Genomic DNA, 115,343 nt, shown 5'->3' with positions numbered 1-115,343 from the left:
GTGATGCAAGAAATGTCGCACGCGTTTCGAATCGACGATGAAGATTCCTCACCGGAGACGAATTTAGTAGAAGCTATCGTCTCCGGAGTCTGTAAAAAGTGCTCCCTTTACCGTGCGTGCTGGGAAGATGAGTTTTATCGCTCCTACCGGGCTCTTTTAGATTTGACCTCATCTAGTCAGGAGGAATTGTTAACCTTACATGATTTAAATCCTGAATTGCAAAAACGCTGTATTCGGCCCGAGGCGATCATCCAATCAGCCAATATTCACGTAAACAAAGAGAAAGAGCGGGCACATTTTCGAATGCGCGTCAAAGAGTCGCGGGCATTGGCTGAACGCCAGTTAGGGGGATTGGCAGAATTAATTAAGGACATGGCCCATGACTTTGACGCATCCTATGCACGAGATGGGGTGAAAAAGTTAATCCCCGCACTGGATTATGCTGTGGGGCTGGCTAAACGACCCAGACGGGGAGGACTTATTAGTGGAGATAGCGACTTGGTGCGGGAACTTCCTAAACATCGGGTCATTTTTGGTTTATCAGATGGGATGGGGGTAGGACCCAGGGCTGCTTGGGAAAGTGGTACGGCAATGGCGTTATTGGAACAATTGTTGCAAGCCGGCTTTTCGCAAAAGTTAGCGGTGAGAGCGGTTAATACCACATTGTTGCTCAGGTCGGTAGAGGATCACTTTGCGACTCTAGACTTGTTCTTAATGGACCGGATGGGACGAGGGGGTGAATTAATCAAAGTGGCGGCGGCACCAACATTTTTTTGCCGACAGGGCCGCGTGGAAATTATTAGGTCTCACAGTCTCCCTGTAGGAATTTTACAAGAGGTGCCTGTAGAACCCATCTATCATACGCTAGAACCTGGAGACATCGTGGTTATGGTTACCGACGGGACCTTGGAAATTCAAGATGCAGCCGCCGAAGAAAAATTGCGTCGGCTGTTGGAAGAAATGCCTGGGGTTGCGCCGCAAGTTATGGCGGAAACGATTTTAAGTTATATGTTGGGCCATGATCAAGACGGACGGGATGATGCAGCGGTGATGGTGATTCAAGTCTTGGCTCATGGCCAAAAGCCTAAGACCACGTCGATTACCGAAGCCGACCAGCCCACTATGGAATGGCAAAGGCTAACTCCCAGGCCCCTTCGTCATATGCGTTAGCGCCCCGGGTGACAGCAAATACTTGCCGGCTCGCGCGCTACCTTCTTCCGGTCTTAAGGGATTAACCACTAGCGTGTTCGACTTAGGGTGCTTTGGGCCTCAACGTAATGTTTGATGGGATCCGGTGACGCCTCTTCGACACTGCCGACATCGTAGGCGTTCCCCGTTGAAGTCGATCAGAGTACGTCGTCACTCACTCAGAATTTCCTTAAATGCGACATGTAAGACCCTTTGAATCTACAACATGTGAGGCCGATATCATTTCTTTTTCGGGCATGATAACCTAGTGATATAATAAACCCTTGTGCAAGGCTCTGTCGTGATTGTCAATGGAGCGAAGATCTTTTGTTGCCCTTTCTCAATGTTGTACAGAAAAAGAATGCCAGAAAATCTTCTGCCAGCCGCTTGCGGTAAGTGGCTAGCGTCTTTACGGTTAAGGAACAGGGGATTATGGACAGATATGCGCTAGAACAGGGTTTTTTGCATCAGATTGAAAAATTATGTATGCCAAACGCGCCACTGGTGGTGGGTGTCAGTGGCGGAGCGGATTCGATGGCGTTAATGACGCTGCTTGTGAACGTACAAGACAAGTGGCCCATGGTTCTTTATCCTGTCCATATTGATCACGGTTTAAGACCTAATGCTGCCCAGGATGCGCTCTTTGTGCAAGAGACGTTGCGGGAGCGCTTTGGCTTAGAGGTAACCATCGAACGCATTCACATTGTTCCGGAAACGGGAGAATCAATTGAAATGGCTGCCCGCCGGCAGCGATATGCTGTTCTAGAACAACATCGGGCACGCTATGGAGTTTACAGCCGCATCGTGGTGGGGCATCATCAGCGTGACCAGGCAGAAACAGTTCTAATGCGATTGATTATGGGAACTGGTGTTCAAGGTTTGCAGGGAATGAAAGAACAAAATGGTATGATTATCCGCCCACTGCTATCATTTTCACCGGAAGTATTGCGAGAATACTTGCGGGCGAATCACCTGACATGGCGCGAAGATGAGAGTAATCAGGATACGTATTTTCTGCGTAATCGCATCCGCTGGGATTTACTTCCCTTATTACAACGTCGGTTTAACCCGCAAATTGAACAGGCTTTAGCAGCCCTAGCCGTCCGCGCTCAAGAAGCGTATGCCTTGATTCATGAGCAAGCCCGGGATTTTCTTAGCAACCACCATATTGACACAATAGATAATCCATTACGGTTACCCCACCTTTTTGGGCAACTCAATCCCGCCGTCCAAGCGGATATCTTCGAAATGATTGCGGCCGATTGGAAACTTCGTCTGAACCGGCATCATATTGAAGAAGCTATTCAAGGCCAAGCCAACTGGCCTCAGGGCGTGGTTGTCACACGCGATAACCAAGGATGGAGGATTAGTCGTCCAAGTTCAGGGGAACTCCTTCAAAGGGCCATGTGGGATGCGCAAGTGTTACCCCGGCAAGGGATTGTCGACCTTGATTCCCACAACCGCTTAATTATCCGCACGGCGCCATTTCAAGGCCCTCGTACCCATGTGGTGCAAATCAATAAAGAACGCTGGCCAGACATAGCCGTGAGGCCATGGATGCCTGGTGACCGGATTGAACCCTTAGGGATGAAGGGCCATCACAAAAAAATCGGAGATATTTTTACGGACTATAAAATTCCTCGTCATAAGCGTTCTGGATGGCCTATTATTGTCGCAGCTTCAGATTTTCACCAGATTCTTGGCATTGCCGGCATCATGAGTGCAGAAAATGCCAGATGCACCCCAGGGTGTTTGTGTACGGCGATTGAATACCAACAGGATGATGATCTTGCCTAAGACGAGCGGAATGTTCCGCCTATTTAGCAGCACTCAAGCTTTTCACGAGGGGTTATGAGGTCTTTTTGGACCATTGTTTCTTTCCCTTAAATCTTGTTGGTAGCCGGTGATGGTGATTACAGGAGTCATGGCATGACGACAAAAACGCTATCGAATCCTGTTCTTGACGGTTACGATTTTATTGCCGCTGCTCACCTATTTTGGTTGGCTTCTGCCTTTAACATCTTCTTCTTATGAGTTGGGTATTTTGATGAGTGGAATTGAACAGATTTTCTTTCGCGCCCATAAAGTCATAAACGGCATGGATTAATCCCTTGTGATGGATAGCAGTACAAAAGGGGGGACATTGTGTCCTCCCTTTGCACGATTGTGGACCATGACGCTAAGTGAGTATTTTTATACCTAGCGATGTAAACTTTGTCTACTCGATTTGACTAGTATCGAGGCTCTAATTCGAACATCGCAAGGCTTAATGCGGGGGTGAAATCATGGCAGATCGTATACCCAACGAATTGACGGAACAAGGTTCCCCCGATTGGAGCCGGCGTCAATTTTTATGGGGACTTGGAGGGCTTGCCGTAGCAGGGACGGTATCCTTGTTAGGGCGCCAAGGCATCGTCTCAGCGGCTCGGTCATTGTTTGGATCGCCTGTGACCTCAGGAGCTTTCAATCTATATGCTTTTGATTATTATTATGTGCCGAACTATATGGTATGGCGGGTAGGAGATTATTTGGAAGTCACATTCCAAAATCAAAGTCATACGCATTGGCACGAATGGACTATTGGTCGCCATGTAAATGAATCCTATTTTCAAGCGTTCGGTGAGTTACCGGCCGATGCCTGGAAGGTCGATTTTTGGGATGGCGTACCAGTAACACTCAGCAATCCTTATAAAATTGATAACTTTGTACCCAATAAGGCCATTGTGACTTATGAAGGACCAAAATCCCTATACAATATCGCCTCAGGCGGTGACTTTAGTCCCACTCTCAAACCGGGAGGCAGTTTAACGCTGTCGTTTCAAGTTCCCGATAAACCCGGTATTTGGGACTTTGGGTGCTTTGTCCAACAATATATTCATTACCGGACAGGCATGCGCGGCATTATCAATATTATTAAGGCGTGATTGTGAAGTCGGCGAGTAAAAGGAGTGACATGAGTGGAGAGTATCCTCTTCGGCATAGTGTGGATTATCTTATCGGCAATAGGCGAATGGGCTGGCCGAATCCTTATTAATCACAATCCGCTCTATTACACGGCATCCAATATTGGTGTGATGGTCGAGCAGGCGTTCGATTTCATTTTGGTGGTCTTAATTCCCATTTTTGCCTTTGTGGTCCTCACGTTCATTTGGACCATGGTTCGCTTTCATGTGAAAAAAGGCGAAAAGCCGGAATTGCCACAGCACTGGGCGCGGAGCAATCGGTGGTTTGTGAGCATATGGGTGCTAGGCAGCATTGTGGTCAATGTATTGTTTGTGCTTCACCCAACCACCAGTGCCACGGAACAATTCTTTGCCTTAGAAACCCCGTCAGCACCGCAAAATCGGCATGCGCTGGTTGTGGATGTGACGGCAAGACAGTGGGAATGGATTTTTAGCTATCCCCAATATGGGCTGGTGCAGACTGTCAACCAAAATGGGCAGGATCTTCTCGAAGTGCCTGTTGGACGGCCCGTTGAACTGGTACTGCGTTCGTATGATCCTTACCACACCTATGACCAATACGTCGATGTCATCCACAGTTTTTGGGTACCGTCATGGGGTGTTAAAGAGGACGTCATTCCCGGGGAAACACGTATTTTGTATATCACCCCGACCAAGATTACCTCATTTGCGCAAAATCCTATGAGCCGAGTGCAGTGTGCAGAAGTTTGTGGACCGGGACACCCGTGGATGGAAGCGCCATTAAATGTCGTGAGTGCTTCCCAGTTCCAAAGCTGGATTGCGCAACAAAAAGCTTTACAGAGTAATCAGGGTTAATTGCATTCCCTTCTCGGGTGGAATGACAGATCCGGATAAGGGCTTACAACTGCAAGAAGTGTAGGAATTGACGAAATTACCGGAATGAATGGAATTAAGGAGGGATAACTTTGGCACAAGCGTTGGTATCTCCCACTTCATCACCAAAACACCAGACTCGGGCTCCGATGCCACCGGTGTTACGCGGTTTTCTGTGGGCCGGCATTGGGTTTGTGATTATGAATGTCATCGTGGATATCGTCGATCCTTTTCGGGGACATTCGTTTGTTACCGGGCCTTCAGCGACTTTTGGTTGGGTTGGGGCTGTCATTGGTTGGCTTCTTGGCGTCGGTGTGTTAGAAGGCGTCGTCTTGCCGATGTTTGGGTTCCGTACAAATTGGCAAGAAAGGACCACTGGTTGGAAACGGTATTTTGAATATTCCACGGATCACAAGGTTATCGGCTTGCAATATCTGGGGTCCGCGATGGGCGGGTTTCTCATTGCAGGATTTATCGCGATGTTGATGCGCTGGGAATTAATGAGCGACCACTTAACGATTTTCCACTATCCCAGCAATTATCTCTCTGCGGTGGGAATTCACGGTACCATCATGATGTTTTCCGTGGCTAATGTGGCATTGCTTGGAGGATTTGGCAATTACATGGTTCCCATTATGATTGGGGCCCGGGGAACTGCTTTTCCGAAATTATCCGGAATTAGTGTCTGGTTGGTGCCTGCGGGGATTTTAACCGTGTTGTTTAGCCCCTTGTTAGGTGCTTGGACGACAGGATGGCGAGGATATGAACCCTTGGCCAGCCAAGATGCTAACGGGATTCTCTTCTATTACTTGGGTGTGGCTGCACTGACCACCTCGACCTTTATCGTGGCCCTTAATATGGTGACGACGATCATGTTTCGCCGGGCTCCCGGAATGACTTGGGGACGCTTGCCTCTCTTTGCATGGGGCCAAGTGACCGTCGGCCTTTTGGTGTTAATCTGGATACCAGAAATTCAGACGACGTTCGTTTTGGGCCTTTTGGAAAAATTGGTGCCTTTCAATTTCTTTACAGCAACCGGAAGCGTCTTAAGTTATTTGGAACTTTTCTGGTTGTTCGGCCATCCCGAAGTGTATATGATTGCGGTTCCTGCATTTGCGTTGTGGAATGAAATTATTCCAGTCATGTCACAAAAATCATTGTTTGCCCGAGAATGGGCGGTCATTGGGCTGGTTTTTGTCATGATGTTATCAGGTTTAGTCTGGGCTCACCACATGTTTACCAACATGCGTAATAGTGAGATTTTGCCTTTTGCCTTCTTTACGGAAATGATTTCGATTCCAACCGGATTTGCTTATATGGCAGGAATCGGCACAATGTGGCGAGGCAAGGTTCGATTAACCACGCCGATGTTGCTGGTTTTGATGAGTATGTTCAATTTCCTAATTGGGGGATTGACCGGAGTGTTTCTGGCCGACCCGATTGTCAATTTGCAGCTGCATGACACATTTTGGGTGGTTGGACACTTCCACTACACTGTTATTGGAAGTGTGGTCTTTACCGCATTGGCAGGGCTATATTATTGGCTTCCGAAAATGTCCGGACGGATGTACAGCGAGTTTTGGGGTAAATTCCTGTCGATTGCCTTGTTCTTGTTCTTCAATCTGACATTCAGTCAATTCTTCCTGCTCGGGTTGCATGGGATGAACCGCTGGGTTCCGGCCTATCCTGCCTATTTGCAACCGATGAATTTCGAAGTCTCGATTTTCGCCTTCCTGTTAGGGTTCTCGTTCGTAGCGCACTTTGTCCACGTGATCTGGGCATGGGTGAAAGGTCCCAAAGCAGCCGACAATCCTTGGCAGGCCCGGACGCCCGAATGGTTTACGTCTTCACCACCGCCGCGTGAGAACTTCCCGGTTCAACCGGAAATTGTCTCTAGTCTGTATATTTACGGTGCTCAACAACCCGTTGCGGTACAAATGTCGGCCCAGCAGGAATTAGCAGCAGCTAGCGACTTTAAGAACAAGGGAGGAGATTCGGAATAATGGCTAGTCACAACATGACTCGCGGTGCTTGGACCATTGAGGAAAATCCTGCCTTGCGCAGGCGCATGTACCGTTTTGGAATGAGCGTGTTTATTTTCAGTCAGTTGATTCCTCTCATTGTGTTAATTGATATGCGGTACCTTTCGGCGGGAACCTACGTCTCGCCGAAAGCCAGTCCGTGGATCGGGTTGATCGCGGCACTTTTTATGCTGATCTCTTTGGTCATAGCGTGGAAAGTCAAAACGGAGGCCGCGCACGGTCAGGACCGCACTCCGTTATTAAAATGGGTCACCTTGTTAGGAACAGGGGCTCTATTGGTCACGTTTTACCAATGGGCGTTGCGGTTTGATCCGACGACGAGCCGTTTTGGTGAAATTTACTATACCATGACGGGATTTGCCGTATTTTATGTGGTTGTTGGTCTTGTTGGCTTGTTGTCTGCTCTCTCCAGGGCGCGGTTTGTCGACCCTCAAGAAGATGATCACTGGCACATTGAAGCGGTGTCTTACTTGTGGTCGGGCATCGCGGTGATCTGGATTATTACGTATATCGTCTTATTTCTGGTTTAGTGACAGTGAAAGGGGGAGAGTCCGTGAATAACTTTTTTCCTACATTACCCTTAAAAATTCCTTTTAGTCCGGGAATATCCCACTGGTGGGATCCGATGTGGTGGATCTTTCAAATCCTGGTGATGTCTTTTTTGTTGCTGTCTCTTCGCAAGGTGGCTTTGGATATTGACCGGGACCGGGGGGAAAGGTCTAAGAACCAGCGTAAATCCCGGTAATGCCGGTAATATTGGTAATGTGGGTAACGAAGGAACCGATATGCCGTTTCATGACGAACGGGTTGGATGTAAGGAGAATCTATAGTGGATGAAAAACTTTGTGTCCCGAAACGGAAGTGGACCAAAGAAAATATTGTGAACGCTATTAGAGACCGTGCTATGCACAACCGCCCCATCACCTCTTTTGCGGTGCGCCAAGAGGATGAAGGGCTGTGGCAAGCGGCCAAACGTCATTTTGGCGGATGGAAAGAGGCTTTAAGCGAGGCAGGATTATCCGTGGATTCTCAAAAGTCACCGAGAACGCGGGCTCGAGCTGGGACCTGGTCTCGAGAGATTATCATCTCACGCATTCAGCAATACCGTGATCAAGGAAGCCAACTGGCCGCACATCAAATGCAAAAGATTGATAACCGGTTGGTTTCGGCAGCAGGATATTATTTTGGTTCATGGGCCAAGGCTCTAGAAGCCGCCGGCGTCAATGCTGACGCCGTGCGGTTCTCTGTCCCATGGACTGCTGAGCGGGTTAAAACGCTCATTATGGATGCCAAAAAGTCCGGCGCAGACTTATCGGATCGCTCGATTCGCTTTTGGAACCGGGCCCTTTATCGCGCAGCCTGTGAGCATTTTGGATCCTGGGAAGATGCGGTCCAAAGTGCGCTACACACTGGCCATACGGAAATGAAGTGGAATAGCGAACGGGTTAAGCGCTTGATTTATGATTATTTTATTCACGGTTTTTCCATTAACGCGGCATTTCGCTATCATCCAAGACTTTCTCATGCTGTCATCCATCATTATGGTAGCCTAGAGAATTTGGCAAAGGAATTAAATTTGCCGCAATCATTCATTCAACGGTCAGGGAGCCATCAAGCCCAAGCGAAACAACTTAAAGCATGGAGAATAGAGAGGGGATTATCCCAAGAGGATATTGCCAAAGAAGTTCACATCCCTTCCTTGATGGTTGAGGCCTACGAAAATGCTAAAATTGCGATTCCCTGGGACGTTTATTGGCAATGGGCTACGGTCACCGGGAAACGCCGTCAGGCGTTAAGGGAAGTATTGGCCAGCCATAAAAATGCAACAACGCATATCTATGCCCATGCATCTATCAAATGGGGCGGGAGGCGACGGTTTTCGAGCAACAGTTTGTGCTTTGTCGTGGATAAGGCGGGAAAGATCCGCCACTGGGATAAAAATCTTGCGAAGATCACCGGGATTCATCCTCAAGACAGTGAAGGGCACGCCTGTTCTGATATCGTTCATACCTATTTGAACCCAGCTCAACCTTATTGCGGCAAAACTTGTCCGATAAAAGCGGGACCATTAGAGGGTGAGCCACCTGTTGTGCGCTGGCAACATCCTTTGGGTCCGAAAGTGCGGATGCACATGATGACAGATACGCTAGGATGGACGACTCACTGGATTGAACCGGTGCCAGACGAATTCACGAGAATATGATAGATTATAAGGAATATAGTGATTTTAAAAGGCAGGGCTTCAGGTGATTAAGAGCAATATTCCGCATTTTATGGTCGACGAAAACTGGCAAATCACGGCGTGTGATAGCACTGTTGCCGAATGGATGGGGCACAGTGTGGAGGATGTTGTTGGCAAGTCGTGTTTTGATATGGTGGATGGTCATAATCTTGATGGATCATCTTTTTGCCGGCCGGTATGCCCGCTGACCACTGCGAGCCGCCATGCATTGACTATTAACCCGGTCATGATATTGAATAATCCTCATACTCCGCGTCAAATTGTTCGGGTTCATTATGTCATCCTAGATAACCCGAAAGGCATTTTGCATTTTGTGCGGCCTCTCCACGATGCGAGTAAATCTTCCCCGAAACTCACCAAGAATCAGTTGCAATTAGTTCAGGGATTGGCGATGGGTCTTACCCACCGGCAAATTGCGGAACAAAATCATATTGCGTTGAGTACGGTGACCACACAACTTAAGCGCATTCGGCGCACCTTATCCTGTGCATCGGATCGACATTTGGTCACATGGTATTGGAATCAAGAACAACATTAGAATATTCTGGAACATTAAGACGAAGAGGAAGGCAGAGAGTTCGCAAGGTTCCCCCCTTGCATTCGGATAAACCGTGTCAGAGCGTGACGTTCTGTTGGTGCATCCCAAATTTCACAGACTCGCCGGATATGCGTGTTGACAGTGCTTAACGATATGTTTAATTGTTGGGCAATATCCCGGCGGGTTAACCCTTGAGCTAATAACGCAAAGATTTGCTGTTGGCGAGGCGTTAAGGGGATAACCGGCTTAAAATCGCGATTAACCGGCTGAATCCAGTGAACAATCGTTAAGGGATCATCCCAGATGGCGAAGTGAATTTGTATTAATTGTTGTCCCATATAACGGGTCGGGATGATCACGAAGAGGGGTTGGTTAGTTGTGTTTCCAGCTTCCGTAACTAAAGGGCAGGATTTCTGGCAAAAATCCATGCCTGTGAACAACTGCGCGGCAAACACCTCTTGACAAGGACGGTGTAAGACTTCACTTTCCGTCATCCCCGTCAATTGACTCAGACTGTCATTCCAATGCTCAATAGCAAACTGACTGTTTACCACAAAGCAGGCTCCATTACTCCAAATCATTTTTTCGACCTCCTGCTTCGGTCTCTTTCGCCTTATCTTTATAGCGATTTTCGGAATGGCCAAAAGACATGCAGTTTTTGCCTTATGAGGGTGATCGTTCAATCCCGTTGAAGAATCCAGATAAATCGCCATTGAGCGTTCTCTCTTCTTCAAGGGACAACGATATCAAATCTATGGTACTATATTTGACCGGATTTTATAACTAGATTTATAACCTGAGTATTTTTGATTTCTTGGTTTTGTTAAGTGGAAATAGGATACGGAATTTGGTCCGTGTAGTGGTTATAATCGTTGTTTGCCGCCTGGAATTGTTATCGATTCTCATTGAGTAGATAATATTTGTGGCCATTTTCGAGACCGTCCTGCTGTCGCTAAAGCTGAAATTTATCTTTTCAGGGCAGCAGTTGTTTATAAAAATTTTCTAGACATTCTACAGACGTTTTAGGCATACTAAATGTATATTGTATTGTTAGATAATGTCCGCCATTTTCACCTCATGCTTCGCCTGTCCATTTGACTAATATAATCTAGACATAGAGCCGTTTCGACCCATTGGTTGAATTAGGAGGAGAGAAATGCCTCAATATTGCGTGACCTATGATATTCGTGGAAACGATCCCGAAGATTACCAAAGCCTGATAGACCATCTAAAAAGCTATCCATCATGGTGGCATCACCTGGAATCAACGTGGCTCATAAAAAGCGAGGATACTGCTAAAGAAGTCCTAAGAAAATGCCTTGCTTATGTACCGCAACATATGGAAATTCTCGTTGTCGAAGTGGGGCCGATGTGGGCCGGTGCCGGTTTTGACGACGAAGGGTGTTATAATTGGTTGTGGAAGAATTTGTCTAGACAGGATGAAAAACCATGACGGCATTACTAACGTGGTCGAGTATCATTATCAGTGTTATTGCCGTATTTCTTGGTATTATTGGGGCGATTTTTACGTGGCAAGGAATTAATATGAACAAAGAGGCCAATACAAAATTACTGGAAGTAACCACAGCTGTTAATAAAATCGAAGGCGTCTTAAATTCATTGCAGAACGGCGCATTGCAGCAGTTGCTTCGCCAGCATGATCGTATGGTAAATCGGGGATTAGGTGACTCGGAAAGTCTTCACAAGATAAAAAGCAGCCAGAATTTGTACGCGAAAAACCGGACTTTCGCAAACATTGTCGACTTTGATTCTAACGAGGATCACAGTCAACGAAATGAACAAGGAAATACCAAAAAATAAGTTATTTCAGAAGTCTTACGTTTTGCCCGTGTTTCATGCGTCTTGAACTATACGAAGACGGGAGTTAACGCAACGCTAAGCGAACAGATTTTCTTTTCCACCAGTTATCCGACACATCACCATGAATTGTCCTAGCCCAACGAACCCGATGATGGACTTGGAATTTTTTTGTTCCAATTCGATTGGCGGATTTGCTGAATTCTCGGGCCAAGAGATGAATCCCATGGCCATTATTGGGGTTGAATTAAAATGATCGTTAAATTGTTTATGATCAAGTTGATTATGATTACAGGTATGATCAAGACGGAATTAACCCACAGTGTTTGGCCCACATTAATGCTTCTTCTTTATTATGCACATCGGCTTTGCGATAGATGCTGGCAACATGTGCTCGCACCGTTCCCGGACTAACCTGAAGAAGATGCGCAATGGTACGGTAAGAATAATCTTGTGCCATCAAATTTAATACTTCCTGTTCGCGCGGGGTTAATATAGAAGGTGCGGTCAAGGGCGGTGCTAATTCCTGCTTAAGCGCAAGGGCGAGATCGCGGGAACGTTCTTTGACAAGACCTGCATCACCAGTGAGTAGATCCGGAGTCAAAGGATGGTCAATATGTGCTTCTAAGGTGTTCACAAACTCATTTATCACAATCAGGCTGTTATCGTACAGTTGTTGAAGTTTTCGATGACTCTCAGTGAGTTGACGAATGAGATAACCAAAAAGACTGGAGATGATGAGCAACAGTGTCATGATAATCGGCCAATTCGGGTGAGGAAAAGTATGCATTAAGTGATGTAAAGACCACATGCGAAATCCAATCAAGAGAAAACCTGCGCCGACGAGTTGGATATTAAATGTTGCAAACCAATAAGCCCCTTCGGCAATAGCGATGGGAGCCAGAATTAACCCGGGAACATTGGGGCTCATGAGATAGAGAATGTAGAAGGCCAACGCATAGAGGATATCCCGGACACAAGAATTGACTATTTCTGTACCGCGGTAAACCTGCCATACACACCAAAGAACATCCAATAATGCCAGTGAACCAATGCCGATTGCTGGCCAAATGTCCCGGGATATATTGATTAATTCGGCAAAACATAAGATGGGAACCGTTAACCGTAAACCAATAAGAACCTTAGGGGGATCAAGACTGTAAAACATAAATTGTCAGTCCTCTTTCTCCTTAACAAAAGTCTCCACCACGTCCAGTGCGTCATAGTCCTTTATTATTATCATCGGAAATTTGAAGAATTTCAATGTTTTGAACTGTCTTAGAAAAAAATAAGACAATGTTCAATAGCATCCAAGAATTCCCTCTTTATACAGTGGGATAGGAATAAACCCACTCAAAAAGAGGTGAGCAAATTGAACAAAACAAGCATGATGATTCTTGGAGTTGCAGGGGTTGTGAGCCTTGGCTTTATGGCATTGGGGACGGGCTCAAGTGTCTTGGCCGATAACCACAAAGCGGCAGACGGCTTAACAGCAGAAGCTACAGCGCAAATGGCCGTTCGACTCTTTCCCAGCGGGACAAAGACGGTCATTTTGTGTTCTCCGACTGATAGTGAGGGGATTGCCTTGGGACAAGCGCTCGCCACGAAATTATCAGGAGCCCTATTGCTGGTTGACAATGCGCATGTGCTAGGTCAAGCCACTGAACAGGCTTTAGCGGCATTGAGCGTTCCGCAAGTCGCTCCCGCGGGGACAGTGCAGCCATTTCAATTGACGTCTGGTAAGCCTATGATCTATGTTCTCGGCAATGCCCAACAAATCAGCCCGGCCATTATCGCCGGGCTTAAGGCCCAAGGTTACCAGGTAGAACGTTTAGCGGAACAGGGAGCCGGTTTGGTAAGAGAAATCGTAGATCAAGTGGCTCCGGCATTGCCGTTGCCACCGGATACCGCGGGATTTCCTCGAAATTGGCCGGTGTATGCTTACGGACCCTCTCATAATTCGGCCTTTAAGATTCCGAAGTCAGCTCCTGAATGGGAAAAAGTCGGGGTGCGGTGGAATTTTGCGGAGGATGCTGCGGTCCCCTTAAATGCACCCTTTCCGGATTTGGCTAACTTAGGGGAACGCGGTGCTCCTGTGAAAATGACTCAGAATCTTGGGAATGCCGTCGGTGTCAGCGCGGTCAACGGCATTATTTATGCGGAGTCTGATGATTATCATCTCTATGCATTGGACGCCAAAACCGGTGCCTTGCTATGGCAAACAGGGCAATTGGCCAATAATCTCATGGGCAATCCCATTGTCGCCAATAATATGGTGTATGTGACCGCAGGAGATACCGGATTTCCATTTTCGCAAGTATTGAAATACGAGTTATCGCAAGGGACCTCGACTTTGATCCGGGGCCTCATGTATTCGGCCATTTATGCATTTAATGCCCAAACCGGACGGATGGTATGGCGACAAGATTTTCATGGCAATGCCATGCCTTCGCCCGTATATTACAACGGTACAGTCTATGCGGCAACGGGCGGGGGCCATTTATGGGCCTTTAATGCCCAGACCGGTGCTGTCAAATGGCAAACCGCATTACAAGGTTTTGACAGTATGTCGAGTCCGAATGTCTACACAAATCCTGTTACCCATCAAACAGAAATTGTTGTAGGGACATCTGATCAAAATCATGTGGTGGCCGTCAATGCAACAAACGGGTCGATTTTGTGGACGCAGAAAACCGCACTAAACATTTTCAATACGGGGATGGGAGATAATTCGCCGACTGTCGATCAGGCAAGAAATCTCATTATTCAAGATTCGGTCGTCAATTTTGATAAGGCCAACCACACGACAAATCTTGCGATTTATGCGATGAACGCGGCAACTGGTCAAGTTCTTTGGGCCACCGACCTGGGCAGGGGGAATGCACCTCCGGCATATAAAGCGGGCGTCAGCATGATTCATAACGGTGTAGTATATGTGGGTTCGCCTGTTACCTCAACGATTTATGCCTTAAATGAAGACAACGGAAAAATTTTGTGGACCTTTCCCATTAAGAATGCAGGACCGGCCGGAGCCGGACGCGGAAATGCGGTCTACGCCGATGGGGTATTATGGGTGGCAGCAGGACCAAAAGTCTACGCGCTGAATCCACAAACGGGACAAGAACTTGGATCGTATACCCCAGGCGGACGATTCGGGATTGTGAATCCAGTGATCGTGGGCGGAACGATGTACTTGGACAACTCCTATGACTGGGTCCAGGCGATTCCGCTTAAAGCGATTGATCCGTCCGTTACGATTCATTACCAATAAGACTCTATATTCACACTGAGAAGAAAGAACATGGAAGCTTGCTCCCCATGTTCTTTCTTCATGCTTTATGCTTAAGGCACGATACGGCTATATAAAGGGGCTGATCCAAGGTTTTGACGCATAGACTCGTGATGAGGTGATTCGATGGAACCAGAATCCTTAACGTCTCCCATTCGCCACGTTGTAAATCGGTTGATTATATGGGGCGCGGACGGCGTTTATTTTCTCACCGTGTTATGTGTGTTGGCCCTATCGATCCGTGTTGTGGCCGGAATTACTAAAATCTTATGGTTTGCACCGTCTTATGCGGCGATGTTGTCCGCCTTAGATCCCCTGCTGTTGTTGTTAATGCTAGCAGAGCTTCTCCATACGGTCGCGTTGACTTTGCAAAATCATCACTTGCCATTGCGGCCGTTGTTGGCTCTCATTTTCATTGCGGTGTTGCGTCATGGCGTGGTATTGGCTTCTACGATGTCACTGGCGTCTTGGAATGCGGGAGCTACGCTTTTAGGAATCCTTGCACTCTCTTTTTTGTTGGCCCAAATTCCTCCGCAAAATGCGGATTAAGACATCTGTTAATCCCTACAGGTTTGGTTTTCGTCGCATGATCTATACCGTGAAAGCAAGGATTTTCGATACGTCGGATGGCATCTTTTTTCCAATCCTATGAGATCATGACAGGCTAGAACACACAATGGGAACCAGAAGTCGCGCAGAAAACACCAGGACAATCCCTAAGATCCTCCTAGTGATTAGGGATGAGTCGAGAATTGTGCTATGATGATTGCAATTTTCAGACGTCATAATTACATAGAGGATTTCTCCTTGCCAGAAGGAATATAATAATATGGTATAATAACGCAACTTGGCCTAAACGAAGTTTTAACGCCTGTGAGCGAGAGGAGGCCGTTTCGTGACAAATCGATGGCTACGAGGAGTTCTGACGCTCATTTTGTCAGTGCTCTTCATTGTGACGTTATGGGAACTAATGAGCGGGCAGACATCCACAATCACTCAGGAATCATACAGTCGCCTGTTATCTATGGCCAATAGTGGGCAAGTTCAAAGAGTTCGCATAGATCCCCAAACGCATACGGTTTATGCGACGACAACAACAGGTAAACATTTTCAAACTACCTATGCAACAGGTGGAACGGCATCGCTTGCCAATGATCTCACTAATGATCATGTCACCGTCAGTATTATGAAGCCAGCGACGACGTCGTTGTGGCTAAGCTTGATCGGCAACATTCTCCCCTTATTGGTGATCGTTTTTATGCTTTATTTTGTGTTCAACCAAACCCAAGGGGGAGGCAACCGGGTTATGCAATTTGGGAAGTCGCGTGCGAGACTGCACACGGACGATACCAATCGCGTAACTTTTGCTGATGTCGCCGGGGTAGATGAAGAAAAGCAGGAATTACAAGAAGTAGTCGATTTCCTTCGGTATCCCAAGAAGTATTTGGAGTTGGGTGCGCGGATTCCCAAAGGCATTTTACTATCTGGCGCTCCTGGTACAGGGAAAACGTTGCTGGCTAAAGCCGTAGCCGGCGAAGCCGGTGTGCCCTTTTTCTCAGATAGTGGTTCGGATTTTGTTGAAATGTTTGTCGGTGTGGGGGCGTCGCGCGTACGCGATTTATTTGACCAAGCGAAGAAGAATGCTCCCTGTATCCTTTTCATTGACGAAATTGACGCAGTCGGCCGGATGCGTGGGGCCGGCTACGGGGGTGGACATGATGAACGGGAGCAGACGCTCAATCAATTATTGGTTGAAATGGATGGCTTCGGCGTCAATGAAGGCATTATTGTCATTGCTGCCACGAACCGTCCTGACGTACTCGACCCGGCGTTGCTACGTCCGGGACGGTTTGACCGTCAAGTGATTGTACACAGACCCGATGTGCGGGGCCGTGAGGCCATTTTGAAAGTGCATACCCGAGGGAAGCCCCTAGCTGAAGATGTGGATCTCGCTGTAATCGCGAAGAGAACACCAGGCTACACGGGAGCGGATTTGGCTAACTTGGCGAATGAAGCGGCTTTGCTTGCAGCCAGGCGCCGTGAAAAGAGTATTCACATGTCTGATTTTGAAGAGGCGGCCGAACGGATTATGGCCGGTCCCCAGAAAAAGAGCCGGGTGATCTCGGAAAAAGAAAAGAAGGCCGTGGCTTTTCACGAATCCGGGCACACCTTAGTGGGGATGCTAGTACCTCATGGCGATCCCGTGCATAAAGTGACCATTATTCCTCGTGGCATGGCGATGGGGTATACCTTACCCTTGCCGGATGAAGATCGCTATTTAGTCACCAAATCGCAAATTCTTGATCAGGTGGCAATGGCTTTGGGAGGTCGTGCAGCGGAGGAGCTGGTCTTCGGGGAAATTTCCACGGGAGCACAAAACGACTTGGAGAAATCGACATCGATGGTTCGGCAAATGATTACCGAATATGGCATGTCCGAGGAATTAGGGCCCATGACTTACGGGCAAAAACAAGATCAGATTTTCTTAGGCCGCGATTTAGCGCGGGACCGCGACTATAGTGAAGATGTGGCATCGGCGATTGACCGTGAAGTCCGTCAAATTGTCATGGAACAATACCAACGCGCTAAACACATTTTGATGACACACCGAACGACTCTAAATCGCTTAGCGTTAACCTTAATGGAGAAAGAAACCTTGCTGGCGGATGAATTACAGGCGATTGTGCATGGACGTGAAGTGGCCATCTAATTTAGCAGCCCGAAAGCACGCGAGTATTTCCCGTGCTTTCGGGCTATTCTTATGTTATGAGTTAGGAAACTCTGTCTAAAATGAGGATGTTCATCGTACATAAAACAAAGTAGGTAGGGGAAAGGAGTGGACCGTTTGTCCGTTACCGCCAAAGATGAAGGATTTGTGGGGCAAATTCACCAAGGGAGTGGTTGGTATTGTTTTTCAACGCCCCGCTTTAAAACGATTACCCTTCATGCATTTATCATCAATGAATTGACTGCGGATGAGGCGGCTTTTGGAGCGTTATTACCGCACGTCCTACAACGGGGAACTCAAAAGTGGCCCACATATATGCAAATGGAACAGACCTTGGAAGATATGTATGGGGCTTCCTTTCGGGCTGACGTAGGAAAAATTGGAGACAAACAGCTCATTTCTTTCCATTTAGAAATTGTCAACGGGCGCTATTTACCCGGACATCCCGATACATTAAGTTTGGGATTGGAATTTCTGCAAGAGGTCTTAGATCATCCACTGGTTCATGACCACGCTTTTCGCGAAGACATCGTTCAGCAAGAGAAAGATTTGTTGAAACGGCGCATTCAAGGATTAATTAACGATAAGGGACAATATGCTGTGACCCGTTTGATTGAGGCGATGGCTGACGGGCGCCGGTTTGGCCTAAGAAAACTGGGCCGGGTGGAGGACTTGGAACGGGTTACGCCTCATACTCTATATGAGTATTATCGAAAGGTTCATCAGACCCATCCTATTATCTTGTTTGCGGTGGGCGATATTGATCCGGTACGGATCGAGCAGTTTATGCAGCATTACCGACATGAGCATCCCCGGCACGAATTGCAGCGTATTGAGCCTTATACTCCCCATTACCATGACCGTACTTTGATTGAACGACAAGATATTCGGCAGGGTAAAGTCAATATGGGATATTACACCGGTATTACGCTCGATAATGCGCGCTATCCGGCTTTGATGATGTATGCAGGGATTTTGGGGGGATTTCCCCATTCCAAACTGTTTTTGAATGTGCGTGAGCGTGCAAGTTTGGCCTATTATGCCTATGCGCGGCTTGATGCCGCGCTAGGATATATGTTAATCGGCGCCGGGATTGAATTTGAAGATTTTGATGCCGCGGTAAAGATTATTGCCCAACAACTGGAGGCCATGAAGCAAGGAGATATTAGCGATCAAGAGTGGGAATTTACCTTGAGGGCTTTTGATAATGACATCTTGTCAGAAGAAGACAATGCGAGTCAAATCATCTCACGCCAACTGGAACATCTTTTGGTTGGCGGTGGACTCATGGGTGAATCGCTCAAGGACGCGTTACATCAAGTCACCAGGGAGCAAGTACAAGAAGTGGCGCAGCATGTGCGTTTGGATACTGTGTTCTTTTTAACACGTGATAGTGATGATGAATCTGCTACAGGGACGGAGGCAACAACCCCATGACGCAAGAAGCCCAAGTCATTGAAAATGAAGCGATCGGCGAACAGTTAAGTCGCCTTGTCTTGCCCTCAGGGCTCACCGTGGTTGTTTTTCCGCGACCGGGGTTTAAAAAAACCTTTGCCACCTTTGCCACCCATTATGGGTCCATTGACAATGCGTTCCGGGATCCCAAGACCGGCCAGGCTGTGCAGGTGCCGGACGGGATTGCTCACTTTCTAGAACATAAAATGTTTGAGAAAAAAGGGGGTGGCGATGCGTTTGATGATTTTGCACGACTTGGTGCCTCTTCGAACGCGTATACGGATTATACTTCAACCACTTTTCTTTTTCAGACGACGAGTCATGTGCTCGATAATTTAGGAATCCTCCTGGATTTTGTTCAGGAACCATATTTTACTGACGCTAACGTCGAAAAAGAAAAGGGGATTATCGAACAGGAAATACGCATGTATTTAGATATGCCAGGGGACCGACTGCATTCCAATTTGATGAAAGCGTTATATGTGAACCATCCCGTGCGCATTGATATTGCTGGAACGGTGGAATCGATTCGAACCATCACCCCAGAAGACCTGTATACGTGTTACCGCACGTTTTACCATCCTAGTAACATGGTTTTGCTTGTGATAGGCGACATCGATCCGCAAATGGTGTTCGATTATACGTGGGAAAATCAGAAGACCAAGAATTATGGGAACCAGTCGCCAATCACCAGGATTTATCCGGACGAACCCCACAGGGTTCACGAAAAGCACCGGGAACAAGACATGGTCGTATCCATGCCCCTATTCGTCATGGGTTATAAAGATACCCAAACGGGTTTGGTAGGACGGGAATTACTGCACCATGAAATCACTTATGGATTGATGTGGCAAATGCTGTGCGGCAAAAGTTCCCCATTGTTTCAAAATCTTTATCGGCAGGGACTCATTAATGACCGTTTCTATGCCCGCTATGGCGCCTCCACGACCTTTGGCTTTAGCACGGTGGGCGGAGAAACACCCGACCCTCAAGCGTTGGAAGCACAACTTGTGGAGGGGATCCAGCAGGCTCCCTTGCGTGAAGAGGATTTGGCCCGGGCTAAAAAGCGCGAACTCGGAGAATTCATCGCCCTGTTTCAAAACCCCGAAGAATTGGCGTATGCCTTTAACCATCTGTTTTTCCGGCAGATCGATATTTTTGATTATGTTGATACCATTTTATCGATTGGTTTGGACGATATTGAACAGGCTCGTCATGTTCATCTCCAAGAATCTAAACGGGCCAGTTCTGTTATTAAGCCGATTTCATCATGAACAGAGAAAAGGAGATCAGGTGATGGAAACAGTCATCCTGACTGGTGACGATTTAGACATTGAACAAGCGTATCATGTAGCCCATGATCACTATCCCGTAGCACTGAGCGAGGAGGCCGCCAAAAAAATGGCGGCCTCCCGTGCTATGGTAACGCGTTACTTAGCTGAAGGAAAAAGTGTTTATGGCGTTACCACGGGGTTTGGACGTTTTAGTGATGTGCTCATCCCTGAAGACAAACGCCAAGAATTACAAATCAATTTGTTGCGCAGTCACAGCGCGGGAGTTGGGGAACCTTTTGGCGAAGACATTATTCGGGGCATGATGGTTCTTCGTGCCAATGCCTTGGCCAAAGGATATTCCGGTATTCGGACCACAGTTGTCCGGTTGCTCATCGAGATGCTAAATCGGGGCGTCATTCCGGTTATTCCATCTCAAGGTTCTGTTGGAGCCAGCGGGGATTTAGCCCCCCTGGCTCATCTGGCTCTCGTCCTCATTGGTGAAGGCTGGGCCCGGGTTCAAGGAGGACCGAAAATACCCGGAGACCAAGCACTCAGGAGCGTGGGGCTTGAACCCGTCATTCTGGAGGCGAAAGAAGGGCTGGCTCTCATTAACGGCACACAAGCCATGGGCTCTTTGGGCATTAGTGCAAGTACCCAAGCGAAATTTCTAGGACTGTGGGCGGATGTCGCAGCTTCATTAAGCATTGAGGCTTTACGCGGCATTCCCATGGCATTTCATCCCGGGGTGGCTTTAGTGCGGCCGCATCCAGGGCAGCGTCTTGTGCAGCAGCACTTGCGGACAATGTTAGAAGGAAGTCACCTGGTCACAGAACCGGGCGAATTGCGAATGCAAGATGCCTATTCCTTGCGTGCTACGCCCCAGGTGCACGGGGCTTGTCTTGACGCTCTGAATCACGTGCAAGAGGTCCTATCGCGCGAAATCAACAGTGCCACGGACAATCCCTTATTATTTCCTGAGGAAGAGTTGGTGATATCGGCAGGCAATTTCCATGGCGAACCCCTTGCACTGGTTTTAGACTATTTAGCTATTTTAGCGGCGGAATGGGCGAATATTAGTGAACGGCGGATTGAACGCATGGTGAACCCGGCCCTATCAGGATTACCGCCCTTTTTAACACGGCATGGCGGCGTATTTTCTGGTTTGATGCTGGCACAATATACCGCTGCTAGTTTAGTTTCCGAAAACAAAGTATGGGCACATCCTTCCAGTGTGGACTCCATTCCCACGTCAGCGAACCAGGAGGATCATGTTTCTATGGGAACCACCGCGGGGCGTAAGGCGCTAGTGGTCGTCAATAATTTGCGCTATGTTTTAAGTATTGAGCTATTATGCGGGGCCCAAGCGTGTGATTTACTTGGGCCCGAGCATATGGCCCCCAAAACGCATGCCGTTTATGAATGGATCCGGAAGATCGTTCCACCGCTGGAGGCCGACCGTCCGCTGGCTCCGGACATCGAGCGTATCGCCCAAACCATGCTGGCGTCAGACACCATCAACTGGTTAGAAAACCTTTTGATGGCTTAAAGGTCCTAATAAACCTTGTTGTTCGGCCCATAAAATCGCGGCGGTGACAGGGTCGTCACTGCCTTTGGGGGTGACATAATCGGCCACGCGGTGGCATTCTGGTAATCCCTGGCCCACCGCGATGCCGATACCGGCCCATTTCAGCATGGGGACGTCATTGAGCCCGTCGCCAATGGCCAAAATGTTTTGCCGCGCAATATGGTAGTGATAGGCTAGCTTTTCTAATCCTTCTGCTTTGGTGACACCGGGAGCACAGATATTGACTTCCCGGTAGTGGCCATGATCGAAAATTGTCAATTCATAATCGGGACCAATCAGGCCAAAGTCTTGAATAAATTGATCAACAATCTCTTGTCCCAGCAGCAAAATTTCTAAAGGTTGCCGGGGAATGACAGTGTCAGGGTTGACTAAAAGATCATTGGGCTTCTGCCACCGGTCATAATCATCGGGCAACTGGGTTAACAACACGGGTTGTTGATAACCTAAATAAAACCGCATATGGGCTTGATGGCGAAAGGACCACGCAAACATCTCTTGAGCACGGGGCCGGGGAACGCCATGGCGGTATAAATCGGCAGGACGTTTTGAGGGGTCAAAAACATAGGCACCGTTATGCGCGACAATGGCCCCGGTAATTCCGAGTTCTTGTTGTGCTTTCAGTGCCGTACGCCAGCTTCTTCCTGTGGCGACAATTACATGAATGCCATTCTGCCATAATTGACGCAGTAAATGCGCCGCCTTAGGCTGGACATGAATATCTTGGTTTAACAGCGTGCCATCCAAATCGCATGCAATCATCTGTATCACAGTAATCCGCCTCTTTTCTACCCATGGCTTCATGCAGGGATTTCAGTCTGGTAAAACGTATTGTATAAAAAACGGAACGTTGCGTGGGAGGAATACGAGATTGATTAAGGTTATTTTGGGCTCTCCTCGCCAATTACAGGAACGGTGGCTGTCCGACTATCGTCATGGGGTCTTGGCGGGACCAACAATCGTTCCCAATGAGACGTTAGCCCAGTTCTTGCATGGACTGCTCAAGACCTCAATCCCCCAGATGCCACGGATTGAAAGTTTGTGGGACTTTGCCCGTTCTCTGTTGCCACAGGGGGCAAAAATTGCGCCCATCGGCATGGAAAAGGCGTTGGCCTCACTCCTTGCTCGGGATTTACACCAGGAACTGCCTCATCAAGTCCCGGGTATTTATCTTAATATTATCCGGCATGTCTTAGAACTGCGCAGGCGACAAATTGTCCTCCCACCTTTTGATGGTATTCCCTGGCCCCTGATATTACGCTGGCTTGAAGATATTTGGCCCGAATCCCTCTACGATGAGTTTCGAGTTTATCAATATGCGAGTCAGGCCCCATTGGTGACAGAGGATATTTCACCACTGGCGATATATGGCTATGTGGAAGCGCATACATCGCAGTGGCAACTGCTTCATGCCTTGTCGCACCATTATTCTATCATCGTCTACACGCCTTGGCTGACGCATTATGATAATAGCTTGGCCGAAGATTGGATTAAAAAATGGCGAGAGCAAGGGGCAATCTTTGAAACGTTGCCAGAGAAAGCTAAGAAACCACGTCAATCGGCCATTTATGTGAGACCTGGCACGTTAATGTTACACAGTATCACCGACCAGGTTGCTAGCCGCCAGGGAGAAAATGTCCTGCTGGTATTGGGCGGCATGGATTCCACTTCGTTAATTCGTCTGGCGCAAAGACGGGGAGTGATCTTCAGCGAAAAGAATCCGGTTCTCTATCACGCCAAGAATGTGTGGACGGCTTTTTGGCGGTTGGCTCAAAAAAAAGCAGATGAGGCCACAAAACGTCTTTGGCTCGAAGTGATGCAAGAACACGGGCACAGTGCTTCTGACGCGGTGTTGTTCGTGCACTTTTGGGGAGAACAGTTGCGACAAATTCATTCGTGGCAAGAACTGGTTGAGCTTGTCGATGATGCAATCCGTTTCCATGATATCGATGATTTAAGCCGCACCCTCACGGCTTGTCGGGACTGGGTGATTTACGATCAGTGGCACATTGCTCCGCGGATGGATCTCATCGAGGAATTATGGCAACTGTTACCCTTTAAAAAATCCTATGGAGGCCGAAGAGGAATCCTTTGGGCCGAGGGGCTTAATGCACGCATGTTAACCGCACAGACCATTATTGTGGCCGCCATCCATGAAGGAACTTTTCCGAGGGGTGTCGTCTTCGATTCTTTATGGATTCCGGAACTTGCCCAGCTCTATGGGTTGCCGGGACCAGATCATGCGCACCAGCAAGATCTACATTTGCTGCATGTGCTCATCGAATCAGCCGATCAGGAAATTTGTTGGGTTGTGCCTCAACACGACGACGAAAAATTGTGGTGGCCGGAAGGATTGGCACCGGATGATGAATGGGATGGGCTAGAGCAAGTCCCCATCTCTTTTGCTACCAGAAATATGGAGAAAATCCGGGACTGGTATAGGAGTCATTATGAGAGTGAGGTCTTAGATGCCTATCAAGGGATGATTGGACAAGAACTGGCAGAAGCGTTGTGGCCCCATGAGGTGACACCGACGGCACTCGAGCAGTACGGAACATGTCCGTTAGCTTTTTTCTATGAACAGGTTTTAGAGCTAAAAGCACCCTCGGACGACGATTTATATACGATTTCTCCTTCCGTGAAAGGACAATGGATGCACAAAGTGCTCGAACTTGCGGTGAAGTCCGAACAACCCCTTACCGTAAAAGTTCTGCGTCAATTTGTCGAAGAGATTGCCTTACGGATTCCGCCCGGAAACCGGGTGCTGCAATCCGTTCTGAGCCATGTCAAAGATGATGTTGTGCGCGATTTGTTGCAGGTATGGCCACTCATTGCGCCATCGCCCGCGGATAGGGTCGATACCGAATACCCTCTCAAATGGACGCTACACACCGAGGGAGGAAGCTGGCAGGTCAAAGGTCGGCTCGACCGGGTTGATTATGCAAAAGATGGGACCGTCACGATTACCGACTATAAGACAGGAATTCTGAAGAATCCCGATAAGATTGCAGCCAACAATTTACAGTTGCCGTTATATTACGAGGGTATGCGGCAACATGTTCCTCAGGGCGCGATAGTGGCGCAAGTGCAGGGCGTATCAGCCAAAAATCAATTTGTTCGGCGTCTTCTGTCTTTGGATGAGGCACAAGATGATAGGGCTTTGCAACTGGTGAATGAAATCGCCTTGCGCGTCAAACACGGCGAATTTTTTCCCTTGCCGCGCCTTCAGGATGACCCATGCCGGATTTGTTCCTTTGTCCAACTATGCTCGGCGGATATTAAAGGGATTCGGCGGCGTAAAAAAGCTCCGCGCGATGAGTACTGGCAATTATGGGAGGATTAGAAGCGATGCCGGAGATTGTGGATCAACACGTTCGCGATCAAATCATTCAAGATTTTTATCATAACATTTTGGTCGAAGCCGGGGCGGGAACGGGGAAAACCACCTTACTTGTGGAGCGCACGATTTATGCCATCGTTGAACACGGCATGAGCCTAGAACGGATGGCGCTTATCACTTTTATGGAAAAAGCGGCAACAGAAATTAAACTGCGCGTTCGTAGGCGGCTTGAGGAGTTATTAGCCAGTGGCACTCTTGATACCGTTTATAGGAAACGGGTGCAACAGGCTTTACATCAGTTGCCTATTTCCCAAGTGACGACGATTCATGGATTTGCCTTGCGATTTTTGCAGTCTCAGGGTCACCATGCGCCTGTCCCCTTATCCTTTCGCGTGATGGATAGCTATCAAAGCGAGCAGTTGTTTCAAGAGGCATTCTATGACTGGAGCGAAAGTGACCCGTTTCGCGCTCGGCGCCTTGCCGATCTGTTCAATTGGGGACTACCTTTTGAGCGTTTTATGGAAATGGCCCAGTATCTTAGCACACAAAGTGACATTCCTTTGTATTCTGCCACTAAACCCTCTACCGATTTTATGGATGATGTTAGTCGAGAAGTTCAAGAATTGGAGGACATCGCACGACGATACGCGAGTCCTTCTGACCAGGGGTTACGGCAAATTCAGGATATTGCCCAGTTTTGCCGGAATTTCGTGCGTTTAGATCCTTCTCAACGGATAAAAGCCTTAGCCACCTGGCAGGTGAGTGCTGGCAAAGGTGCCAAAAAGAACTGGCAGGATCCCGACCGTTTAACCGAACAGAAAGCCTTTATTGCCGGATTAAAAGAACGATTAGACTCATTTAAGGAACAACTGGCGGATTACCTCTTAAGTGAAGTGCGAGCGCTCGTTGTTGAAGATTTTTTGCCGTTTTGGAAGGATAGGCGGTGGAAGTTAGGATTATTGACTTTTGATGATTTGTTATGGGAAACCCGGGATTTTTTGCGGCAGTATGGTGTCAAAGACCGTTATGACTTAATTATGGTTGATGAATTTCAAGATACCGATGCGCTGCAGGCGGAAATCATCGTTCGCATGTTGGCTGAGGAACCCACGAGCAACTGGCTCGAGGCGCGGATTCCCCAAGGCAAATTGTTTGTTGTGGGGGATCCCAAACAGTCAATTTATCGATTCCGCGGTGCTGACGTGGAGATCTACCAGCGAATACGTCAAAAAATTGAACAGGAAGGGGGTATTCTTTTATCCATTGTGCAAAATTTCCGAACCCCTCCGGAAATTCTGGAACCTGTTAACCAGTTGTTTGCGGCGAATTGGCCCCCGGTGTTTGATCCATTGCGGCCCTATGTGTCGCCTTATAGTCCTTTAATGCCGTTTTACCCCTCCAGTCAAGAAACCCGGTTGATAGTGGATGGGGGCCCCACCTCACGAGGAGCTTATACCCAGCGTGCATTGGAAGCGCATCTTATTGCTCGCCATTTACGAAAAATGGTGTTGGAGGATCGTTTATGGGTGCGCGACGAAAAAGAGGGTGGGAGGCGTCCTATTCGCCTAGGTGATGTAGCTCTATTAATGCCTCATCGCACGGGTATACATATTTACCAGGAAATTTTGCGACAAGAAGGTATCATGGTCGCTCCCGAAGGTGGAATCCGTTTTTTCGAACGCGATGAAATCCGGGGATTCCAACAATTTTTATCTGCCTTACGCAATCCCTACGAAGAGGTATACACGGCGGGCTGGCTATTATCTCCGTGGGTGGGGATGTCTGTGCAAGATCTCGCCCAACACAAAGCACAAGGAGGCACTTTAAATTATCTGGCTGCTACTGTCAACCAAGGACATCAAGTGGTGACAACAGCTTTGCAGATGCTAAAGATTTGGCACCAGAAATGGTGGGAATGGCGCATTGAAGACTTTTTCTGGGCCTTGTACGAGTGGAGTGCGTTATCTGGCGTGCTATCGGAGCGGCAGGACGTGGCCAGCTTGTCGAATCTAGCCAAGATGGCCGATTTATCGCGGGATTTGGGTGACCGGTGGGGCAATGATGAATTTTGTCTATGGCTGCAACGAAAAGTCAGTCATCAAGACAAAGAAGAAGAAGGACCGCTGCCCAAAGCCCAAGATGCAGTGCATATTGTCACCGTACACAAAAGTAAAGGGCTGGAGTGGCCGTTAGTGGTGGTGGCCAATTGGCAATGGGATGTGGTCGCCAAACACCCAGGGGTGCGGATTGTTTCTGACCGCATGGCCTTAGCCTTAGGCGATTTGCACAGCCGGTGGTGGGATGAACTTGCGGAGGAAGATCAACATAGAACCCGGGCGGAACAGGAACGGCTTTATTATGTAGCCTTAACCCGGGCGCGCGATTACCTTGTGGTGATTGATACCTTTTCAGACGAAGATGACGGATATCGCGCGGCGTGGAGTTTATATCAACGGACCCGTAAAAGTGAGAAGGAGGTATAGTCATTAGGTCTGTCCCTTTTCCCTTATGCATAGCGTGGAGCAAGGGGGAGATAGGCATGATGTCTTGGATACGGAAAAGACCGTGGATTATCGCCTTGCTCATAGCCATGGGCGTCTTAGGGATTTTCGTGCGCCAGCATTTGGCCAGGCGGCAAATATGGCATTTCACCACTCATCCGATCGTGGTATGGAGTGAGCCCTTTGGGCACCGCATGGATTCGTTGGCGTTAGCGAAAGGTTTAGATGGCCAAATTTATGGCCCGTTAGCTTTTGTGATCTGGCACAACCATCCAATTATTGCCGATAGTTATCAACACCGGATTATTATTAGCACCCATCCCTGGCATATTATTGCAACGCCTGAATTATTAGTGGAAGATTTGGTGCATATGGGGAACTCCCTGTATTTTGTGGATAATCACACATTGGCCGTTTACCGGATTGAACATGGTAAACCCGTAAAAATTATTCAATTACATCCTTCGCCAGGACAAAGCGAAGCCATCTGGCACATGGCTCAAGATGGCCAGCATTTACTATTAGAAGGCGTAAAACTAGGACAAGGACAGTATGAAACCTGGTTACGCCAATATAAACCGAATGGTCAATTGGTGCAAACCCTCAATGTCGCTAAAACCCGGTGGAATAATCCCTTTGAAGTCAATAGCCAGTACCCCATTGGTGTCGTGGTGCGTTCTTTTGTCGTGGCTCCCAATCGCCAATTGGTGATTGAAGTGGCCGGTGATAATCCTTATGAACGCCTAATCCAGCTTTATAATGTGCATAATCGCCTGATTCGGCAGACGCAATTTGTCTCGCCGGAAGCGATTGTTCACAGCCAGCTCTTAGGGGTCAATAACATGGGATGGATTTATTTAGGGATTAATTTAACCGAACCCGGCAAGGCCCTAGTGGAAATCTTAACGCCCAAGGGGCGCACTATGATGATGAAAGTGCGAAGCGTTCCTGTTGGAAGTGTGGTGTACGGGACTGTTGAGCCCAACGGGTCTTTGTATCTTTTGCAGAGTACAGCAAAGGAGTATTGTATAGTCAAATGGGCACTGGTACCATCAGAACGCTGGACGTGGAACGGGCAGGTCATTTAAGTGGGGAATTTGAGCGATGCCGGAAGATTGTGCGCGTGCTGCTAGGAATAGGGCGCAAGCACCAAGAACTTCCGAATTAAAAATGCTAAACAATATGATTATGGAGGGAAAGGGCGTATGCTTGCGATAATTGGGGGACGAGTCGAAACGATTAGTCATGGAGCCATGGAGTCGGCCACGGTCTTAATTGATGATGATGGACAAATTCTTGCAGTAGGCTCCGATATTTTGATTTCAGAAGACGCTGACATCATTGACGCTCATGGACAGTATGTTTTGCCGGGATTTATTGATTCTCATACCCACCTCGGAGTGTTTAATGACGGTGAAGGAAAAGAAGGCGCCGACGGAAATGAAATGACCAATCCCCTGACGCCTGCAATTCGCGCCATCGATGGCTTCAATCCAGCTGATGTGGCGTTAATGGACGCGATCCAAGGGGGGATCACGGCGGCTTGGGTGACTCCTGGCAGCGGCAATGTCATTGGCGGACAAGGTGCGACCTTACGCCTTTATGGGCAACATCTAGAGGACATGATATTAAAGGCACCGTCCGGTATGAAAAGTGCCATGGGAGAAAATCCCAAAAGGGTGTACGGCACCGACAAGAAATTTCCGATGACGCGAATGGGCGTGGCCAAAGCGTTGCGGGAGGCGTTTGTGGCAGCTCTAAACTACCGTCAGCAACAGGAAAAAGATCCCAGCAGTCCCCGCAATTTAGATCATGAAGCGTTGCTCATGGTGATTGATGGCGCGATTCCGCTGCGTACGCATGCTCACCGAGCCGATGATATTGAGACGGCACTCCGCATCGGGCGAGAATTTGGCGTGAGACAAGTGATCGAACATGGGACGGAAGCCTTTAAGGTCATTGATCAATTAGTCAAATACCAGGTCCCGGTATCTTTAGGGCCGGCTTTAGTGGCTCGGGTGAAACCGGAAGTGCGGGCTCGCGGATTTCACACGCCCGCTATTTTAGCGAAACATGGCGTGAAATTTTCCCTTATCACCGATCATCCTGTCGTCCCAGTGCAATACTTAGTGGTTTCAGCGGCTTTAGCGGTACGAGAAGGGCTGGATGAGCAAACGGCTTTACGGGCGATAACCCTGAACGCTGCAGAAATTTGTGGAGTGGCTGACCGCATTGGGTCAATCGAACCAGGTAAGGATGGCGACATTGTGATTTGGACAGGCCATCCTTTTGATTGGCGTAGTCACGTGGATAAAACCATTATTGGCGGGCAGGTTGTTTACGATCGCAATAAGAGCAAATTGGAGGAATGAAGTCGGTGAGCCGGGTATTTCAGTGTCACAAACGCGCCCTCTTGTTGGGAGAGAATACGAAAATCATGGGAATCGTGAATGTCACACCCGATTCGTTTTCGGATGGCGGACAATATGTCGAGTTGAACCGAATTTTGGAACATGTTGAGCAGCTGGTGCAAGACGGGGCAGATATTATTGATATTGGAGCCGAATCTACACGCCCCGGTTATGAACCCGTCGCTAAGGAAGTCGAGTGGCAACGGCTTGAGAAACCAATCCTGGCGATCCGTTCTCAGTGGCCTGATCTATGTCTTTCCGTTGACACGCAAAAAGCCTGGGTGGCTGACCGGGCTGTCAAAGCGGGCGTCGATATCGTCAATGATATATGGGGACTGGCCGGTGATCCCGATATGGCCCAGGTTGTCTCTCAGCATCAGGCGGGACTGGTGATGATGTTTAACCGGGTCAGCCCATGGGCACCTGGCACTATTGATATTGGCGTCATGGTCGATTTTTTTCGCCAGCAACTGGATTTTGCCCGCCATCAGGGAATTTCAGAAGACCATATTTTAATTGATCCCGGTTTAGGTTTTGGTTATGGTGTTGACGACAACTGGATAGTTCTACGCCATTTAGAGGAGTTTGTCGGCTATGGGGCCGGTCTTTTGTTGGGACCGAGTCGCAAACGATTTCTTGGCAGCGTTACGGATAAACCGCCTAGGGAGCGCGATGTAGCCACGGCCGCGGTGGCAGCATTGGCAGTGCCCTATCATGTGGATGTGTTGCGCGTTCACAATGTTAAGACCACCCGCGATGCCTTGCGTGTGGCTGATAAGTGGTACCGCGATGTATGATTGGATTCGACTTTATGACTTACGCTATCAAAGCTGTCATGGCGCGCTGCCCCATGAGCATGTGATACCGCAAGAATTTCGCGTTGACATCGAAATTGGTTTGGATACGCGTCAAGCTGCAGCGCATGACGCTTTAGAACTGACTGTCAATTATGCCGAAGTGGTTAACCGGGTCAGCACGATTATGCAAGGCCCTCCCATTAACTTGATCGAAACCATAGCACAACGCATCGCGGATGTGGTGTTAACCTTTCCCTATGTCGGCAAAGTGGGAGTGCGGGTGAAAAAGATGATGCCGCCCGTGTCTTCCGTCATGGGATACGCGGAAGTGGAGATTTGGCGTGATGCATAATGTTTTTGTGGCTTTAGGCGGAAATCAGGGAGATCCTTTACAGTGCTTTTTGCTAGCTCGGGAAACGTTTAGTCAAATTGGCACAATCAAGCGCTGTTCAGGAATTTATCAAACGGCTCCGCAAGGAGGTCCGCCGCAACCGGATTATTTGAATGCCGTATTTTGGCTCGAAACATCGTGGTCTTGTCAGGATATTTTGGAACGCGCACTAAAGACCGAGCACCGTTGTGGCCGTGTTCGGACGGAACGGTTTGGACCTAGAACGTTGGACATTGACATTTTGTTATATGACGACGTTATTATCGAAAGCGAAAATTTAATCATTCCCCACCCGCGTTTGCATATGCGCCGTTTTGTTCTGGAACCCTTATGGGAAATTGCTCCCAGTATGGTGATTCCCTCTAAGGGACCCGTACAGTCCTTATTGCAAAATGTTATTGCACAGCGCGTAATACGGGTTCAAGATTGGCCGAGTACACATTAAAGGAGCGAGAGTTTGAGGGAAAATTTTAATTTTATGGATGAAAAATTTACACGGGATGAACCGGGCTGGTTGGGACAAGATTTGCGGGTTTTTCCTACGGTCGGGTCCACCAACCAGGTCTTGCGGGAACGCCTCAAGGAAGAGAATGTGCCGCCAGGGGCCACTATCATTGCCCTGGAACAAACTCAAGGACGGGGCCGGTTAGGACGCAGCTGGTGGTCGCCCCCCGGACGCGGGCTTTACGTATCCACGCTGGTATATCCTCCAAGACTGCAGCACGCAGGCATTTTGAGCTTGCTCGCCGCGGTTGCTTTAACCGATACGGTGAGACGGGTTACAGGCTTCGCGGCGGGAATAAAATGGCCGAATGACGGCATGATTCAGGGAAAAAAATATGCCGGCATTTTGGTTGAAGCCGGGACGGCACCGATTTCCTGGGCTATTATCGGCATGGGGATTAATGTCACAGGCCAGGTGCCTGAGGAGATTGCGCACGCTATCACCTTGGAGCAAGCGGGAGCTGAAAATCTCACATTAGAATCATTGTGGCAGGCGTTGGCTCACGATTTAGAAACCCGTTATGAAAGCTGGCTCATAGAAGGCAACGCGGTGATCATTGACGCGTGGCGGAATTATAGTGTGACCTTAGGACAGATAGTTTTGGCTCAGGGGCCTTTTGGCCAAATTACAGGAAGGGCTGAAGATGTCGACGAAGAGGGACGATTATTAATTCGTCACGGCTCCAGCCTGATTCCTGTATCCAGCGGAGAAGTCAGCGTGCGGGCTCCGGATGGTTCGTATACCCCGTCTTCCGATGCTGGCTAGTCCCTAAGACGATAATGTAAATCCGCCATTTCGATCGCCGCTAAAGCGGCTTCGGCGCCTTTGTTGCCAGCTTTGCCATCGGCCCGGTCTTCGGCCTGAGCCATGGTATCACACGTGAGAATGCCAAAGATGACGGGAATATTGCTATGACGATTTAAGTCTGCCAAGGCTGAAGAGGTACTAGAGGCAATAAAGTCAAAATGCGGGGTTTCTCCACGTACGATAGCACCTAAGGTAATGACCGCGGCATATTTTTTATTGCTATTTAATAAATAATGGACCAGGTTGGGAATTTCAAAAGCTCCAGGAGTCCAAAATACATCCACCGCGTCGGCAGGAACGCCGTGACGAATTAAGGTATCGACCGCACCTTCAAGAAGGCGGTCGGTGACGCGCTGGTTAAATCGGCTGACGACAATTGCCCAGCGTTGCCCGGGATGCGTCATAAGAAAACCTTGATGTTCGGCCACAGTATCTACAAACCCCACTCTCTTTATCCAAAATTTATTGATCTCATGTCGCCACGTTAATCCATCCAGTGGCCCATTTTGACCTTCTTTGTTTCTAAATAGAAGGCATTTTCTTCACGGGGTTCACTTTGAATAGGGACCCGTTCCACAATTTTAATGCCATAGCCTTCCAAGGCATAATATTTCTTGGGGTTATTCGTTAACAAACGAATTTCGTGAATCCCTAAATCGGCAAGAATTTGTGCTCCAACTCCATAGTCCCGCGAATCGGGTGGGAACCCTAAAGCTTGATTGGCTGATACCGTATCATAGCCCGCTTCTTGCAGTGCATACGCCTTAATCTTATTCGCCAGACCAATACCGCGCCCTTCTTGCCGCATATAAAGGAGCACTCCCCGGCCCTCATCGGCAATTTTCCTTAAAGCCATGTCTAATTGGTCGCCGCAGTCGCAGCGTTTGGAACCAAACACATCCCCCGTGAGACATTCGGAGTGAACACGGACCAAAACTGGCTGGCCATCTGTGACATCTCCCATCACCAATGCCAAATGGGTATCTTTGGTTTCTTTTTCTGTATAGGCAATGGCGGTAAATGTTCCATAACGTGTCGGGAGCTGGGCTCGACCCTCTCGCACAAACAAGGTTTCGCGTTGACGCCGGTAACGGATGAGGTCGGCGATAGTAATGAGTTTCAAACCAAATTTTTTGCGAAAGGCCTGCAATTGTGGCAAGCGTGCCATTGTCCCGTTGGTGTCCATTATTTCACAGATCACTGCGGCCGGTGTTAGTCCAGCAAGCCGCATCAAGTCGACACTGGCTTCAGTATGTCCCGGCCGCCTTAAGACGCCTTCGTCTTTAGCGCGCAGCGGGAAAATATGACCGGGACGCACAAAATCCTCGGGGCGGCTATGGGGGTCAATCAAGGCTTTAATAGTCGCCGCCCGGTCATGGGCTGAAATGCCTGTGGTGGTCGTATAGCGGGCATCGACAGAAACGGTAAACGCAGTACTCATAGACTCATCTGGGGCGTCGACCATGGAGGGAATAGCTAATTCGCGCAGGCGCTCTGATGTCATTGGCACACAGATTAAACCCCGGCCCCATTGCGCCATGAAATTGATCGCCTCAGGCGTTACAAAATCGGCAGCCATGACTAAGTCGCCTTCATTTTCACGGTCTTCGTCATCGACTACGACAATCATCTCGCCTTGTTTTAAGGCATCAAGAGCCTCTTCAATCGTATTGAACTCCAAGAGATTTTCTTCATTCTCCATAACTGACCACCTTCTGTTCGTGTCCTAAATAGGGAGCACATAATTGTTGAACATATTTTCCTAGCACATCGAATTCGAGGTTGACGGCTTGATTGATTTCAAGTTCTCCCAAATTGGTGTGTGACAGGGTATACGGGATGAGAGTCACTTGAAACGTTGTCTCATCCACGGAGACTACCGTGAGACTCACTCCATCAACCGTAATGGATCCAAAAGGAACAATCAGCACTCGGTAGGGTGAAGGAAACCGGAAAAAGACATGCCGTGCTTCGCCTTCTGGGACAATTCGATCGACGTGGCCTTGTGTATCGACATGTCCTTGCACCCAGTGTCCGCCAAGACGGGTAGTAGGCGTCACAGCACGCTCCAAGTTCAGCGCCTGACCCGTCTTAAGGTGTCCTAACGTTGTGATAGACAAGGTTGTGGGAGAACATTCCACCTGAAAAGATTCAGATTGATGATGAATGACAGTCAGGCAGACACCATTAACCGCGATGGATTCGCCCTCTTCGAGCGAGCCGGATTCGTCATAGCCAATGGTCAAAATGCGGGAATGGGCATCTTTAGCTGTATCCACGGCTAACAGTTGTCCCACGTGTTCGACTAACCCACTAAACATGAAGGCCCTCCTGTGTTTGGATGTGATGGGACGAATACATGTTCTCGGGGCGAAACAATCCATGAATCATCACATCTTCTCCAAGCTTGTGAACATCGATAGTTGCTAATGGATAAGCATCCGCTAAGCGCGAAATGCCTTCTCCCATGACCGGCGTGGGAGCGGCGCCTCCGATAATGATGGGCGAAATAAAACTGTACCATTCATCCGCCAGCTGTTGCGCAATGAAACTGGCATGAATGCGTGGACCTCCTTCCACCAATACCGAGAGGACATGGCGCGAAGCCAACTCGGTCAAAACCTCGTGTAAGTTCACGACGCCAGATGAATCTTGTGACACTTCAATGACTTCGCCGCCCGCGGAGAAAATGTCTCGTTGCCAATCAATCGATGATTGTGACGTGGTGAAAATCAAGGTCGGTGCCAAGGAATTTTGTTGGAATATCCGCGCCGAGGCGGGAGTGCGGCCGTGCGTATCTAATATGACCCGAATAGGATCTCGTTGTGGTTTCGGACCCCGGTAGGTTAACGAGGGATCATCAGCCAAGATGGTGCCCACGCCCACTAAAATTGCGTCATGCAACCGGCGTAATTCATGAACTTTTGCAAGGGATTTTGCATGGGTAATATAGCGGGAGTCTCCGGTTTTGGTGGCAACCTTGCCGTCAAGACTCATGGCAGATTTTAGGGTTATATAGGGTCGACGTTTTTGACTCCAGGTTATGAATGCATGATTTAACGCGCGAGCTGCCGTTTCGCCATCACCAACCTCTACGGTGATCCCGGCTTGTTTGAGGCGTTGTATCCCGCCTCCTTTGACCTCTGGATTGGGGTCAGTCATGGCGACGACGACATGGCTAATCCCCGCGTCAATGATGGCTTCTGTGCATGGCGGCGTGCGACCAACATGATTGCATGGCTCTAGAGTAACGTATAATGTGCCTCCTTGAGCCTTTTCTCCTGCTTGACGCAATGCCACAATCTCCGCATGAGGACCACCTGGGCGCTTGTGATAGCCTTCACCGACAATTTGCCCATGGGAATCCAAAATAACGGCGCCCACCATCGGATTGGGCGATGTCGTATACCGACCCCTGCGTGCGAGGGATAACGCCCGCTGCATTACCTGACTCTCCATCCGTCTTCCCCCCATAAAAAAATCCCCCAAATTCGGGGGATGGAAAAATTGTATAAGCCAAAATAGGCTTAACCTTCTCCCATCCAGACTGTACTGTCGGCGCCGGATTCACACCGGTCTCCTGCCTTGCGGCTCGCGGGCTACTCACATTGGTGAGATCACCGCCGGTCGGGAATTGAGGAATAACCTCTCACCACGCCCCGAAGGTTTTATGACATTCTTATCTTATGGCTTTTGTCAGAAAAAATCAAATGGGCTACAATTTTTCCCGGGTCTTGCAGGGATGGGGATTGCAGATTCCTTTAAGAGCAAAAACTCTGATATGTTCCCTATTCATAGGACTGTTCAGTCAGGACTGATTGGATTGGCATGACCAATAGCCATCATGTGAAGTGGTTAGTGTCCTAAATCCGGTGAAGGTCCGTGCCTGGGGATTATGACCGCATAGATGAGTAATGCTCCAGCCAAAACAAACGCGCATAGTGCGAGAATGTGAAAAATCAGCTGGATATGAAGTGCCCGAGATGGAAAAAGCACGATTACCAGCATGCCAAGGATTGACCCCATCTCATCGAATGCTTGCAGTCGAGTCCGCGATAAGGCTGCCGATAGCCCGGATTGAGACGTTAAAACCATCGTCGTGAGACTGTCCTGGATTATCCACCAACCCATTCCAATCAGAACTGTCGCACCACAAAACAATGCATAGCCAATATCGTGCGAAATCATAAACCATGCAACAGCCAATACTGCAAACCACATGGCCAGGAATCTTGGCAGCCCGCTATGAGGGATTCGCCTAAGAAAAAGACCGCTGAAAATCCCGGATCCACCCCAAAGTGTCATAATCAATCCATAACTTAAAGGCCCTTTATGGAGAATATGGAATAAATAGGCCATCGACATGACATTGCCTATCCATACGAGAAAACTCACGCCCAAAATCACAAATAGCGGCATCCCTAATCGTGGGGCAATTGGCTCCTGAGCTTTTAAGCTATTATTCGTTGAGGATGAAATTCTTGAGAGCTGACCAACGAAAAATAAGGCGATGAGATAGAAAGCCGCATTAATCAGAAAACCCTGGCGATAACCCCATAACCAAAGAAGCCATCCCGCAAATAAAGGACCGAAAAGGTCAATAAGACTCTCAGTTTGTCGAAGCCATGAGATGAGGTGCCGAGTAGAAGTCGTGTCATGAGATTGCGCCAAATACGAAGCATGGGCAGCTTGATATAGGCTGCGGTTGACAGAGAAAACAAATAGCAGTGCCATGGCCAGAATAAAATGATTGACCCTCCAAAGGCTCATAGCGGCTATTAAGCGAATTACATAGGTGAACGCCATAACGGATTTTGCTGAGTACATCCGACCGATTTTTTTATACAGGTAGGGCATAAAGAGACCAGGCAAAGACCCTAACAGGAAATACCCGGCATAGGTTTTAGGCGAGGAATTGAGGTGGGTAAGAAAAAGGCCCAAAGCAATTTCCCGAAAATGTGCTCCTAAGCTAACACTGGCATTATCTGCCAGTAACCACAACTGGTCTCGATTGACGGATGTGTGAGATGGAGATTGCGGCATAAAAAAGACCCCCTTCGGATAAATGACCGAAAAGGGAGGATATGGCTAATTCTCTTAGAACGAGTTTTGGACAGATCTCTCCCCAGGAGGACGTTGGGCAATTGTCAAAGGGAGAGACATGATTCACCTCGTTTATGATTCATTTAAATATTTTGCACTATACCATAGTGTTCAGAAGGTTGTGGGCTATGCATCAGCAGGAATTAACATCACCGGGAGTTTGTCACCAGCTTGGTATGGCCCTGAATTTTCAGCGACGATCATGAGTGCTTCAACGCCAATCCAAGAAGTTTGTACTGCAGAATCTTGTTTGCTGTAAGGCCATACGTAAACTTGGTCTCCCTTTTGCACCAGGCGGCTCCGAACATAATGACGACGATCGTGAATCTCCGTAAAGGACTCATACAACGGGAGGGATAGAACCGTGCGCTGCCACTGATGCACGTTCATCATTTCGCGGATGACCGGACGCACGAAAAGCTCAAATGTGACGAGTGCTGACACTGGATTGCCCGGCAATCCGAAAAAGGGATGACCATGAAGATGACCAAACGTGACGGGTTTCCCCGGTTTCATATTTACGCGCCACAAATCTAAGGAGCCTTCTTCCGATAAGACATCCTTAACCCAATCAAAATCACCTACAGAGACACCTCCCGAACTCAGAATGATATCTTGTGCGGCTGCTTCGAGAAACTTCGCTCGGATAGACTCTTTGGTATCTTTGGCTGGGGAGAGCACCAAAGGTTCTCCTCCGGCCGCGAGAACGGCGGCGGCCAGCGCATAACTGTTCGAATTGCGGATTTGCCCGGGCCCTAGAGGAGAACCTGGTTCGATTAACTCATCGCCAGTAGAAACGATCGCGACCGTGGGTCGTTGATAAACGCGGACCGTGGCGATCCCTAAGGTCGCCAGAATACCAATAATGGGAGGTTTTATCGGCTGACCAGCATGAAGGACGATGTCGCCTCGGCGAATATCTTGTCCTTGAGGTCGGACATTTTGACCGGAACGCACAGGTGCTAAAGCGAATATCTGATTATCCGACAACTTCTTGGTCCATTCCACTTGGATAACGGCATCCGCACCCGGAGGTAATGGGGCTCCCGTCATGATTTTATAGGCCTCGCCGTGGTTCACGGGCTGATAGGATGGATGACCGGCTGCGATCGTTCCTTTGACTGTGAGGGCGATGGGATTATTAGCGTGCGCATTTTGGACATCCTGTGACAAAATCGCATATCCATCCATCGAACTGTTGGTGAAGCCTGGGATATCTTCGTCGCTCCGAATTTCTTCGGCTAATACTCGTCCTAATGCCTGAAGCAATGGCACACGTTCTGTGGGCATTACAGGAGGGAGATGCGACAATATCCGTTGTTGGGCTTCTTCAACCGTCATTAGCATAAAGTATTTTCATCCTTCCTCTTGGGTTAAGTCTGATGAGGCTCCTGAGATCTTTATCGCCATCTCACAGCAAACGTTCATATCATGAACGGGGCTCATTGATATTTAGCCTCATTGTAGCAAACTGCTTTTGTTTTCCAAGCATTATTCTGTACAAGTGTAGATGAGGATGGTATTGTCATCGGAAGGAAATAAGTCGCGGGAAGGAGCGGATCAGGGTGGATTCGCCTAGACGATTTGTGGACTATTTATTAGCCATTGACATCGGCAATACCCACATCAAAGTGGGATTATATCATCATGGTCAATGGCAGGAAGAGTGGCGTTTATCAACAGATCCCAAACGCACAGCCGATGAATATCGCATTCCTTTAAAGAGTTTCTTGCAAGATGTTTTGGTGGAACAAGTCGATCAAGTGGTGATGGCTTCGGTCGTGCCGTTATTAACGCCTGTGTTCCACCGGGTTGCTCGCAGTTTATCAGACGCTCCACCCTTAGATGTGACTCCTCCAGGTTATGGATTAAAAGTTCAGTATACACCACCCGATTCTCTAGGGGCAGACCGCTTTGTCAACGCATTAGGCGCCTGGCGCAAATATCGCATGAATTTGGTAGTCGTTGATGTCGGCACGACCGCAACAGTGGATGCGGTCTCCCATGATGGGGTCTTTCTCGGGGGAACTATAGCACCGGGACCTCATTTTTTAGCTCAGGCATTAGCCCAAGGCACTGCTCGCTTACCGCTAATTCCCCCAGCGATTCCCGACAAACTGTTGGGCCAAAATACCCAGGAAGCCATTGCCATTGGAGTCGGGCATGGATTTATTGGGATGGTTAATGAATTGATTATCCGCACATGGCAGGTATTAGGTGAGAAAGCTCCCGTTATTTTGACCGGAGGATGGGCCAACCGGATTATGAGCCATTTGCCCTGCGAAGCAAAGTATGAACCGATGCTGACTTTAGATGGCTTGCGTTATGCGGCGGAGTATCATTTTCAGCGCAGCTAGTTATGGAAGAAGACTTAGAGCGGGAAAGAGTTGTATCGTCTTGGTCGTGGTCAACATAAGATGGGCCATGAGGAGATGATGCCATGAAGCGGTATGTTGGACGACGAAAACGTCTTCAGCCGTCCCAAGACGATCAGCTTGGCGATGTGACAGCGAAAAAAGACACCATTAAGCAAGCTTTTGTAAAACTTCTGGCGGAACGTGCCCCAGCCGCAATGATTTGGCATGATCTTGCACCTCATCACAGTTTTCAATGGCCCGAATGGTCCCAAAATGCATTTTCCAAAGAACGAAAAGAGTGGTTGGCCCTCTCTCAATTAACGATGACCAGTGATGATGCGGAAGTAAGGCACTGGGGGCGTTTTGCACGTCTGGCGGCGAATCGGATTGCCCAAGGAGCGTGGCAATCCCCTCTAGCTCCCTGGCATACCTTGCGTTCGGCGTTTTTCACATTATGGCTATTAGATATTCAAGGTCAAGATATTGCGTGGGAGCGGGTATGCTCTCACGCGGCAGATTGGCTTCACAGCTTGACAGAGCAACGCGGAGGCGATGTTTTTGCCCGGGCGCAACTTCGCGGTGAAGCGGATGATTTCCAACGCTGGCTTGGGATGGTCGCGGCAACTCAAGATGGAGTCGGTCAAGTGGTCGCGTCGCTTGCGGCAGCCGTAGACGATTATGTGGCTCAAATTGATCAACGGGATATGTGTCCGGTTGATGTTCCCTGGGCGACCAGTGCGCATGTCAATGCATGGGAATGGCATAACCGGAGAATACTTTATGAAATTCCTGGTTTTACTCCTGTTCCGGTCATGTCAATAAAATGGCTAACAGAGCATTTTCCTTCGGCAATCTTTCCAGCAGACACGAATGAACGGATTCCACAATATGTCCTGGTTCCTGCTTTAGATCGTTCCAGTTGGGTTCGGTTCACGCCAGAGCCTACCGTGTTTTTTGGACCTAATGCCCAAGGCTCAATTATTTTAAGTCAATTATATTTACGGTGGGTTCAGCAATATCGGTACGATCGCGTTAGCTTCGTTTTAACGCCGTCACCAATTTTTGAAAGTGTCCTCTATGTTTTGGTAACCTATCTTCCTGAGGAGACTTCTAAAGCTTTGAGTCTATGGAAGCAAAGGTGGCGAAATCTGGTCGATGCCCTAGCTCTGGCGGATGCATGGATGTGGCTAGAAGGGGCCGAACCAAAGAGAGCCCAGGAATGGCTGAAATCCCTTTTAGGCGATGACCGGGCTACCGCGTGGGTCCTTCGGTTAAAGACTGATCCCAGTCACTTCTTAGTGGTCCATGATTTGGCGGAGCACATTTTAGAAGAGAGCAAGGGGATGGGGTATGAGTGGGCGGGATTTGCCCGGGGCCCTATTGATTATCTTTTGCCTTAGATTTCTTCAGGTGAAGTCCAAGCGAAGGGACTAAAGGCCAGAGATTGCGGGAGAAGCACTGAGATAGGCCCCAGGAATGGATCCTTGGATGAATTCTCCGGTTTTATCCCTTCCAGAATCGTGTAGCCGAAGGAAAGAGATTCAGCGTATACTCCTCAACTCTCTTTCAGAATAAGACGCGGGAACGACAGAGATTTGCGGTGCATTCTGATAAAGCCTGTCCGAGTCCAGAACGGTCATGGTAAAATAAGTCGGAATTGACAAATAAGGAGAAGAATTCTATGACCCCGGCGAATTTATTGGACACGTTGGAAGAGGTCGTCATTGGCAAGCGCCAACAAGCGTTGTGGCTACTCGTTGCGCTTGTCGCTGGAGGTCACGTTCTTATCGAAGATGTTCCGGGTGTTGCGAAAACCCGCTTGGTGAAAGCGTTGGCCCAATTGCTTCGGTTGTCGTTTTCCCGCATTCAGGCGACCCCTGATTTGTTACCTTCGGATATTACGGGGGCTATGGTATACGAACCCTCTATCCAAAGCTTACAGTTTAGGCCAGGGCCCATCTTTCATCAGATGGTTCTCGTCGATGAAATTAATCGGGCTACGCCACGCTCACAATCTGCGCTACTTGAAAGCATGGAAGAATCGCAAGTGAGTGTAGACGGGACGACCTATCCATTGCCCGAGCCCTTTATGCTCGTGGCGACAGCCAATCCGGTGGAAATGGCGGGCACGTTTCCTTTGCCTGAGGCGCAAAAAGACCGGTTTTTACTCTCATTTGCCATGGGTTATCCAACCTTGGAAGAAGAACAGCAAATGGCTTACCAATTATCACACGCTGATCCGCTCAATAATCTTGTTCCGGACATCTCTGCGGATGATGTTCTGGCTTGGCGCCAAGAGGCTGATTCCGTGCAGGTGAGCCGTCCCATTAATGATTACATTGTGGGATTAGTTCGGGCAACAAGAAGCCATCCTCAAATATTGCTTGGAGCATCGCCTCGCGCTGTGGTGCAATGGATTCGGGCCTTGAAGGCTTATGCCTGGATAAAGGGACAAACCTTTTGTACGCCGGATGACGTGCAAGCCTTAATGCCGGTCATATTAGGGCACCGTCTGATTATCCAAGGAGGACCTAGACAAAATGTGTTCGATGAGCGGCAACGCGTAATGCGTGAGATTTTAAAGGAAATTCAAGACAGTGTAGTTGTACCGGTTGAAAGCCTGTCATGATTTGGACAACGTGGTCGTCTCGAGGAATTCAGATTATCGCCGTCATACTTTTTCTCGCTGGAGTGCTCACACAGGAGTTTCTGATTGTCACCACCGCCATATTTATCTTGATTGCTTTGTTTTTAGCCAACTATATGGCTCTCCAAGCGTTTAGACATTTGCATATATCTAGTGACAGACAGCACATTACTGTGGAAAGTGGCGAGACCTTCCATTGGTCTGCAGTCATTGCCAATCCTTTGAATATTGCTGCCGGGCGCATTCAGTTACGGCAAGATATTCCCACTGGGTTTAGTCAATCTGCCCCCGAATTGAAAGCTGAATTCGTCTTAGGACCTCATCAGCAGGCCCGTGTGGACATGGTGCTCGTGTCTGAAAATCGGGGCCGTTGGATTTTTCCACCGATGGATTTTTATCAAACGGATTTACTAGGATGGACGGATATTGCTACACAAAAGACGTCACCGGTGATGGTAACGGTGTGGCCTAAACGGATTACCTTGCCAGCGGACTTTTGGCGATCGGCCCGTGCCATGGGCGATATTAAAGGGCAACGCTGGGATGAACCTGATCCATCTTTATATGTAGGAATTCGCCGATACCAGCCTGGGGATCCGCTGAAATGGGTTCACCCATACGCGTCAATGCGGATGCGAGAAATTATGATTAAAGAAATTGACCATACACGTTCATTTCACGTGGAAGTTATCTGTCACCCGTTAAGTCATTTACAGTCGTGGTATGGGATTGACCGGGAGGCCGTGGAAGATTGTTTTGTTTTGGCGGCAAGCGCGGTGGAATCGGCTTTGAATCAGGACTTTGCTTGTGGTTTAACGATTTCGTGTCCATTACCGGGTTATGGGCATGGAGTATCTCTTCCACCCGTAATCGGCCAGAGTGTCATAGCGGAATACCTGACAAATTTGGCATGGGCGATACCCTCAGGATCGTTGTCGTCGAATTTGGAAATGTTAATGAACCAAATTATCTTGCGCAATGATCTGCCCGGATTGATTGTTGTCGTATCTCCGTTATGGGATCCCGTGTTGTCACCCTATTTACGACTTTTGGCGGAAAAGGGCTATGTCATTGGATGGCTGACAACCAGCTCCGAGGCTCATTGTGATTACGATGTGGATATCCGGTGGCAATGGAAAAAAGGACGGGAGATTTATGCTCAACATATGGCCCGCGTTATTTGATTTAACCTGGATTTTAACGGCTCAGTGGCTCGTGAATCACAACGTCTTTGCAATGACCGCATTAGTGGGCCTTTATCTTGTTATGCGCGTAGTTCCGCCAGGTAATCGCCAACGACTCGCCGTTATCGTCTTCTTAGGGATTGCTGCCGCCTTCGGTTCCGTGTTGGGGGTGATTTTGGGGTTGATTACCGTAGGCCTCGTCTCCTTGCAACATCATGATCCTCACAACCGCCGTTACGCCTATATTTTAGGGTTGGTAGCGTGGACCATTTTCATTGTGGCGGAACCTCATGATCAGTTTTTTCCCTATCTTCTTCTGGTGATGGCCATTGGTGGACTCATTATTGGTGATTGGCGGAAAGATACGGAGACCACAACCATGGCAATTCTGGGCATTGCTCTCGTTGGGGCCTTAATTATTGCTATCCTGTTGTGGTTAATTCCGTGGGACTATGTGGTTTCTCACGTCGTTGGGGCCATTGGCGGCATCATTGTGGCATTGCTTTTAACCATCATGCCCAAACTTAAATTGCGGCATAAAGCGAACACCTCTTCGACCATGCAAGGATTGCATAACCTCCATGCGCATCTCAAAGGGCATAGTGCGATGGGATCCGATGTGTTGATGGCATTAATCGGATTTGGCATCATTATGATTGTGTTGTGGGTTTTACGCCGCAGGCACTATGAGATGGGCACATTATCGCGTCGTGATGAGGCGATTACGGTGAAACTGGAAAATATCCATGTGCCCAAAAAATCTTTATGGCAGAGAGAATCTTTGACCCCAGTCCGATTATTCGTCAGACGTCAACTTAAAAAAGCGCAACATCACGGACGTGCAAAGCCCCAGGGAATGACATTCCGCCAATGGATCAGGAAAGAATTGAATAACCGGGAAGTGGCCGATGAAATTGCCCAGATTTATGAAGGAATTCGCTATGGATTGGAACCCGACACGAAGATCTTGAGTAAACGGTTACAAGGACTATGGAATGATCACAAATCTGAGCTGCCAGTTCGTCCTAAGAAAGAAATAGATGAAAGAAATAGATGAGGGAACACGGTGTGACCACGATATGTAACATATTATGGGTGTAGCGAGCTTACACCATATAGGGAATATCGGATGCTCCTGTGGGATACGCGAAGGGCATGTGGCGAAGTTCAGTCCGGGTGATGCCGCTTCTCATCGCCAGTGCGAAAATATTAATGAGTTCTTCTGCATGGGGGCCTAATACATGGGCACCGATAATTTTGTCGGTATCGCTATCAATGAGCACTTTAAAGGCCGAGAGGGGACTGAGAATCCGCTTAGACGAGAACCAAGAGGTGGTATCGGCCGTCAGCACCTGCAATGCATATCCTTTGGCCCGGGCCTCTTCTTCGAGCATTCCGACCCGCGCCAGTGCAGGATTGGTGTAAACAATCGTGGGAATTGCAAAGTAATCTAACGGTGCCACATGGTTACCTAAGAGGTGGGCAGCCAAAAAGTTGCCCTCCATCACGGCGACGGGAGTCAGTGGCAGACCTGGGGTGTCTGCAGCATCTCCAGCAGCATAAACATGTGCATTGCCAACACTTTGCAATTCCGTATTCACAGCTACACCGCGTAAGGTCACGGGAACATGAGCACGTTCTAGATGGAGGTGCGATAAATGGGGTATCCGTCCCGCCCCATGTACGACGCGGTCGGCGGTAAATGATGATTGGACATTGTGAAATGTATCGAGTGTGTGTACAATTTGTTGTCCGGACACCCCTTCGATGGATGTGACTTCTGTGTTCAAGTGAATGTCGATGCCTTTAGCCAGCGAATGCCGCTGTAATTGTTCCACCATTTGGGGATCAAATCCCGGCAAGATTTGCGGTCCGCGGTGTAAAATGGTCACCTGTGATCCCGCACTGCGGGCAATATGGGCAAATTCTAGGGAAATATAACCGCCACCAATGAAAATTAAACGTTTAGGCAGAACGTCCCAATTTAAGAACTCATCACTGGTATGGATTTTTCCTGAAATCGGCATATTTAGCGGGGCAGGTATAGATCCTGTTGCAATCAGAATATGTTCGGCTTCCACTTCAGTTTTACCAATCACCAGTGATTGTTCTCCTGTAAACCGCACCGAGCCTTGATATGAGGTAATGCCAATAGAGTGTAACCAAGTTTCAATGTGCTGGGGAACTGGATCAGTAAATGTTCGTTTAAAATCTATCAGTTGTGCCCAATTTATTTGCCCGGCTGCATCCAGCATATGCTTAGTGAAAAATCTGCGCGAAATCTCTGCGACCTCAGCTGCACCCACGAGAACCTTTTTAGGATCGCATCCTCGCTGAGCACAGGTTCCGCCAAAAGGCAGTTCATCGGCGATGCCGACGGTCCAACCTGCCTGGCGACACTGTTCCGCGACCGTTGTCCCCGCAGACCCCGTTCCGATAACGAACAAATCAAATCGTTGTGTCACAATGAATAGCTCCTTCCTCACCCTAAAATTCTCCTAAGGATTTCTTGCACATGTTTTGAGGTCGTTTGAAATGTGAGAAGAACATTATTCCAGACGCGCTATGACCTCGTTGGAATTGACCATATCACGGACGGACTTTGCCATCTGCAATCTACTTCACAAAGAGATTGGGGTTGCCGGGTGCACAATAGTCCTGATGAAATCGAGAGTTTATTACTTCGATTGGGGTGGTTCTATTCATGATTTACGCCAGAGGATATCATCGGATCATACCTGGCAGATTCGCCACAGAATACGGAAAACTCCTGAACATCACTACCGACAGGAGGATTACACATCATGGATGAAGGCACGCGATTTTACACATGGGCCGTGACGCAGTGGGTTCCTGCGATTACGAGCACTGAAATGAAATATGTTGATGATGCGCTCTTTGAAATGGGGTATGATTTGCGACAATTAATGGAAAATGCGGGGGCTGCTATGGCATCTGTGGCAGCTCATTACATGGCGGAAAATCTCGCAGGAAAAAAGATTGTCGTTCTGTGTGGCCATGGACACAATGGTGGAGGAGGGATGGTTGCGGCCCGGCGTCTTCATATTTATGGTGCGGATATCGCAGTCCTTGTACCGGACGGGACCTTAAAACCTGTAACATTGCACCAATGGCGACTGCTTGAGAATATGGGGGTGCCTGTGAGTCACATTTCGTGTGTCGATGAGCAAAGTCGGCAAGCAATTACCGGAGCGGATTTGGTGATTGACGCGTTAGTCGGATATGGTCTTAAGGGACCACTGACCGGCGTTGTGGCGGAGATGGTCAATGCAGTGGGAACAGTTAATCACCCCGTCATATCCTTGGACGTCCCATCGGGCTTATCGAGCGATGGAGAAATTCTCAACGGGGTCATCATTAAAGCGAGTGCCACCTTGACTTTGGCCCTACCGAAAAAAGGATTAGTTATGCCGTGGGCTCAAGAATATGTGGGTGCTCTGTATTTGTCGGATATTGGCGTGCCCGGGGATTTGTATCGGGATATGGGATTGCCGCCCATGGCACCAATTTTTAAGGGGACACCCTACATACCTTTGACCGACATCAAAACGGGAGAATCTTCCATTGATGGCCCAAAGAGTCAGACGGTAGAACAGAGAGACAGCAAGACATAAGGGATAATATCTTGTGGTATAATAATTGGGCAATTTTTAAAGAGAGGTGATACACGGTGCAAATCGGAACAATGACCATTGATCCTCCGGTGCTGCTTGCTCCGATGGCGGGAGTATCAAACCGTTCTTACCGGGCCATTGCACGCAAGCAGGGGGCGACATTGTGTATCACTGAAATGGTCAATGCCAATGCCCTACTGCATAAAAGTGCTAAAAGTTTTTGGCTCATGGAAATGGATCCCGGAGAAAGCCCTGTGGGCATTCAAATCGCAGGATCCGATCCTGAATTAATGGCGGAAGCTGCACGTCAAGCTGAACAGCAGGGTTGTGATTTGATCGATATTAATATGGGTTGCCCCGCACCAAAGGTTGTCAAAAATGGTGACGGGTCTGCGTTGTTAAATGATGCCCCGAACGCTGTGGCTGTTGTTCGTGAGGTCGTATCCGCGGTTCATATTCCCGTTACCGTAAAAATGCGTGCGGGATGGGACCATAACACAATCACGGCCCCGTCATTAGCCGAGGAATTTGAACGCGTCGGCGCTAAAGCGATAGCAATTCATGCCCGGACCCGGGACGATTTGTATGTGCGCCCGGCTAACTGGGATTTTATTCGGCAAGTGAAAGAACGAGTCAGTATACCTGTCATTGGCAATGGTGATATTCGAACACCGGAAGATGCCGTGCGGATGATGGAGCTTACGGGAGCCGATGGAGTCATGATCGGACGAGCCTCGTTTGGAGATCCGTGGATTTTCAAGCGCATTACCGAATATGTGCGTACGGGTCATCATTTAGAACCTCCCAGTGCGGAAGAACGCGCTGAAATGGCGTTGTACCATGTGCGTCGGATGGTGGAGATTAAAGGGGAAAGTGTGGGAATTCGGGAGATGCGTAAACAATTAACTTGGTATCTCCATGGCACGCCCGGGTCGAGTGCCTACCGCAACCGGTGTTATGCGCTCAATACGTTGGAAGACGCTGAAAACCTCATAAACGAGTGGTTGGATCACGCCAGAAATGAGGATCTTTCGTGGATTTGATCCGTGTGGGCGATAAAGTGATTAGCTTATCACGAATAGCCAATGTTACGGAGCAAATTCTTTTGGCCAGGTCCCAAGGCATGTCGCAACAGGATGTGGCCAAAAAATTTGCTGTTGACCGTTCCTTTGTCTCCCGCCTTGAAACATTGGGGGAATTACGCAAGGGACGGTCTATTGCGGTTATTGGTTTTCCCATTGCGAACCCCGACGAAGTTCGGGCATTATGCCAGGAATTAGGGGTAGAATTATGTTGGGTCATGACTAATCAAGAACGCTGGGAATATGCGCAAAGTCGTAATGGGATCGAACTTGTAAATGAAATTATGGATTTAGCCAATAGATTTCGTCAATTTGACGTGGTGATTTTATTGGCGTCCAATGCCCGGGTTCGGTTGATGGCTGCCCTATTGGATAGTCGCACTGTGATTCCCTTGGTCTTAGGAGAAACCCCTCTCAGTACCGATGTGGTTGTGGATATTGCTGCACTCAAACGAACGATTCTGACAGTGATCGATTCGCCGGAGAATAAAAAATGAGGGCTATAACCATTGCGCTCGACTGATAAATGTATATAATAGGTCCACATAGCATAGATAGCCAATTTCTGTCGTAGGATTCAATAGCAAGCTCTTATTAGAAGAAAGCGGGGAATCGTTTTGAGCGATAAAGAGTTGCTAGTATCTGAAGAAGGACTGAAAAAATTAGAAAGCGAGCTGGAGTATCTCAAAACGGTACGGCGCCATGAAATTTCGGAGCGTATCAAGACGGCTCGCGAATTTGGCGATATCTCGGAGAATTCCGAGTATGAGGACGCCAAAAATGAGCAGGCTTTTGTAGAAGGACGAATTCAAACCATTGAGAAAATGCTTCGCCAAGCCAAAGTGGTCAATAGCGATAATGCGGATCCAACGGCGGTACACATTGGGTCTGTGGTGACGGTCAAAGATTTGGAAGAAGATTTTGAAGAGGAGTATACAGTTGTAGGGGCAGCAGAAGCTGATCCGAATAAAAACCACATTTCCAATGAATCCCCCGTGGGGAAAGCCTTGATGGGCGCCAAGGTCGGACAGATTGTTGAAGTGAGTGCACCTGTTGGAAAAATTCGTATGCAGGTTATGAAGATATCGTAAGAGCTGTGGAGGTTATATTTTGGCAGAAGATAGTTTTGATCCCCGCGCCGTTCGAATTAGCAAACTAGAAGCGCTTAAGGCGCGGGGAGTGAATCCCTATGAGCCGACTCGCTTTGATGCCACAGCCTTCAGCCAAGAGATCAAAGAACATTATGAACAGTGGGAAGGTCAACGCGTACGGGTAGCAGGACGGATCATGGCAATCCGTACCCACGGTCGAGCAATGTTCTTAGATTTGGTTGATCAACAAGGCAAAATACAATGTCATTTGCGAGAAGATATTGTTGGGGAAAACGCATTTGCGTTAACGGAATTTATGGATCTTGGCGACATCGTCGGGGTGGAAGGAACGGTCTTTAAGACCCGCCGGGGCGAGGTGACCATTGAAGTTCGTCAATATCAATTTTTAAGTAAAAGTTTGCTCGATCTTCCGGACAAACGCCATGGTTTGACCAATGTTGACTTGAGATACCGTCAGCGTTATGTGGATTTACTGGTGAATCCTGAAGTGCGCGAAGTCTTCAACATTCGCAGCAAAACGATCACCTATATTCGCCAATTTTTGGCGGAGCGGGATTTTGTCGAAGTGGAGACCCCCGTCTTATTGCCCATAGCAGGCGGTACCGAAGCTCGCCCTTTTGTGACCCATCACAATGCCTTGGATATGACGTTATATTTGCGCATTGCCTTGGAACTTCATCTCAAACGGCTCATTGTCGGCGGATTTGACCGGGTCTATGAAATCGGCCGGGTGTTTCGCAATGAAGGCATTTCAACGAAACACAATCCAGAGTTTACCATGCTGGAATTGTATCAAGCCTATACCGATTATCAAGGCATTATGGAATTGGTTGAATCGCTTTTGTCCTATTTAGTTACAAGAATTAAGGGACAAGCCGTCATCGAATATCAAGGACAACAGCTTGATTTTACGCCGCCGTTTGCTCGTGTCGACATGGTTGAGCGTCTGTACGAAAAAACTGGTGTGCGTTGGGAGAGTATTGTCAGTACGGAAGATGCTCACCAATTTGCGAAAAAGCTAGGGATTGCTGTTGATCCCCGCTTTGATCGTTCTCAGGTTATGGACAAGATTGTTGGACAAGTTGTCGAGCCCGATTTGATCCAACCAACATTTTTATGGCACCATCCCGTCGATATTTCGCCATTAGCGAAACGGGATCCAAAAAATCCATTGCTGACGGAGCGTTTTGAACTATTTGTGGCAGGTCGTGAACTCGCCAATGCTTTTTCAGAGTTGAATGATCCCTTAGATCAGCGTGAACGGTTTATGCGGCAACAAGAACAACGACGGCAAGGGAATGATGAAGTCCCTCCCTTAGACGAAGATTTCCTGAATGCTTTGGAACATGGGATGCCGCCTACGGGGGGATTGGGAATCGGAATTGATCGGCTGGTGATGTTATTAACAGACAGTCCATCCATTCGTGATGTCATTCTTTTTCCCACCATGCGTCCATTAACGCCGGGCTCTATGCCAGAACCTTAGGCTAGGAATCATCGGCAAAAGACGATAAGATAGCTGTGTACAAATTTGTGCACAGCTATTTTTTTGGGAGGGTTCGGATGAAACACGTGGTAAGTGTGAGCCTTGGTAGTGCGGCGCGTGATCATGACACCGAACTTGAAATTTTTGGCGAAAAGGTTCATGTCAGTCGGCGTGGAACCAATGGCGATCTCGAGCGTGCCCGGGAAATGATCCATGAACTCGACAATCATGTGGATGCTATTGGATTAGGCGGCATTGATCGCTATTTAGTGGTTAACGGGCAACGCTATGAGATTGAAGATGCTAAACGTTTAGCATCCGTAGCCCAGGCAACCCCAGTGGTGGATGGCAGCGGAGTGAAGGCAATATGGGAATATGATGTTATCAATCAACTCACTCAGCATCAGATAATCCATCCGCCAATGAAGGTTCTATTAGTCTCCGCTCTGGACCGTTTTGGTATGGCGCGAGCATTTTACGAAAATGGGTTTGAGACGGTTGCGGGCGATTTTATCTTTGCGAGTCATATTGACTACCCTATTCGTTCCTTAGCCGAACTAGAGAAATTTGCCCGACGCCTTTTACCAGATTTGACAAAGATGCCCTTTTCTATGCTTTACCCCACTGGACGGGAACAAGAGCAAATTTCTGGGGATAGCACCTACCACCATTATTTTGCGGATGCCGATATTATTGCTGGGGATTTTCACTTTATTCGCCGTCACTTGCCACAAAATCTTTCGGGCAAGCTAATGATAACAAACACGACCACGAGCCAAGACCGTGATTTATTAAAAGAACGCAGTCTTAAGGCACTTATCACGACCACGCCGGTGTTATACGGCAGAAGTTTTGGCACCAATGTGATTGAAGCAGCCATTGTCGCCGTGACTGGAGTACATCCTGAAGACAGCGAATGGGCCAAAACGATCCTCGATGCCGGATTACGGTATGACTTCACACGGTTCGATTAGCAGTTCGTGACAACGACGCATTGTGGCGACAATATGCAAGGGAGTAGAAACAATGAGTATGCTAACGACTTTCGAAGACTTTGCGCGTGCATGTAACGAAAATGAACGGTTAAGGCAAATGAACCGAGACTGGAGCCGGACGATTGTTATTGAGACGACGGATAGTCAACAGTTGTATTGGCTTAGAAGTCAAAAGGGTGTCATTGAAGCTGGGGAAGGTGATATTCCCGATGCCGACATGCATATCGAAGGGACCGAGGACATTATTCAGGCCGTATTTTCGGGCCAGATGAGTCCGACCGAACCGTATAATGCCGGAGATTTATTAGTTAAGGGCCATCAAGATGACCTGATGCGTCTTGATATTATTACGTTATTAATTTGGGGGGAGTAACAATGGCCAGGCGCCAGGTGCTGCCCTTACGGACAGCGGTCTCGACCAGTGCGGGTCTTGCGTCTGCGGCAATCAATTTCCTTGCCTGCGTGGAAGTTGCGGAATATGCGGGCGGACCTTCGGCATGGATCGCCTTATTGGTGGCCGGAGCCCTGATTGTTTTTTCTGCCAGCAATTTCGCAGAATTAAGTGGTCTTTATCCTTCGGCCGCCGCGATTCGGGTATGGACCCGGCGTGGACTTAATGATTCGTTATCATTGATTATCTCGTTGGTCTATGCCCTAACTGTGATTTTCGTTATTGCCGCCGATGCCTTTGTGCTAGCTAACGCCTTTCATGCGGGTATTCCCCAGATTCCCGGATGGTTATGGATTGTCGTCTTGCTGTTGGTAATCGTAATGGCCAACTTACGCGGAATCCAGATTGCAGGCCGTATTCAAGATGCCAACGCGCTGTTGTTGTTGGCGACCTTGAGCATCATCAGTATTGTGATTTTAGATAAAGTGCCCTTGCCTCCTGTATCAAAGTTTTTGCACGTGGGCCCGGGAATTTTTCAAAGTATTGCTTTGGGTGTGTTTATTTATGTGGGTTTTGAATGGGTCACCCCGTTAGCCGAGGAATTTTCTGATGCACGGGCGATACCGCGTGGCATGTATATCGCTTTGGGCTTGATTGCCATAGCGTTCGCCTTGTTTACTGTGGCGTTAACAATAATTTTTCCGAGAACTGAACAACTAAAGACCACAGTGATTCCTCAATTGTTGGCGGGGCAGAAGGCACTGGGAGCTATCGGATTTTGGTGGATGCTTTTTGTCACTATGACGACAGCGATGACCACATTTAATGGGGGTCTATTCACAGCATCCCGCTTTGTGTACGCTTTGGCGCGAGAGAAGTCCCTGCCCAAAGTCTTTGCGCATTTAAACGATCGTTGGGTTCCGTCTTATGCGTTGATGACTTTGGCCGGTTTATCCCTCGTGCTGGCTTTGGTGATTTTTGCTACGGGACAATACACCATATTGATTAACGCGGGAGCAGGTGTCGAAGGACTGATTTATGCACTATCGGCGTTGTTGGTTATACGGTTGCGGCATAAAGAGCCTACTCGTGTGCGCCCGTTTCACGCACTTGGGGTGCCTTGGCTAACCGCTGCCGTGGGAGTCGTCTTTTTGTTCCTCGGGGTGGGAGCCCTTATGACGTCATCTTCACAGGTTCCTTGGCCTTTAGTGTTTGTCGGCCTGCTGGTGATTCTGACTTCCCTTTATGTTTATAGGGTGGTTCCGCAATTAAAAACGAAAAACCCTGCTAAGCCGATGAAGCGGGTGCGCGAAGAAACCATAGAGTAAATGTGGTGCCCTCTTCTCCTGTTTCCAAGGTAATATATCCTTTTTGTGAGCGCATCAAGGCTTCGGCAATACTTAAACCAAGACCCGTGCCGCTCTTTCCCCGGCCATTTTGGCCGCGGTAAAAGCGGGTGAAAATGTGCGGGATGTCTTCTTCAGGAATGCCAGGACCATGATCGCGTATAGCAATCCCGTAGCGTTCTCCTTGCGGTAAAACCGTAATCTCGATGGTCCCTCCATCTGGGCTGTACTTGACGGCGTTTTCAAGAACCGCCCACAAGGCTCGTCTAGCGAAGGGTTCATGAATCAAGACGGCCGCTTGTCCAGGATCGTGAAGGAGGATGTGCAAACTCGGATTCAAGGCCCGTGCATCTTCACTGGCATCTTCCAATAAGGTGCGAAGAGAATGCGGTTGTAATTGAGCTGGCCCTTCGTTGCGCACGTGTTCTAAGGTTAAGAGATCGCCCACGAGGGTAATCATTTCGGAGACGGCCCGATCCATAGCGGTTAGGCTGTCCTCTTCCGTGGCCCGGTCAATACTATCCCAGTTGCGTAAAATATCGAGATTACCTCGAATAACTTCGAGGGGCGTTCGCAATTGATGGGCAGCATCGGCTAGCAAAGTGCGGTCTCTTTGCCAACGAGCTTCCAAGGTTTGCACCAGCTCCGATAACAACCGTGCGAGCTGACTAAACTCGTCATCGGTTCGGGACGGATTCTCGACAGGAAGAAATTGATTTGTGGATAACATGTGTTCTACGGAACGGGTCATGCGTTTGACCGGCTCCAACACCCGGTGCGTTGTCCATCGTCCTAGCAAGACACCTCCCGCGGCGGCAGCAATGCCGACTATTGTCATCACCAGAATGAGATCGCCCAATAAATCCAAGTCAGGTTTCAATGGCCAATCAATGACATAAGTGAGATGTGCGTGATATTCAACTAAACGCAGCGATATGGGTTCACGAGCTAAGCCTCCTATTAAGGGCCCAATGGGACGAGGAGCCGTGTTAGGAGAGCGCAAGATCACATGACCATGCTGCAGGATCCAAATATGTGGATCGACCGATCGGGTATATTCATGCACAATTACACTTAGCGTATTGCCGTGGGCCTGTTTGAGACCAGCATATACGCTCAAAGCGTCCGAGGCGGCCGCATCATATAAGTGAAAGCTGACTGCCAAAATGGTGATGACAGCAAAGACAACCACTAGGCTGACGATGGCCCCTCCGGTTTGGATGGTAAAACGGGTGCGAAGACTACGTGGGAAATTCACGACGGATTCTCGTATTTCAAGACATAACCCACTCCACGAATTGTCACTAAATTGAGTTCATCGGTGGGTAATCCGATTTTCTGCCGGAGATACCCGACATAGACATCCACAATATTTGAGGCTCCGGAATATCCCCATCCCCAGACGCGATCAAGAATCATATCCCGGGTTAGAGTGATACCCACATTTTGCATAAAGTACTGTAAGAGGTCAAATTCTCGCCGCGTGAGTTCAATGGGATTATTGTTCAAGCGGACCTCGTGCCGCATCGGATACAGCTCAAGCGGTCCGACTTTAAGGGTATCATCTTGATGAAAAACGTTTGCAGGTCTTCGGGTGAGGGCGCGCATGCGCGCTAATAATTCCATGGTCGCAAAGGGTTTCACCAGATAATCATCGGCACCGGCATCTAGCCCCCGAACACGGTCAACGACTGCATCGCGCGCCGTTAAAATTAATATCGGGGTATCTGACACTTGACGAAGAGATTGACACACTTTGATACCATCAATATCGGGAAGCATTAAGTCTAAAATCACGACGTCATAATTCCCTCCAATGGCTTCAGATAGTCCATCACGGCCTTTATTGCACCAGTGAACATCCCATCCGGCATGACGAAGTTCTAATGTAATAAGACGGGCAACGCGGTCGTCATCTTCGATGAGCAAGGTGTGCAATCCATTCCCATCCTTTCCTATCTCAAGCCGTGTCCGTTGACAGGGCGAGTGCCTTTATAAAGATGCGTTCAAAGGGGAGGCACGGCTTTTAAGTTTATTATAACGAAATACCTGTCTATTTCGGGAGCTTGTGGCATAGGTATTACGTACGATGGTGGGGGAGGATCTTCTATGATTCGCGATAAAGGAATTCGACATGCCTATAACCGACGCCCCTTGGTTGTGGTGACAGCGATATTTCTCGTCATTGCTTTGATTGGGGGATTGATTTATGGCCAAAACAGTCGCGTCATAGCAAGCTGGGATCGCCTTTTGCTACATCCCGCCGAAGCTTCTATAGCATTGACGACAACGGGTCCCAGGCCTCAGAAAACCACTCAAAATTCAGGACCTTCGGATGGACTGCCTCCAGGAATGGTTTTAGGATATTTTTATGATCCGGGAAACCAGGGGAATGCGACCGCCATGCTTCAGCATTATCTCCCGTTTTTAACGGGTATTATTCCATTTTGGTATACGATTAATGCGAATGGGTATATTAGTGGTCAAACCAATCCGGCGGTCTTGCAAATAGCACGCCAACATCACTTGTGGACATTTGCGTTAGTTGAAAATATGGCTGGGCAATCTGTGTTTGGACCCTTGTTGAGTAATCCGGTGGCGAGTCAAAGAGCTATTGAGAATATGTTAACACTCGTTGAAGATAATGGTTATGATGGGGTGAATTTGGATTGGGAAGGGATGGCTCCTTCGGAGCAAGAGGATTTTACTCAATTTGTTGCGCATTTGTCGCAAGTCTTCCATCGTCATGGGTATTATGTCACACTCAGTTTGCCCGCAGAGACCAGTTACCAACCCACGAGCTCTTGGACGGGAGCCTATAATTACCCCGCTTTAGCCAAAAGTGCAGATTTGTTAATGATTATGGCTTATGACGAACATTGGGCAGGAGGTAGTCCTGGGCCTATTGCGTCCCCGTCATGGGTTAAAGCTGTCTTGAATTACACAATATCGGTGGTTCCTCCAAGTAAAGTGATTTTAGGGATTCCCGGGTACGGATACGATTGGAGTAATTCCGGCGCGATTGCGTTATCTTATGGGCAAGCCCAATCATTGGAACAACAATATACCCATGAAACAGGGAAAAATCATTTTGTTTATGTGCAAAATGGCGCAGTTCATTCGGTTTGGTTCGAGGATACGCAAAGTTTGCTATCGAAAATCCAGTTGGTTTCGGGATACGAATTGCGTGGTATTGCTCTGTGGCGCTTAGGTATTGAAGATCCCAAGATCTGGGACTTTTTGCAATGATAAAAAGTGTCAGGATCCTCTTGTTTTTCGCATAAGGCCATGGTATTATATCAAAGCTGTCCGACAGGGCAGCACGGCCACGAGGTGAAGACCTCGGGTAGTCGGTCCTTGAAAACTATATCGTCATGGTGAAGATGAGATTAGACGGTATCAATGATGTCAGCAGATAAACGAGTCATGGAGAGTTTGATCCTGGCTCAGGACGAACGCTGGCGGCGTGCGTAATACATGCAAGTCGAGCGGACCTTCGGGTCAGCGGCGGACGGGTGAGGAACACGTGAGTCATCGGGCTGTGAGTGGGGGATATCGGGCCGAAAGGCGCGGCAATCCCGCATACGTTCCGGGGAACCGGAAGAAAGCTTGGCAACAGGCGCTCACAGGGGAGCTCGCGGCCCATTAGCTAGTTGGGGGGGTAACGGCCTCCCAAGGCGACGATGGGTAGCCGGCCTGAGAGGGTGAACGGCCACACTGGGACTGAGACACGGCCCAGACTCCTACGGGAGGCAGCAGTAGGGAATCTTCCACAATGGGCGCAAGCCTGATGGAGCAACGCCGCGTGAGTGAAGACGGCCTTCGGGTTGTAAAGCTCTGTCTGTCGGGACGAAGACCGGCCCGCGAGGGCCGGGGAGCCGGTACCGACGGAGGAAGCCCCTGCAAACTACGTGCCAGCAGCCGCGGTAAGACGTAGGGGGCAAGCGTTGTCCGGAATTACCGCCACGATGCCCCCGAACCGGCTACCACCACGGTATACCGGGTCCATCCCACCATTGGGGCAGTCGATGCGCAACGCGTGCAGGCGGCACAGGACCGGGCGGCGACGTTTGTCTTAATCACCAATCTGCCGGCCTCCTCCTTTGATGCCCGCCGATTACTCGAAGAATACAAAGGCCAGACGGTCATCGAACACCGTTTTCGCTTTGTAAAAGACCCGGCCTTTGTGGATGCGCTCTATGTGCACAAGCCGGAACGGGTGGAAGCCCTAGGTTATGTGCTCTTGCTCGCCGCGTTGGTGCTCAGTCTCATCGAACGTCGGGCCCGGCAGGCCCCGCCCCTTCCCACGCCGACTCGCGGTCTGTTGGCGCGGCCCACCGGGCAGGAGGTGTTACATCATCTGCGCGGACTGATTGTCGTGCCGCTGGATGCCCAGACCCGTCAACTCTTTGTTCCGGCGGTTCATACCCAATCGGTGGCGGCCATTTTGGCCGCATTAGGTTTTACGGACACGATTTACACGCAGGTGCCCCCTAGACCCTCGGGATAAATTCCACGGCTTTCACCCATCACGTGCGGAAGAGGAGTAATAACAAACACGCTACCTATTTTGCCAAAGCCTGTGGCGTAGCTCGGTTTGCCTACAACTGGGGGCTTGCACAGTGGAAGCGCCAATATGAGGCCGGTGAAAAACCCACGCAAGCTTCCCTTCGTCGGCAACTGAATGCCATCAAGCGTGAACAGTTCCCGTGGATGCTCGAAGTCACGAAAAACGCGCCACAAATGGCTTTGATTCACCTCGGTAATGCGTTCCAACGGTTTTTTCGAGGGGATGCGAAGTCTCCAACCTTCAAACAGAAAGGCGTTCATGACAGTTTCACGCTCACGAATGATCAGGTTGCCGTCAGTGACAAGCGTATACGTATTCCCCATCTCGGATGGGGACGAATGCGAGAAACCTTGCGGTTCTCTGGCACGATCATGTCTGCCACCATTTCCCGAAAAGCAGACAAATGGTATGTCAGTATCACGGTAGACACGGAAGAGACGCCGGCGATGTGCGAAAACCAAGCGATAGTCGGCGTGGATTTGGGGGTCAACCGATTGGCTACGTTGTCTGACGGAACCTTTGTGACAGGCGCAAAGCCTCACAAGGCCCTTTTGAATCGTTTACGTCGATTGTCCCGTTCGCTATCTCGCAAGCAAAAAGGCTCGAAAAACAGAGCAAAAGCCCAACTCAAATTCGCGAAGCTCCACGCAAAGATCGCCAATATCCGCCACGACGCACTGCATAAGCTCACTACCTGCTTAGTGAATCAATACGGCGTGATTGTCGTCGAAGATTTGAACGTCAAAGGAATGATGGCGAATCATCGTTTGGCAAGAGCTGTGGGAGACAGGGGCTTTCATGAGTTGCGTAGGCAGTTAGCGTATAAGACAGCAATGCGTGGTGGACAACTCATCATTGTGGATCGCTGGTTTGCCTCCAGTAAAATATGTTCAGAGTGTGGGACGAAACAAAAAAATATGCCACTGTCGATACGCGAGTGGACATGCCCGGAGTGTGGAACCCATCATGATCGAGACGTGAATGCTGCAAGGAATCTGATGAAATGGGCCGTGAGTTCCACGGTGACAGCCTGTAGAGAGGACGTAAGACCTGCTATTGCAGAGGCCGCCTCAACGAAGCAGGAATTTAACGTCAAAGCTACCTATGCGTAGATTTGAGTAAGTTTGAAAGAACGGAACAGTACCCTCAATAAAGAGTGGTCAGGTATTTTTCGCTAACAATTAAAAGTATTTCCAGAGAATCAGCCAATGACGGCTGATTCTTGGTTTTTGCTCGTTAAAGTATTGGCCGACTCTATTGAGAATATACAGGATGGCAGATACCAGGATGTTGATTTTAAGCATCATGAGAGCTCTCAGGAAAGGATCCTGCCAACAGATTGACAGTTCTTTTTCGGACTATATTTCCACGGCTTATTCTCGTCATGAGGATAGGTATCGTGAGTTTTGCGATATTTCTCATGTGATGTGATCTGACTCGATTTAGTGCTAAACTTTTGAACCAGAAATCATACTCATGTTTATAGGACTTAGGGTGAATAGTCTAGCAGGGAAAGATGGGTTCTTAAAGCCCATGCATCCCTTTATACAGGAAATTGGGAGGGGATTGAACGGTGAATATGGGCAATCCACTACCCCCGCCGGTGGCGGAGGCAGATTTTTATCGGTTATTCTGGATTCTTGCAATCATCACATTGGCTATTGTTGTCGTGACACTATTGCGACGTCTTCGCCTTCATCATGAACAAGATGTGACTCCGCCTTACCCTGTGGCGTACGAATGGTTGGCCCGGGGACTTGGCGCCTTGTGGCTCTTAGATGGTTTATTACAAGCTCAACCGCTCATGATCACCCGGTTTATTGGGGGCTTTTTAGCACCCTTAATCCAAGGACAACCGGCTTTATTGCGCAGTCTTATCGAGATTGGCGTCCGTCTATGGGGTATTAACCCGGTCATGTGGAATGAATTTGCGACGTGGATACAAATCGATATCGGATTATTGATTCTTTTGGGAAGTATAAACACCTGGCGGCGTGCAGGCTTATGGCTTTCTATCGCTTGGGGTCTAGTGGTGTGGATTGGCGGGGAAGCTATGGGGAGTCTCTTTAGTGGAGGTTCGTGGTTAAGCGGCAGCCCAGGATCGGTCATTTTATATGTGTTATTGGCTATCTTGCTTTTGCTCCCGTCAAGATTTTGGCAATCTTCCGGTCCCACTAAGATCTTTCAATATGGTTTGGCCGGATTATGGGGCTTATCCGCGTTATTGCAAGCATGGCCTGCATCGGGATTTTGGCAAGGCCAAAGTGTGTCCGCTTACGTCTTGAGTATGGCGGAAATGCCACAACCCGGAATCTTTTCAGAACCACTCTATCTATGGGCAAACTCCTTAGCGGCTCATCCAGCTCTTTGGAATGCTGTTCTCGTTATCATCTTTAGTGTTTTGGCCATTTTGTGGATCACCTTGCCGAAATCGGTTTTCACGTGGTGGGTGACTTTTGGTGTAACCTTTGCCACATGGTGGCTTGGGCAAGATTTCGGCGTTTTAGGGGGAATGGGAACCGATCCCAATAGCGGCGTGCTAGTATTATTGTCTTTGGGTGTTTATGCTCGCCTTGCCACGTTGCCCATTTTCGGTCGAAATCTTTTCATGGATTCGACACCGGCGAAAGGGCGAACATTGTCATGAAGAAATCGTACCAAAAATGGGTCTTGTTCGGATTATTGCCTGTAGCGGCCTTTGCAGGATGGGGGCTGTCCCGGATTTATCATAATGCACCCAGTACCCAGTTGACAGCAGCGGCGACAGAAGCCCTGGCGGCCGATGGTATGACTTATGTGAATAAGCCGGCTCCTAATTTTCAATTGTTAAATGCCAAGGGACAACCCATTAGTTTGACCCAGTACCGGGGAAAAGTTGTTGTCCTGACATTTTTTGATCCCGTCTGTTGGTGGGATTGCCCGCTGGAAGCACAAGAATTAGTGGACATGAACCATGTCCTAGGTCCTTTAGCTTCGCATGTACAAATTATTGCGGTGGATGCTAATCCAGAGTTTCACAGTTTAAAGGATATCCAGGCTTTTGATACCGAACATGGGCTGAATTCGGTGCCCAACTTCACATATCTGACCTCGCCTTCAGTCTCCACCTTGTCTCGGGTGTGGCACAATTATTATGAATATGTGCATGTTCCAAAATATGGCATGGTCCAACATGCGGACGTTTTTTGGTTGATTAGTCCCAAAGGGCGCGAAGTCTGGTTGAGTAACCCCACCGCTCAAACCAAATATATTGGTGGAACCGCACAATTGTTGGCCACCTATGTGGCCAAAATGCTTCATCAACCATTGCCTGAATTATCAAGCCCAGGCAATAACCTGGGCCAAGGAGTCTGGCAACCGATTGGACCCTCTTATGCGTTAGTTGGCAATGGACTCACCTCGTGGTCGATTAGTCCCTACCAGGGGTACCGGACCGTAGAGCGATCGCTGACAGGAGGAAGTACCTGGCAAATCGTGACCCCCGAAGCCATGACTCAACGAGGAGGTATTGAGGTCGCACCGACCGGTGTCAACTCAGCATGGGCCTTAGTCGGAGCTTATGGATATCAGGTGGATCCTGTCCTTCGAACCACGAACAACGGGGGTCAAACATGGAGTGCACCTCTGATAATTCCTGGCCCTTTACCGCCTCATGCTCTTCATCCATTGGTGGCGACATCGCAAAATACGGCGTGGGTGATTAGTGACCATGAACTGTTAAATACGACTACGGGTGGTCAAAAATGGGTTGCCGTGGCCCATAATGCGCCCTGGATGCCGGAAACTTCGATAAGTCTACAACCCCATCAAAATCTTTGGCTGGGCGGAGAGATTCACAGCGGTTCCATGGCCTATTTATGGTCGTGGAACAAAAACGCCTTTACCCGGGCGCCATTGCCTGTACCCAAATCTTGGGAGAATCAGAACCTATTAGTTATGGCGCCTACATGGCAAAGTGCCAGCCAGGGGGAAACGGCGATTGTGCGGACAGATCATGGCCAAGAATGGCTAATGTGGGATAGGACAAGCAATGGCGGGAAAACCTGGACAAGAGCTACGGCCCCCTTACAGATTGAGGGCAATCCTTATGCTGCTCTCAGCATCAATGGGAATGCTGGCTATGTATTAACGGCGTCTCATCATATTGATACTTGGACTTGGAACCAAAACACATGGCATGAGGGGATTGCGCATCTACCAACTGGAACTCCTGTGGCGCTAGATGTCGCGAATAATGGCAATGTCATGGTGATGACGCGCCAAGACCAAATGACCATACTTTGGGTCAGTCAAAACCATGGCACGACATGGGTGCCGCATCATTTACCTTAACGCGTGGGAGGTATCGTAAGATGGCTAGCGCGTCCTCGTCGGTATCTTTACGCACTAAGACCCGGATTGCGGTCGGTATCATGTGGGCAATTTCTGGGATAATGATGCTGCAACCGAAAATTCACAGTCCCTTGTTCGTCAGTGATATTTTGGCGCCGCCAGCTGAAGCGTGGCAGCCCTTGGGAGTCCAAAAACTCTTGCAAGCGGCCGATACCCTCTGGCTTGCGGCTCCTTCTTTATGGCCCTATCTCATTGCCGCACTGGAGGTTGGAGGTGCGTTGATTATCACATGGGGAAACCCCAGGGCTCGTACTGTCGCCGCCTATGTGTTAATTGCTTGGTCTATTGTTCTCTGGGGCGTGGCAGAAGGCTTTGGTAACTTGTTTAATGGGACCGGAAGCATGCTGACCGGAACGCCAGGCACAGCACTGCTGTATGGGGTCGCCACACTTTTGGTGATTCTGCCCATGCTTTGGTGGGAAAATCACCAACTCGTTTACCGCTTGCGGCAAGGGCTCGGGTGGCTCTGGATTATGATGGCAGGACTCCAAGGATTGCCGGGATCGGGTTTTTGGCATGGTCCGCGTCTAGCCGAAGTGTTTGGTTTAGTGACTATGGATGGCTCCGAACCGTCATGGCTCCAACAAAGTATCAATGATGGCGTTATGCTGAGTTTTCACCACCCGCTAATGACCAATTTGTTTCTGGTGTTAATCATGTTGGCAGTGGGCATAGCCTGGTTAAGACGGTGGCGTTATGCCTTTGGTCTATCTGTGGCGGTAACGACCATCATTTGGGTCGTACCCGAGGCGTGTGGCGGCATATGGACCGGACTCGCCCCCACTCCCGGGATGATTATTCCTTTTCTCATCTTCATGGCCATTGCCCGGGCTGATCTCATCCAGAACCCGCATCTTCACCAAAGACCGAAGGTGACATCATCATGATGGAACGAGGTTCTGAGAAATCCCGTGTGTCGTGGTTTCGCTGGCCCGTCATTGTCATTTTAGTCGCCATTTATCTGGGAATGATGTCCAATCCGATGTTTGAGATTATTCAGGCGGCGGATAATAAGGGATGTATCGGCTGGCATCTTCTTCTGACATGGGGATTAACACTATTAGGCATGATTGCCACGCTTGCCATTTTCGTTCAGGCTGATGAATGGGTTGAGAGGCTTGTCGGTATCTTTTTACCTCACAAGTCGGTGGACGTCCACCAAAAAGTGGCCCAATATGGGGCGATGGCGATTTTAGTGGGGAATGCCTTAGTCGGACTAATTTGGACGAATCCCTTCTTGAATGAGTTTATTGACGCGCATAAGCCTCTATATGTGGAAACCGATCTGTCGATTTTGGTGATGGGTTTATTAGGCGGCGTAGCCTGGCGCCTTCTGTGGAAGAAATGGGCATGGTTAGGTCTTATCGTGACCGTGCTGATGTCTTATGGTGTGGTGGCTAACGTGTTAAGCCGTCATGGATGGTGCTAAAGACAACGCGTCCTTAGTCATAGCGTTCTCGCTGCCGGGACGCTTTTTATTATTTACAACCTCTGCATGAGCTGGCCTTACCGAATTTCACCATAGTTCAAACTCATTTATCCTGACAGCATTCGTCAAAATCCAACAAATAGTCCACAGGGACAGGCCATATGGCCCTACCGAATTGTCATCAATTTGCCTACATTTATTAACATCTATTTCACAGGGGGCTAGACGCCAGAGGAATTGCCATCAAATCGATGTGACGGGGATGTCGAAGGAAAGGATGCCAATGAGATGGGACAAGGATGGTCAATCAAGGATGCTTGGGATGATCACAATGCCAATCATGAATATCCCCTGCGCTGGGATCCACAATTGTTTGGGGTGGTTGATGATGTACGGGTATTTGCTGACCTGCTCGGCTGGAACCCACGTTATCAGCAGGTATTTAGTGCCTTACCGTGGGAGACAATTGCTCAGGAGGCGGTTGAGCGGTTCTATGCCCGAATTCAGCAAATCCCTGAACTCGACCGGTTAATCCGGGAGCGGACAACCTATGACCGGATGCAAGTTCTATTGGGGGAACATTTAGAACGTTTACGTGACGATCCTCATGATCTCAAGGCCATCACCTATGCCGAAACCGTGAGCCTAAGACATCTGGCCCGGGGCATTTATGGGCCCCAGTTTCAAGCGGCCTATGCCTTGTTAATGAGTGAAATCTTAAATGCATCCAGGCAAGGCAGCACGTATACGACATGGTCCGAACAAGATGATGCCATATTCCGACGCATGGTCATCGAAATGTTTGTGATGACTGCAACGCAGGTGGCCTTTACATCTCGGCATGATGGATTGACGCAGTTACCCAATCGCGATTTTACGGAAGAGCGTATTCAGGATTGGATGAGCGAAGGCAAACCTTTTACGGTCATTTTTGCTGATCTCAATGGGTTTAAGCCGATTAACGATCAATATGGGCATGGGACTGGGGACAAGGTTCTGCAAATGGTGGCACGGCGCTGGCGCTGGCGTCTTCATGAGTCCGATTGGATTGGACGATGGGGCGGTGATGAATTCCTCATCGTGTGCCGAGACCAGAGGGTTTCTGTCAGTGAACTGGTCGCACAATTGCGGGATGCCTTGACGGTACCTATTGCTGTAATACCTGGGCATCCCTTGAGCGTCTCGGCTAGTTTTGGATGGGCTCATTATCCCCAAGACGGGCAGGATGTCGATACCCTGTTGCAGGTGGCGGATCAAGCACTCTATGCGGCGAAGCGTGCAAGGCAATCATGGTTGCTCAATCCTATTCATCCGGAGCGATCTAAAGCGGCCGATGGGATTGCTTTCGTGGATGAGGCCTTACGACAAGATAGGGTGCGTGTTTTCTATCAACCGATTATTAAGGCGAAATCCCGCACGATATGGGAATGGGAAGCTTTAGTGCGTATCGAAGGCGCAGATGGTGTGCTATATGCTCCTAAAGATTTTTTGCCGGCTATTGCCCAACATCATTTGCTACGACAACTGGATGACCGGGTTATGCGCCTCGTTTTTCAGGATATGAGCGAGTGGCACCAACACGGCTGGAAAGGACATGTGGCCGTCAACTTGAGTTATATGGATTTGCGTGATCCCAATCTTTTGGCGTTACTGGAGTCATACCATCGTCAATGGCCATCCGTCAAACCTCATGCACTTACCTTTGAAATTTTGGAGTCCGCGTTACTGGTCGATATGGATCCCATCAAACAAACGGTAGCTGAACTTGATCAACGAGGCTATCATTTTGCCTTGGATGATTTCGGCACCGGCTTTAGTTCGCTGGTTCATCTCCGTGAGTTACCTATCCGTCAAATCAAAATTGATATTCAGTTTGTAGCAAATTGGTCGACTGAACCGGGGCGCCGCCTGCTTCAAGCCATCCTGGCATTTGCTAAGACTTTGAATGTGCCGACCGTCGCTGAAGGGGTGGAGAATTTGGAACAGCGCAATGCTCTAGCACGCTGGGGAGTGACAGCGTGGCAGGGATATGCGATTAGTTATCCTTTGCCATCTCGTGACGTTGCCTCCTGGCAACCTCATTTTGACGATTTGATGCCAGATAAATGATGCAAATAGCTAAGGGACCGATAATCCATGGGAGACTTCGGCCTTCCTTCGCGTACCTTGCCTTTAGGCATTGAGGGGAAATTTAAAGCCGGGGCTTATGAGATAGGGATGAACGGTGCGTTATTAATGGTTTTTAATCATTTAGCACATGTCGAAGCAAATCGAATGGCACTGCGAAAATGAGCAGAATAAGCTTGGACTTAAATGACTGATTAACTTCAGGGATATGGTGGTGCCCTTCTACGAGAAATTCGTCTACTGTATCCATATCCCTCTATAGGTGATGGGAACGCTGGATTCAGGTGCGATAGACACCACGCGAATGCCTGTTTGGAACAGTGAGTGAAATATATTCTCATTGGGCGATCGCCGGAACCGACAACATTTAGTTTGGAAATGAATGCGACAATATCGTGCGCATTTTGGATTCATCCGGGAGAAAATTACGATGAGTTGAGATGAACCCACGAAGTTCTTGGAGAGATGGTTTCCCATGATATTCTTACTTTTGAGATCAAATCGTCCGCAAATGGCTGGGGGACGATTTCTTATGATCATTCCTCTAACAAGGATTTGTTTAAAATCCTTGTTATCCTTTCGGGATTATCGGGTATAAGCAAATGGAATTGCGCGAATCTATGCGAAAATCTTGTTGTCGCGTACAATCAGGGAAGATTCTTGCATCTATTCTTGCATCGATAAGGTTGGTTAAGGAGAATTGTGAGCGTTGACTCAAGATGACCGCCGGTTATATTACACAGATCCCCGGGTTTTATTAGCTAATGAGCGCAGTTTATTAAGTTGGATGCGCATGGCTTTGTATCTCATGGGATTTGCATTTTTATTGAGTAAAGCTGCTGTTATCGATAAAGTGCTGGATCCTGGCCATCAGATTCAATTGTTACCCATGGTCCGTTTCGGCCATATGGTGGGCGGGATGTTGTCATTAATGGCAACGTTTCTTGAGGTCGTGGCATTAGTGCGCTATTACCGCAATATGACACGGTGGCACCGGGCCGAAGATGGTCGAGGTTCTAAGGCTCCAACCTTTTTTGGGTCCATTATACTGGTTTGGGTTGTATTACTAGCGATTTATCTTCTGTCTTAGTGCAAATTCGAGGATAGATAACATAGTGATGTTGGAGGAAGATAGGAATGGCGCTACACAGCGAAGATCAGGCGCAAAAAATTGCGATGTATACGGATCCCCGTGTCCTGCAAGCGAATGAACGCACGTTATTATCCTGGATTCGTACAGGCATAGCGCTTGTCACTTTTGGGTTTGTGATTACCAAATTCGGCCTGTTGGAATATTTAGTGGCGCCACAATTCCGCGCGTATTTACCCCGGCATATTCGCATTGGTCCCTATTTAGGGGCGACCTTGTCGTTCTTCGCGGTGATGGTGCAAGGGGTGGCTATTGTTCGCTACCGCCGCATTTTTGACGGGTTCCACAAGGGTCTTAATCTTATTGGGGCCCACACGCCAATGGTTTTGGGCATTATTATGGTTTTTTTTAGTTTGGTCATTAGCATCTATTTGTTGTTTTAAGGTAACAGTCAGTCAAAAACTCCATCTTGCAGACGGATCGTTTGCAGGTTGAAGAGGATGAAGACAGGGCTTTGACGTGCGCAACGCGGCACGACATGAGTCCCCCTTAAGGTATTGGGCATATCACGGTGCCGCAATTGTTTAAATAAAGAGTGGAGTAGACCCGGCAGTTTGAATCAAGCTCAAGGCCACCTCGCAGGTTTGTGTAGGCTACTGGTCACAGCTGGGGCAACTGGTCCCGCTTATGTTGTGTCAGGGTATGATGTTTTGGCGATTAACAAGCCATGGTCGCTCACCAATGAGAGGGGAAGAATTCGACGCAATTTCTTCTATCCTGAATCCTACAGCATCCAGCGAAGGGATTTTTTAGTTGGAAACTATGGATATTTCGGTCATTATCCTGGATTCACCCGTGCACATGTTTTTAGTGGACAATTCGGTATATGGAGTAGAGCCGCTGCTCGCGAAAATCTCATCTGCAGGTAAAGGTCATCGCGCGCACGCTCCGCTCGTGTATGTTCATTAAAGCCGTCATCTCCCGGCCATTTCTTGGAAGTCGGCAGCGCGGGCTAGCAACTCCATGCAATGATGGTGCCGGGGTCCTTAGGACGTCGTGATTCAAAAGCAAATGCGCCAGCGTTTTATCCAGATAACACGCGTTGCTTATCTTAAACGCCATCAAATCCGAAAGCTCGATTGCGGGCATTCAAACAGCACTCTGCGTCGACACCCCTAGCCAAGAAGTCTGTAGCAAATATGAGGTCACACGGGTCCGCGATGTGTGATTATTAGAACCCGATTCGCCTTAATTTTGGTGTTGAGAAAAAGACAGAGTCTAGCGGGTGTTAGTTGTCATCATTCCGATTCATACTCATCTGACATATTTAGACCTTTTTGGACTCAAGAAGATATCAATATCATCATCAATAATCCTATGGCTTCAGATACCTGGGTGAAAACGGGCTAAATATTTCCTATGGAACCATTTTATGTCTACCATAATATTCATATCCCATAGAGTGTGTGAAGGGGGATAAGGGCATGAAAATTAGATTTATCATGGACCGGGATTATTTGAGCGGTCAGCCGACCGATCCCGTTTTAGTGACGCAATGGCTCATCAAAACCAGTCCGCACAAGATGCTTTATGTTACCACCTCTGAAGGAACTTTGGTGGGGTTTATCCGTCTTCAAGATATTCAAAACGTAACGGGCGAAACATTAGAGGAGATTATGGTCCCACTCTCCGAGACGACGGTGGTAAGCCCGGATGATCCGACTGATTTCTTAGGTCCTTTATTTGACAATCATCCGGATTGGTCTTCGATTCCCGTGGTCGATAAGGGGCGACTTGTCGGTGTTGTCCCTCGGGAATGGAATATCTTTGCTCACGGCACCACCCATGAAGACTGGCACCCTCGGTCTCTCGAACAATTTCAGCAGCAAGTGTTCGATGCTATGTATACAGGGCTGATCGTTGTGGACCATCATGGGATGACCCGCATACTAAATCCGGCAGGGGCTGAAATTTTAGAGGTGGACCCGGCTACTGTGGTTGGAAAGCCCTATGAAGAACTGGCGCAATATATGTTTTCCCATGTCACCGATTATTTGAAAATCAGTGCCATTCCTTTAGCGTTGATGGGGGCGGCGACGCGTGGAGAACGCCAATTGCGCTTGCCTAATGGCCGCGATGTCTTATTTAAGTTTGGAACCATTCACAACGCGGAAGGCGCATTGCAAGCGATTTTAGTGACGTTTATGGATATTACGGCCCAAAAGCATGCGGAAGCGGTGGCTCAACATCAACAACAAGAATTGGAAATGGCTTTTGCCTTAACCTTACCTAATAGCAAGGTGGAAGCAAAATTGAAATCCTCACCCGAATATCAAGATGTCTATGATCCTAACACGAAGAAGGCCCGCGTGACCCAGGTTATTCCCGATGGAACCTATAGGCACGTGATTAATGGTCTGCGGATTATGGCTGAGCTCAAAACTATAGGCGTATTTCAATTAGTCGGGATTGATAAGGATACGCTGGTGCAAGCCTTTATCTTCCACGATGTGGGCAAAGCCCAACCCAGGTTGCAAGTTGGCCAAATCTTTGTCCCTCAAGACGCTTTTGAGCCAGGATTTCTTCATGCGGGTCGGAGTGCCGACTGGGCTCGCAAGGATTATCATGTTTCGTCTGATGTCGAATGGATTGTTCGCTATCATCATACCCGTGAATCCGATTTGCCTGGGGATTTTCCCTCGGCGCTGAAACCCATGTTGCGCATTTTTCAATTGGTTGATGGTCTCTCCGCTGCCATTACCCGCCGTAATGCACAGATTGCGCCGATGACGTTAGCAGGAAGTGTGCTCACAATCGATGAACAAAACAAGGATCCTCGCTACGATCGTCGCTATCAATTATCTATTTACACGGGGGATATTGAGATTCTTCCCCGTTCATAGATGGATAGACGCTAGACAAATACTTCAACGACAAAGGCCCTTATGTCATCCTCACTACGGCTTTAAGGACAAGAATATGAGAGCGAGACGATGTAGAAGTCGCCAACGTGAGAGGTCGACATCGATTGTGTGGATTTTGAGGATCATGACCCCACAGTGCTCTTGATATTTCGCCATGGGTTGAGATGGCAATGTTTGCGCATCTTAGGTGATTGGGAGAAGGACGTCATCTTCTGATTATTAAATTAATGATATGATAGAGCACATCATGAATCTTGGTATGATCTTCTATCAAGGATTTCAGAATGTCTCTTGCGCATGACCGACTCGTCATATCTGCATTGTGGGTTAAGAGCGGCAGGCGTGTCTTTTTCGAACTTTGTATCACTCTATAAGGATCTATCGGGACTACATAATCATCGGAGTTTTTCGAGGCAGGGACTGAGAATTCGGTAAGACCACAGTCCTTATTGCATACTGTATGTTTCAAGGAGGAAAAGTGTGAAAGGTTATCGTTTATTGGTGGCTTGTCCTGATCAACCCGGCATTATTGCGGCCATTTCCCATGTATTAGCCCGTAATGGGTGCAACATTACATCTTTTGACCAGTATTCTGAAGGACCTGACGGATTATTTTTTATGCGGGCAGAGTTTGACCTGATGGCGAATGGTGAGAAGGGTCATGAGGTTCTCGGAAAGGAATTTGACCGTTTAGCTATTGAATATCATATGCAGTGGCGACTTACAGAAAGAGACCGGGCACATCATCTGGCAGTATTGGTATCGCGTGAAGATCACTGTTTGAATGAATTGCTGTGGCAAACGGAACAGGGCGATATTCGTGCTGAAATTCGGGTCATAATTAGTAATCATGGGGACTTGCGAGAACTTGCTGAGCATTTTCGAATTCCTTTTTATCATATTCCGGTCGATCCTGGCCAGAAAGCGCAAAGTGAGGAAAAAGTGCATCAGCTCGTCCGTGATTACCGTATTGACACGCTGGTTTTAGCCCGATATATGCAGATCTTGACTCCAGAATTTGTCTCGCACTATCCAGCGCGGATTATTAATATCCATCATTCGTTTTTGCCAGCTTTTGTGGGTCCCAAACCTTATCATCAAGCCTATCAGCGTGGAGTGAAGTTAATTGGGGCGACTGCTCACTATGTCACAGCAGAACTCGATGCCGGACCAATTATTGAGCAAGATGTGCACCGGGTCGATCACCGTCATCAGCTCGATGACTTTAAACGCATTGGCCGCCAGGTCGAGCGGATTGTTTTGGCTCGTGCTGTGAAATGGCATGTGTCGGATCGAGTGTTGGTATACGGGAACCGCACCATTGTCTTTCCGATTTAACCGCCGGGATTTTCTTACCAATTATTGGTTGAGAACATGCTATCATGAACAGGAGATGCGGAAATTTCAAGGCATGCTGTGAAAGAGGTTAAATGTTACCCCAACGGTTTTTCTATTGAAATGCTTGGAATGAGCGGTTCATGCGTAATGTTAAATTACGCCTACGGGTTAACCCATAAAGGCGTGGTATCAGCCAAAAATGGGGAGGCCGGCATTATTCCCGGTAGTATGGCCCAGCGAGCTACATCGTGCGCAGCAAAGATCATCCCAAATCCTATTATTCTTGTTCCCATGGAGCAAGACGACGTATGAATCGCAACCAGGCGAAAAAACAATGTACCATCGACGATTGGATTGCTCAAACTAGTGGCGTCGAGAGCCGAAAAGACGAGGCGGTCCTTGATGAAATCCCTGCTGCTTACAAAGATGTGGATGCGGTAATGGCGGCCGTATCCGATTTAATTGAACTGGTGGTCAAACTAAAACAAATCTTGTGCGTCACAGGCTAAAACACGTTAATCATTTGAACTCGCGAGTAGCTTTGATTAGGGGTGTTCACACTAAAGAAACGAAACCGATTAGGAGGGTCTACCATTAGTCAGCGAATGCATCAAAAAGCCAGCAAGAAACGTAAAGAGGAACATTTGGCTGGGCGAGCCGGATGGCTACGTGCAGCCGTCTTGGGCGCGGACGATGGATTGGTCTCGGTATCAAGTTTGATGATGGGAGTCGCAGCGAGTGGCGCGGGTCCGGGAGCGATTATGACGGCAGGACTTGCCGGATTAGTGGCGGGTGCGATGTCCATGGCGGCCGGCGAATATGTGTCGGTGAGTTCCCAACGTGATGTGGAATTGGCCGACAGGCGCCGGGAAGAAGAAGAACAAGAAGAAGATCCTGAAGGCGAGTTGCGCGAATTGACGGCTATATATCAATCACGCGGTTTATCCCGGGAACTGGCCGAACAAGTGGCAGTGGCCCTTCATGCAGCAGGTCCCTTAGAAGCCCATTTGCGTGATGAAATTGGGCAGCGGCCTGATACCGCGGCGCATCCTTTACAAGCCGGGATTGCATCGGCAACCAGTTTCTTTGTGGGCGGACTCGTTCCTTTTTTGGGAATGCTGGGAACATCGGCATCTAGCCGAGTGATTTTGATTGTCGCGGTGACCTTAATCGGGTTAATAGGGTCGGGGATTTTCAGTGCGCGGCTGTCGGGCACGCCGCCTTTGAGACCAGCATTGCGGCTATTTTTAGGGGGAGGAGCAGCGATGCTTATTACGGCTTTGGTGGGACAGTTGGTGCATGTGGCTTCCCTGTAACCAAATTTCCTGCAGTGGACGGGCAGGGAGAATTTTGCCAGAAATAGATTGATCAATCTATTAGTAAGAATTATAGTAAAGTCCTAAGCTTAAGGTGAGGGCATGGGAATCAGTGACAATATGGAGGCTGTCTCATCTGTCCAAAACCTTCTATGAGGAGTGCACCAAACGCTTTCAGGGTACAATGCGTCTAGCATGTGTGAGAAGGAGTTTACAAAATGGAAAACATTTCTAATAAGGCCTTAACACCCTCTACTTGGAGCCTTTCGACGTTCAACTCGAATTGGTTTGTTATTGTGATGGGCTTCGGGGGTGTTTTGAACGTGAGTGCACAGTTGTGGGGTGTTACGGGTTCGAGTGGGCAATGGATTAGTGGTGGCGTGTGGATTAATACCGGAATCTTTGCTTTTCTAATCGTGATCTGGCTTATTCGCTGGCTGGTCACCCCAAGCAAAATGTGGCAAGAAATGATGCATCCGGTGATGGGACATTTTTTTGCTTTAATCCCCATTGCCATGACAATTATGGGGATGAATTGGTCATTAATGAGTGGGGCCGTCGGACAGTTGGCCATTAACCGGATTATGAATATCTTTTGGCTGCTGAGTATTTCTCTGGGACTTTTCATTAGCATCGTCATCACGGAGGCGCAGATGCGGCAGACTGCACATAATACTGCTCAGGTAAGTTTTGCCTGGCTTTTAGGTTCCGTATCGACGGCGCTGTTTCCGTTATTGGGGAACATTATTGTCGCCATGCAGTGGCACTTGTATCCTCTGTGGACGAGGTTTGTCAATGTCACAGATATGGCGTTTGTGGGAATGGGGTTATTTCTCTTTATATTCTTCGCGGCATATCTATTGGGACGTTATTTTAGTGCGCCTGCACCTCCTGCCCCAGGGACCCCGACGTCGTGGCTATTACTCGGGGCTGCTGCTGTATTAAGTTTAAGTATCTTGGGAGTTGCTCGTGACAGCACGCTTGTGAAAGAATTGCCGGGTTCATCGTTTGCCGTGTTTCTTGCAGTAGCCTTGTGGGGTCTAGCAGGCTGGAGTTTCTTGTTGGGATTTGTCATGGCGTTTCGGGTATGGATACAGAAAAAATTGCCTTTTACATTGTCATGGTGGGCTTTTGTTTTTCCGGTCAGCGCTTATGTACTGGATTCACGGTCTATCGCAACAGCTATCCATGTTGGTTGGCTAGTAAACTATGGTGATATATTTTCGGCTTTACTCTATCTCTTCTTTGCCATTGTGCTATTGAATACTGTGGCCGCGGCTTTGACGGGGCGGTTGTTTCGCCAAGGGTAGGATGTGTTCAATTCCCCTGGTATAAGGTCCACGGAAATATACTTGCTGCAGGTTGATATGATTTCACGGCATTATTCGGCTTGCACTGTGTGTCGCTCCTGGTAGAAAGCTCTGTCGTTGAGAATGGGTTGTTATGCTGTTGTCGACAGCGACCGGGTGTTGGAGGGCGCACACATTGTTTCGGGACGGTTTTTCTATCGCCTTGAATTAGATTCGACAGGAGTCAAATTTCCGTTTAGAAAAAAGTGTGTTGTAAAGTCAGTGGTTTTCGCTATCGATATCGGTGTCGTAACCCGTGAATTACCCGCACAATTATTCCACTCCGAAGTAATGCTTGCAAGGCCGGGAAGATACTGTCCCGGGATGCCATTTTCCACACAACGGGTGACCAACACGGCTTGAGGTTATTCGATTTCCCGTGATAATAGTCATTCGTGATAACTGGCCAAAAAAACCTGTCATGATTTTTGTTCATCCACCCAAAGATTGCGGAAACATTTTGACAATGGATGAGGGGCATGCTACCATAACCACAAATTTCATCAAAGGTTTGCTAGGGTTCCGCTAGGAATACTAGGACAGGTCCAAGAGCAAACGGCTCGATGTTGAGCTACACGGAAGGATAAAAGCCTGGGAGATTTCATCAAGACAGCGGTCTTGGGAGTCTCCCAGGCTTTTTTGTAAAAGGCCATTATCTTACCACAGGAGGTATCTAGCAATGCAAATCATTTGGAGTAAAACCTTGCGACCCGGGGGCAAATGGTCGGGAATTGTGGGGCGCGGCAGGTTGTTACGCTTTACCGCACTGGAGCCTGGCGCTAATCTCTCGATGCTGCTCTATAATGCCTGGAATCCTTGTGAACGCTACAACATGCCAGACACATTAAAAGCTCAACATACCGCATTTTTGACAATGGGAAACGTGCTTATGAGTGATAATGGGCGGGTGATGGCGAGTATCGTGGCTGATAGCCTAGGATGGCATGATACGATTAGTGGGTATACCTCGCGCCAGGATATCGACCAGAAATATGGTGTTACTCGTTATCAAGACCAACGTAATGACTGGCTTCGCAGCGGTCAAGAGAATTTTGCTGTTGAACTGGTGCGAAATGGTTTGACATTACGGGACTTGGTGCCACCTGTCAATCTTTTTGCCAAAGTTTCGGTGGATGATGATGGCCAGTTGATATTTCATGAGAACCATTGTCCCCAAGGGGGCCAAGTGACTTTACGGACCGATATGGACTTACTGCTCATTTTATCCAATACGCCCAATCCTCTCGATCCCCGGTCCATCTACCCATCGACCTCTATTCAACTCGACATTTTCCCAGCAAATCCTATAGAACCGGATGACATTTGTGTCACGCATTGTCCGGAAAACCAAAGAGCTTTTGAAAATACTTGGGAGTATTATGCTCTACGCAATTCCTAGATAAAAAAGTCTGCGAAGAGGAAAGGATGAGCGAGATGTCTTTGATTGAAAGTCCCCGTAAAGTGGAAGACGCCATTTATGACCGGTTATTGCCTTCAGGAGAAGGATGGACCTACGAATTGCAGCCAGGGCAAGTCTTACGGATTATCGATTTGGAAGGAAACCAAGCAGTCGATACCTTGTTTTATGATGCCGACAATCTTGAAGATCATTACAGCGCGGTGGCTACCATAACCGGTCAGCATAATTTGTATCTGACGACAGGGACAGTCCTTCGTGCCGAGTCGGGCAAGGCGCTTATGCGAATTGTGGCGGATACCTGCGGACGTCATGATACGATCGGTGGGGCCTGTTCCGCTCAAAGTAATGGGGTGCGTTATGATCGTTCGCTCGAATGGATGCATAATTGTCGAGATACCTTTATGTTGCAGCTATCGCGCTATGATGACCGCTTACAAAAACGTGATTTAGCGCCAAATATCAACTTTTTCATGAATGTTCCCGTGGCCCCAGACGGATCATTAGAATTTGCTGATGGCATTTCGGCCCCCGGCCGTTATGTGGAACTGGAGTCGCTTGCACATACCCTCGTCTTAATCAGCAATTGTCCTCAGCTGAATAATCCCTGCAACGCGTATAATCCCACGCCAATTCGTTTGGTGATTTGGGAAAATTAATTCGAATTGAGGGAGAGTATGTTTAACAAAGTGCTTATTGCCAACCGTGGGGCCATTGCCGTTCGTATTGCCCGGACATTGAAAAAGATGGGCATCCTGTCGGTGGCCGTGTATACCACTGCTGATGAGGACAGTTTGCACGTCGATGCCGCGGATGAAGCGGTTTGCATTGGCGAAGGTCCGGCCCCGGACAGTTATTTAAATGCGCGCTTAATTCTGGATACAGCCCTGTCCATGGGTGTGGACGCCGTGCATCCCGGATACGGATTTCTTAGCGAAAATGCCGAGTTTGCCCAACAATGTCTCGAGAAGGGCATTGCTTTTATTGGACCCTCTCCGGAACATATCGCCATGTTTGGCCAAAAACATACGGCGCGGGCCATTGCCGAACAAGCTGGTGTTCCTACCGTGCCCGGTTCAGCATTATTAGAGAACTTGGACCAAGCACTTGAAGTGGCACGGGGGATTGGATATCCGGTGATGTTAAAGGCAACGGCCGGAGGTGGCGGTATTGGCATGCAGATCTGCCACGATCAGCAAGAACTCACTGGGGCATTTGAGTCGATTAGCCGGGTTGCGGCCCTCCACTTTCACAACGGCGGGGTATTTCTGGAGAAATATATTCCCCAAGCACGTCATATTGAAGTGCAAATTTTTGGGCAAGCAACAGGTGAGATTCTCACTTTAGGTCAAAGAGACTGTTCACTGCAGCGCCGCAATCAAAAAGTCGTCGAAGAAAGTCCTGCGCCTGGCTTGTCTTCTGAAATACGTGAGAAGATGGAACGCGCAGCCAAACGGTTAGCCGAAATCGTCCAGTACCGCAATGCGGGAACAGTCGAATTCATTTACGATGTGAATTCAACCCAGTTCTATTTTCTAGAAGTCAATACTCGGCTTCAAGTGGAACACGGGATTACGGAAGAAATTTTTGGAATCGATTTAGTGGAATGGCAGGTGCGAGAAGCTGCGGGGGAAGTGATTGACGGATTCTCTTCAGATTTATCACCCATGGGTCATAGTCTCGAAGTCCGGATTTACGCGGAAGATCCCGGCAATCAATTTCGTCCCAGCACAGGGCTAATAGACACCGTGTCGTTCCCGGATTTTGCCAGAATTGAGACATGGGTTCGCCAAGGCATAGTGATTTCTCCCTATTATGATCCCATGTTAGCGAAAATCATCGTGCATGGCCAAACTCGCGATGAAGCGCTTGAGAAAATGCGAATGGCCTTGGACCACACGCGTTTCTATGGGGTCGCTACAAACCGTCATTATTTAAGATCGTTATTGGAACACACTGCAGTCACTGACGGAAATGTGTTTACTCAGTTTCTTGCAGATTTTAATCCGGCGGAACCTGCTTTGGAGGTCTTAGATCCCGGTTTGCAAACCACGGTTCAGGATTGGCCTGGGCGTCTAGGATATTGGCAGGTGGGAGTCCCTCCCAGTGGTCCCATGGATGCCTTGTCTTTTCGCTTGGGCAATTTGTTGTTGGGGAATGATGAGGGCGCTTTGGGGCTCGAAATGACTTTACGGGGCGGCACTTACCGCTTCCGTGATGATATCTGGTTTTGTGTCACCGGCGCGCCCATGAATCCCGTTCTTGATGGACAGCCCATTCCCTTATACCATCCCATTATGGCCAAAAGGGGACAGGTGTTGCAGCTTGGAGAAGCGGCGAGAGGCATGCGGACCTATCTTACGGTAGCAGGGGGATTCGATATCCCCAAAACTTTAGGGAGCGGATCTACCTTCACTTTAGGAGGATTTGGCGGGCATAGTGGTCGTGCTTTACAAGTCGGCGATGTTCTTGGAATATGCTCCCCGGCTATGACGCGGCCCTTTCGCGGCACCCTGCCCTCTACGAAACAACCCCCCATAAGCCATCATTGGATGATTGGGGTCATACCCGGCCCCCATTGTTCTACCGAGTTTCTTCAGCCCAGCTACCTGCCTCAACTTGTGCAGACGACATGGGAAGTGCATTTCAACAGTTCCCGCACAGGGGTTCGCCTCATTGGTCCGCCGCCGTCGTGGGCCCGCCAGGATGGCGGCGACGCCGGTCTTCACCCCTCTAATATTCATGATAACGCGTATGCCATTGGCACATTGGACCTGACTGGCGATATGCCGATTCTTTTAGGACCTGATGGTCCGAGTCTTGGCGGGTTTGTTTGTCCCGTGACGACGGCCACGGCGGAATTATGGAAAATAGGGCAACTGCGTCCGGGTGACACCGTCTCCTTTCGGCTCTTAAGCATAGAAGAAGCGGAACAGTGCTTGGCGCAGCAAGAAGAATTTCTTCACCACCTCCTAGAAGATGATAAGGGGGAGTTACCCGCCTGTCTTTTTGCTGAGTCAGGGCACTTAGCCAATATTCCCAACTACCCGTTGCTTGACCACCGTCCGATGTCTTCACCCTTTGCGGTGACGATTCGGGCGGATGGTGATCAATATCTTTTAGTCGAATATGGACCCATGGAATTAGATTTACGATTACGCTTTCAGGTTCATGCATTAATGACGGCGCTGCAAAACATGAACGATTTGCCTATCATTGATCTGACTCCTGGGATTCGTTCACTCCATATCCATTTTGATCCCCGGCGAATCACGCTTCGCACAATGGTGGATCGTGTACGTCAAGTCAATGACCAGCTGCCTCCGTTGGAATCCATATCCGTGCCCTCGCGCATTGTTCGCTTACCGTTATCGTGGGACGATCCCGCAACTCAACTAGCCATAAAACGTTACCAACAGAATGTGAGACCAGACGCCCCCTGGTGTCCGAGCAATTTGGAGTTTATCCGCCGGATTAACGGTCTTGACTCGATTGACGATGTCAAAAACATTGTCTTTTCAGCCACCTACCTGGTTTTAGGTCTGGGCGACGTTTATCTCGGAGCACCCGTGGCAACGCCGGTAGATCCCCGACACCGCCTGATTACCACCAAATACAACCCGGCTCGCACATGGACACCCGAAAATGCGGTAGGGATTGGGGGCGCCTATTTATGTGTCTATGGCATGGAGGGACCTGGCGGTTATCAATTTGTTGGGCGGACAGTACAAATGTGGAATAAATGGCGTACCACCCAAAGTTTTCAACCGGGCCAGCCGTGGTTGCTTCGCTTTTTCGATCAAATTCAATTTTATCCGGTATCGGCCGAAGAACTCCTGCAACTGCGGCAGGATTTTCTCCGGGGACGGTTTGAGGTAGAAATCCAGGACACGGTATTTGACTTGGGCAGATACTTGCACGAACTCGAGCATATCAAGATGAGTGTGGATCGGTTTCGACGCTGTCAACAGCAGGCATTTCAAGCCGAAAGGGAACGTTGGGGTGCCTTGGGCTTAGCCGAATATGTCTCGGGAGATGCGGCAGCCCCGTCCATCGAACCAGAATATCAGATCAAGGGAACTCCTGTTACGAGCTCCTTGCCAGGCAGTGTGTGGAAAGTCTTGGTTCAGGCGGATGAAGAGGTTAGTGAGGGACAGACGCTGGTCGTGTTGGAAAGCATGAAAATGGAATTTGCCATTGTCGCCCCGAACCGTGGGGTCGTGGCCGCGATTTGTGTGAAACCCGGAGAACAAGTGCGGCCTGGTCAATTACTGGTCGACCTAGTGAGTGACGAGTGAATCCCGAGAAAGGACCGAAAAGATTCGACAAATTCGCAACATGAACGGATCAGAAGGAGGAAAACCCCATGAAAATTTTCGTCAATGGAGAGCTTATGCGCGGTCTCTCCATGCATGAGATGATGCAAGGAGCAGACTATATTACAGATGCGTTAACCGCTCCTATTTACCGGTTATTTTCCATTGATGATCAATATCCCGCCATGGTGATGGCCCAACCTTTCGAAGAGGGTTACTCGGTACCTGGCGAAATTTATGAAATTCCAGATACCCTGTGGCCGCAAATCCTGGCTAATGAGCGGAAGCTTGGGCTATATCCCGGACCGATTTGGCTCAGTGATGGTCATGCTATGCGCGGAATTTTGTCGGTGAGAGAACTATGCGAAGGTTACCAAGATATTTCATCGTATGGGGGATGGCGAGCCTACCGGGAACGTTTGGAGACGGGTAATAAATAGGAAAGAATGGAAGGACCCAAGAGAGTAAAAGGTTAGGGAATCGTAAAGCACATGAAGCACATGCTTGCCGTTCTCCTGGTCCGTTGGGGTTTAACCTGGGAGCCTGTTGTACCAATCAAGGCGGTGGCCGCTATTTGCCACCGCCTTCATCGGCATGATGCTGAGATAAGCATCCAGGATACAAAGACGAGAGAGCTATAACACGGTGAGAAACGAGACACCCACAGCCCCCACAAATCCGGTTTCCAAATTCCCGTAATCAGAGGTGACGGTGCGAGCGACGCGGTAGCGGTGGTACCAGATCACCTGTTGGCGGAACGAGAGAATTTGGGACGGTTTTGTCTCTTTCATATACTGATGGTCATGATATTGGCGTAATCGGTGCCACGGCATACTGGGCATGGCATGATGAACATTATGGTAAACAAAATTTAGTACGAGCAGATTCAAAACGGGCCACTTTTGTGACAGCAAATTGGTATAGGTATTCTCTTCTTCGTAGGTTTTACTGCGCGCAGGGATGTCAGGTGGGGGCGTACCCGGCGCCGCCACAATGGGTTCGTAGGTATGCTGAAATGCGTCGATAAAGCGCAGCACAGTGATAAATAGGAGCGTAGCGAGGACATAACCGAAAGCAGCGGGCCAATACCACCATAGAACGCCAAACCACAACCCTCCCCGGATTATGAGAGTGGTTAATACACGGTAGCGGTGGGGCAAGCGCTGTGTAAATGGTTGAATGACCATAACCGCGCGCATGAGCATCTCGACGGCCGGAAAATACGCCCATTCTAACAACATTACCATCTTGGCAAGCCACAAATGTTTTTGGAGCCATGCGCGAAAATCAAAGGAGATGACGTCCGCTTTTTGAAAATGGTGAGCCAGATGTTTCTTTTCGGCCCGGGGAAGATAGGATAAGCAGCCGCCATTAATCCAACTGATTATCGCCATCATGCGAGCGTTCGTGGATTGGGAGCGAAATATGGTATGATGCACCAACTCGTGAAAGAAATATGCGGAGATAATCATGCTGTGGGCCAATAGCAAAATTCCCAGAATAAAGAGTCCCACGTGTCGTGAAAACAGGAAGAGCCAACCACCAAAGTAGCCCGCAAAAATATAAATTAAGGCCGCCACATTGGGGACAATGCCGTCAGTATAGCGAAAAACTTTATGAAAAGGCCCAAATAGCTGAATTTTTGTGGATGGGGAACTTGTTTGTGGAAATGCCATGAGCGTCTATCTCCTTAATCGCAATTCACCGCAAAGAATATGTGTGAGGGAATAACAGGGAAACTCCCTGTTATTCCGCTTCGACTTCGATTTTTTCCTCCTCAAAATCTGGCACTGGTTCCGGATGGTCACTGCTGAAGTGAAGCAAGACGGCTTCACTTAAAGGCTGGCTCCGTTTGCGCAAATGATATCCGTAGTGAAAATAGGCGAGAACAAGAGAGCCAATCATGATAATGGGAGCGTACACGGCCGGCACAATGGGGGGATAGAAGGTAAAGAATACACCGAAGGCGATTAAGACTAAAGAGAGGGCGGGCAATATGCCAAAGGCGATGACGTGATAACGGGCACTACGGTCATAGAATTTCAATAAACCGACATTGCCCAACGCGTGACCGAGAAACTCTCCCATCGTAGCAATGAGGATTAAGACCAAGAAGGCGTTTGAGAGTCCCAAAATACTCTCGGCTAAGAGTCCTGCGAGAACGGCCACAGCGCCTACGGTTAATACAGCTGCATAGGGCGTTTGATATTTGGGATGGATTCGGCCAAGAAACTTGGGCCACAAATCACTGTGGGCAAAGGTCAGGGTGATGCGGGTCACAACGATTGTGCTGGCGACATTCATCCCGATAAGACTGTTCAGAACGAAAAGGACAAAGAGTAATTCAGCTTTTAATCCTAAATAATGTTGGACGATAAGAAGCCCCGGAATGCTGGATTGCGCAAATTGGCTCATGTGCAAGTAACCCCAACCGACCGTTAGAGAATAGGAGACAATAATAAACATCAAGACAACGAGGCCCGAAGCCAAGTACAAAGCGGCTCGAATGGTTCGGTGAGCCGTTTTCGCTTCGGCTCCCAAATAGACGGCGGCAGTGGAACCCGACATGCCGAAGGATGCGACGAGGGCGCCCACTGCTAATCCACTAATCCCATGAGCAGCCAGAGCTGGGTGATAAACGGCTGCGGTATTGACGGTGTGCGGGGAAAAGATAATGACCGCACTTAAAATCAGTAACATGACCATTTCCACTAAGGCCGTAATCACGCCATAATTCAGGGATGAACGGACGCCGAGATAGGTCAAAACTGTGGAAGGTATGACAAACAAGATGGTAAAGACATAGGCCATGCCGGCAGGCATATTCCAACCCAGTTGAGGTCCTACCGACTGGACTAATAAGGAGAAAAAGACAATATTGGTAGCCAAGAGCGCAGCATAATAGACGACATAGGCCACACCGGCCAAGTAGCCCCAGCGCCCTCCCATACTCCGGCCTACGAAATATGCCATACCTCCGGCGCCAGCGAGTTTCTTGGAAAATTGATAGGGGGTATTGATCCACAAAAACACCATGAGGCCACCTAATAAATAAGCCAACGGCAAAGCGCCTAAAGCATATCCTGCGGCGGCCGTCAAAGCGGCAACCATCGAGGCCAAGGGACCATTTGAAATCAGTCCTTGTGCTAAGACATGCCAAAAATTCACCGCGTTACGCGGTAACGAAGAGGGGTGGGGATCAGAACGAGTCATAAAAATTCCTCCTTAATGGCTTACTCAGTGTTTTCCAATCCATCTTTCTAACGTTCGGGGATCGATGACAGGTTTAGAGAGTGATGATATTCGGCCCACATCGTTTTGAGATTTCGTTCATGTGCTGATTTGAGTCCTAGCGGTATAGGACGACCTTGATAGGACAGGGAATTTGCTTCCGCTAGCACATCGGACCATATGTCATCTTGGTGCTGAGCTGTTTCGACAAGGTGGAATAACTCGTCAATATAGGCATGCGCTGAATCAATTCGTGTCAAGATTTCGTTTGTACAAGCCGGCGGTCCATGTTGGGACAATAAGGTCGTAATAGACGAGTCGTGGACTAATTCGGTGATCAACTGGAGTGTCTTGTTGTAATCTGACACTGAGGCATTAATAAAAGGGAATTCAAGGCTTGATAAATAGTCGCCAACGCACAGAACGTTCTTATAAATAAAGCTCATGCTGTCATCGGTGTGCCCAGGAGTATGGAAGAAGTGAAACGGACCCAGTGTTTCTTGGTGCTGCATAGCGTAGAGAGTGTTCACGACGGGAAACTTTCCTTGTTCCCAAGGCCTGTCAACATAGAATTCGGTGTCGAACTTTTCAAGTTGCCGGATAGCTCGTTGTTCATTGCTCTTGTCCCACATGCTAGACGTCACGACCGCATATCCCGGAAAATATGGAACTCCGGCAATGTGGTCAAAATGGGAATGGGTGAGAATGAGGAGGCGACTTCGCGACGAATTTTCATACGGTTGTAAAAAGTTGCGAATAGATGCGATTTCACCAGGAAAAAATCCTGGATCCACGATCACAAGATAATCGTCGTCGATGATTACAACGCTATTAAGTTGTTGCACCACACTGGTAAATATGAACACATGATCTGTGATTTGCTTCACATAGTTCCTCCTGTTCACGTTGATGAGGTGCATACATCACTCATGGTGTTTGGATTGACGAGGCGTTGAAAAATAACAAGTTGATCAATTATCAGTCGTTGGCTTTATGGGTTTCGTATCATATCTCACGCAAAATGATTAAAACAAAACAAATAACTAAGAAGTTATGGCAGAAAAATGTTAGAAATATCACGATATGTAATATTAAAATGACATTAAAGACAACATCTACGTAAGAAATTATACTAATCGATGTGAAGTTTGGCGTTGTGTATTCTCACAAAATAATCCAGAAAAATTGTATAAATATCATCCCTAATCATTTTGGAGAACAGTTAGAACAGAGTAGGCTCTCGTGGCGTGCTGGATACTGGGTACTGTTCGAAGAAAGCAGGAAGAATGGATAGATCTGACGAATGACATAGAGACTTAAAGATTCTGCAGAGAAACCACGCCATGACAAAGGGGTATAAACGGCGATATGAAAGTATTTGCGCGGGTGAAGAATCCTTTTATCATATCAACAGATCCAGCCTTGTTGGACAAAGAAACCGTATTTTCATATCTCCATAATGAAGCATATTGGTCTGTAGGATTGCCTCGGGATATTTTTGAGAAAAGCCTGCGGCATTCTTTATGTTTTGGTATTTACCAGGATAGTCAACAAGTGGGATTTGCACGGGTTATTTCAGATTTTGCGACATTCGCTTATTTATGTGATGTGTTTGTTTTAGCACCATATAGAGGTCAAGGACTGGGTAAATGGCTAATAGAATCGATTATGGATCACCCGGATTTGCAAGGATTAAGACGTTTCTATTTGGTGACGCGTGATGCTCATGGGCTTTACCAACATTATGGATTTGCCCCTTTGGCCGATTGTGGTCGGCATATGGAAAAGGTTGTTCCAGCGGCAATTCTCTATAAAATTAGTGATATTCAAGATGAATAATTTACATGTCTTTTCTGTTGTGTTAATTCTGTAAGAACGGATTGCCGCTTTCGATAAGCGAGAGGTAAATGAAAACCTACCGGATGACGGTGAGCAGGTTATTCCTCATAGGTAGGCTTCGAACTTGTTCCGCAGGACAAAATTGGGACAGTTTCCATAGCGTTTCAATTCCTCATAGGTAGGCTACGAACGTCAAAAATTCGAGCGCGGCAAGGATCTCCTCGTCGGGTTTCAATTCCTCATAGGTAGGCTACGAACATATAAATATAGTCGTACCCACTCCCATTATGTGCCGTTTCAATTCCTCATAGGTAGGCTACGAACTAAACCTTCTGTTGACGTGATGGTTACCATTTATATGTTTCAATTCCTCATAGGTAGGCTACGAACGAACGAATCTCAGCACCGCTATCCAAAAGGTGCTGTGTTTCAATTCCTCATAGGTAGGCTACGAACATCGAAACATCACCCGCCGCAGAAACCTGGAACGCAGTTTCAATTCCTCATAGGTAGGCTACGAACTTCCATACAGTTTCGCGTTAAACTGTATGGTTATGAGTTTCAATTCCTCATAGGTAGGCTACGAACTTGCAATTCTCGTTTAGAGAATAAATGTTTTCTATGTTTCAATTCCTCATAGGTAGGCTACGAACTGGGCCATGGCGCTTGTTGGGTTGGTGGTTGCGTTGTTTCAATTCCTCATAGGTAGGCTACGAACAAATACGCATGGCATTTTTTCGCGTATAGAATGAAGGAGTTTCAATTCCTCATAGGTAGGCTACGAACTCAGCACCCTGACAAGTTTCAACCAACAAGTTTCAGTTTCAATTCCTCATAGGTAGGCTACGAACGCAGGAATTTTTTTAAATTTTACCTATCTCAAATAAGATAGGGTTTCAATTCCTCATAGGTAGGCTACGAACTAGTGACTATTACGAAGTTACTGAGGACTACCCTGTTTCAATTCCTCATAGGTAGGCTACGAACCGCGCATGGGCTCCGGCTCTCGGCACTTTAGTGGAAGTTTCAATTCCTCATAGGTAGGCTACGAACCCATTTTGCGGCTCTAATACAAGGTTGTCAATAAAAGATATTATGGAATATATTGGGAATAACAAACGTAAAAATCCCGAAACCCTTTCAGGACGAGCGTTTCGGGATTTCACGTGGTGTCGTCGATCCCCGGGGGTTTTTGCGCTACTGACGATCGACGACAAAATTACGCATTAATCCACTTTATTAATTGGTGATGCAATTGTGACGGCTGATCGCTGACGTAGATGCTGTTGTTCAAGCATCGTTTTTTGGCCGCTTGAGTCAAGGGATAGTATGATGCGAACATTGACTTGCCTTTAATACCTGCGACCCGGTTTGTTACTGAATCGATTTTGTAGATCGTTTCCATCGGATTAATCTTTCCGTCAGCCGTAAAATGCCGGGTCTTACACTCAATGACATGAAGTTTGTTATGATATAAAAACACGACATCAAGCTCGTTGCTTACGCTGTCATTGCTTATTTCAATATTTTTCGTGAGATTTTTGATTGGATATTGGGCTGAGATTTGTCTAAGAAGCGAATACACATAATGTTCAAACCATCCTCCATTGATAAATTGTCTGGCTTGGTCCGATGTAAACTGGAAACCCGCGTTCTTTGCTTCGGCTGGTTTGATAAGGTTTGCTTTTAAAAGGAGATCTTGTAGTTCACCTGTTTGTAAGGTGAATATTGGTTGTTGTTGTGCCGCAATCCAATTCAGACGACCCAGTTGATTTTGCCATTTGGTCGAATTTTGAGCGAATAAATCTTCTACTTCGCGCCATGTTTTCGGCAGGTTGTCTTGTCGATTGATATTATCGGCTTTAAAACCGTAGCAAGCGAGATATTGTTTCACGGTTAACGGATCGCCTAAGCGTTCAGATTCACCATTATGAAGGTACAGAATTCTTTGACTATCGGAATCCACATATATGATGGGCCGGTGGTTGTGGCGAAAGCGGTCAAACGCCGCTAACGCCATGATTTTTGTGCCGCCAGTAACATTCAAAATAGCATTCGGGAATTGCTCAAGAATCTCATCGCAGATCCTCTGTGTTTGAGCATATTGGTAAGGGTGGACCTGTTTTTCAATAATCTCCGTCGGAACCGATTCGGTTGCTTGCCTGAACCTTTGAACTCTCTCTTTGTTGTTGGGAGTATAGAGGAGAATAACTCGCTGCGGCGGTGCTTGAATCACCGGGATTACATTAGGCAGCAGATGATCGGATAGCAAGCAGACATAAGTATCATGGATAATAAATAGATCGTCTAAGCGTGCCATCCCTATACCTCTCATAGGACCTTTTTAATGCGGGCAATCTTCTGCTGGTTCTTTTTGTTTTTGGGTTTATTCCACTCTTGATTTTTGTTTTTCAGGTACCAATCTTTCAGCTTCTGTGCAATAAGTATTCGGTCGTCTTCGGGTAACGTAACATCTTCCATTTTGTCTAACCATTTCTGGGTTAGCGCTTGCATAAACCGATCCGAATTGTCATGGTATCCATCGGCCAATAATTCTTGTTCCACTGGACTTAGTGATTGCATCTGTTCGGCTTGACGTTTTTGCGCTAGCGTCTCCTCAAATTCTCTGATTAAACGCTGCTCTTCAGCCTGGATTCGGCGAAACCGGCCAAAGGCGACAGCCGTTTTGGCGCCAAGACCAGCCCACGTGAGTGTCTCTTCGAGCCATTCTTCAATCCTATTTAAATGTTCGCTAGGCGCAACAATGGAAAAGAGGAAACGTTGGCCCTTTGGTACCGTGAGGAAAGGGATAGGTGTGGGACTAAACCAGTCACCCGGGCTTTCTTGCTTTTGATAATAAGGAGCATAGTGAGGAGTCATAATCTCTCCACGTAATGTGACAGAGCCAAGAGGAATTGCGTCGAATATGGTGAATCGTTCGGTGATGTCATAGTGGTTTTCGAAATATTGCCGATTACTGGCCTTTAAGGCACCCTTAATAGAACTTCCTGGAATAAATGGAAGACCTGAGAGATAGTCCCAGACCATGCCGTTTTCAACGGGATGTGTGCGGCCAAGCCCTGTGACAAAAGGAGACAAGGTTTCGAAGACCCAAAAGCGTCCGCCCAAGCTTTGAATCATTTGTACTCGGCGACTCACAAATTCGTGGACGATATCCCTGTCGTTAAAACGAAACGATTCCGCTTGTTCAATCCATTCCTTTTTTTTAAAGGACCATAGGTTATCTTCTGACCATTGATTACAAAATTTGTCATACCACAACCCAAAATTGGCTTGGGAAGTGGGGGCATTGGGGATGTCTTTGTGAGGGTACATGGGAATCATTAGTCGACATCTCCTTCTTCTCCCAATAAGTACGCTGCCGCAAACTTTTTAAGCCAGACAAGATAGGCCATTGCTTCCATTTGGGCGAGGCGGTAAGCCGTGCTGTCATGATGGGTGATGGCATCCATAACGTTTGAGGTCCCTGAATAAGGAGCGAGTGGATGGGAACGGCACAGCCATTGTTCGATGTGCTGATAGAGAACATAATGAGCATCGTTTGTAGTCCCTTTGGCGGCGGATAACAAGGTTGCCAGAGCTTGGCCAAGACCATTGGACAAAATGGATGCGGGTAATCCTTTGACATAGGATTTGTACCGTCCTTGCCATGCTTCCGGTTGATTTATGAGGTTCTTAATTTGTGTTAATGCGTGCTGAGCCCTGTCTTGTTCTATCGTCAAGATCATGAGAGTTCCTCCTTGGACTGATTCTTCCATGGGTTTTGAATACAATAGCCTTGACCAATCGATGCATTGCCACCTAATTGAATATAGGGAGATGCTGAAATCTGTTCGATGAACGGTGTAAGTGAATCATTCTCGACTGCTAAGGCCAAATAATAGAGCAACGTGTCAGCGGGCAAGGTTTCTTCATACCACAAATTTTGGCTTATTTTATTATTATCAAGTTGGTTTCGGGCATTAACAGGAAGACCATACTGGGCGAAATAGCCAAAATCTTTATCATGAATAATAGCGAGCTGATCGGCAAGGCGAGCGCGGGCGCTGTGATGAGCCATGAGGGGTGCTATATCCTGTGCAATCTCTTTCAATTCCGGATGATTGTGGACGGTAAAGGCAAACTCTTCTAAAAATAGAGTGCTGTTTTCGGATAAGCCCGCGATGATTACCTGTGATGAGGACACGCCAGGCACGGACCATGACACTTTACGGCCTGACAGTAACAAATCACGTTGAAACCGTTCTAGAAGGTAAGGGCAGGTAATCCAGACAAAAGCATGTTGGAGGGAACGAACAGGTAACAGGAGTAATCGCCCATCCGTAATACTCACGTGTCCTACTTCATCGCGTTTTCCAAAAAGATTGTCAACACGTTCTCCTTTCCCCCAAATAGACTCAAAATAGTCGCGCAAGGAGCCCTTTAGACTCGAACCGACAATCACGGGATATCCCGTCGACCGTTCTCGTTGAACCGGAAGATCGATAGCCCCGGCACTTTGACTAGCCCCGGGATGCATGGCAGTTTCCGTTAACAGTCCTATCATTTGTGATTGCATAATCAATCATTCCTCCCATTGTCCAAAGATGATATGACCAAATCCATATTCCCCTTCAAGACCAATATGGTGATCATGAAGGAGTTTGAGAGTATCCCACATCTCGGGTGTTAAGCGATAAAACCAGAGGCTTCCCGCCGGAATAAAAGGGCGCAGAGGTCTTGGCATATGCCTCTTCAAATCCCAGCCACCTCGCATCGTAATGCGCCCAGTCACAGCCGAAAGACAGGGATCGGGAAAAGGTCCATGCCGTAGTACGTGACCAGGATTTTCAAACAGTCCCGGTGTGAGTAACAAGGCGAAGACCCGGACATAACCGTCACGGCTGGGCTGAACGTTTAAGGGCGGTATGGGAATAGCGTTCTTAGACAAGGAGACTCGGGCAAAGCGGCGTTCTCCTCCTAATGGGAAGGCGCGAATGCATTCTTGCCATTCCCACGGAATACCGTGAACGCTAATGCCGATAGCAACGCCCTTCTCTAGTCTGACATGAGTGCTCTGATAGAGGAGTCCGGGTTCTGCCGTTTGGCTCTGATCGCTTATAGTGAGACCTGTGCGAATTTCCAACTTCCACAAGCACTCAACAGGCACAATAGTAGTATCGGGGGGAACTTGGCCTTGAAGACACAGGGCGAGGCCTTCTTCGCTAATATAAGCGTCTCCAATATCTGACACTTTGTCCTCGTCAGAAATTCTGGCGTCCACAATGGGCAGAGCAGATACTCCCAAATCACTTTCAACTAAAGGCCCGGGTTTAAGATAGACAAGATTGTTTTGGTATATCGTTTTCTTTTGATGGCTTATCCTCATCAGGTGACGAGGAACGGGAAAAAGCCACTGCCCATCTTTTTGTAAGAACACGCCTTCTAAAGACATTTCCCCCAAATTATCAGGGGTACCCAATATTTCGGGCCATTTGTCATCTCGCCCCGGCTGCCATCCTTGAGCTCTGGCAATGGCGGTGCGGATCGCTCCTTGGAGCGTACTCATGTGTGGGGGGAAGAGCACATCTCCCGTAAGGACTTGCTGCCCCAAATCATAGGGAGTGCCTTGGCGAAAAAACAACGTATCGATTGGTTCAATGCTCCATGTAACCGTATTAGGCATCTAATCGCATCCTTTTGGAAAGAAAATGGATCAAATACAAGAGGTCCTGAAAGCGTGATTCGTCCGTCTTCCCGTGGTAGCCGTGAAAAAGGTCCAAGATTGTCCGGCTTATGGTGTCGGGAGATTCCTCGGTTTGATCTGGAATTTCTCGTTCACGGGTACGCGTGAGTTCATAAGCGAATAGGTGTTCCCAAAAATCATCGTCCATGAAGTTTTGAGAACCCAATTTAGATTCTGTTTCGCTGATTTTAAAAAGAAACTGTGAAGACATTCTTTTTTGCACTTGAGTCGCTAGATATTCCAAACGGTTGAGAGATGAGAACTGTAACACATCCCATTTAGTGGCCCAGGTGCTGCTTGGCCCGCCTGATGTCATCACCGCCAAGGCGAGGGAATCCCTCCCGTTTTCATCCTTGGCGATATGATCTAACACATAATGGGCATAATGAATCAGTTCCGTTAAGGGGGCATGATAATAGCCATAGACAATAGCTGCCGAAATTGTGCCCATGCCCTTCATGACGCGGGCATAATGTTCTCTTAAGGCCACACTGGCAGTTAAGGAGTTTTCAACAGGAAAAAGGGCGAGGACATCATCACCGCCGGCATAAATGAGTTCGCCTTCATGATTTTGGACGATTTCTGGGACACGTTCTGTAAATTCCTTTAATGCCGCACTGACATCGCGTGGAGGAAATGTCCTGAGTAAGCGCCCCAAATGGTCTCCATCCATCAGTAAAATTGCGAAATATGTGTCGGGTGATGATTTAAATTCTTTCAGCTTATTGGCTAAATGTGCACGAAGGGTTCGACTGTCGTTGTCATCCCATAGCCTGTCATTTAACAACGTATTGGGGTACCAACTATTGGCATCCATCTTCATAAAGGATTTGAGCGACGGCTGTTCTTGAGCCAATTGTTCCCATGATGCGGGTAAAACCTTATTGCGTCTGACCAATGGCTTCCCTTCGCGAGCATATGCTTCACATACTGCCGGTTGAGATTTGCACTGCTTGTATACCCAGGTAGCTGCAGCTAAATCGACCGTAGAGCGGTATGACAAAGGAACCGACCAGCCGATAGCCTCTTTAGCAATGTAAGGGAACAAACGCTTAACCAAGGCAATTGCTGACAACTCTTCGCCTTCTTGAAGGTCGAGTATGCCGACATGGCGCGAAATAGTCTGTCGTAATGCGTGCCAAAATGTTTCCCGGGCTTGAGGGTTTGTCACGTGACCGGAGATTTCTTGCCACTGTGGCATCATGGAACATTTTCGTCCCCCTTGGACCGGATACGTCTGACTGCGCCAGTTTTTACGGCGATCCAAGAGATCAGGTTCTTCGCCTATGACCCAGGTGATTTCCCAAAAGTTAGTGATTTGCTCGGTCCAAATGGTTTGGGTATCCTGTCCCAAATTGCTGACGGGTTCAATAAAATGCGTCCAGACCGTGTTAGCCAATGTATTCCATTGATTATGAATCGCTTCCAAACACCACAAAGGTTGAAAGGAATCAGGAACTAGGGCCACGAAACGGTTGGGAAGAGAACCGATATAAGGACCCGTTTCAACGTGGTCATGGATAGACCGCAACAAGGGATCAGAGATATTCGCCGAAAAATCCGTAACAATGGGAAATTCGATTTCGCTACCATGGGATATGATGGCATTCATTGCATGCCCTGTGAGATAGGACAAGAGGAAAGACCCGGCCCACAAATCCCGTGTGCGGCGTGCTTGACTAACAAATGACTGTACGGGACCCAAACTGAAATGTAAGCGTTTCATGGCCAAATACACCTCGCTTCGGGAAAACGTGATGTTTGGGCTTTAGCGACTTTACCGGTAATAAATTCGTTAATGACCGGATAGTCCTGTTCGATCGATCCGGGAACGGAAATGTCGGTGCTGTTCTTAACACGAATACCAATTTTAGGCTCAGCGCCGGGGAGAAATTTTGCAGGAAATACCGACGCCAATACGACATATTCTTCAGGTGTCAATTGGTGGAGGTGAAGCATTAAAGGGCTGGCCCGGCGGTCTCCCGCTCCCCGAGGTGTTACCATGAGCTGCCCTCCGGAACTAAACCAGTAATTATGGGGCAAACCAAAAATGCTACGCCGCGGAGCCTGTTTAACCGGTTCGTGGTTAAGTGCCTGTTGCATGAGATCATGATCGTCGCGAAAGTTTTTTTCTGCGGGAATTGAGCCGACCTTGCCATTTCGACCAAAGCTTCGGTACATCTGAAATTGTCTCCCAACCTCATCCCATAGTTTGAAAACATGGGAACCGTGAGCCAAGAAATAAATTGCCGTTTGGCTTCCAAAAGCGGTGTAAGTCAGTACACTGTTCGCAGGATTGGGAGAAGGCAGAATATCTTGCAATGTACGGGTCAAATCCGTGAGAGTCTTAGGCGATTCCCACAGGACTTTGCCTTGGTGTTTGATGTTAACGATGCTGAGACTCCCAAAACCCCGGCGGCTTCTTCGGCCCATGCCGCCAATTAACCCTAAAATTTTGAACGCATTGATTAATAAGGGATCAAAATCTGTTTTGGACAGGAGGCGGATGGTAAAGTGCCACGGAACTTTGATGTAGGGAGGGATAGGTTGTTTGTCATTCTGCGGCAGAAGACCGTACCCCAAATATTGAATTCCCTTATAGGGTTCAAAGGGTTTAGAGGATTCCTCCACAACGAATCCCTCATCCTCTGAAGGTAAAAAAAGAACAGACGAGTTTTGTTTGGTAGAGCCAAAGAGGTCCGCCTCGCGATTGTGAAGCGTGGCTATATCATGTCCATATAGAGGATAAGCCAATGCCCGCCACCAAAATCTGATTAATCCCTTTATCGACATTTCTCTTATACGCATATATTTTTTTTCCGTCTTAAAACCTTCTAAGAAGGCGGGTGTGACAAGCTGATAAGTGACTTCGAGTGTTTGCATTATGGTCACTCCTAATCTAATCGACAATATTATTCAATATTCTCCAAGATATGGTAGAATTCCTTCCAAAGATTTAAAGAAATATTCGAAAAAGAAGGGATTATATTGCGCGTCCTATTAGTCACCGTAGGCGGATCTCCGGAACCCATTCGGTCTACATGGAACCATCTTCATCCGGACAAAACATATTTTATTTGCTCGGAGGATGACCCCTATTCAAAACATAAGGGGTCATATGTCGAAGTAGGTAATGGACAAGATGGAAAATTGGCGGCTTCTTTAGGATTGAGCCCAGAGCAATTTGAGGTCATTCAGGTTCCTGCGGATCGACCAGATCAGGCTTACGGGATCCTTCATAACCTCATTGACAATATCTATCAACGCACGCCAGAAGCCCAAATTGCGGTCGATTACACCGGCGGCACCAAATCTATGTCGGCCTCTCTCTTTGCAGCGGCTGTGGAGTATCGGGAGATCGACATCTATATGGTCACAGGAACTCGGGCAGACTTTGAAAAGGTACGGCATGGAACTCATTATCCACGACAAGTCGCAGCGAATACGGTGCGTTTTGAGCGAGAATTTCGGCTGGCACTACAGTTCTGGGAAAGTTATGACTACGAGGCGGCGGCGAAAAGGCTTCAACAGCTTATTGCAGGACGGCAACCGGAACCAAACGTTTATCAGGCTCAACAGGTGAGCAGAGCTTTAAGTCTATGGGACCGGTTTCAATATGAACAAGCATATGAATGCTTACGATTCTATGCTGGCAGTATTCCATTTGTTTCACAATATACCGAACAGGTGCATTTTCTATTAGAAACTGAAAGGCCGGTGCGGCGTGATTATTTACGAATTTGGGATCTCTGGTTTAACGCCTTAAGACGGGCAGAACGGGGACGGTATGATGACGGCGTCGCTCGCCTTTACCGTCTCGTGGAAGCAACGGCCCAGTGGCAGCTTCAACACAGTTATCATATTGATACGAGTCAGGTTCAGCCCGCACAGCTGCCTTCGGGATTTCGACACGATGTCGGCACAGAGCCTGTAAAAATGGGACTGTTCGAGGCTTGGCGTTTGCTGCGTGAGATTGATACGGGACCTCTTTCGAAATGGTTTATACAAGAAGAATCTCATTTGCGACAATATTTAAATATCCGAAATGATTCGTATCTAGCACATGGCCATCAGCCTGTCTCAGAGGAAGAATGGAAGAAATGGCGGGAGTGGTTGGAAAACTCTTTTCTTCCCGCGTTCCATGAACAGGGTCAACAACACGGTATTAAGAAAATTCCTCGGCAATTGCCTACTGCTTGGTTAGAAAAAGTTTAAAAGTAACTGGCAGGAAGAAGGATTTTTGGCAAATAATGACGAACACTGATGGTGTTTCGTATTTTGTGGTGACAGGGATGTGATGTCTGGCCGTGCGCGTGACCTTAGAACTTGATTCAAAATTTATCCATCATAACACCTTGGTACTTCCCTATCATTATGTGGAATGGGTTCAGGCTGCTATTTACAATAGTATGCAACAGAATGTGGCGCAAGCGGTACATGACATGGGGTTTCCTGTGGATGGGAGACCTTTGCGATTGTTTGCCTTTTCACGAATACAAGGCCGATTTCGCGTAAACAAAGAAACCATCGCTTTTACTTATCCCGTACGTCTCGTGATTGCCTCTCCACTGAAACTATTGATTCAACAATTTGTGAACGCATTGGTCTCAGCTCATGAATTTCACATTGGTCCAGAGACGTGTCGTCTTGCATCCGTTTCTGTCGATGATATAGATATTCAGACATCCCATATTCGGGTACGTACCCTTTCCCCGATTACAGTGCATAGCACGATGACGAAAGCGGATGGCCGACCTTATACGGTGTATTATCATCCCAAAGAGCATGAGTTTGAAGAGCAGGTGTTACAAAATTTGCTGCGCAAATATATTGCGGTGACGGGGTCGCCGTTTTTGCTCGATAAGACATCGCCGCCTTTTCGTCTACGCCTCAAAAACGAAGCAAAATTAAACATTGTTCAGTATAAGAAAACCATTATTAAGGGATATAGTGGGCTGTTCGATATTGAAGGTCCTCCAGCCCTGTTACAAATAGGCTGGGATGCAGGGTTCGGTGATCGCAATTCTCAAGGGTTCGGTCTTGTCGAGATGGCCCATACCCATTAGGTGTGAGTGAGGAGGGATGCGGCATTCTAGTGGAATCGTTAGTGCGCTTAGGGCGTCCATTCATTGATGGTGCAGTCGATGCAGCATTATTATTGCGGCAATTAACGGATATCACTGGCCGGGGACGCGATTTTTATCAGCAAGTTTTTGTGGTAGAAATTCATCCGGATGATGTCTATGTCCACCCATATCGTCAATGGGGCGAAAAAATCCAACAAGGGAAAAAAGAGGAATTCATACCCGACCTCTCTCTAGCTGTGGCAGCACCGGTGCTGATCGCGACCGGCGGAAATCCCAAAGTGGCCCAAGGCCGTTATGGAGTTCCTGCATTTCCCTATTTTGATCACAACCAACTCGATAGTGTCGACCGGGCCCAAAGCTTTCTTAAAAGCCGCCTGGACAAAACATTTAATGGAGAACAGTATGTTCCAATGATTTCTCCCATTGCTGAGAAATTAGCCAAGGCTGTTGCCGAAGCTCCCGAATCCAAAGGCTTAGTCCTTCTTTGTGATCTTCGTAGTGATGGAAGTGCCTTTTCCTGCGAAGATCCGGCTGATGATGACAATATGATATCCATTGGTACCTGTTATTCAGGAACAAATCGCATATGGGCTGATTTGGAGTGGATATTAGATAAGTTGTGGTGGGCGAAACTCGAAGAAGGGGCCGAGTATGGTCGTTCTTCGGAAGCTCTCTGCTCATTTTGTCACGATACTGGCGAAGTCGTATCCCTGTATTCCAAAGCGTGGCCCTGGTATAGCATTACCTGGACAGCTCCCATTTCGAGTGAGCTCGATAAACATGCATTACATGAAGAGGTCGCACTCTGTCAACATTGCTATGCGGCCTTATCTTACGGCGGTAAACTCTTTGCAGATTTGTCGAGTTTCCTTCCTCCCCAAATCTTACAAGAGGCCTTTAAAGGCAATGTTCAATCGAAAAGTAAATCCACACCCCCACCTGTTCGAGGGGCAGCATTTGTTTTGCCTGTGCTGGACTATATGATGGAGGATAGAGAGTTTCTCGACTCCTTTCTCTCCGGATTGCGGAAAATGCGCGAACGAGTTCCGGGTTCTGGATCGGATCGCCTTTTGGATCAAGTTGTGGGATTTGATGCGTTGCTGCCGGAAGAGTTTGCTAAAGACGCTTATCGTTTGACCTTAATTTATTATACTCAGGAGAATGCTGATGTTCAGTTATGGGCTGTGATTGAAGATGTCTTACCGTCAGCGCTGGCGATATTACATGATGAGGTTCATTTGGAATTGAAATCTTATGCCGATCAATTGGAAGTCCCTTATGTCTTGCGAATTCCCGCTTTGTTGGCTCGAGCCTATGGGTCGGGATATCTCTGGCAAAGTCTTACTCACGTTATGCGGCTTGAATCTCCGGGACGTGAACGATTTATTCACCGGGTCGCCCAAGATCTGCAAGACGCGGCCAAATCCGCCTTGCACGGAGGAAACTTTTGGGTGTTACAAGACACTGCCAAGTTCTATCTGATCTTTTCCCGATTTTTATACGTTCTTGATACTATGGGCGATTCTCATGCTTCGAAAGGAGGACAATTTGTGCGAACATGGCAAGAATTGCAAGCAATGGCCAATGGCGATCCAGAAAATATGCATTTTGATGACAATGTGGAAGATTTAGGTTATGTCATGGGACATCTGGTCAAACGATTTTCGCAACAATTTTACAACACGACAAAAAAGGAGTATCTCTCTTCACGGATAATGACTTTTGGGACGGATTTAACCCCTGATGTTGCCGGCTTGAAGGCGTTAGGAAAAATTGAGGAATTATCATTGAAACTCAACATTCATTTGCCTCAACAATTTCGCCAACGTGTTGGTGCCACTCTCAACGAATTCCTTCGGCAAATTGATACGGTACGCAAAGAACGTGATGCTTTCATGGCTGCTTTTTGGGCGGGATATGCTCTATATGATTTGGGACGTCCTCCAAAAGAAGAGAAGATTTCCGAGGCGGCAACCCTATAATTTGATGGTCTATCCGCCCGCAAGCACTCATGAGCGTGATAATTTGTTGACAGGTTGTCGATGACGGATCGAGCATGGTGGTTATCAATGACGTCTAATGACTAAGGAGGAATTTAATTTATATGGACGCAGTACGAAGTGGAGAATTGTTATTTATTAAGACAGTGAAAGATGGGATTCCTAATCGGGATCCTCTCGCAGACAGTGACGCCCGCCGCCTGTTCGGTGAGGACGATGGACGTATCTCGTTATCTGATGTGAGTGTCAAGCGAGATGTAAGGGATTTTGTGCTGGCCAAGTATCCGGACGGGGGCGATGCTAAAGATAAGTTTGTTTTTGTTCACGAAGAGCGGACCCCAGAGGGGAAATTGCTAGGCCGGGGCAGTTTGGTCGAGAAGATTTTTGAACAAGCGGGGATTACTGTCAAGGACTTGAAGAGCAGCGAAGAAAAAAGAAGGGCGCTGTGTGAACATGCCTACGATGTTCGTCTATTTGGCGCTGTCTATTCCGTATCTAAAGAAAGTTTTCATCTTACCGGTCCTGTGCAGTTTGGCTGGGCCCATTCTTTACACCCTGTTGAAACCCAATATGTGCAAGGAACTGTGGTCATGCCGTCAAAAGACACCACGAGTAAAGAAGACGGTAGTGAAGAAGGAAATACCCAAGGTACAATTTGGACGACATGGTATCTGCCTTTTGCCATGTTTGCCATGCCGGCTGTAATCAATGCCACCATAGCGAAAGAAACAGGGATGCGCGGGGACGATGTGGAGCTTATGTTAGAAGCCTTATGGAAAGGAACCTTATACCGCCAAGCCCGAGGCCGAGGATTTCAGCAACCGCAACTATTGGTTCATATAGAATATACAGATCCCTTTTTTCGAATTGGATACCTCGATGAAACTGTGCGGGCCGATATAGGATCCGGAACGAAAATTCCAACGGCACTCCAAGATATCACTTTAGATGTTACGGGATTGAATGATCGGATAAGCCGTTATATGGATCGTATAGCTCGCATCCGGGTGTGGAAAAATCCGGATCTCAAAATGATAGGGACATTAGATGCTGAAGAATTAAGTTTTTAAGGGATACCACGGAGAAAGATGGGTTAACAACCATGAAATTGTTGATTTTTGATTTACATGCGGCACTGGCGCATTTTAGGAGGCCAGACACCACATCGACCCATGCCACATACCCATTTATCCCCCGAACGGCGTTGCGAGGACTTTTGGCATCGGTCATGGGATTAGAGATGTGGCCAGAAGAGGGCTGGACGGGTCTGGAGTTGCTCCGCCCAGTCCAGACACGGGTTCAACAATTGTCTCTACTAGGGAAAGGATTTTTAGAATCGGGTACTATGTTTAATCGGCCAACCACAGTGGAACTTATTGTGAATCCGTCTTATCGAGTGTATTACACTGGCACCATGGTGGAGGAGTTGGCGGACCGCATTGCACGGCGTCAAGCCACCTACCATACCTATTTAGGCTCGGCGTTTGCCTTGAGCGTTCCCGAATTTGTGGATCTTGTCGACACCGAGATTATCGCCTCCACGGATTTTTCTGATCCGGTTCCGGTAAAAGGCATTGTGCCCGCTCACTGTATCAGGAATTTTGTGCCGGAAGGTTCCAGGCGCTTTGCGCGGGCTGGAGGTATGTTATATCAGGCATTACCCGGCCGCCGTTTTCACGGTTCCATAAACTTTATTTATGAGGCGTTGAACCAGCCATTTCGCATTGAAGTGCAAGACACGAAAGAACCTGGACCTGTGTATTTTGCCCAACCGGATGAAAGTGTCCCGTACATCGCATTATGGTAATTATGGTAAATGATAGAGAGAAAGCGAGGCGTTTATGTGGCAATTTGACCAATGTATCGCCCGCCCTGGTAGCGAATCTAATCAATTTCCGTTGTCGCAGCATCTTTGGACGGTGGGCGAGCAAGCGAGTGCTCATGAAAAAGGAATTCGCCGGGATTTATTAAAGCTTGCCGGGCTTCTTCATGATATGGGCAAGGCTCGGAATAGTTGGCAGCAATATATTCGGAAATTAGGGCCCGGCGTTCATCATGCCTTTTTGGGCGCGGCGTTGTTCTTCTATCTCGTGCAGCAAGAGGCATTGTCACGAGAAGACATGCGTTATGCCTTATTCTTGTGTCGAGATATTGCTTGTCATCACGGGGTGTTGGATGATTTATCTAACGATCCTCCATGGTTTGGGGGATGGGAAGAGGGAGCCCTGCGTGAAATGGATTTGAAGGGTTTTCATCAATTTATTCATGAAGCTTGTCCCCGATTTTCACACTTTTCAACCGATGCCGCGCAATTAGAACAAGACTTACGGAAATTACCGAGAATATGGCGCAAATGGTCGCTTAAAGCCCTTAGTCGAATGGACGAGATATCCTCCGCATTACCTTGGACCTTAAGAGGACCGACGAGTGCATTAATTGCTGCTGACCGCTTTGATGCAGCCAATATTCAGCCCGATCCGGGGATCAATGCTGATCTGGCAAAAGGGGCGTTAGCCCACCTTGAACAGTACATCGAAGCAGAAAAAGAACGGGTTAGTGCCCTTGGGGGCGGTAAGATGGCCCAATTTCGGCAGCAGGTGCAACACGACGTGGAACATCTTTTGCATAAAGAATCTACCCCGATAACCATTTTACAAATGCCCACCGGTTCCGGGAAAACGCTGGTGGCCATTAGAGCGGCTTTAAAGCATTTTGTCGCGCACGAACCTGGCAAGTTAATCTATGTGGCTCCATACTTATCTATTGTGACTCAAACCGCCGGCAACATTCGCCATGCCACCCATCTCGAAGTTCTGGAACAACATCATTTGTCTCTTCCCGATTTGAAGGAAACGGAAAGTCCCGAAGGGCCGTTATTACTCATGGAGTCGTGGCAATCTCCAGTCGTCGTCACCACTTTTAACCAGCTTTTCGGCGCAATTTTTCCCCGAAAAGCGCAAGAGAGCATGCGCCTTAGGGCGTTACACCATGCTTATGTGATTATTGATGAACCGCAAATTATGGATTCTTCGGTATGGAATATGTTTCTGACAATGCTGCGGCCCTTGACGGAAGAAATGCAGACGCAAATTTTGATTATGTCGGCGACGATTCCCCCTTACCGGTATGCCTTCGGGCTTGAATCGATGATCACAGTGGTAAGCTCTGAGCCCTTGCCATCTAGTGCGGGTCGCTTTGTTATTTCGGTCGATCCAGATCCGAAAAACGTTGATGATACAGCCCAATGGGCTCAGGAACACGTTGCAAAGAGTGGATCGTGTGCTGTGATTCTCAATACAATTGCAGACGTTGCCCAAGTCACTGAGCGGATTCAAAACCAAAAAGATCCCACCTTGAAACTATTCGCGCTGCATGGCGCCATGCAGCCCCTGCATAAGGCTTATCAACTGTCCCAAATCAAAAATGCGATGAAAAATCATCAACCGACCTTGGTGATTGCTACGCAGACATTAGAGGCGGGAATTGATATAAGTTTTCAAAGCATTTTACGAGCTCGGGCAATTTTGCCGTCCATTATCCAAGCAGCAGGACGAGCAAACCGGCATGGGGAAAATTCCCGGGCTCATGTGAAAGTATTCGATTATATACGGGAAGATGGTTCATCGTCACGGCATTTTGTCTACCGAGATGCCATCATGCGCGAAGAGACGGATGCTCTGTTGACAGGGGACAAGATGATTGAGGAGCCTGACATTCCTTCGTTATTGAATCGTTACTTTGATCAGGTGTTTGAGCGTAACCACTACACTGTTGGCCGTCAGCGCCTTATTGACGCAGCATGCGGCCAATGGAGTGCTGTGGCGGGACTCGAACCTTTTGGCCAGGACACCTTTATTCTGCGTATACCCGTTTTTATTCCACTGGGAGGACCAAAAGATCAACCATATTTATGGATTGATGACGCCACTCAAACCCTTATGCAACGTTTTGATGTGTCGGTCGAAGAAATCTATGAAAGGTTTATCGAACCGGGATTCCTACGGCGTCTTGATTTCTTACGCCGGAAGCAGTTTTTGAATTTACTTGGCCGGTTTATGATTAATATTCCGTTAAAACAGGAATTAGGATTGACTGAGGGCAATCCTAGCTTGGGTGTCCAGCGTCTAGTCGATATTGAAAGTTACTCCGCTGATTTGGGTCTAGGGCATTGGTACATCCGCCATGCGCAAGACGAAGGAGTGATTTTATGAGTGAGGAAGATACAATGATTCCCACTCCCTTACCCCATATCGGTGGTACCTTGATTTGGTATTACATGATTTGCCATCGTGAACTCTGGCTCATGGCTCACGCGTTGAATCCTGATGAAGATGATCCCAACATTGAATACGGGCGATTTCTTCACGAACGGGCTTATGCCCGTGAAGGTAATGAAGTGGAATTGGAAAATTCCAAGATGGACCGGGTCATTGAACGCGATGGTCACATCATTGTTGTTGAAATCAAGAAGAGCTCTTCTGCTATTGACAGTGCCCGAACGCAGTTAGTGCATTATCTCATGGAGCTTGAAGAACGGGGAATTAGCGCCCAAGGAGAGCTTCGATTTCCTGAAGAACGGCGCAAGGAAATTGTGATTTTGGACGATGCATGGCGCGAACGCTTGCGAAATATTAAAGAGGAAATTGTACAGATTACAGCAGAACCGAAACCGCCGCCAGCAAAAAGAGTGTCATGGTGTTCACGTTGTGGATATGTGGAATTTTGCTGGAGTTAATTGAGTAAGGATGTGAGGCGACATATATGGAGCGCATGGTGAATGTCTTTTCTAATGGGGTATTCCGGCGCAAAGGCAACACCATTCTATTTGAAAGTGACAAAGGTAATCGCTATTTACCTGTCGAGTCTGTGCGGGAAATTATTGTGCATGGGGAAGTGGATTTTAATAAACGATTTCTCGAATTCCTTTCGGAAAAAGAAATCACCATGCATTATTTTAATCATTATGGCTATTATATGGGAACCTTTTATCCGCGCGAGCATTACAATTCCGGATTTATGACGTTAAAGCAAGCGGAGTTCTATCTCGACCCCCAAAAGCGGCTTGAACTTGCCCAAGCTTTCGTTTGGGGAGCTGCGCAAAATATCACGAAAGTTCTTCGCTATTATTCTAACCGAGGCAAGGATGTGATGGGTTCCCTTGAGCAAATCGAACGATTGGCGGCTCTGGTCGAGTCGACGAACAAAATTCCTGAGTTAATGGCTCTAGAAGGCAATATGCGCGAACTGTATTATCAAAATTTTGATGTAATCTTGACTGGTTCAGGATTTACCTTTCAAAAACGCAGTCGGAGACCCCCGACGAATCAACTCAATGCTCTCATAAGCTTTGGGAATTCGTTGATGTATAGTATTGTGCTGGCTGAAATCTATAAAACGCATCTCGATCCCCGCATTGGATATCTTCATACCACCAACGATCGGCGATTTTCTTTGCATCTAGATATTGCTGAGATTTTTAAACCAATAATCGTCGACCGTTTAATTTTTACGCTCATTTCCAAGCGGATGATAACGCTTAAGGATTTTGGTCGCTTGGAGGGAGGTATCGTGATGTCTGAAAAGGCACGAAAGATATTTGTTGAAGGATTCGATGAACGTTTGCGGCAAGTGATCCGTCAGAGAAAAATTCGACGGATGGTTTCTTACCGACGATTAATCCGCATGGAAGTATACAAATTGGAAAAACACTTTTTGGGTGACGAGCCTTATGAACCCTTTGTCGCACAGTGGTAAAGGAGAACGGATGTGTTTGTGATTTTAGTCTACGATGCGGGCGTAAAACGAGATCCCAAGATTCTTAAAACATGTCGGAAATATTTAAACTGGATTCAGAATTCTGTGTTTGAAGGAGAATTGACCGAAGGCAAATTCAAAAAGTTACAACATGAACTGAGAGACATCATAAATGCCCAAGAGGATTACATTGTCATTTATGTCTTATCAAGCCAACGTTATAATTCTCGCATCACGTTAGGAAAGCCCAAAGTCGAAGAAGGATTCATTCTTTGAATCTCCTTGAGTTGAAAAAGGATGACTCCGTGAAGACAAATACGCCGGGCAGCACTGGCTAAACTTGCACTGAGGTTAAGTGCTCCTCCTAGCTTCTATGATCTCATGACGCGGGAAGATAGACACCGGGAAGTTTTGTGGGATGACTGGCGTTAGAACATGTGTGATGCCGGCTAGATTGAGCGATAGATTTGCCCTCTTTATTACATTAGCACTGATCATCATAACGATGAGACCGGCTATATCCATATGCAAAACCCAGAACAAAAGCGATGGCAAGAATCAGCAGGCGAAAAGCAATTTGTAAAAGAATACGAACGATATGATAGGTTAATTGCAAGAGCCAAAAAACAATGGGGTCAAGAAATCTAATCGTTCTGTAAAGGAAGGTGGCAATTCCCCAAAATACCTTGGTATACCAAGGCTCTTGTTGCGTATCCACAACCCTGACACCTCCTAGCCTTAATATTTGGTTTTGAAGCCTAAAGAAACAGTTTTTTCCGAGGATATGGTCAAAGACATGGCATGGATATCAAAAGGCTTGGTTGTCGACGCGATTAAGGCCAATAAAACACACCATTATTTCTAACGACCTCGTCCCATCGAAAGGGTTGTAATGCCTGATATGACCGGGCACTTAAATCGATACCCCATTCTGGTTGAGACCGTCCTTCCTCGTAATCTCGAGATTTTAAAGGGTATACCGAGCTATTCCATGCCTGATCAGGGAACAAAAATTTGTCGGGCTCGGCTTGTGATGAATGAAAATGGGCTAGAGCCACTAACCAACGAGCAGATGAGGCCGTCTGCTGTTTCGTGACAAAAGAGTAATTTCGGTGACGGGAACTGCGAATAAAAACAGTCCAGTGTGTCCCGTTCTGTTCCCAAAGATGCCATTGCTTTCCTTCTTCTTTTATAGTAAAACCTGCTGAAACAAACTCCTGAAAAAACATTGTCCGGACGTATTCCGTGAGTTCTTGTTTTGACCAAATCGTCCATTTCATAGAAGCATCGCCGCCTTTTAAGAATTTTTAGGTTGTCATGCTAGAAATTAGAAAATTAAAGAGGAAGGTGGGAAGACTGGTTCAGGATTTATCAATTTGCCATTTTACCCTTGAGCTCTCACTCCCCATAGCACCATGTCGACTTTTCGTGGAGTCCAAAATGTTGTGCTAAAACGGTCATTGAGTGCTGCGGCCATATTGCGCAGGGCCTCAATCACTGATGCTGCATCAAGGATTGAGATATTACGCGGTAATATGGAACCGACTTTCCTTTCCCAAGGGGCATTGGGCACTGACTGCAGATTTTCCACGACAAAACGGTCCACAGTGCCAAAGTGAGCAGGATAAAGCAGTGACAGTAATCCGGATCCTGCTGATGGACCTATCCCATGAATTTGTGTGACGATGCTCAATGCGTGTTTTGTGTCGTGGACATCTACCTGTAGCATCTGTGCATGGATATTTTCGAGAGTTTTCACGGTTTGATCATTAATCATATAATGAGCTAGGCGCTTGCGTTGCAGCGCTAAAATGCGTCCATCGGTATACTTCCATGGGAAATATTCCTCATAAAGAAATTGATAGAATTGTTCCGGGCTCATGTTATGAAGAAAGCCTTCTGGTAAATTGTTTAACCGGCGCTCGACGGCAAGATTTTTTGGCTTCACGTGGTGCCAATATTGTTCTAGACCTTGTTTCCACTCCTCTTCTGTGGCGTGAAACCATAATTCGTCTAATGTGGGCATAAGTTTTCACCTCGTCAAGAATATTGAGAAATCTTAGTGAATGACGGTTGGACTCTTTCAAAACTCGGAACAATGAAGAATCAAATATCTGTGTTGTTCACGTGACGAACTGTCATGCTCTGTTGCTGCTCAACGTGTTCTATTAGCTGAAGGTGTAGTATGATTTACTAATGATGGGAGTATAATATACCACCACACGTCCAGTGTCAATCATTTGTGTAAAGAATTTGTATGATTTCAAGAGATTCGGATTGAGATGGTTTCTAAAGAGGGGGCTCCGCAACACGAGTTACTCAACATCAACATGAAAGGAGAGATATTTTGGTACTATCTATCTAAATATTGAAGGGGATTCCATAAAGCGTGGAGAAATATCATATACAACATCCTGACGCCATAACCGATAGATTAGAGGAGAAATGTATGCACCGTTTAACCAAACTCTACATTGAAAATTTTAAGGATTTCGGGGCAGGACAGTATATTCCCCTAGCGCCCATTACCCTCGCGAACGGCCCAAATAGCGAGGGCAAAAGTGCTTTGTTAGAATCGCTATGACTAATCGCCCAGTCTTATTTGCAGAACAATTTCATGGTGTCCCTGCAGCGCTTTCGTTCTCACATTCACCAACGTATTCTTTTATTACTTCGGACATTACAGATACCAAGACGCATATGCTTCAGATGTTCAATAGATATCATTTAGCTTGATACATCTAGATTCAACAGAATGTTGGTGATAATGCCAAGACTGATTCAGCCAAATAGCATCGTCAAACTCAAAAAAATGGATTACGGAAGATGATGTGGAAATAATCCGGTAGGACTCAAATTCGCCGATGTTGCTACCGCCCTAAGACAGGTCAGAATCGCAGGTGACATGTTAAGACTCCCTTACGACGGGATTTAATGAAGACATCAGGAGGCACGCTGCGTCATACGTGGATCTCCTGATGTCTCGTGTATTTTTGTCAATTTAGTATGAAAAATGGTTACTCGACAAATTGAAGACATAATCCTCCGGGAGCGATCATCATATCCCCATCAAATTCATAACCTTTCGACTCTAAAAATGCTTTCATTGCGGCAAAATCATCCACCGTAATCGCAATATGGTCGGGGACCAATGAAGTTGTACGTTCGCTTATTCCTCCCTGGTTGGCCCCGATAGGGAAGACGGCAATGGTGATGCCGCCAGGAAGGGAAAATAGCGCACGCGTCGATGTGCCTTTGCGTTCAAGTCCCAACACGTTGGTGAAGAATTCAGCCAAAGCCTCAGGTTCGGAAACACGGACCGCAATATGATCAACGTGCTGAATTCGTGGACGCTCCATAAATCATTCCTCCTCACGAGTATTATCCAATCTATAGGTTCATTATGACGTGTTCCGTTGGATTACGATATGGCCTTGAGTCATTGACATGATGCGATATGAAGTGAACCATCCCAATAAAGTGGCCTTCATGTAAAAAGTATTGTCGAAGCAGAAGGAAATGGGTTATTTGGTGGAGAATACCAAAATGGTACGACTTCTTTATTCCAAAAATAACAGCAGGAAACGACATTTAAAGGGACTGCTATGACAGCTAGGCGAATGAGCAGTATATAGACGTCATAAATAAACACGCCATTCACATTTATGATCAATAAAGTTTATGCGTTGTCACATGACGGTTTTTGAATCTCTAACTCAGTGGAAGGATTAGATTATATTTGCAAATTCCGAAATGGAAAATTACTAAGGAATTTCCGCGTAATTCAACGAAAAACTTGTCATATGTTCTCCTTGGCATTGCTATTGTGTTGTTTTGCAGTTTTCAAGTTTTCGTGTCAGTACACAAATATTTAAATTTGGAAGCAACCACGATGGACTTGGGATATGCAGAACAAACAATGTGGAAAATTTCCCATGGAGATTGGTGGGCCTTCTCTTCCGTATTTCAGACCCCCGCTTTGGCTGTGGACGGCTCATTATGGATTTATCCTTTGGCTTACGGTTTTCGGTTTTTGGGAGGAGCATACTTTTTATTTGTTGTGCAGGCGTTAGGAACGGCGATAGCTGCTTGGGGGTTATACCGAATTGCTTATTTACGAGGATTGTCCAAATGGCAGTCGACTTTTGTCAGTGTGACATTTTTGCTATATCCAGCAATTATCGGTGGAAGTCAATTCGATTTTCATCCGGATTTTGTGGCCTTGCCATTTATCATATGGGCCTATTATTTTTATCGAGCTAACAACAAAATTCTGTACTATGTATTTTTAGTGTCGGCTATTTTGGCAAAGAATGTCGTCTTAATTTCCATAGGAGGTTGGGGAATTGGCCTAATTTTCTGGGAACGCCGGATAAAAGATGGCATCGTTGCTATTTTTCTCAGCCTCTTAATTTTAGTGGTGGAATTTAAGTGGATTCTGCCTACGTACTTTCCGGGAGCTAACGAATCTCTCGTTTTAAGTCTCTACGGATATTTAGGGCACACCCTCTTTGGAGTTATTACTGGTTTATTTCAACATTTTTCGTTGGTCTTGACACATCTGTCCCATGATGGTGTTTATGCTTTCTTAATATTTGCTCCTGTCTTAGCGATTGTGTTTTTTGGCTCGGCTAGTGTAATGGCAACACTGTCGCTGTTTATTTTCAACGGAATATCTTCTTTTGCCGCTCAACAAGCTATCAATGATCAATATCAAGTGATTTTATCAGGTTGGGTTTTCTTAGCGTTAATTGAGGCACTTTTGCGATTCAAGGCTCGTCGAAGTTTATTCATTTTTGGCACTTTTTTATCGACAATGATTTTAGAATCAATCTTTATGGTGATCGTCATTGTTCCCGAGATAACTGTTAACAATAATTATGTGGCTCAGGTCAAGAAAGCCATTAGTCATATTCCTATGACTGATGTAATTTATACGCAAAATCATTTAGGCCTGTGGGCTTATCGCTATCCGGTGGTGGGAATTGCAACCGATCAAGCTCCTGGTCGTCTTCTGGATACGCTGCCGACATTGTGGAAAGAGGCAAATCCGAAGGCAAAGAATGTACCAACTGCCATCATCGCGCGAAGTCCTGTAAGACCCTACTTAGCGGATGTTATATATAACGCTGTTCGCAACGGATATCGCATTACCTATTACCAAGATCATTTGTTTATTTTAAACGGATCTCGGCGATTTTCGGTCCCAAAGCCATCTCCAGATGTATGGGGATGGGAACCGACAGGTAGGTCTTGGGTCGTTCCCTTGTGGACGCAGGGTGTGATAACGGGTGGCATTAATTGGCGTAATTATGATGTTGAGATACCTCAAGGGAAACCGGGACCAATCATAGAAAACCTTTGGTTAATACTGTATCCGGGTCAATACAAAATAACTTTAAATTGCTCAGCCATTTCATCCACAAAGAAAGAACGTGTTGGAGTCCTACAAATCGGCAAAGCCAGAATCCCTATAACCTCGGTATCAACATCAATGTACTTAAATATTCGACACGTAAAAATTGTATCGGTTTCGATTTTAACTAATGGACATTATGAGTTTGAGGTCAGAAAGCTTGTAATTTATTATCGTTCATTTCATCACAATTGATTTGGAAGAATGTGGTAAGTGCCATAACGCAAGTAAGCAACGGAGGTGTCTGTATTCAATGAGAGTTATTGTTATCGGTGCCGGTCCGGCGGGGTTAATGGCCGCGTATGAATTGGCACTTCACGGAGTAAAGGTTGTTGTTTTTGAGCAAGATCCTCAATATGTTGGAGGGATTTCGCGCACTGTAGACTATGGAAATTATCGATTTGATATAGGTGGTCACCGTTTTTTTTCCAAGAGCCAGGAAATAAATAATTTCTGGTTTGATATGTTAGGTGATAATCTGTTGAAGCGGCAACGGATATCTAGAATTTACTACGACGGAAAATTTTATGATTATCCTTTGAAAGCGAGCAATGCATTCCGAAATATGGGACTGATGAATACAACACTATGCATTACTGACTATGTTAAATCCAGAATGTCACGGCGAAAGCAGTTCGTAACTTTTGAAGACTGGGTTATATATCATTTCGGTAGACGATTATATGAAATGTTTTTTAAAACTTACACTGAAAAGGTGTGGGGTATGAAATGCAATGAAATTAGCGCAGACTGGGCAGCCCAACGTATTAAAGGCTTGAATCTATGGAATGCCATAAAAACTTCCCTTTTCCCAAATTCGGCGAAGGATGACCAAATAATCAAAACCTTGATTAACGAATTTTATTATCCAAAACTTGGACCAGGTATGTTGTGGGAAAAAGTCGCATCTGAAGCGAAAAAACTTGGGGCCGAAGTTTTCATGGGACACAAAGTGACCAAAGTAATGCATAATTCTGGATTTATCACAAGTGTTGAAGCAAAGAATTTAAATGGTCAAGTTGTTCGGTTCACAGTCGATAAAGTAATATCCACCATGCCACTTCGTTCGCTAGTTATGGCACTAGATCCGTCACCAACATTAATGACTATAAAAGCCGCTGAATCGTTAAAATATAGAGATTTTCTAACTGTTGCATTAATAATCGATTTGCCAGACTTGTTTCCCGATAATTGGATTTATATCCATGAACCGTCTGTTAAGGTCGGGCGTATTCAAAATTTTGGGAATTGGAGTCCACACATGGTTCCGAATCCGAAGACGTCGTGTCTAGGATTGGAATATTTTTGTTCAGAGGGGGATCATTTATGGAGTATGGAAGATAGGGACTTGTTGCAATTTGCCGAACAAGAAATACGGAAATTAGGATTATTAGGATTGGGGAAAGTGGTGGATGGAAAAGTTGTACGTGTCCGAAAGGCCTATCCTGTATATGACGATTTCTATGAGAATAATGTCCAAGAAATTGTAAGTGAATTAGCAAGTACGTGTTCAAATCTGCAAGTAGCTGGTCGAAATGGGATGCATCGTTACAATAATCAGGATCATGCAATGATGACAGGATTATTGGCTGCACGGAATATATTAGGAGCTAGTTACGATTTGTGGGCAGTTAACGGAGACGCAATATATTTGGAAGAGACAGGAGAAGAACGGTTAGTACCAAGGCAAATTAATATATGAGGAATATATTGATGATAAATGACCACGTCCAGGTTAATTCTCCAATCGGAAAAAGGTTATTGAAATACATTGTTAGCGGTACGATATCGGCAGTATGTGCGTGGATAAGTAGTGTGATATTGTTTCATTTTTTGTCCATAAATTTTATTTATAGTCAGGGTATCGGCTTTATTGTCGGGTTATTCATTAATTTTCCTCTTAGTCGCCGGTGGGCATTTCGAAATCGATATGCTCAAATCGGTCGTCAGTTTGGCATCTTCGCATCTATTGCGAGTATTGGATTGGGCATTAACGAGCTAAGTTTATATTTATTAGCTGGAATTCTTCATTGGAATGTAGCGGTAAGTATGGCAGTTAGTCTTGGCGTAGCTTTTATCTGGAATTTTACATTAAATAACTTTGTAACGTTTGGATTATTGAAGAATTGATAATTAACGGTTTAGTCCATATGTGGATATCAAAGATGTTTCCTAGGTACGGAAGCGGTTGGGCAACCGAGGATGTTCCTAGTTCCGAAGCGTGTCCTGCTATGTGTGTATCAGTGGACCAAATGACTTTACTGACGTTTGCTTTCGCAGTAAATGAGTCGTAAAACGGGATATAATAAGCCAGACACATTCCCTATCCTTTTGGGCTTTTCTGATAATATGGTGTTCCGAGATGCTCTAGGTCCAGTCATCAATGAGTTGTTTACAATTAGGGGAGTTAACCTAGTGTTACCATGGGACCGACTTGTTAAATTCAAAAACATTCAGTAGCAAATATTTTGATAACAAAGCGAGATTTTTGGAATTAGATTTTACAATGTATTACCGAATTTGTTTTCCTTTTACAAAACCCTGATAAATTGGATTATGTCCGGCTCTGTATGGAATGCTTTCTAGTTGATCAGTGTCTAAAATGAGAAGATCGGCACGTTTTCCCACTTCTATTGAACCGACTTCTTGTTCTATCCCTAACACATAGGCCGGATTTATAGTGGTTGCGCTTAAGGCTTCTTCCGGTGTGAGACCAAAAAGATGGACTGCTAACGATATAATGAGGGGCATGTGAGAAATCGGCGCTGTCCCAGGATTAAAATCAGAGGCGATAGCAATGGCTGCGTTGTGTTCGATTAAGTCCCGTGCTGGAGGAAAGGGCTGATGATTCATGCTATACGTAGCAGCAGGTAAGAGCACGGCAACTGACCGCGAATCACCAAATGCCGCAACATCTTCTGACGTCAGATGATCCAAATGATCAATGCCCCGGGCACCAAGCGCGAGAGCCAACGCGGTTCCTCCCATGTGAGAAAATTGGTCACTATGCACCCGAAGAATCAAATTGAGACGTTGCGCGGCGTGTAAAAATCTCTGAGCCTGTTCAGGCGTAAAAGCTGTCGACTCGATAAACACGTCGACAGCGTCAACCAGTTGTCTTTCATGAGCGGCAGGAAGAAGCTCATCAATGACGACATCGACCCAGTTGTCTGCGGTGTATTCTTGAGGGAGCGCGTGAAGGAACAAGCCGGTGGCTGTGATACGCTGATCGAGGCGGGACTTTAAACGCTGAATAAGAGCGAGCTGGCGAAGTTCCCCTTGGACGCTGAGTCCATATCCACTCTTCATTTCAAATGCAGTCGTACCGGTCGATAACATCTCCCGTGTCAACGATTCCGTAAAGGTGAGTACCTGCTCATCGCTCTGGATATTTAATTGGCGACTAGACCGGGCAATGCCTCCTTCACCACGTCCGAGATTTTGATAGGATTGGCCTAAGAGACGACTACGGTATTCATCGGCCCGCCAACCCGCAAAGGGTAAATGGGTGTGACAGTCTACAAAACCGGGGATGACAATACGGCCTTGGGCATCAAAAATCTGGTCTGGGGACCGATAAGCCTGGAGAATATCCTCGGTGGGCCCGAGCGCCTGTATAAGGCCGTCTTTAATCACGATGGCCCCATCAGCCACAATAGACTGAGAGCCTAGTTCTCCTCCGCGCCGGGGCGCACGGGGAGTGGTCACCGGATAAACAGTTCCGTGAATAATGAGATAATACATGATCATTCAGCTCCTGTTGCATTCAGAGTATCTACAATATTGTGCCAGATTCTATAGGCTTACAGTCCACGGGACAGCAAAGATTTGTTTGGGATCAAAGATTTCTTTGAGACCCTGGACATAAGGGTGCCAGGTGGGATAGGTTAGACTCCAATGATTGTTGGGATGCCACACCCGGTGAAGACCTGGCAGCACCCGAGAAAAGGGAAGTTGGCCATAAATTTCATAAGCTCCTGAGACAGGAAACAAAGTGAACAAACGGTCGCCTATTACAGGAATGAGGTTGAGCAGATCGGTGGGCCAGACCCCACCTTCATAGCAATAGCCATGTTGTTGCCATGCATTACGAATATTGTTCTCTCGCTGTATATCAAGGTCGTCCTGGAACTCCGATTGTTGCCACGTCAGATCGGCTTGATAGGACAGGGCCAATTGTTCTGCCAGCCTCCTCATTTCAGGACAGTGAGGGCCTAAGATTCGAATCACCAGTTCGGGATCCGTAAAGGACCAGCGTTTTATGAATATAGCTTCAGGCCGGTACGCATGAGAACCCAAATCGATTGCGATGTTTAGCAATTGTTGAAGGGTTTTTGCCCGAAAGGTGCCCCATAACAAGGTTTTTGGTATCGTCTCAAGTTTGAATGTTAATGAGGTGATGATTCCTAACGCTCCCCAAGAACCGATAAACAATTTTTTGACGTCGTATCCGGCTACGTCCTTGATAGCTTTGCTGCCGAATTTGAGATGACGCCCTTGTCCGTCGATAACCGATATCGCCAAAAGGGTGTCGCGCCATCCAAATTGATAGCTATGGTGCCATGACCTATTATTGCGGCTGACTAGACCCCCGGTAGTACCTTGAGGATGGCCGCTGACTAGCGCATGCTGAAGATGATAAGATGCGAGAAAGTCGGTTAATTCAGCATTGGGTATTCCAGCACCCACCGTGATGGATAAACTCTCCGGGTCCAATTCATGGATGGAACTAAAAGCGCACAAAGATATGGGTTGAATCATCCTGGTGTCTTCACACTGCAAGATATTTTGCCAGTGTCCGGCACCTTGAACTGTCAGCGTGAGATGTGAACGAGATGCTGTATATATCATCTCTTGAAGTTCGTTAAGATTACCGGGCTGCCACAAACTAGAGGACTTTTGCGATATCGAAGAAGTGGGAGAACTGATTAGTGGATATTGAAGGTCTTTCAGGGCCGTTCTGTACACGGCAATACCAGGATTTAAACGCCAGTCTGGATCAAAACACTGTTTAATGGCGGCAAAAACATGTTGCTCCTCATCTCCATACATAAGCCCTAAATAGGGAAGTTTGTCATGGCCTATGCCATGTTCACCGGATATGGTTCCGCCTAAAGCGACGGCTTCTTGGAGAATAGCGTCGACCATCGCGTGAGCACGACTGACTTCTGTGGCGGATGTCGGATCGTAGGGAATGTCCGGATGAAGGTTCCCATCGCCTGCATGAGCGACGGTAATGATGGGCATGGCATAAGATGATTGAATCTCCTCAATACGTCGGAACAATGATTTGAGTTGGGACAGAGGTACGGCTACATCTTGTACCCATAGTCGAGGAGCCAGACGCGCCGCCGCACCATATTGCGCCCGCCGTCCTTCCCACCATGAACGTGATTCGGTCGCTGTTTCAGCGAGGAGAACCTTTAGAGCCCCATACTTCTTAGTAATTTCTTTGAGGTACATCGACTCTTGAAATAAGCGTGCCGGCGACGAGTGGATGTCGATGAGCAATGCGGCCTGAGCCTTCCCAAAATCCATGTCTTTCATGAGAGGTTGAATCACCTTAAGGGAAGCCTCGTCCATAAGTTCTAAAGCGCTTACAGAAACAGCAGCAGCTAAAACACCCAAAGCTGTATCCACGGCCTCAGGTAGGGTTGAAAATATGATAAGCATCGTCGCTATATGAGGCCATTGCGGCAAAATATTTAAAATAACTGTATCGACTATAGCTAATGTGCCTTCGGAGCCAACCAGTAATCCAGTGATATCAAGCGTGGTTCGGAAGTCGTGAATAGTGGGCGTCAAGAGGCCCTTATTGCCGATATAGATATGCATTTGCAACACATGTTGGGTGGTCACGCCATAGGAGACGCCATGAATGCCTCCGGCATTTTCGGCTACGTTGCCGCCAATTGTGGAGATATGATAACTGCCGGGATCTGGTCCATAATGATAGCCT

100 protein-coding genes, 1 CRISPR repeat array, 2 riboswitches and 1 other annotated feature (2 of these 104 running past the window's edge) are annotated in these 115,343 nt (G+C 47.6%); of the genes, 71 read left to right on the top strand and 29 right to left on the bottom strand.

Features of this window, described 5'->3' with window-relative positions; genetic code table 11:
* The 9 genes from AOA63_RS09890 to AOA63_RS09850 form a co-directional block, all read left to right on the top strand.
* Window positions 1-1,170: the 3' portion of a SpoIIE family protein phosphatase gene (locus AOA63_RS09890; protein ID WP_053959547.1), read on the top strand. 993 nt of this gene lie to the left of the window's left edge; 1,170 of the gene's 2,163 nt are visible here — the last part of the coding sequence; its start codon lies beyond the left edge, outside the window; its stop codon occupies window positions 1,168-1,170.
* 504 nt (window positions 1,171-1,674) lie between these two features.
* Window positions 1,675-2,985 carry a tRNA lysidine(34) synthetase TilS gene (tilS, locus tag AOA63_RS09885; RefSeq protein ID WP_171822678.1) on the top strand — a complete coding sequence of 437 codons (1,311 nt, stop codon included), beginning with the start codon at window positions 1,675-1,677 and terminating at the stop codon, window positions 2,983-2,985.
* A gap of 488 nt (window positions 2,986-3,473) precedes the next feature.
* Window positions 3,474-4,112 carry a hypothetical protein gene (locus AOA63_RS09880; protein ID WP_053959545.1) on the top strand — a complete coding sequence of 213 codons (639 nt, stop codon included), beginning with the start codon at window positions 3,474-3,476 and terminating at the stop codon, window positions 4,110-4,112.
* A 33-nt stretch (window positions 4,113-4,145) separates the two neighbouring features.
* On the top strand, window positions 4,146-4,967 hold the full coding sequence (locus AOA63_RS09875) for a cytochrome c oxidase subunit II (protein ID WP_053959544.1): 822 nt from the start codon (window positions 4,146-4,148) through the stop codon (window positions 4,965-4,967).
* Window positions 4,968-5,077: 110 nt separating this feature from the next.
* Window positions 5,078-6,988, top strand: a complete 1,911-nt coding sequence (locus AOA63_RS09870) for a cytochrome c oxidase subunit I (RefSeq protein WP_053959543.1) — start codon at window positions 5,078-5,080, stop codon at window positions 6,986-6,988.
* Entirely contained in the window at window positions 6,988-7,557 is a 570-nt protein-coding gene (locus AOA63_RS09865) for a hypothetical protein (RefSeq protein WP_053959542.1), read from the top strand. Before AOA63_RS09870 ends, AOA63_RS09865 begins: the two co-directional genes overlap by 1 nt.
* A 23-nt stretch (window positions 7,558-7,580) precedes the next feature.
* A complete protein-coding gene (locus AOA63_RS09860) occupies window positions 7,581-7,772 on the top strand; it encodes a hypothetical protein (protein ID WP_053959541.1) in 192 nt (63 codons plus the stop codon).
* 84 nt (window positions 7,773-7,856) lie between these two features.
* On the top strand, window positions 7,857-9,230 hold the full coding sequence (locus AOA63_RS09855; RefSeq protein WP_053959540.1) for a hypothetical protein: 1,374 nt from the start codon (window positions 7,857-7,859) through the stop codon (window positions 9,228-9,230).
* 43 nt (window positions 9,231-9,273) lie between these two features.
* Window positions 9,274-9,807 (top strand): LuxR C-terminal-related transcriptional regulator, encoded by a 534-nt coding sequence (locus tag AOA63_RS09850; protein WP_053959539.1) that lies wholly within the window; start codon window positions 9,274-9,276, stop codon window positions 9,805-9,807.
* Between the two features lie 14 nt (window positions 9,808-9,821).
* Here the strand turns inward: AOA63_RS09850 and AOA63_RS09845 are convergent, their stop codons facing one another.
* Window positions 9,822-10,388 carry a helix-turn-helix transcriptional regulator gene (locus AOA63_RS09845; RefSeq protein ID WP_053959538.1) on the bottom strand — a complete coding sequence of 189 codons (567 nt, stop codon included), beginning with the start codon at window positions 10,386-10,388 and terminating at the stop codon, window positions 9,822-9,824.
* Between the two features lie 590 nt (window positions 10,389-10,978).
* On the opposite strand from AOA63_RS09845, the gene AOA63_RS09840 reads away from it, so the two are divergent.
* Together AOA63_RS09840 and AOA63_RS09835 are read left to right on the top strand one after the other, a co-directional pair.
* Window positions 10,979-11,260 (top strand): SinR family protein, encoded by a 282-nt coding sequence (locus tag AOA63_RS09840; RefSeq protein ID WP_139061556.1) that lies wholly within the window; start codon window positions 10,979-10,981, stop codon window positions 11,258-11,260.
* Window positions 11,257-11,628, top strand: a complete 372-nt coding sequence (locus tag AOA63_RS09835; protein WP_053959536.1) for a hypothetical protein — start codon at window positions 11,257-11,259, stop codon at window positions 11,626-11,628. Before AOA63_RS09840 ends, AOA63_RS09835 begins: the two co-directional genes overlap by 4 nt.
* 298 nt (window positions 11,629-11,926) lie before the next feature.
* On the opposite strand, the gene AOA63_RS09830 is transcribed toward AOA63_RS09835, so the two are convergent.
* Entirely contained in the window at window positions 11,927-12,793 is an 867-nt protein-coding gene (locus AOA63_RS09830; RefSeq protein WP_053959535.1) for a LuxR C-terminal-related transcriptional regulator, read from the bottom strand.
* Between the two features lie 204 nt (window positions 12,794-12,997).
* Here AOA63_RS09830 and AOA63_RS09825 point away from each other — a divergent pair, with 204 nt between their 5' ends.
* From AOA63_RS09825 to hutH, 6 genes are all read left to right on the top strand, one after another.
* Window positions 12,998-14,896, top strand: coding sequence for a PQQ-binding-like beta-propeller repeat protein (locus AOA63_RS09825; protein ID WP_242848310.1), 1,899 nt, complete (start codon window positions 12,998-13,000; stop codon window positions 14,894-14,896).
* Window positions 14,897-15,040: 144 nt separating this feature from the next.
* Entirely contained in the window at window positions 15,041-15,463 is a 423-nt protein-coding gene (locus AOA63_RS09820; protein WP_053959534.1) for a phosphate-starvation-inducible PsiE family protein, read from the top strand.
* Between the two features lie 346 nt (window positions 15,464-15,809).
* Complete coding sequence (ftsH, locus tag AOA63_RS09815) at window positions 15,810-17,624, top strand: ATP-dependent zinc metalloprotease FtsH (RefSeq protein ID WP_053959533.1); 1,815 nt, start codon at window positions 15,810-15,812, stop codon at window positions 17,622-17,624.
* Window positions 17,625-17,750: 126 nt separating this feature from the next.
* Window positions 17,751-19,079, top strand: coding sequence for an EF-P 5-aminopentanol modification-associated protein YfmF (yfmF, locus tag AOA63_RS09810; protein ID WP_082343879.1), 1,329 nt, complete (start codon window positions 17,751-17,753; stop codon window positions 19,077-19,079).
* Complete coding sequence (gene yfmH / locus AOA63_RS09805; protein ID WP_053959531.1) at window positions 19,076-20,371, top strand: EF-P 5-aminopentanol modification-associated protein YfmH; 1,296 nt, start codon at window positions 19,076-19,078, stop codon at window positions 20,369-20,371. Before yfmF ends, yfmH begins: the two co-directional genes overlap by 4 nt.
* A 22-nt stretch (window positions 20,372-20,393) precedes the next feature.
* Window positions 20,394-21,917, top strand: coding sequence for a histidine ammonia-lyase (hutH, locus tag AOA63_RS09800; protein ID WP_053959530.1), 1,524 nt, complete (start codon window positions 20,394-20,396; stop codon window positions 21,915-21,917).
* On the opposite strand, the gene AOA63_RS09795 is transcribed toward hutH, so the two are convergent.
* On the bottom strand, window positions 21,894-22,715 hold the full coding sequence (locus AOA63_RS09795) for a Cof-type HAD-IIB family hydrolase (RefSeq protein WP_242848376.1): 822 nt from the start codon (window positions 22,713-22,715) through the stop codon (window positions 21,894-21,896). The genes hutH and AOA63_RS09795 overlap by 24 nt on opposite strands.
* A 109-nt stretch (window positions 22,716-22,824) precedes the next feature.
* Here AOA63_RS09795 and AOA63_RS09790 point away from each other — a divergent pair, with 109 nt between their 5' ends.
* From AOA63_RS09790 to AOA63_RS09755, 8 genes are all read left to right on the top strand, one after another.
* Complete coding sequence (locus AOA63_RS09790) at window positions 22,825-25,296, top strand: RecB family exonuclease (protein WP_053959528.1); 2,472 nt, start codon at window positions 22,825-22,827, stop codon at window positions 25,294-25,296.
* Window positions 25,284-27,776, top strand: a complete 2,493-nt coding sequence (locus AOA63_RS09785; RefSeq protein WP_053959527.1) for a UvrD-helicase domain-containing protein — start codon at window positions 25,284-25,286, stop codon at window positions 27,774-27,776. The genes AOA63_RS09790 and AOA63_RS09785 overlap by 13 nt, the downstream gene beginning before the upstream one ends.
* Before the next feature lie 56 nt (window positions 27,777-27,832).
* On the top strand, window positions 27,833-28,882 hold the full coding sequence (locus AOA63_RS09780; protein WP_053959526.1) for a hypothetical protein: 1,050 nt from the start codon (window positions 27,833-27,835) through the stop codon (window positions 28,880-28,882).
* A 117-nt stretch (window positions 28,883-28,999) separates the two neighbouring features.
* Window positions 29,000-30,166, top strand: coding sequence for an amidohydrolase (locus AOA63_RS09775; RefSeq protein WP_053959525.1), 1,167 nt, complete (start codon window positions 29,000-29,002; stop codon window positions 30,164-30,166).
* 5 nt (window positions 30,167-30,171) lie between these two features.
* On the top strand, window positions 30,172-31,002 hold the full coding sequence (gene folP, locus AOA63_RS09770) for a dihydropteroate synthase (RefSeq protein ID WP_171822676.1): 831 nt from the start codon (window positions 30,172-30,174) through the stop codon (window positions 31,000-31,002).
* Entirely contained in the window at window positions 30,995-31,354 is a 360-nt protein-coding gene (gene folB, locus AOA63_RS09765; RefSeq protein ID WP_053959523.1) for a dihydroneopterin aldolase, read from the top strand. The genes folP and folB overlap by 8 nt, the downstream gene beginning before the upstream one ends.
* Window positions 31,347-31,838, top strand: a complete 492-nt coding sequence (folK, locus tag AOA63_RS09760) for a 2-amino-4-hydroxy-6-hydroxymethyldihydropteridine diphosphokinase (RefSeq protein WP_053959522.1) — start codon at window positions 31,347-31,349, stop codon at window positions 31,836-31,838. Before folB ends, folK begins: the two co-directional genes overlap by 8 nt.
* A 33-nt stretch (window positions 31,839-31,871) precedes the next feature.
* Window positions 31,872-32,663, top strand: coding sequence for a biotin--[acetyl-CoA-carboxylase] ligase (locus AOA63_RS09755; RefSeq protein WP_139061554.1), 792 nt, complete (start codon window positions 31,872-31,874; stop codon window positions 32,661-32,663).
* Here AOA63_RS09755 and ribH read toward each other — a convergent pair.
* The 6 genes from ribH to AOA63_RS09725 form a co-directional block, all read right to left on the bottom strand.
* A complete protein-coding gene (ribH, locus tag AOA63_RS09750; protein ID WP_053960670.1) occupies window positions 32,660-33,109 on the bottom strand; it encodes a 6,7-dimethyl-8-ribityllumazine synthase in 450 nt (149 codons plus the stop codon). The two genes, AOA63_RS09755 and ribH, sit on opposite strands and share 4 nt — an antisense overlap.
* 80 nt (window positions 33,110-33,189) lie before the next feature.
* Window positions 33,190-34,407 (bottom strand): bifunctional 3,4-dihydroxy-2-butanone-4-phosphate synthase/GTP cyclohydrolase II, encoded by a 1,218-nt coding sequence (locus AOA63_RS09745; RefSeq protein ID WP_053959520.1) that lies wholly within the window; start codon window positions 34,405-34,407, stop codon window positions 33,190-33,192.
* Window positions 34,397-35,026 (bottom strand): riboflavin synthase, encoded by a 630-nt coding sequence (locus tag AOA63_RS09740; protein ID WP_053959519.1) that lies wholly within the window; start codon window positions 35,024-35,026, stop codon window positions 34,397-34,399. The genes AOA63_RS09745 and AOA63_RS09740 overlap by 11 nt, the downstream gene beginning before the upstream one ends.
* The gene (ribD, locus tag AOA63_RS09735) at window positions 35,019-36,164 is read right to left on the bottom strand and encodes a bifunctional diaminohydroxyphosphoribosylaminopyrimidine deaminase/5-amino-6-(5-phosphoribosylamino)uracil reductase RibD (protein WP_053959518.1); all 1,146 of its coding nucleotides are present in this window, start codon (window positions 36,162-36,164) and stop codon (window positions 35,019-35,021) included. Before ribD ends, AOA63_RS09740 begins: the two co-directional genes overlap by 8 nt.
* 67 nt (window positions 36,165-36,231) lie before the next feature.
* A riboswitch (FMN riboswitch) is annotated at window positions 36,232-36,376 on the bottom strand.
* Between the two features lie 184 nt (window positions 36,377-36,560).
* Window positions 36,561-37,748: an MFS transporter gene (locus AOA63_RS09730; RefSeq protein WP_053959517.1), complete on the bottom strand. Its 1,188-nt coding sequence runs from the start codon at window positions 37,746-37,748 to the stop codon at window positions 36,561-36,563.
* A 186-nt stretch (window positions 37,749-37,934) separates the two neighbouring features.
* Window positions 37,935-39,155, bottom strand: a complete 1,221-nt coding sequence (locus AOA63_RS09725) for a molybdopterin molybdotransferase MoeA (RefSeq protein ID WP_053959516.1) — start codon at window positions 39,153-39,155, stop codon at window positions 37,935-37,937.
* 218 nt (window positions 39,156-39,373) lie between these two features.
* On the opposite strand from AOA63_RS09725, the gene AOA63_RS09720 reads away from it, so the two are divergent.
* From AOA63_RS09720 to AOA63_RS09700, 5 genes are all read left to right on the top strand, one after another.
* Window positions 39,374-40,165: a type III pantothenate kinase gene (locus tag AOA63_RS09720; protein ID WP_171822675.1), complete on the top strand. Its 792-nt coding sequence runs from the start codon at window positions 39,374-39,376 to the stop codon at window positions 40,163-40,165.
* 83 nt (window positions 40,166-40,248) lie between these two features.
* On the top strand, window positions 40,249-41,565 hold the full coding sequence (locus AOA63_RS09715; RefSeq protein WP_053959515.1) for a hypothetical protein: 1,317 nt from the start codon (window positions 40,249-40,251) through the stop codon (window positions 41,563-41,565).
* 281 nt (window positions 41,566-41,846) lie between these two features.
* Complete coding sequence (locus AOA63_RS09710; RefSeq protein ID WP_053959514.1) at window positions 41,847-42,794, top strand: AAA family ATPase; 948 nt, start codon at window positions 41,847-41,849, stop codon at window positions 42,792-42,794.
* The gene (locus AOA63_RS09705; protein ID WP_053959513.1) at window positions 42,791-43,996 is read left to right on the top strand and encodes a DUF58 domain-containing protein; all 1,206 of its coding nucleotides are present in this window, start codon (window positions 42,791-42,793) and stop codon (window positions 43,994-43,996) included. The genes AOA63_RS09710 and AOA63_RS09705 overlap by 4 nt, the downstream gene beginning before the upstream one ends.
* Window positions 43,968-45,053 carry a hypothetical protein gene (locus AOA63_RS09700; protein WP_053959512.1) on the top strand — a complete coding sequence of 362 codons (1,086 nt, stop codon included), beginning with the start codon at window positions 43,968-43,970 and terminating at the stop codon, window positions 45,051-45,053. The genes AOA63_RS09705 and AOA63_RS09700 overlap by 29 nt, the downstream gene beginning before the upstream one ends.
* A gap of 49 nt (window positions 45,054-45,102) precedes the next feature.
* Here the strand turns inward: AOA63_RS09700 and AOA63_RS09695 are convergent, their stop codons facing one another.
* Window positions 45,103-46,461: a dihydrolipoyl dehydrogenase family protein gene (locus AOA63_RS09695; protein ID WP_053959511.1), complete on the bottom strand. Its 1,359-nt coding sequence runs from the start codon at window positions 46,459-46,461 to the stop codon at window positions 45,103-45,105.
* A gap of 339 nt (window positions 46,462-46,800) precedes the next feature.
* On the opposite strand from AOA63_RS09695, the gene AOA63_RS09690 reads away from it, so the two are divergent.
* The 8 genes from AOA63_RS09690 (at window position 46,801) to AOA63_RS09655 (ending at window position 54,025) form a co-directional block, all read left to right on the top strand.
* The gene (locus AOA63_RS09690; protein ID WP_053959510.1) at window positions 46,801-47,631 is read left to right on the top strand and encodes an NAD(P)H-hydrate epimerase; all 831 of its coding nucleotides are present in this window, start codon (window positions 46,801-46,803) and stop codon (window positions 47,629-47,631) included.
* A gap of 56 nt (window positions 47,632-47,687) precedes the next feature.
* Window positions 47,688-48,674 (top strand): tRNA dihydrouridine synthase DusB, encoded by a 987-nt coding sequence (gene dusB / locus AOA63_RS09685; RefSeq protein ID WP_053959509.1) that lies wholly within the window; start codon window positions 47,688-47,690, stop codon window positions 48,672-48,674.
* The gene (locus AOA63_RS09680; protein ID WP_053959508.1) at window positions 48,665-49,210 is read left to right on the top strand and encodes a helix-turn-helix domain-containing protein; all 546 of its coding nucleotides are present in this window, start codon (window positions 48,665-48,667) and stop codon (window positions 49,208-49,210) included. The genes dusB and AOA63_RS09680 overlap by 10 nt, the downstream gene beginning before the upstream one ends.
* Before the next feature lie 120 nt (window positions 49,211-49,330).
* Window positions 49,331-49,804: a transcription elongation factor GreA gene (gene greA, locus AOA63_RS09675; protein ID WP_020374378.1), complete on the top strand. Its 474-nt coding sequence runs from the start codon at window positions 49,331-49,333 to the stop codon at window positions 49,802-49,804.
* Between the two features lie 19 nt (window positions 49,805-49,823).
* Window positions 49,824-51,311: a lysine--tRNA ligase gene (gene lysS, locus AOA63_RS09670; protein WP_053959507.1), complete on the top strand. Its 1,488-nt coding sequence runs from the start codon at window positions 49,824-49,826 to the stop codon at window positions 51,309-51,311.
* A gap of 77 nt (window positions 51,312-51,388) precedes the next feature.
* Window positions 51,389-52,285, top strand: coding sequence for a hypothetical protein (locus AOA63_RS09665; protein ID WP_053959506.1), 897 nt, complete (start codon window positions 51,389-51,391; stop codon window positions 52,283-52,285).
* 52 nt (window positions 52,286-52,337) lie between these two features.
* On the top strand, window positions 52,338-52,679 hold the full coding sequence (locus AOA63_RS09660) for an SCP2 sterol-binding domain-containing protein (protein ID WP_053959505.1): 342 nt from the start codon (window positions 52,338-52,340) through the stop codon (window positions 52,677-52,679).
* A 2-nt stretch (window positions 52,680-52,681) separates the two neighbouring features.
* Window positions 52,682-54,025 carry an APC family permease gene (locus tag AOA63_RS09655; RefSeq protein WP_053959504.1) on the top strand — a complete coding sequence of 448 codons (1,344 nt, stop codon included), beginning with the start codon at window positions 52,682-52,684 and terminating at the stop codon, window positions 54,023-54,025.
* Here AOA63_RS09655 and AOA63_RS09650 read toward each other — a convergent pair.
* Entirely contained in the window at window positions 53,985-55,301 is a 1,317-nt protein-coding gene (locus AOA63_RS09650; RefSeq protein WP_053959503.1) for a HAMP domain-containing sensor histidine kinase, read from the bottom strand. The two genes, AOA63_RS09655 and AOA63_RS09650, sit on opposite strands and share 41 nt — an antisense overlap.
* Window positions 55,298-55,981: a response regulator transcription factor gene (locus tag AOA63_RS09645; RefSeq protein ID WP_053959502.1), complete on the bottom strand. Its 684-nt coding sequence runs from the start codon at window positions 55,979-55,981 to the stop codon at window positions 55,298-55,300. Before AOA63_RS09645 ends, AOA63_RS09650 begins: the two co-directional genes overlap by 4 nt.
* A 171-nt stretch (window positions 55,982-56,152) precedes the next feature.
* Between AOA63_RS09645 and AOA63_RS09640 the strand changes: the two genes are divergently transcribed.
* The 13 genes from AOA63_RS09640 to purU all read left to right on the top strand — a co-directional run bounded on the left by AOA63_RS09640 (window position 56,153) and on the right by purU (window position 71,913).
* Window positions 56,153-57,292 (top strand): glycosyl hydrolase family 18 protein, encoded by a 1,140-nt coding sequence (locus AOA63_RS09640; RefSeq protein ID WP_053959501.1) that lies wholly within the window; start codon window positions 56,153-56,155, stop codon window positions 57,290-57,292.
* Between the two features lie 174 nt (window positions 57,293-57,466).
* Window positions 57,467-58,040 (top strand) — a sequence feature (16S ribosomal RNA rRNA prediction is too short).
* 18 nt (window positions 58,041-58,058) lie between these two features.
* Window positions 58,059-58,553 carry a transposase gene (locus tag AOA63_RS09635; protein WP_278277067.1) on the top strand — a complete coding sequence of 165 codons (495 nt, stop codon included), beginning with the start codon at window positions 58,059-58,061 and terminating at the stop codon, window positions 58,551-58,553.
* A 23-nt stretch (window positions 58,554-58,576) separates the two neighbouring features.
* The gene (locus AOA63_RS09630) at window positions 58,577-59,725 is read left to right on the top strand and encodes an RNA-guided endonuclease InsQ/TnpB family protein (RefSeq protein WP_053959500.1); all 1,149 of its coding nucleotides are present in this window, start codon (window positions 58,577-58,579) and stop codon (window positions 59,723-59,725) included.
* A gap of 467 nt (window positions 59,726-60,192) precedes the next feature.
* Window positions 60,193-61,260, top strand: a complete 1,068-nt coding sequence (locus AOA63_RS09625; protein ID WP_053960668.1) for a hypothetical protein — start codon at window positions 60,193-60,195, stop codon at window positions 61,258-61,260.
* Complete coding sequence (locus AOA63_RS09620; RefSeq protein ID WP_053959499.1) at window positions 61,257-62,945, top strand: redoxin domain-containing protein; 1,689 nt, start codon at window positions 61,257-61,259, stop codon at window positions 62,943-62,945. The genes AOA63_RS09625 and AOA63_RS09620 overlap by 4 nt, the downstream gene beginning before the upstream one ends.
* Window positions 62,946-62,965: 20 nt before the next feature.
* Entirely contained in the window at window positions 62,966-63,892 is a 927-nt protein-coding gene (locus tag AOA63_RS09615) for a hypothetical protein (protein WP_053959498.1), read from the top strand.
* Window positions 63,889-64,434 carry a hypothetical protein gene (locus AOA63_RS09610; protein ID WP_053959497.1) on the top strand — a complete coding sequence of 182 codons (546 nt, stop codon included), beginning with the start codon at window positions 63,889-63,891 and terminating at the stop codon, window positions 64,432-64,434. Before AOA63_RS09615 ends, AOA63_RS09610 begins: the two co-directional genes overlap by 4 nt.
* 288 nt (window positions 64,435-64,722) lie before the next feature.
* Complete coding sequence (locus tag AOA63_RS09605; RefSeq protein WP_053959496.1) at window positions 64,723-66,543, top strand: putative bifunctional diguanylate cyclase/phosphodiesterase; 1,821 nt, start codon at window positions 64,723-64,725, stop codon at window positions 66,541-66,543.
* 27 nt (window positions 66,544-66,570) lie between these two features.
* Complete coding sequence (locus AOA63_RS20040) at window positions 66,571-66,726, top strand: hypothetical protein (RefSeq protein WP_206742824.1); 156 nt, start codon at window positions 66,571-66,573, stop codon at window positions 66,724-66,726.
* Window positions 66,727-67,270: 544 nt separating this feature from the next.
* Window positions 67,271-67,651 carry a YidH family protein gene (locus AOA63_RS09600; RefSeq protein ID WP_053959495.1) on the top strand — a complete coding sequence of 127 codons (381 nt, stop codon included), beginning with the start codon at window positions 67,271-67,273 and terminating at the stop codon, window positions 67,649-67,651.
* A 47-nt stretch (window positions 67,652-67,698) separates the two neighbouring features.
* Entirely contained in the window at window positions 67,699-68,094 is a 396-nt protein-coding gene (locus tag AOA63_RS09595) for a YidH family protein (RefSeq protein ID WP_053959494.1), read from the top strand.
* A gap of 1,041 nt (window positions 68,095-69,135) precedes the next feature.
* Window positions 69,136-70,554, top strand: a complete 1,419-nt coding sequence (locus AOA63_RS18940; RefSeq protein ID WP_242848309.1) for a CBS domain-containing protein — start codon at window positions 69,136-69,138, stop codon at window positions 70,552-70,554.
* 501 nt (window positions 70,555-71,055) lie between these two features.
* Entirely contained in the window at window positions 71,056-71,913 is an 858-nt protein-coding gene (gene purU / locus AOA63_RS09585; protein WP_082343874.1) for a formyltetrahydrofolate deformylase, read from the top strand.
* Between the two features lie 161 nt (window positions 71,914-72,074).
* Here the strand turns inward: purU and AOA63_RS20365 are convergent, their stop codons facing one another.
* Entirely contained in the window at window positions 72,075-72,206 is a 132-nt protein-coding gene (locus AOA63_RS20365; RefSeq protein WP_278277074.1) for a hypothetical protein, read from the bottom strand.
* Here AOA63_RS20365 and AOA63_RS18935 point away from each other — a divergent pair.
* From AOA63_RS18935 to AOA63_RS09545, 7 genes are all read left to right on the top strand, one after another.
* Window positions 72,162-72,422, top strand: coding sequence for an RtcB family protein (locus AOA63_RS18935; RefSeq protein WP_197648385.1), 261 nt, complete (start codon window positions 72,162-72,164; stop codon window positions 72,420-72,422). The genes AOA63_RS20365 and AOA63_RS18935 overlap by 45 nt on opposite strands.
* 96 nt (window positions 72,423-72,518) lie before the next feature.
* A complete protein-coding gene (locus tag AOA63_RS09570) occupies window positions 72,519-73,229 on the top strand; it encodes a VIT1/CCC1 transporter family protein (RefSeq protein ID WP_053959490.1) in 711 nt (236 codons plus the stop codon).
* 218 nt (window positions 73,230-73,447) lie between these two features.
* Entirely contained in the window at window positions 73,448-74,539 is a 1,092-nt protein-coding gene (locus AOA63_RS09565; RefSeq protein ID WP_053959489.1) for a hypothetical protein, read from the top strand.
* 542 nt (window positions 74,540-75,081) lie between these two features.
* A riboswitch (guanidine-I (ykkC/yxkD leader) is annotated at window positions 75,082-75,178 on the top strand.
* 79 nt (window positions 75,179-75,257) lie between these two features.
* Window positions 75,258-75,977, top strand: coding sequence for an urea amidolyase associated protein UAAP1 (locus tag AOA63_RS09560; protein WP_053959488.1), 720 nt, complete (start codon window positions 75,258-75,260; stop codon window positions 75,975-75,977).
* Window positions 75,978-76,012: 35 nt separating this feature from the next.
* Window positions 76,013-76,654: an urea amidolyase associated protein UAAP2 gene (locus AOA63_RS09555; RefSeq protein WP_139061550.1), complete on the top strand. Its 642-nt coding sequence runs from the start codon at window positions 76,013-76,015 to the stop codon at window positions 76,652-76,654.
* Window positions 76,655-76,672: 18 nt separating this feature from the next.
* Window positions 76,673-80,293 (top strand): urea carboxylase, encoded by a 3,621-nt coding sequence (gene uca / locus AOA63_RS09550; RefSeq protein WP_053959486.1) that lies wholly within the window; start codon window positions 76,673-76,675, stop codon window positions 80,291-80,293.
* Window positions 80,294-80,361: 68 nt separating this feature from the next.
* Window positions 80,362-80,751 (top strand): gamma-glutamylcyclotransferase family protein, encoded by a 390-nt coding sequence (locus tag AOA63_RS09545; protein ID WP_053959485.1) that lies wholly within the window; start codon window positions 80,362-80,364, stop codon window positions 80,749-80,751.
* Between the two features lie 195 nt (window positions 80,752-80,946).
* On the opposite strand, the gene AOA63_RS09540 is transcribed toward AOA63_RS09545, so the two are convergent.
* The 3 genes from AOA63_RS09540 to AOA63_RS09530 form a co-directional block, all read right to left on the bottom strand.
* Window positions 80,947-81,987: a fatty acid desaturase gene (locus AOA63_RS09540; protein WP_053959484.1), complete on the bottom strand. Its 1,041-nt coding sequence runs from the start codon at window positions 81,985-81,987 to the stop codon at window positions 80,947-80,949.
* Window positions 81,988-82,057: 70 nt separating this feature from the next.
* Entirely contained in the window at window positions 82,058-83,524 is a 1,467-nt protein-coding gene (locus tag AOA63_RS09535; RefSeq protein ID WP_053959483.1) for an APC family permease, read from the bottom strand.
* A gap of 47 nt (window positions 83,525-83,571) precedes the next feature.
* A complete protein-coding gene (locus AOA63_RS09530) occupies window positions 83,572-84,429 on the bottom strand; it encodes an MBL fold metallo-hydrolase (RefSeq protein WP_053959482.1) in 858 nt (285 codons plus the stop codon).
* A 481-nt stretch (window positions 84,430-84,910) separates the two neighbouring features.
* Between AOA63_RS09530 and AOA63_RS09525 the strand changes: the two genes are divergently transcribed.
* Complete coding sequence (locus tag AOA63_RS09525) at window positions 84,911-85,381, top strand: GNAT family N-acetyltransferase (protein ID WP_053959481.1); 471 nt, start codon at window positions 84,911-84,913, stop codon at window positions 85,379-85,381.
* A gap of 161 nt (window positions 85,382-85,542) precedes the next feature.
* Window positions 85,543-86,434: direct repeats of the CRISPR family, unit length 30 nt; unit sequence GTTTCAATTCCTCATAGGTAGGCTACGAAC.
* Between the two features lie 166 nt (window positions 86,435-86,600).
* On the opposite strand, the gene AOA63_RS09520 is transcribed toward AOA63_RS09525, so the two are convergent.
* From AOA63_RS09520 to cmr1, 7 genes are read right to left on the bottom strand one after another with little or no spacing between them, the layout of a single operon-like run.
* Window positions 86,601-87,701: a Card1-like endonuclease domain-containing protein gene (locus AOA63_RS09520; protein ID WP_053959480.1), complete on the bottom strand. Its 1,101-nt coding sequence runs from the start codon at window positions 87,699-87,701 to the stop codon at window positions 86,601-86,603.
* Between the two features lie 11 nt (window positions 87,702-87,712).
* Window positions 87,713-88,726, bottom strand: coding sequence for a type III-B CRISPR module RAMP protein Cmr6 (gene cmr6 / locus AOA63_RS09515; RefSeq protein WP_053959479.1), 1,014 nt, complete (start codon window positions 88,724-88,726; stop codon window positions 87,713-87,715).
* Window positions 88,726-89,130: a type III-B CRISPR module-associated protein Cmr5 gene (gene cmr5 / locus AOA63_RS09510; protein WP_053959478.1), complete on the bottom strand. Its 405-nt coding sequence runs from the start codon at window positions 89,128-89,130 to the stop codon at window positions 88,726-88,728. Before cmr5 ends, cmr6 begins: the two co-directional genes overlap by 1 nt.
* Window positions 89,127-89,960, bottom strand: coding sequence for a type III-B CRISPR module RAMP protein Cmr4 (cmr4, locus tag AOA63_RS09505; RefSeq protein WP_082344052.1), 834 nt, complete (start codon window positions 89,958-89,960; stop codon window positions 89,127-89,129). Before cmr4 ends, cmr5 begins: the two co-directional genes overlap by 4 nt.
* Window positions 89,961-89,966: 6 nt before the next feature.
* Window positions 89,967-91,067, bottom strand: a complete 1,101-nt coding sequence (locus AOA63_RS09500; protein ID WP_053959476.1) for a type III-B CRISPR module-associated Cmr3 family protein — start codon at window positions 91,065-91,067, stop codon at window positions 89,967-89,969.
* Window positions 91,060-92,853 carry a Cas10/Cmr2 second palm domain-containing protein gene (locus tag AOA63_RS09495; protein WP_053959475.1) on the bottom strand — a complete coding sequence of 598 codons (1,794 nt, stop codon included), beginning with the start codon at window positions 92,851-92,853 and terminating at the stop codon, window positions 91,060-91,062. The genes AOA63_RS09500 and AOA63_RS09495 overlap by 8 nt, the downstream gene beginning before the upstream one ends.
* Window positions 92,850-94,010 (bottom strand): type III-B CRISPR module RAMP protein Cmr1, encoded by a 1,161-nt coding sequence (gene cmr1 / locus AOA63_RS09490; protein ID WP_053959474.1) that lies wholly within the window; start codon window positions 94,008-94,010, stop codon window positions 92,850-92,852. The genes AOA63_RS09495 and cmr1 overlap by 4 nt, the downstream gene beginning before the upstream one ends.
* A 105-nt stretch (window positions 94,011-94,115) precedes the next feature.
* On the opposite strand from cmr1, the gene AOA63_RS09485 reads away from it, so the two are divergent.
* The 9 genes from AOA63_RS09485 to cas2 all read left to right on the top strand — a co-directional run bounded on the left by AOA63_RS09485 (window position 94,116) and on the right by cas2 (window position 104,244).
* Window positions 94,116-95,342 carry a TIGR02710 family CRISPR-associated CARF protein gene (locus AOA63_RS09485; protein WP_053959473.1) on the top strand — a complete coding sequence of 409 codons (1,227 nt, stop codon included), beginning with the start codon at window positions 94,116-94,118 and terminating at the stop codon, window positions 95,340-95,342.
* 92 nt (window positions 95,343-95,434) lie between these two features.
* Entirely contained in the window at window positions 95,435-96,193 is a 759-nt protein-coding gene (gene cas6, locus AOA63_RS09480; RefSeq protein ID WP_053959472.1) for a CRISPR-associated endoribonuclease Cas6, read from the top strand.
* A 29-nt stretch (window positions 96,194-96,222) separates the two neighbouring features.
* Complete coding sequence (locus tag AOA63_RS09475; RefSeq protein WP_053959471.1) at window positions 96,223-98,196, top strand: TM1802 family CRISPR-associated protein; 1,974 nt, start codon at window positions 96,223-96,225, stop codon at window positions 98,194-98,196.
* Between the two features lie 122 nt (window positions 98,197-98,318).
* Window positions 98,319-99,284 carry a CRISPR-associated protein gene (locus tag AOA63_RS09470; RefSeq protein ID WP_053959470.1) on the top strand — a complete coding sequence of 322 codons (966 nt, stop codon included), beginning with the start codon at window positions 98,319-98,321 and terminating at the stop codon, window positions 99,282-99,284.
* Between the two features lie 32 nt (window positions 99,285-99,316).
* Window positions 99,317-100,021 (top strand): CRISPR-associated protein Cas5, encoded by a 705-nt coding sequence (cas5, locus tag AOA63_RS09465; RefSeq protein ID WP_053959469.1) that lies wholly within the window; start codon window positions 99,317-99,319, stop codon window positions 100,019-100,021.
* Between the two features lie 34 nt (window positions 100,022-100,055).
* Window positions 100,056-102,425, top strand: a complete 2,370-nt coding sequence (locus AOA63_RS09460; protein WP_053959468.1) for a CRISPR-associated helicase/endonuclease Cas3 — start codon at window positions 100,056-100,058, stop codon at window positions 102,423-102,425.
* A complete protein-coding gene (gene cas4 / locus AOA63_RS09455; protein WP_242848308.1) occupies window positions 102,422-102,949 on the top strand; it encodes a CRISPR-associated protein Cas4 in 528 nt (175 codons plus the stop codon). The genes AOA63_RS09460 and cas4 overlap by 4 nt, the downstream gene beginning before the upstream one ends.
* A 26-nt stretch (window positions 102,950-102,975) precedes the next feature.
* Entirely contained in the window at window positions 102,976-103,968 is a 993-nt protein-coding gene (cas1b, locus tag AOA63_RS09450) for a type I-B CRISPR-associated endonuclease Cas1b (RefSeq protein ID WP_053959467.1), read from the top strand.
* Between the two features lie 12 nt (window positions 103,969-103,980).
* Window positions 103,981-104,244 (top strand): CRISPR-associated endonuclease Cas2, encoded by a 264-nt coding sequence (cas2, locus tag AOA63_RS09445; protein WP_053959466.1) that lies wholly within the window; start codon window positions 103,981-103,983, stop codon window positions 104,242-104,244.
* Between the two features lie 208 nt (window positions 104,245-104,452).
* On the opposite strand, the gene AOA63_RS09440 is transcribed toward cas2, so the two are convergent.
* From AOA63_RS09440 to AOA63_RS09425, 4 genes are all read right to left on the bottom strand, one after another.
* Entirely contained in the window at window positions 104,453-104,686 is a 234-nt protein-coding gene (locus tag AOA63_RS09440) for a hypothetical protein (RefSeq protein WP_053959465.1), read from the bottom strand.
* A 115-nt stretch (window positions 104,687-104,801) separates the two neighbouring features.
* Entirely contained in the window at window positions 104,802-105,248 is a 447-nt protein-coding gene (locus AOA63_RS09435) for a hypothetical protein (protein ID WP_053959464.1), read from the bottom strand.
* A gap of 104 nt (window positions 105,249-105,352) precedes the next feature.
* Window positions 105,353-105,994, bottom strand: coding sequence for a hypothetical protein (locus tag AOA63_RS09430; protein ID WP_053959463.1), 642 nt, complete (start codon window positions 105,992-105,994; stop codon window positions 105,353-105,355).
* 991 nt (window positions 105,995-106,985) lie between these two features.
* Window positions 106,986-107,327, bottom strand: coding sequence for a VOC family protein (locus AOA63_RS09425; protein WP_053959462.1), 342 nt, complete (start codon window positions 107,325-107,327; stop codon window positions 106,986-106,988).
* Window positions 107,328-107,764: 437 nt separating this feature from the next.
* Between AOA63_RS09425 and AOA63_RS09420 the strand changes: the two genes are divergently transcribed.
* The 3 genes from AOA63_RS09420 to AOA63_RS20575 are packed head-to-tail and all read left to right on the top strand — an operon-like array spanning window position 107,765 to window position 111,514.
* Window positions 107,765-109,579 (top strand): DUF2079 domain-containing protein, encoded by a 1,815-nt coding sequence (locus tag AOA63_RS09420; RefSeq protein WP_139061549.1) that lies wholly within the window; start codon window positions 107,765-107,767, stop codon window positions 109,577-109,579.
* Window positions 109,580-109,637: 58 nt separating this feature from the next.
* Window positions 109,638-111,086 (top strand): NAD(P)/FAD-dependent oxidoreductase, encoded by a 1,449-nt coding sequence (locus AOA63_RS09415; protein ID WP_053959460.1) that lies wholly within the window; start codon window positions 109,638-109,640, stop codon window positions 111,084-111,086.
* Complete coding sequence (locus AOA63_RS20575) at window positions 111,083-111,514, top strand: GtrA family protein (RefSeq protein ID WP_082343870.1); 432 nt, start codon at window positions 111,083-111,085, stop codon at window positions 111,512-111,514. The genes AOA63_RS09415 and AOA63_RS20575 overlap by 4 nt, the downstream gene beginning before the upstream one ends.
* 381 nt (window positions 111,515-111,895) lie before the next feature.
* Here AOA63_RS20575 and hutI read toward each other — a convergent pair whose 3' ends face one another.
* Both hutI and AOA63_RS09400 read right to left on the bottom strand, forming a co-directional pair.
* A complete protein-coding gene (gene hutI / locus AOA63_RS09405) occupies window positions 111,896-113,128 on the bottom strand; it encodes an imidazolonepropionase (RefSeq protein WP_053959458.1) in 1,233 nt (410 codons plus the stop codon).
* A gap of 51 nt (window positions 113,129-113,179) precedes the next feature.
* Window positions 113,180-115,343 carry the 3' portion of an FAD-binding oxidoreductase gene (locus AOA63_RS09400; RefSeq protein ID WP_139061548.1) on the bottom strand. The gene runs 395 nt beyond the window's last position, so only the last 2,164 of its 2,559 coding nucleotides appear in the window; its start codon lies beyond the right edge, outside the window — the gene reads right to left on this strand; it ends in the stop codon at window positions 113,180-113,182.

It is taken from the genome of Sulfobacillus thermosulfidooxidans (assembly GCF_001280565.1).
GTDB classification, from domain to species: Bacteria; Bacillota; Sulfobacillia; order Sulfobacillales; family Sulfobacillaceae; genus Sulfobacillus; species Sulfobacillus thermosulfidooxidans_A.
The sequence above is the reverse complement of the archived record's forward strand: the minus strand, read 5'-3'. Positions and strand labels throughout refer to the sequence as shown.

What these genes read in the sequence shown, in the direction of transcription:
- tilS (WP_171822678.1), top strand. Translation starts at nt 1,675, where the DNA reads ATGCCAAACGCGCCACTGGTGGTGGGTGTCAGTGGCGGAGCGGATTCG.
- AOA63_RS09880 (WP_053959545.1), top strand. Translation starts at nt 3,474, where the DNA reads ATGGCAGATCGTATACCCAACGAATTGACGGAACAAGGTTCCCCCGAT.
- AOA63_RS09865 (WP_053959542.1), top strand. Translation starts at nt 6,988, where the DNA reads ATGGCTAGTCACAACATGACTCGCGGTGCTTGGACCATTGAGGAAAAT.
- AOA63_RS09845 (WP_053959538.1), bottom strand. Translation starts at nt 10,388, where the DNA reads ATGATTTGGAGTAATGGAGCCTGCTTTGTGGTAAACAGTCAGTTTGCT.
- AOA63_RS09835 (WP_053959536.1), top strand. Translation starts at nt 11,257, where the DNA reads ATGACGGCATTACTAACGTGGTCGAGTATCATTATCAGTGTTATTGCC.
- AOA63_RS09830 (WP_053959535.1), bottom strand. Translation starts at nt 12,793, where the DNA reads ATGTTTTACAGTCTTGATCCCCCTAAGGTTCTTATTGGTTTACGGTTA.
- AOA63_RS09820 (WP_053959534.1), top strand. Translation starts at nt 15,041, where the DNA reads ATGGAACCAGAATCCTTAACGTCTCCCATTCGCCACGTTGTAAATCGG.
- yfmH (WP_053959531.1), top strand. Translation starts at nt 19,076, where the DNA reads ATGACGCAAGAAGCCCAAGTCATTGAAAATGAAGCGATCGGCGAACAG.
- hutH (WP_053959530.1), top strand. Translation starts at nt 20,394, where the DNA reads ATGGAAACAGTCATCCTGACTGGTGACGATTTAGACATTGAACAAGCG.
- AOA63_RS09795 (WP_242848376.1), bottom strand. Translation starts at nt 22,715, where the DNA reads ATGATTGCATGCGATTTGGATGGCACGCTGTTAAACCAAGATATTCAT.
- AOA63_RS09785 (WP_053959527.1), top strand. Translation starts at nt 25,284, where the DNA reads ATGGGAGGATTAGAAGCGATGCCGGAGATTGTGGATCAACACGTTCGC.
- AOA63_RS09780 (WP_053959526.1), top strand. Translation starts at nt 27,833, where the DNA reads ATGATGTCTTGGATACGGAAAAGACCGTGGATTATCGCCTTGCTCATA.
- AOA63_RS09775 (WP_053959525.1), top strand. Translation starts at nt 29,000, where the DNA reads ATGCTTGCGATAATTGGGGGACGAGTCGAAACGATTAGTCATGGAGCC.
- folB (WP_053959523.1), top strand. Translation starts at nt 30,995, where the DNA reads ATGTATGATTGGATTCGACTTTATGACTTACGCTATCAAAGCTGTCAT.
- folK (WP_053959522.1), top strand. Translation starts at nt 31,347, where the DNA reads ATGCATAATGTTTTTGTGGCTTTAGGCGGAAATCAGGGAGATCCTTTA.
- AOA63_RS09755 (WP_139061554.1), top strand. Translation starts at nt 31,872, where the DNA reads ATGGATGAAAAATTTACACGGGATGAACCGGGCTGGTTGGGACAAGAT.
- ribH (WP_053960670.1), bottom strand. Translation starts at nt 33,109, where the DNA reads ATGACGCATCCCGGGCAACGCTGGGCAATTGTCGTCAGCCGATTTAAC.
- AOA63_RS09745 (WP_053959520.1), bottom strand. Translation starts at nt 34,407, where the DNA reads ATGGAGAATGAAGAAAATCTCTTGGAGTTCAATACGATTGAAGAGGCT.
- AOA63_RS09740 (WP_053959519.1), bottom strand. Translation starts at nt 35,026, where the DNA reads ATGTTTAGTGGGTTAGTCGAACACGTGGGACAACTGTTAGCCGTGGAT.
- ribD (WP_053959518.1), bottom strand. Translation starts at nt 36,164, where the DNA reads ATGGAGAGTCAGGTAATGCAGCGGGCGTTATCCCTCGCACGCAGGGGT.
- AOA63_RS09730 (WP_053959517.1), bottom strand. Translation starts at nt 37,748, where the DNA reads ATGCCGCAATCTCCATCTCACACATCCGTCAATCGAGACCAGTTGTGG.
- AOA63_RS09725 (WP_053959516.1), bottom strand. Translation starts at nt 39,155, where the DNA reads ATGCTAATGACGGTTGAAGAAGCCCAACAACGGATATTGTCGCATCTC.
- AOA63_RS09715 (WP_053959515.1), top strand. Translation starts at nt 40,249, where the DNA reads ATGAAGCGGTATGTTGGACGACGAAAACGTCTTCAGCCGTCCCAAGAC.
- AOA63_RS09710 (WP_053959514.1), top strand. Translation starts at nt 41,847, where the DNA reads ATGACCCCGGCGAATTTATTGGACACGTTGGAAGAGGTCGTCATTGGC.
- AOA63_RS09705 (WP_053959513.1), top strand. Translation starts at nt 42,791, where the DNA reads ATGATTTGGACAACGTGGTCGTCTCGAGGAATTCAGATTATCGCCGTC.
- AOA63_RS09700 (WP_053959512.1), top strand. Translation starts at nt 43,968, where the DNA reads ATGCTCAACATATGGCCCGCGTTATTTGATTTAACCTGGATTTTAACG.
- AOA63_RS09690 (WP_053959510.1), top strand. Translation starts at nt 46,801, where the DNA reads ATGGATGAAGGCACGCGATTTTACACATGGGCCGTGACGCAGTGGGTT.
- AOA63_RS09665 (WP_053959506.1), top strand. Translation starts at nt 51,389, where the DNA reads ATGAAACACGTGGTAAGTGTGAGCCTTGGTAGTGCGGCGCGTGATCAT.
- AOA63_RS09660 (WP_053959505.1), top strand. Translation starts at nt 52,338, where the DNA reads ATGAGTATGCTAACGACTTTCGAAGACTTTGCGCGTGCATGTAACGAA.
- AOA63_RS09655 (WP_053959504.1), top strand. Translation starts at nt 52,682, where the DNA reads ATGGCCAGGCGCCAGGTGCTGCCCTTACGGACAGCGGTCTCGACCAGT.
- AOA63_RS09640 (WP_053959501.1), top strand. Translation starts at nt 56,153, where the DNA reads ATGATTCGCGATAAAGGAATTCGACATGCCTATAACCGACGCCCCTTG.
- AOA63_RS09625 (WP_053960668.1), top strand. Translation starts at nt 60,193, where the DNA reads ATGGGCAATCCACTACCCCCGCCGGTGGCGGAGGCAGATTTTTATCGG.
- AOA63_RS09620 (WP_053959499.1), top strand. Translation starts at nt 61,257, where the DNA reads ATGAAGAAATCGTACCAAAAATGGGTCTTGTTCGGATTATTGCCTGTA.
- AOA63_RS09615 (WP_053959498.1), top strand. Translation starts at nt 62,966, where the DNA reads ATGGCTAGCGCGTCCTCGTCGGTATCTTTACGCACTAAGACCCGGATT.
- AOA63_RS09610 (WP_053959497.1), top strand. Translation starts at nt 63,889, where the DNA reads ATGATGGAACGAGGTTCTGAGAAATCCCGTGTGTCGTGGTTTCGCTGG.
- AOA63_RS09605 (WP_053959496.1), top strand. Translation starts at nt 64,723, where the DNA reads ATGGGACAAGGATGGTCAATCAAGGATGCTTGGGATGATCACAATGCC.
- AOA63_RS20040 (WP_206742824.1), top strand. Translation starts at nt 66,571, where the DNA reads ATGGGAGACTTCGGCCTTCCTTCGCGTACCTTGCCTTTAGGCATTGAG.
- AOA63_RS09595 (WP_053959494.1), top strand. Translation starts at nt 67,699, where the DNA reads ATGGCGCTACACAGCGAAGATCAGGCGCAAAAAATTGCGATGTATACG.
- AOA63_RS18940 (WP_242848309.1), top strand. Translation starts at nt 69,136, where the DNA reads ATGAAAATTAGATTTATCATGGACCGGGATTATTTGAGCGGTCAGCCG.
- AOA63_RS20365 (WP_278277074.1), bottom strand. Translation starts at nt 72,206, where the DNA reads ATGGGAACAAGAATAATAGGATTTGGGATGATCTTTGCTGCGCACGAT.
- AOA63_RS09570 (WP_053959490.1), top strand. Translation starts at nt 72,519, where the DNA reads ATGCATCAAAAAGCCAGCAAGAAACGTAAAGAGGAACATTTGGCTGGG.
- AOA63_RS09565 (WP_053959489.1), top strand. Translation starts at nt 73,448, where the DNA reads ATGGAAAACATTTCTAATAAGGCCTTAACACCCTCTACTTGGAGCCTT.
- AOA63_RS09560 (WP_053959488.1), top strand. Translation starts at nt 75,258, where the DNA reads ATGCAAATCATTTGGAGTAAAACCTTGCGACCCGGGGGCAAATGGTCG.
- AOA63_RS09555 (WP_139061550.1), top strand. Translation starts at nt 76,013, where the DNA reads ATGTCTTTGATTGAAAGTCCCCGTAAAGTGGAAGACGCCATTTATGAC.
- uca (WP_053959486.1), top strand. Translation starts at nt 76,673, where the DNA reads ATGTTTAACAAAGTGCTTATTGCCAACCGTGGGGCCATTGCCGTTCGT.
- AOA63_RS09545 (WP_053959485.1), top strand. Translation starts at nt 80,362, where the DNA reads ATGAAAATTTTCGTCAATGGAGAGCTTATGCGCGGTCTCTCCATGCAT.
- AOA63_RS09540 (WP_053959484.1), bottom strand. Translation starts at nt 81,987, where the DNA reads ATGGCATTTCCACAAACAAGTTCCCCATCCACAAAAATTCAGCTATTT.
- AOA63_RS09535 (WP_053959483.1), bottom strand. Translation starts at nt 83,524, where the DNA reads ATGACTCGTTCTGATCCCCACCCCTCTTCGTTACCGCGTAACGCGGTG.
- AOA63_RS09525 (WP_053959481.1), top strand. Translation starts at nt 84,911, where the DNA reads ATGAAAGTATTTGCGCGGGTGAAGAATCCTTTTATCATATCAACAGAT.
- AOA63_RS09520 (WP_053959480.1), bottom strand. Translation starts at nt 87,701, where the DNA reads ATGGCACGCTTAGACGATCTATTTATTATCCATGATACTTATGTCTGC.
- cmr6 (WP_053959479.1), bottom strand. Translation starts at nt 88,726, where the DNA reads ATGATTCCCATGTACCCTCACAAAGACATCCCCAATGCCCCCACTTCC.
- cmr5 (WP_053959478.1), bottom strand. Translation starts at nt 89,130, where the DNA reads ATGATCTTGACGATAGAACAAGACAGGGCTCAGCACGCATTAACACAA.
- cmr4 (WP_082344052.1), bottom strand. Translation starts at nt 89,960, where the DNA reads ATGCAATCACAAATGATAGGACTGTTAACGGAAACTGCCATGCATCCC.
- AOA63_RS09500 (WP_053959476.1), bottom strand. Translation starts at nt 91,067, where the DNA reads ATGCCTAATACGGTTACATGGAGCATTGAACCAATCGATACGTTGTTT.
- AOA63_RS09495 (WP_053959475.1), bottom strand. Translation starts at nt 92,853, where the DNA reads ATGAAACGCTTACATTTCAGTTTGGGTCCCGTACAGTCATTTGTTAGT.
- cmr1 (WP_053959474.1), bottom strand. Translation starts at nt 94,010, where the DNA reads ATGCAAACACTCGAAGTCACTTATCAGCTTGTCACACCCGCCTTCTTA.
- AOA63_RS09470 (WP_053959470.1), top strand. Translation starts at nt 98,319, where the DNA reads ATGGACGCAGTACGAAGTGGAGAATTGTTATTTATTAAGACAGTGAAA.
- cas5 (WP_053959469.1), top strand. Translation starts at nt 99,317, where the DNA reads ATGAAATTGTTGATTTTTGATTTACATGCGGCACTGGCGCATTTTAGG.
- AOA63_RS09460 (WP_053959468.1), top strand. Translation starts at nt 100,056, where the DNA reads ATGTGGCAATTTGACCAATGTATCGCCCGCCCTGGTAGCGAATCTAAT.
- cas4 (WP_242848308.1), top strand. Translation starts at nt 102,422, where the DNA reads ATGAGTGAGGAAGATACAATGATTCCCACTCCCTTACCCCATATCGGT.
- cas1b (WP_053959467.1), top strand. Translation starts at nt 102,976, where the DNA reads ATGGAGCGCATGGTGAATGTCTTTTCTAATGGGGTATTCCGGCGCAAA.
- AOA63_RS09435 (WP_053959464.1), bottom strand. Translation starts at nt 105,248, where the DNA reads ATGAAATGGACGATTTGGTCAAAACAAGAACTCACGGAATACGTCCGG.
- AOA63_RS09430 (WP_053959463.1), bottom strand. Translation starts at nt 105,994, where the DNA reads ATGCCCACATTAGACGAATTATGGTTTCACGCCACAGAAGAGGAGTGG.
- AOA63_RS09425 (WP_053959462.1), bottom strand. Translation starts at nt 107,327, where the DNA reads ATGGAGCGTCCACGAATTCAGCACGTTGATCATATTGCGGTCCGTGTT.
- AOA63_RS09415 (WP_053959460.1), top strand. Translation starts at nt 109,638, where the DNA reads ATGAGAGTTATTGTTATCGGTGCCGGTCCGGCGGGGTTAATGGCCGCG.
- AOA63_RS20575 (WP_082343870.1), top strand. Translation starts at nt 111,083, where the DNA reads ATGAGGAATATATTGATGATAAATGACCACGTCCAGGTTAATTCTCCA.
- hutI (WP_053959458.1), bottom strand. Translation starts at nt 113,128, where the DNA reads ATGTATTATCTCATTATTCACGGAACTGTTTATCCGGTGACCACTCCC.